We start from the raw sequence: 114516 nt of genomic DNA, 5'->3' as shown, positions 1-114516 counted from the left end.
CGCCCCGGGCGCAGGCTGCGAAGAAGCGGATGCGTTCGTTCAACACCTGGTCGAAGACCGCCGGGTCGATGTCCTTGAAGTGCAGGTAATCCACGCGATGAGCGTAGGTACGCAGCGATGCGAGGGGGTCCATGCCTGCGTAATAGAGGTGCCCGGTGTCCAGGCACAACCCGGCGACGTCGTGGGGAATATCATCCACCAGCCGCGCCAGCTCATCGGCGAATTCGATGTGGCCGCCCGCGTGAGGATGGATGACGGCACGGATGCCGTAGGCGTGCCAGGCGATGTCGGCGACGGCGCGGATGTGCGCCATCATGGCGTTCCAGCGCGCGTCGTCCAGGCGTGGCGCGCGGTCCGAGTGGCCGGCCGCGTAGTCGCGTTCTTCGTGGCCCCAGTCGATGATCACCAGGTAGGGGCCACCGAAGCGTTGGCCGGGTTGTGGTTCGATGGGCGGCAACTGTTTGAGCAATCCGCAAATGGCGTGGGCCTGGCGCAGCAACTCCGGCAGGTTGGCCGGACTTACCAAGTCATCGAAAATCGTCCCCGCGACGATGTGAAGGCCGTGCTCCGACAGCGCTGGGCTGAGGGTCTCGACCTCCAGCGGCAGATAGCCGCAAGGCCCCAACTCGATGCCGCGATAACCGGCCTCGGCGGCTTCGCCCAACACCCGTTGCCACGGCGGCAGGAACGGGTTCTTGATGTCATCGACGCCCCAGCAGCAGGGCGCCGTGCAGATGTGAATCGCCATGGAAGCACTCCGGCGGTGTTGTTGTTTTTGTCTTGCCCTGATGCTATTGCCTCGGCGGGGAGCGGGCCATGGGGTGATGGCTTAATGTGTCAAAACCCCTCATCATGCCGGAAAGAGGTGTCAAGACATGTCAAAGCAACCCCGCCGAAAACTACGACCGACCATGGCCGACGTCGCCCGGGAAGCCGGCGTGAGCCTGTCGACCGTCGACCGAGTTCTGAACCTGCGCGCCGATGTCCGCGCCGACACCGCCCAGCGCATCGCCGCGGCGGCCGGGCGCTTGGGTTTTCATGCCAAGGCCGTGATCGAGCAACGGGTGCTCAACGACCGTCCCACCTTGCGCTTGGGCTTCCTGTTGCAGAAAAGCGGGGTGCCGTTCTACCAAGGGCTGGCCCACGCCCTGTCAAACGCCGCCGCCACCTGCGCGCGAGCGCGCATTCGGGTGGTCATCGGTTACCTGGACGACCTCGACCCCGTCAACGTGGCGCAACGCATCCTGGCCCTGCGCGACCAGGTGGACGGCCTCGGCGTGGTGGCGGTCGATCACCCCAGGGTGCGCGAGGCGGTGGCCCAATTGCGTGAGACAGGCATATCGGTGGTAGCGTTGCTGTCGGAATTGTCGAGCAGCGCCGGCACCGGCTACGCCGGCCTCGACAACCGCCTCACAGGCCGTACGGCTGGCTGGTTCATCAGCCGCCTCGCCAGGCAGCCCGGTCCAGCGGCGGTCATGCTCAGCAGCCAGCGTTTCCAGTGCCAGGAATTGTGCGAACTGAGCTTTCGCAGCTACCTGGCGGAGCAGTCCGGTGAATGGGAACTGCTCGCCTCGCGCCTGACCCTGGAAGACGATGAATTCGCTTATGGCAATACGCTCGACCTGCTCACGGCAGAACCCGACCTGGCGGGGCTCTATGTGGCTGGCGGCGGCATCGCCGGGGTGTTGCGCGCCCTGCGTAGCCTTCAGGAACAACAGCTTCGCCTGCCCGTCGTGGTGTGCCATGACCTCACGCCGCTGACCCGCGACGCGTTGAAGACCGGGTTGGTCCAGGCAGTACTTTCCCATCCGGTGATCGCCTTGGCGGAAGAGGCCGTCGATGCCTTGGTCGAGGCTGCGACGGCCACGTTGGCAGGGCCGGTGGCGAGGCGGGTGGTGCCGCTGCAGGTTGATGTACCGGAAAGCGTCTAGGGAAAATCCCAAGGTATTTGCCTACAAAAAAGCTGTACAAAACTATGATGTTGTACAAATATCGGTTTGCCTTCGCAAACCGATTGCTTGCCCATCCCCAGATCCTTAGCCGCCCGCCACCGCTTGATAAGTGCCATGAGCCTTGCGCTGGCGCTGTACGCCAGTGATGCCTTGGCGGATCGGCGCGAGGCCTTGCCCGGAGCGGATCTGATCGGCGAGGCAGATTTTCGCTGGTACGGGTTCGCCGTCTACCGGGCGCGGCTCTGGAGCACCGTGTCCAAGCCGAGCCTGGACACGCCTTTTGCCCTTGAACTCGATTATCGGCGCCGCATCAGCAAGCAGGACCTGGTCGAAACCAGCCTTGAGGAAATGCAACGCGTCACCGGCACGGTGCAGGATGCCGGGCGCCTGGAAGCCTGGGCGGCGCAGATGCGCGGTGCCTTTGTCGATGTGCAACCCGGCACTCGCATCACCGGCGTGTACCTGCCCGGCCAAGGCAGTCGCTTTTATGTCGATGGACGCCTTTCCCGCGAGATTGCCGACACGCTGTTCTCCCGATGTTTTTTCTCGATCTGGCTCGATCCGCGCACGCGTCATCCCGAGTTGCGCCAACGATTGCTGGGGCTCGATACGTCAAACGCAAAAAGGAGCACGCCATGATCCGTCTGCTGGCCATCGTGTTGCTGGTGATGGGCCTGACCAGTTGCGGCAATGTCAACGTAGGCCGCTATGCCGACCAGCAACCGCAACTCGACCTGGAGCGTTTCTTCAGCAAACCCGTCAAGGCCTGGGGCATCTATCAGAAGCGCTCGGGCGAAGTGATCAAGCGTTTTGAAGTGGATATTTCCAGCCGCCGCGAGGGCGATCGACTGATACTCGACGAGCGTTTTCTCTACAGCGATGGCAGCCGGCAGCGTAGGGTCTGGACATTGACGCCAACCGGCCCGGGCCTTTGGAGTGGCCGCGCCGACGATGTAATTGGCGAGGCGTTAGGGGAGGTGGCGGGCAATGCGCTGCGCTGGCGCTATCGACTGAACCTGCAAGTGGACGATTCCACTTACGAGGTGACGTTTGACGACTGGATGTACCTGATGGACGAGGACACGCTGATCAACCGCTCCAGCATGAGCAAAGCCGGCATCGAATTGGGACAAGTGACGCTGTTCTTCCGTCGCCAGGCGGGGGACATGCCATGACTTTGAAAGAACTGCTCCAACTGGCCGTCGAGGGTCGGATCGTCGAGTTGGAATTGCTCTCACTGGAAGGCGGAATCTACCTTCTACGTGTCCGATTGGACCGGGAAGTGCTCACGTTGCTTGACGAGTCGGGACATTCGTTTCGAGTTCGCTCCACCACGCATCTGCGGGAGCTGTTGCGCGATGTGCCGCGCCTGCCCTGTACGCTGATTCAACAGGTTGTCCATGATGAAATGTGCGGCCAGCGTGAAGGGCTGATCGAGCCGCTGCGCCTGCCGCTTTTCCTGGATGAGCCTTGGTAGACAGGCCGATGCCGTGGCTATTGGGCGTCGGCCAGGCGTACGGCCAGCGGCAGCCCTATCGCCCATAGCGGCGCCAGCACCAGCGCGGTGCCGAGCATCCCCAGCGGCAGTGAAACACCCGCCAGTGGTGCGCCCGCGCAGTAGGCGAGGGGGCCGCCGACTGCGCCCGCGAGGGCGCCAAGCCACAGCTTTTTTCCAGCCCATGCCAGGCTGTGGCGCAGCCCGCTGGCAAAAACCAGCCAGAGCAGCGCCAGCCACAGCGGCAACGGGCTTTCAGCGAATTCGAACAGGCCCAAGATCCCCAGGCTCCCATCCAGCAACATACCGCTCACACCGACACGCAGCATCGCCCGACGCTCGGCCTTCGGGTCGGGGCACAACAGTAGGTGAGCGAGCAATCCAACCGCCACGGCAGCAAGCCATGCCGGCTGGTGCGCACCCAGTACACACGCCCACCAGCCCAATTGCAGCCAGAGCGCATTGGCAATCAGCGCGGTGCGACTGATCATGCTTGACGCTGTTCCAGCAAGGGCGCGGGGCGGGCCCCGGGGGCGGCGAACAGCAGTTGCGCGACGCCAATGGCACGCTCCTGGAACCCGCCCTCGCAATAGCACAGGTAAAACTCCCAAAGGCGCTGGAACGTCTCGTCATAACCCAACGCCAGCAGGGCCTGGCGCGACTGCCGGAAGTTGTCGTGCCAGTGGCGCAGGGTGCGGGCGTAATGCGCGCCAAAATCTTCCAGGTGCAGCAAGTTGAGCGGGGTTTGGGCACTGGCGGTCTTGAGCAGCATCGACAGGGACGGAAGCGCCCCACCGGGAAAGATGTGCCGCTGGATGAAATCCACCGAGCGCCGGGCCTGGTCGTAGCGTTGGTCGCGAATGGTGATGGCCTGGATCAGCATCAGGCCGTCGTCCTTGAGCAGCGCGGCGCAGCGGCGGAAATACTCGGGCAGGTAGCGATGGCCGACTGCTTCGATCATCTCGATGGACACCAATTTATCGAAGCGTCCCTCCAGGTCGCGGTAATCCAGGCACAGCACTTCGATGCGTTGTTGCAGGCCCAGCGCCGCGACACGTTGACAGGTATGCGCGTACTGCTCTTTGGAAAGTGTCGTGGTGGTGACTTTGCAGCCGTAATGGGTAGCCGCATGGATGGCCAGGCTGCCCCAACCGGTGCCGATCTCCAGCAGATGGTCGCCGGGTCGCAGATCAAGCTTCTGGCAGATGCGTTCGAGCTTGTTGACCTGGGCCTGTTCGAGGCTTTGTTCGGCATGTTCGAACATGGCCGCCGAATACATCATCGTTGGATCTAGCAAGCGTTCGAACAGCTCGTTGCCCAGGTCGTAATGGGCCATGATGTTGCGCCGCGAGCCCTTGCGATTGTTGCGATTGAGCCAGTGCAAGCCGCGCAGCAAAGGCCGGCCCAGGCGTGCCAGGCCGCTGTCCATGGCATCGAGCACGTCAAGATTGGCGACGAACAGGCGAGTGACGGCGGTGAGGTCGTTGCTGCGCCAGTAGCCGTGGATATACGCCTCGCCGGCACCGATCGAACCATTGCCGGCGACCATGCCCCAGACGGCACCGTCCAGTATCTCGGCCTCGGCCACCAAAGGGCTGGACACGTCGCCAAAGCTCAACGGCTCGCCATCCAGCATGAGGCGCAGGTGGCCGTGACGCAGGCGGCGCAGTTGTGCGAACACGGCCTGTTTGAACAGGCCGCCGCTCAACGGGCAGCCGCCGCTGGCCTTAGTGACGCTCAGGGTGGGTTCGGACATGGTCTGGATCCTTATGGGCGGTTTGGCCGACAGTCAGGCTGCCATCGCTGGCCTGATGATCGTGCAGGGGCGTGCGTTTGAAGAGCAGGCGCAGGGCCTGCCAATAGATGGCGCTCACGGTGCGCAAGCTCATCCACGGAAACGCCAGCACGTAGCGACGCAGTGCTGGCGCGTCGAGAGGGCGACGTTGCAGCGCGAGGTCGGCCTCGAACACCTTTTGGCCGGCGCGCCAGTTTTCCATGTGCACGCGGATGTGCGAGTCCTGGATCAGGAAGCGCATGCGGTAGTCCATGTCCCGTGGCAGGAACGGTGAAACATGGAACGCCTTGGCGACCTGGAACAGGTGCGGCTCGCCGGGGGTTACCGGCAGCACGTAATGGTGGCGCTCACGCCAGGGTGTGTTACGCACTTCACAGAGAATTGCCGCCAGGCGCCCGGCAGTGTCATGGCAGAAGAAGAAACTCACCGGATTGAATGACAGGCCCCAACTGCGTGGTTGGGTCAACAGATGGATTGCGCCTTGAGGAACGGAGCCCAGCGCTTGCCCTACGACTTCCCGCACCGCTTGAACCAGCGGGATGCCCGCTTGGGTAAGGGTCGGCAGGTAGTCACGCTCACGCCAGCACAGCGGCGCCACACGCCATGGCCGCAGTAAACGTGACAGTCTCAGCAGGCTCGCTTGTTCGGCGAGATCGAGGTAAAACATGCCGATCGGATACCGGAACGCGTGGACGCGCGGCGTATGGCGCCGATGATCGATCCAGCCGTGACACAGGCTGCTGTTCAAAGCACTTCTCCGAAATGCTCCGCCACGGCGAGCGCGCTGACGACGCCGTCTTCATGGAAGCCATTGGCCCAGTAGGCGCCGCAGAAATAGCTGTGCTGCTGTCCTTGCAGGTCATTTTGCCGAGCCTGGGCGGCGATCCCGGCGAGGCTGTATTGCGGGTGGGCGTAGTCGAAGCGGGCGAGGACCTTGGCCGGGTCCACCGACGCGCTTTGGTTCAGGCTCACGCAGAACGTCACCGGCGCATCGAACCCCTGGAGAATGTTCATGTTGTAGGTCAATGCGGCAGGTGCCTGTGGCGGACCGCCCAGACGGTAGTTCCAGCTCGCCCAGGCGTTCTGGCGCCGTGGCAATAATCGAGTGTCGGTGTGCAGCAGCACCTCGTTGTGGGCGTAGGCCAGGGCACCGAGCACATCGACTTCATCGACGCTTGGGGTTTCGAGCAGCGCCAGGGCCTGGTCGCTGTGGCAGGCGAATACCACCTTGTCGAATCGCTCCGGGCCACGATGGCTGTGCACGGTCACGCCGTCGGCGTCGCGGCTGACCCGCTGCACCGGACAGTCGAGATGGATGCGTTGGCGAAAGCGGGCGCACAACGGCTCGATGTAGGCGCGGGAACCGCCTTCGAGCACTCGCCATTGCGGACGCTGGTTGACCGACAGCAGGCCGTGGTTGTGGCAGAAACGCACGAAGAATTGCAGCGGGAACGCCAGCATTCCGGCCGGCGACATCGACCAGATCGCCGAGCCCATCGGCACGATGTAATGGTCGATGAAGCGTTGGCCGTAGCGCCGGTCGCGCAGGTAATCACCCAGTCGAGTGGCGCCGTCGATACGCTGCGCCTTGAGGTCCGCAGTCGCCTCGCGGTTGAACCTGAGAATATCCAGCAGCATGCCCCAGAAGCTCAGAGACAACAGGTTGCGCCGACGGGCGAACAGGCTGTCCAGGGTGTGCCCTTTGTATTCCTGGCCGGACGCTGGGTCATGCACCGAGAAACTCATTTCCGTCGGGCGCGACGCCACGCCCAACTGGTCCAGCAAGCGGATGAAGTTCGGGTAGGTCCAGTCGTTGTAAACAATGAAACCGGTGTCCACGCCGTAGCGTCGGCCCTGCCAATCGACATCCACGGTATGGGTATGGCCGCCGATCCGGTTGTCAGCTTCGAACACCGTAATCTGATGCTGGCGGGCCAACAGGTAGGCGCACGTCAGTCCCGAGATACCGCTGCCGATGATTGCGATGCGCATGGTTCAAGTCCTTTCCGCGTTACGTGAAAGACGACGGCCAAGCGCAAGGCGCCAGCGCGCAGGCAGGTGCCCGAGCAACCGCATGACAAAAATGAAGGCCCACGGAAACGCGATATCCAGCGGGCGCGGGCCCAGGCGTCGCGCGATGTGCTGCGCGGCCCGTTGTGCCGACCAGATCTGGGGCATGGGAAAGTCATTGCGCCGGGTCAGAGGCGTATCGACAAAGCCGGGGCTCACCAGGGTGACGTCGATGCCTTCGGCAGCCAGGTCGATGCGCAACGACTCGAGCAGGTAACGCAACGCGGCCTTGGACGCGCCGTAGGCACCGGCCCGGGGCAGGGCCAGCCAGGTCACCGCGCTGCACACCGCGACCAGATGCGGGGCTTGGCCTCGGCGCAACAGGGGCAGGGCCGCTTCCAGGCAATGGCAGGTGCCGAGCAGGTTGGTGTCGAGTACGCGCTCCACCAGGCGCGAGTCGAACTGCCCCGGTTCCAGGTATTCGCAGGTGCCAGCGTTGAGAATCACCTGATCGAGGGCGCCCCATTCGCGGTCGATGCGCTGGAGGATGGCGGCGATCTGCTCCGGATCGGTCACGTCTCCCGGAAGGACGAGCACCTGATCCGGAAAGTGTTCGGCCAAGGCTCGCAGTGGCCCGACCTGCCGAGCGCTCAACGCCAGGCGATGGCTTTGTCCAAGCAGCACCGCAGCCAGCTCGGCGCCGATGCCGCTGCTGGCACCGGTCAGCCAGATGCGGCTCATGCCAGCCTCCGCTTGAGCCAGCGAATCAGTGGGCCGAAGAGCGGCAAGTGCTCGTAGAGCAGGGCGCCGGCGTCGAAGAAGTCCCGATGCAGGTAGACCCGATCGTTCCAGCGCAAGTAGGTGCAGCCTGGCAATTCGATCGGCGCCCCGCCGTTCAGGCGCGGGTGACGAAAGCGCAGCGTCCAGCGCAGGTAGCCCTCGCCGGGGCCGGTTTCATCGTAGCCATGGAAGTCGTAACGCACGTCGCTGACGTTGGCGTAGAGCTGGGCGAAGTAATCGCGCAGGGCCGGCAGCCCTTCGACCCGGTGCAAGGGGTCTTGGAAGTGCACATCGTCACTGTAGAGCCTGTCGAGTTCAGCCAGGCGGCTGGCATCCAGCTCGGCGAACGCGTGGGCGAAACCTTTGAGAAAGGCAGACATGTCAGGCTCCTAAAGTTGTACATGGTTCTATTTCTGTACAAGTATTCGGAGCGTACTGCATGAGTTGTACGAGATAAAGCGATTTGTATAAGTATTTTGGTTTTCTGTACAACTTGATGTGGCGAGCCGTGAAACGCTTCCATGCGCGTCGCCGGGTGCTGGCCTTTATTGGGCGGGCAGGGTCGGATAATCCGTATAACCAGCCTCTTCACCTTGATAGAACGTGGCGGGATCGGGCGCATTCAACGCTTCACCCAAGCGGAAACGCTCCACCAGGTCCGGGTTCGCCAGGAACGGTGTGCCAAACGCTACCAAGTCAGCGGTGCCCTGGCTGATCGCCGCACCTGCGCGTTCAGCGCTGTAGCCGCCGTTGGCGATGTACGGGCCGCCAAAGCGCCGCTTGAGTTCGACGAAATCGAACGGGCCTTCGCCCAATTCGACAATGTGCAGGTACGCCAGGCCATAGCGGCTGAGCATCCGGGCCGTGTAGTCGAAAGTTGCCTGGGGATGACTGTCGCTCATCGAGAAATAGCTGAAGATCGGCGACAGGCGAACGCCAACGCGGCTGGCGCCGAAGACTTCGATCACTGACTCGACCACTTCCTTGAGAAAGCGCGCGCGGTTTTCGATCGAGCCACCGTAGGCATCGGTGCGCTGGTTGGTGCCGTCACGCAGGAACTGGTCGATCAGGTAGCCGTTGGCGCCGTGGATTTCCACGCCGTCGAAACCGGCGAGCTTGGCGTTGAGGGCGGCCTGGCGGAAATCGTCGATCACCCCAGGGATTTCATCCAGCGCCAATGCCCGTGGCAGTTCATAGGGCTTGAGGCCTTCGGCGGTATAGATTTCACCGTCGGCCTTGATCGCCGACGGGGCCACGGGCAGGGCGCCGTCAGCCTGGACCAGGGAGTGGGACAACCGGCCCACGTGCCAGAGTTGCAAGTAGATTTGCCCACCTTGGGCGTGAACAGCGTCGGTCACCTGTTTCCAGCCGGCGACTTGCTGGCTGGTGAAAATCCCGGGGGTGCGCAGATAACCCTTGCCTTGGGCCGAAACCTGCGAGCCTTCGGTAACAATGAGCCCGGCGCTGGCCCGCTGGCTGTAGTACTCGGCCATGAGCGGCGTCGCGACATCGCCGTCGCCTGCGCGGCTGCGGGTCATGGGCGCCATGACCATGCGGTTTTTCAAGGACAGCGTGCCGACTTGGACGCGGGAAAGCAGAAGATCAAGACCGATGTGGCTCATGAGGCACCTTTGATTATCAGGATTGAAAAGGGGTATCGAGGGACGGCTAGGCCAGCCGCCCTTGTTGTTTCAACTGGGCGCCGATGCGGCGGATTTCGCTTTCGCCCTGTTCCAGTGCGGCCTCGCTGGTGTGGACTGAGTAGTGACCCATCACCAGGTCGTGGGGATGCTTGACCGCCGAACCGAGCACGAAGGAGGTCGCGCCCCGGGCAACGATGTCGATGGCTGCGGCGGGGTCCTGGAAGATCACCATTTCCCCAGCAGTGATATTTGCGTCCGCGTCGAGGCTGCCGCTGTTGACGGCCAGCCACGCAACGTCGTGTCCGGCCGGCGGTGTGTAGCGCCAGCGCTCCTTGTCCTTGAGCTGCACGGCCAGGTAGTTCATGCCGGCGGGCGCGGCAACGCTGCTGTGCGCGGCGCCGTATTGGCCAAGCAGGACCAGCGCCGGACCTTCCCGAGGAATCTCGGAGGGCGCGAGATAAACGCTGTGGGCCGGGGCATTCTCCTGGGCCGGCGGCAACGCTACCCAGAGCTGGAAACCGCGTATGGCGGAGCCGCCAACGGGCCGGGCGTCATGCCAGACGCCGTTACCGGCTTGCATCCACTCCATGCCGCCACTCGGTAGCGTGCCGGATTTGCCGGTGGTGTCCTCATAGGCCACTTCGCCCTCGATCATGTAGGTCAGTGTTGCGATCCCGGAATGAGGGTGCATGCCGAAGCCGCGTGGCATGCCCTTGGCGTTTAATTCGAACAGGTCGAGAAACACGAAAGGTTTGCACAGTTGGCCGAGATCGCCGGGGCTCATGAGCCGAGTGATAGGCCCATGGCTGTTGCCGCGGGTACGGTGGACGATGGCGCGCTGTGGCGTCGCGACGATGCTGTTCATGAAAGACCTCGGAGTTCTGAAGCACGTTGGCGTCGATGGGGAAAGCGTAAGCCGCTTCCAATGGCTTGATTAGCCGATACAATCGGATTGAACTCATCCAGAAAACGAAGGAATGCCGATGCTGGACCTGAACGACGTGGCGCTTTTTGTCCAAGTGGTGCGCAGCGGCAGTTTTGCCGAAGCGGCCAGGCGGCTGGGCATGCCTTCGAACACCGTCAGCCGGCGCGTCCAGCAATTGGAAGCGCAACTGGGTTCACGGTTGCTGCAGCGCTCCACCCGCAAGCTCACGCTGACCCACGTGGGCGAAGGGTTTTATGAGCGTTGCGTGGGCGCGGTAGACGGCTTGATGGATGCGGGCCAGGCACTGATGCACGGCAGTGACGAACCAGCCGGCCTGGTGCGGATCGCCGCGATGGCGGATTTCTTCGACTTCTTCCCGATGGAATGGATTGCCGACTTCCTCGCCGCGCACCCGCGGGTGCAACTTGATTTCGTGCTCAGCGATGCCCGTGTCGACCTGATTGCCGATCGCATTGATGTCGCGTTTCGAGGCGGTGTGCTGCAGGACTCGGGGTATGTCGGCCGGCAACTGCTCGGCAATGCCAGCGACGGCATGGTCGCCAGCCCGGCCTACATCGCTGCGTGGGGCATGCCGACGTTGCTGGACGACCTGGCTCGGCACTACAGCGTGAATTTTCCCCATCCCAGTGGGCTGAGCCAGTGGCAGCTCATCGGTCCGGATGGCCATGAAGTGGAAGTGCAGATACCCAGCCGCTTCAACGCCAATACCGCCCAGGCATTGCGCAAGGCAACGGTAGCGGGCCTGGGCATCGCTGTGCTTCCGTCGGCGCTGAGCGCCATGGACCTCGAAGCCGGCCGGCTGGTGCGCGTGCTGCCGCAGTACCAACGAAGCGGTTTCGGCCTGAACGTGCTTTACCCCAGCCGACGGCAACTGCCCTTGGCGGTCTCGGCATTCATCGGGTTGGTGATGGAGAAACTCGAGCTCAAGGCGTTCCCGGCCCGGCCTAGCTGAACGCACCTTTTCGGTACTTTTTGACCTTGGATTGCCCTCGGTTGGCGCAACGCCTTGCCGAGCAGTTTTTTCCTTCCCAACCACAACAAAAACCCTCGTTTCGCAAACTCCCGCCTGCCAACACAATCGCCTCGACAGCTCATTTCGATAGCTGCAATCGCAGAACAACAAGAAAAGATACCCGAGGCGGCACCGCGCCGACCTGAGCCAAGCCCACTGCCGGAAGTGCCCAGACATGCCCGTTGAAACCCTACGCATCGATACGCTTGTAATAGGCGCCGGCCAGGCCGGCGTCGCCATGAGTGAACATTTGAGCCGCCAAGGCGTGCCGCACCTGGTGGTCGAGCGCAACCGCATCGCCGAGGCCTGGCGCACGGCGCGCTGGGATTCGCTGGTCGCCAACGGCCCGGCCTGGCATGACCGATTTCCCGGGCTCGAATTCGCCGGCCTGGATCCCGATGCCTTTGCCTCCAAGGACCAGGTGGCCGAGTACTTCGAAGCCTATGCCCGCAAATTCAATGCGCCGATTCGCACCGGGGTGGAGGTGCGCAAGGTCGAGCGCACTGTCGGTCGCCCGGGTTTCACCGTTGATACGTCGGACGGCCTGATCGAAGCCACCAATGTGGTAGTCGCCACCGGGCCCTTCCAACGCCCCGTCATCCCGCCCATCGCGCCTGAAATGGCAACGGTCACCCAGATTCATTCCGCGCAATACCGCAACCCCGCGCAGTTGGCCGAAGGCGCCGTGCTGGTGGTCGGCGCGGGGTCGTCGGGGGTGCAGATCGCCGATGAACTGCAGCGCGCCGGCAGGCAGGTCTATCTCTCTGTCGGCGCTCACGATCGTCCGCCACGGGCCTATCGCAACCGGGATTTCTGCTGGTGGCTGGGGGTGTTGGGCGAGTGGGATGCCGAAGCCGTCAAGCCGGGTAAGGAGCACGTGACCATCGCCGTGAGCGGGGCGCGGGGCGGCCATACCGTGGATTTTCGTCGGCTGGCCCACGAAGGCATCACGCTGGTGGGCCTGACGCGGGCCTTCAACGGCAGCGTGGTGAGTTTCGAGTCCAACCTTGCCGAGAACATCGCCCGTGGCGATGAGAACTACCTGGCATTGCTCGACGCCGCCGATGCCTATATCGAGCGCAATGGCCTGGACCTGCCGCCCGAACCCGAGGCGCGCCGGTTGTTGCCCGACCCTGCATGCATGACCCATCCGATCCAGGAGCTGGACCTGGCCGAGTCGGGCGTCACGACCATCATCTGGGCCACCGGGTATTCGGTGGATTACAGCTGGCTGAACGTCGATGTGTTGAAAGCCGACGGCAAGCCTCGCCATCAGCGCGGCGTCAGTAGCGAGCCGGGCCTCTATTTCGTCGGCCTGCCATGGCTGTCGCGGCGCGGCTCGGCGTTCATCTGGGGCGTGTGGCACGACGCCCGGCACATCACCGACCACATCGTCAAACAACGCACGTACTTCGACTACCGCGATGCATCCCAACGCGATTCGCAACCTTTGAAAACCAGCCTGACGGGAGTTCGTTGATGCCTACTCATACTCGCATCCGCATGTTCAACACAAAGGACACCTACCCGAACCAGACCCTGGACAACGACCTCTGCCAGGCCGTGCGCGCGGGCAATACCGTGTACGTCCGTGGACAGGTCGGCACCGATTTCGACGGCCAGTTGGTCGGCCTCGGCGACCCGCGTGCCCAGGCCGAGCAGGCCATGCGCAACGTCAAACAATTGCTGGAAGAAGCCGGCAGCGACCTGAGCCACATCGTCAAGACCACCACCTACCTGATCGACCCGCGTTACCGCGAGCCGGTGTACCAGGAGGTCGGCAAATGGCTCAAGGGCGTGTTCCCGATTTCCACCGGGCTGGTGGTCAGCGCCCTCGGCCAGCCGCAGTGGCTGATGGAAATCGATGTGATCGCGGTCATCCCCGAATAAGGAGTACGACATGACGTTTTCCATCGTCGGACGCTGCGCCGAAACCGGACAGTTGGGCATCGCCATCAGCTCTTCGAGCATTGCCGTCGGCGCACGTTGCCCGTGGCTGCGGGCCGGGGTGGGCGCGGTGTCGAGCCAGAACATCACATTGCCTGCGCTGGGTCCGCAGATCCTCGACGAATTGGCGGCCGGTTCGAGGGCGCAGGAGGCGCTGGACCGTGCCCTGGCGCGTAACGGCTACAGCGAGTATCGCCAGGTCGCCGTGGTGGATGCCCAGGGGCGCACGGCGGTTTTCAGTGGTCGCCACGCCTTGGGTGTCAACGGCGTCGTGGTCGGTGAGCAGTGTGTGGCGGCTGGCAATCTGCTAGCGGGCGATGGGGTCATCGCCGCCATGGTCGCGGCATTCGAGCAGGGCGAGGGCAGTCTTGCGTCCCGGCTGTTGGGCGCATTGCAGGCGGGACAGGCCGCCGGTGGCGAAGCCGGAGCGGTGCATTCGGCGGCGTTGTCAGTGGTGGATGACCTGACCTGGCCAATTGTCGATCTGCGGGTGGATTGGGCCGAGGAAAACCCCATCGGCGAACTGGAGAAGCTCTGGCTCGCCTATCAGCCGCAGTTGCAGGACTACCTGACCCGCGCCCTTGATCCAACCCAGGCGCCCAGCTATGGAGTGCCGGGCGATGAGTGAGCTGCGCAGCCGCGCATTGCTTGCCGAGCTGGTGGGCTTTGCCACGGTCAGCCGCGATTCGAACCTGGCGCTGATCGAGTTCGTCCGCGATTACCTGCAAGGGCTGGGCGTGAGCAGCGAGCTGATCTACAACGCCGAGCGCACCAAGGCCAACCTGTTGGCGAGTATCGGCCCGTCGGTGCCGGGTGGCGTGGTGCTGTCCGGGCATACCGATGTGGTGCCGGTGGATGGGCAAGCCTGGACGGTCGAGCCGTTCCGGTTGAGCGAGCGGGACGGCAAGTTGTTCGGGCGCGGTACGGCGGACATGAAAGGCTACCTGGCTTGCGTGCTCGCGGCGGTGCCGACTTTTCTCGCCAGCCCGCTGCGGGGTCCGGTGCACCTGGCCTTTTCCTATGACGAAGAAGTCGGTTGCCTGGGTGTGCGCAGTCTGCTGGAAATCCTGCCGCAACGGGTTCCGCAACCGGCCTTGTGCCTGATCGGCGAACCCACCGAGTTGCAACCGGTGCTGGGCCACAAGGGCAAATTGGCGATGCGTTGCCATGTCAAGGGCGCGCCTTGCCATTCCGCCTACGCGCCCTACGGGGTCAATGCCATCGAGCAGGCGGCGCGCCTGATCGGCCAGCTGGGTGAGATCGGCGCCGAGCTGGCCGAGCCTTCGCAGCACGACGTGCGTTTCGACCCGGCCTATTCGACGGTGCAGGTCGGCGTGATCCAGGGCGGCACGGCACTGAACATCGTCCCCGCCGATTGCCGCTTCGACTTCGAGGTACGCGCCTTGCCGGATTTCGCCCCGCAGCGGGTGGTGGAGAAATTGCTGGACTACGCCGAACAGGCGCTGCTGCCAAGGATGCGGGCGGTTCACGCCGACACCGCGATCCGTTTCGAGCCTTTGTCGGCCTATCCCGGCCTGGCGACCTCGGCGGACAGCGAAGCCGCGCGCCTGGTTGCCCGACTCTGTGGCAGCGATGCCTTCGGCACCGTGGCGTTTGGCACCGAAGGCGGGCTGTTCCATCAGGCCGGCATCCCGTCGGTGGTCTGCGGTCCCGGCAGCATGGACCAGGGTCACAAGCCCGACGAGTACGTGAGTGTCGAGCAAATGGCCGCCTGCGATCGGTTGATGGATCGCCTGGCGATTCACCTGAGCGAGCCCGATGGACGGGACCCAGGATGAACAGTTTTGTAATCGCTGTAGACCACGCCGCCCGCGCTTACGGTCACTTTTAAGTCCCGTCGCCGACTCGTGCGGGCGAGCCGGCATTTTCGAGGAACCGCTTCATGTCCAGATCCTTGCGTTGCAACATTGCGTGTGCCCTGGCGTTGCTGAGCACCAGCGTCCTGGCCGCGCCACAAAGCCTGACCGTGATTTCATTCGGCGGCGCCACCAAGTTGGCCCAGGACAAGGCCTACTTCCAACCCTTCAACGCCAGCGGTGCGGGAAACATCGTGGCCGGCGAATACAACGGCGAGCTGTCGAAAATCAAGGCGATGGTCGCGGCCGGGCACACCAGTTGGGACGTGGTCGAGGTGGAAAGTCCCGAGCTGCTGCGCGGTTGTGAAGAAGGCTTGTTCGAAAGACTCGACCCGACGGTCATCGGCAAAGCCGGGGATTTCGTTCCGGGAGCGCTCACCGAGTGCGGCGTGGCCACGTACGTCTGGTCGATGGTCCTGGCGTATGACCAGAGCAAACTTGCCAAGGCGCCGACGTCCTGGGCGGATTTCTGGAACGTGAAGGAGTACCCGGGCAAGCGCGGTTTGCGCAAGGGCGCCAAGTACACCCTGGAAATCGCCTTGCTGGCGGATGGCGTCAAGACCGAGGACGTGTACAAGGTATTGAACACACCGGAGGGCGTCACACGGGCATTTGCCAAGCTGGACCAGATCAAGCCGAACATCCAGTGGTGGGAGGCAGGCGCCCAGCCGGCGCAGTGGCTGGTGGCCGGGGACGTGGCGATGAGTGCCGCCTACAACGGTCGCATCGCCTCGGCACAGAAGGAAGGCATGAAACTGAGCATCGTCTGGCCGCAGAGCCTGTATGACCCGGAGTATTGGGCGGTGGTCAAAGGCACGCCTAACAAGGCCCTGGCCGAGAAGTTCATCGCCTTTGCCAGTCAGCCGCAGACGCAGAAAGTCTTCTCGGAGAACATCCCGTACGGACCGGTGCATCGCCAGACGCTGGGCCTGTTGCCCGCTGAAGTCCGTGAGCAACTGCCCACCGCCGAGGCCAACCTGGCGCAGGCGCAAGCCGTAGACGCGGAGTTCTGGGTCGATCACGGCGAGGAGCTGGAGCAGCGTTTCAACGCCTGGGCGGCTCGCTAGCTACTAAACAGCACGATAACCACTGTGGCGAGGGGATTTATCCCCGCTGGACTGCGAAGCGGTCCCAAAAAAGCGGTCGCGACTTATCTGATATGCCGTGAGCGCAGATCAAGGGTCTGCTGCGCAGCCCAGCGGGGCGGTGCGACGTTTCGCTAAATCCCCTCGCCACAGAAAACATAGCGTCTTCAAGTACAGCGGAGTGACTCGCCTACGCCAACCACTCCTTGAACTGCTCCTTGCAATAATCCACGAACAACTGCGCCGGCTTGGTCAGGTGCGCGCGCTTGAGCCAACCGGCCACCAGCGCCGAGCCCGTCACGTCCTCGGCGATATTCACGCATACCACGTGCTGTCCGTCATAGGTGCAGGTCGATTGCGGGCGGGTCACCAGCACGGCGAAGCCAAATCCCTGGCCGACCATGCCGCGCACCATCTCGATGGAAGGCGAGCTGAAGACGATGTTTGGCGTGAGGCCCAGCTCCTCGAAAATGCTGACGAAATAGGTACGGCTGGGCTGGACGTCCAGCAGGATCATCGGTTCAAGCACCAGGTCGCGCAGCGATACCTGCGATTGATTGGCGAAGCGGTGATCCGCCGGCAGCAATGCATAAGGCCGTTGCGGCGCCGTCAGCGCTTCGGTTTCGATCGTGCTGTCGAGGTCGTGCTCATAAAAAATCGCCAGGTCGAAACGCCCACCGGTCAGGCCCTGGACCAGCTCCTGCTGCTCGCCGTCCTGCACGCGGATCTCCACGCCGGGAAAGCGCTCGCGAAAACCCGCGATCAGCCGTGGCAGGTAGAGCGGGGCGACGGTTTCGAAGCAACCGATGTCGATCTGTCCACTGACCACGTCGTTGTCGGCCAATGCGTTCTGCTCGAACTCCCGGGCCATGCGCAACAGCTCCTGGGCCTTGCGATAGAAACGCGCACCGGCCGGGGTCAGCGAGACGCCCTGGGCGTGATGGCGGATCAACAATTGCACGCCGAAACTGTCTTCCAGGCCCTTGACCGCCGTGGCAATCGACGGCTGGGCGATGTACAGCTTGCGGGAGGCTTCGGCGACGCTGCCACATTCCACGGTGGTGACGAAATACTTCAACTGACGCAGGGAATAGGACGCCACGGCACACCTCGATCCGGATGGTTTCGCCTACCTTACCGTGAGCCGCCGGTGCGGGGCGACGGGGGTTGCAACGGATTTTGCTGGGCAGTGGCGATATCCAGGCTGGCTTGTCGAGCGGGCAGAAAAAACGCCCGCCGAAAAATCCTTGGCAGGCGTCTGGGAAAAACCGGCACAGAAGGAGGGACTGGCCGGAGTAGGGCGCGTCTGGATATGAGGATCAGGCCACCGGGATGGAGGGGTCAGCCGCCGCCAAGGCGGTTGCGCGGTCGGCGGCGGGCGGATAGATCCACACCGAGTTGATCTGGTGCTTGAGCTCCTTGGCTTCCTGGCCGAGCAACTTCACTTGGCGATCCCAGCCTTCGGTGTACACCGCGCCCCATGCGCCGAGATCCAGGCACGTCACGTACTTGGGTTGGCTGTAGGTCATCGGCGCGACGCCGAGCAGGTCGGCGGCAACGTTGTTGCCCGCGTAGCGGCCCAGGGCGATGGCGTGCTGGCAAGACATGACCGCGTAATTGCCGAGGTCGTCGGTCGCGGCATAGGCCACGTCGCCGGTGGCGTAGACGTCGTTTTGTCCCAGGACTTTCAGATGCCCGTCGACATGCAATCGGCCCTGGCGATCGTGGGTTCCAGGTATTTGTTCGGTCAGTGGGCTTGCGCGAAAACCGACCGTCCAGATCACGGTCCTGGATTCGATGCGCTGGCCGTCCGATAGGGTGACACCGCTGGCATCCACCGATTCGACCGAGGCATTGAGGATCCACTCGATACCCAGCTGATCGGAGGCTTCGATGATCGAAGGGCTGATCCCTTCGCCCAGCGCGGCACCGATTGACGGTCCACGGTCGACGACGATCACGCGGATGTTGGCATCGCTGCCGAGAACGGCGCGCAGGCGGGCGGGCATTTCGGTGGCGGTTTCGATCCCGGTGAAGCCACCGCCGGCCACCACCACGGTGTTGCGAGCGGGGCTGTCGGGCAGGGTTGCGAGGGATTTGAGATGGGCTTCCAGGCGCGCAGCCTGTTCGATCTCATCGACGTCGAACGCGTGTTCCAGCATGCCTTCCAGCTCCGGGCGCATCAGCTTGCTGCCCGCCGCGAGTACCAGCCGGTCGTAGCTTTGCGTGGCGAGGCTGCCGAAAACGTCGCGGTAGCCGACTTGTTTGCGGTTTACGTCGATGCTTTCGGCGACACCGTGGATGAAGTTCACGCCGACCGCATCGAACAATTCGCCCAAGGGCGCCATCATGGTATGGACGTCGGGCTCATAGAAACGCGGGCGGATGCGCAACTCCGCCTGGGGCGCCAGGACGCTGATCTGTACATCGTTGCGATCATGCTGGTCGAGCAGGCGAGCGGCGCTGAGTGCGCTCCATACCCCGCCAAAACCGGCGCCGACGATCAAGATGTGCTGTTTCATGATGTGCTCCCAAAGACGAAATCGATACGTTGAATTGTTTGTTTCAGCGTGACCGTGTGGCGAACGAGCGGAAGGGCTTGGCCTGGCGTTTGGAATCGCCAGGCGTATTCAGCTTCGGTTCGCTGTGGGAGATGGTAGGTGGTGGAGAGAGGCGGGGCACTTCTACATAGGGTCAGTGCGGGCATGCGTGGGTGTGAGGGGACTATACGAAGGTATGGACGAAGGTATGGAAAAACCCCATCAACCCCCACCAAACAGATCCCGGGAATCCAACAGCCGCCAGGCAATTTCAGGCCGCTTCTCCAGCCCTCGCCGAATCGCAGCCGGAATCGACTGGCGAATCTTGCGGCACAGCCCTGGCTGCTCCTGAAATTCAATGGCAATACCGCGCATGGTGCGAACCTCGTTATGACCCGGCTCGATCGTCACCCGCACGCCCAGGTTCTCGAACAGCCGCTGCTGCAACCGTTCGAGCTCGTCCAGGCTCTGGATATTCTCCAAACGCTCAAGCAGGCGCTTCTCCTCCTGGCGATTCAGGCAAAGGATGCGCAAATCGCTGCCAGGCGTTTGCAGCAATGCATCACGCCCGCAATCACACACGCCAGGCGGGCAGGGGGGACGGATCGGAATCGACGCGGTCATGGGCTCCACGAGATCTGCGACACAGCAAAACCGCCTTTTGGCGTAGGGGCGACCCAGGCAATGTGATGCCTGGCGGCGCGTCGGTCAACCCTTCGAACGGGCCGCCTGTCCGCGCGCCGGCAAGGCCCGCTCGTCAGTTTCGCCAGGATCCGATCAAATTTTTCAGCGCCAGCCGTGTTCAAGAAGACAAACACGTCGCGGCCCGCTTCGTCAGCAGGTCGCACCTGGCAAAGGAGACTCCCTTCGATGCAATCCAATCCGTCCACCTTACCGCTGCTGGAAGAGCTGCTGATGGCCCGCGGGCCCGGCGGGCAGGAGCACGAAGTGCGCGATATCTGCCTGCGGGAGCTGGAGCCGCACTGCGACGAAACCTGGGTCGATCCGGCCGGCAATGTCATCGGCCTGATCAAGGGAAACCTGTCAGGCGCTGAAACGAATTCGCCGGTCCGGATCATGGCGCACCTGGACGAAATCGCCATGCTGGTCAAGCGTATCGAGCCCGACGGCACGTTGCGGGTGGTCTCATTGGGCGGCGCCAATCCGATCAACTTCGGGGTGTGCCCGGTGGACATTCTCGGTGACCGGGACTTCATCCCCGGTGTGTTGTCATTCGGATCGATGCACAGCACTGGTGAAACCCACCAGGGGGCGGATGTGCTGTCGGGGAACGTCAATTGGGGCGATGTGCATGTGATCACCCGATGCTCCGGTGAACAGTTGCAAACCCATGGCGTACGCCCCGGCACGCGAGTGGTGTTGAGCCAGCACTGGCGGCGCCCGTTCCGGGTCGGCGATGCCATCGCCGCGCATTTCCTCGATGACCGCGCGCCCATGGTCGCCAGCCTCCAGGCCGCCACGTTATTGGGCAGCCGCCGCGAGGCGCTGATGCATGACGTGTATTTCGTGTTCACCACGCAAGAAGAGGAATCCAATGCCGGCGCGCTCTACGCCGCCAGCCACCTGCCTGGGGATGCGACGGTTGCCGTTGAGGTCGGCCCCGTGGTGGCGGAATACGCTACCCGCCTGGGCGTCGATCCGATCATCAACACCGGCGACAAAAACGGCTGTTACCACCGTGGGATCGTCGACCAGTTGTACCAGGCCGGCAAGCGCTGCGGGCTGACGCCACAATTCGCGCTGCTGGCGGATTTCGCCAGCGATGCCAGTGCGATCATGAGCAGTGGCGTGTCGGCCCAAGGCGGCTGCATTGCGATCCCGACGGAAAATACCCACGGCTACGAACTGATCGTGGACGGAAGTATCGAGGCCTGCGCTGGGACGTTGCTGGAGTTTTTGCTGAATCGAGGTGGCGCCTGACACTACAGGGATCAATGTGGGAGCGAGCCTGCTCGCGAAGGCGATGGCAGATCCAATATCGCATTGGCTGACACACCGCTTTCGCGAGCAGGCTCGCTCCCACAGGTCATTCCCACAGGTGCCGGTATTACAACCCCAGATCGGAAAGCCCTGGGTGATCGTCTGGCCGACGGCCCAGCGGCCAGTGGAATTTACGCTCGCTTTCCTTGATCGGCATGTCGTTGATGCAGGCGTAGCGGTTGGACATCAGACCCTCGTTGTTGAACTCCCAATTCTCATTGCCATAGGAACGGAACCAGTTGCCCGAATCGTCGTGCCATTCATAGGCGTAACGCACGGCAATGCGGTTGTCGGTGAAGGCCCAGAGTTCCTTGATCAGCCGGTAATCCAGTTCCTTGGCCCACTTGCGAGTCAGGAAAGCCTTGGCTTCTTCCCGGCTATGGGCGAATTCGGCGCGGTTACGCCATTGGGTATCGAGGGTATAGGCCAGCGAAACTTTCTGCGGATCGCGAGAGTTCCAGCCGTCTTCGGCCAGGCGAACTTTCTCGATGGCTGTTTCACGGGTGAACGGCGGCAGCGGTGGACGAACTTCGGCAGAGGACGACATGGCAAATCTCCAGATGATGAGTGCATCAATTACAGGCGGTCTTGCAGGTATGCGTGTTGCTTATTCAACGGCCAGCAGGGTCTTCAATACGTCTTGGGCCTGATCGGCAGCGTCGTGATCGCCCATGACCAGCGCGAGGGTGATGGCGCCGTCGATCAGAATGAGCACCTGCCGAGCCAGCCGCTCCGGCCGCTCGATGCCTTGCTCGACACAAAGGCCGGTCACGTAGTCGAGCAACTTCTGCTTGTGCATTTTCGCCACCTGGCGAACCGGATCCCGGGGGTCGCCGGTTTCGCCGCTGGTATTGATGAACGCACAGCCGCGGAAGCCTTCGCTCCCGAACCAGCCCTTGAGCACCGGGAACAGGTTGAGCAACCGTGCGAGCGGGGTCGGCGCCTTGTCCACTTCGCCGCTGAACCATTGCATCCAGCGCTCGTCCCGACGCTTGAGCGCCGCGACGACCAGATCGTCCTTGTTGGCGAAGTAGCGGTAGATACTTTTCCTGGAGACGCCGGCGGTTTTCACCAGGAGATCCATGCCGGTGGCGGCGATGCCACTTCTGTAGATCAGTTTTTCGGCGACATCGAGGATGATGTCTCGTGTTTCACTGCTATTGATTTCGTTCATGGAGCTAAAAGTAGAACGATCATTCTCCTTGGTCAAATGTTTTTTTCATCGGGCGGGGGAGGCCCAAAGCCGTCCATCATGGTGTAAGCTCGTCGGTTCTTCGGATTTGACCTTTTGCGAGCCCTATGCCGTCGCTTTTCAAACGCTCCCTGCTGCCCAAGCTGCGCAGCTTTGCACTGACCGCCGATGCCGTGACCATCCTTGATGGCGCCGCCGAGTTTCGCCGTTGCCTGCTGGAGAAAATCGCCCAGGCCACCCAGCGCATCTACATCGTCGCCCTGTACCTGCAACAGGATGAGGCCGGCCAGGAAATCCTCGATGCCTTGCATGCCGCCAAGACCGCACGTCCCGAGCTGGAGGTGGTCGTGGTGGTGGATTGGCTGCGCGCCCAGCGCGGATTGATCGGGGCCAAGAAGCAGCCCGGCAACTCGGCGTGGTATCAGGAACAGACGCGCACCCATGCCAGCGAAGTGCCGATCTACGGCGTGCCGGTGCAGACCCGCGAGTTGTTCGGCGTGTTGCACTTGAAGGGCTTCGTGATCGATGACTGCGTGCTCTATAGCGGCGCGAGCCTGAACAACGTCTACCTGCACAAATTCGATAAATACCGCTACGACCGTTATCACCTGCTGCAGAACACCGCGCTGGCCGATTCGATGCATCACCTGGTGCAGCACGGCCTGGTTGCCTCCCGGGCGGTGCATCGCCTCGACTTGCCGAACCTGCCCAGCACCCGCAGTTTGCGCAAGGACATCGGCGACCTGCGCAGTCGCCTCAAATATGCGGCCTACGACACCACGGCTGGCAGCCTCGATAAAAGTGGCCTGTCGGTCAGCCCGCTGCTGGGCGTCGGCAAGAACAACCCGTTGAGTCGAGTGATCGGTGAACTGATTGCCAGCAGCCGCCAGCAACTGACCATCTGCACGCCTTACTTCAACCTGCCGCTGGCGGTGACCCGGGAAATCAACCGGGCCCTGGCCCGCGGGGTGCGGATCGACATTATCGTCGGCGACAAGACCGCCAACGATTTCTACATTCCGCCAAGCGAGCCGTTCAAGATCATCGCCGCATTGCCGTATCTGTACGAGATCAGCCTGCGGCGCTTCGCCAAGCGGCACCAGCGCTACATCGACAGCGGCCAGTTGAACCTGCACCTGTGGCGCGACGGCGACAACACCTATCACCTCAAGGGCATGTGGGTGGACGAGCGCTACACCTTGCTGACCGGCAACAACCTGAACCCCAGGGCGTTTCGCCTGGACCTGGAAAACGCCCTGTTGCTGGACGACCCCAAGGGCGAGCTGCTGGCGTCGCGGCAGGCCGAGCTTGAAAAGATCTATCGCCACACCCACCGCATCGAACGCTACCTGGACCTGGAAACCCTGCCGGATTATCCGGCGGCGGTGGGCAAGTTCCTCAAGCGCGTCAGCCGGGTGCGGATTGAGCGACTGCTTTATCGGATCCTGTGAACACCCGAGCCATGGCGGAAAAAGACACCATCTCCATTCAGTTGGTGCGTGAGGCGCTGTTGCAAAGCTGCGCGCCTGGCGCCGCGACGGATGAAGTCCTGGAAAAGGTCGGCATAGCCCCGGCCTTGCTCGATGATCCCCAGGCCCGGGTGCCGGCCCATGCCTATGCGCGGCTCTGGCGGCTGCTGGCCCGGCGCCGCGATGACGAGTTCTTCGGCATGGACCCGCGCAAGCTCAAGTCCGGCAGCCTGGCGTTTCTTTGCCAGTGCGCCATGGCCCAACCGACGTTGGCTACGGGTTTGACCGCAGGACTGGGGTTCCTGTCGCTGATGCTGGAACATCTGCCAGCCCAGTGGGTTCGCCAGCAGAGCCTGGCGGAAATCGTCCTGCTCGAAGAAGGCCAGGCGCCGCGTCGGGCGTTTACCTATTTCACCTATTGGATGATTGTCCACGGCGTGGCCTGCTGGCTGGCCGGACGGCGCATCCCGATCCTGTCGGTCGAGTTACGTTGCCCAGCGCCGGATTTCTGCGACGATTATCGCGTCATGTTCTCCCAGAACCTGCGCTTCGACCGACCTCGCACCAGGATGATTTTCTCCGCCGAATGCCTGGACCAACCCATCCGGCGCAGTCCCGAAGAGCTCAAGCGCTTCCTGGCCCAGGCGCCGGCGAACATCCTGGTCAAGTACCGCGACCCGCAAAGCCTCTCCAGCCGAATCCGGCATGATTTGCGCCAATTGCCTGCGCAACAGTGGCCGGAAACCGAGGCACTGGCCCAGCAGCTGTGTGTGTCAGCGTCGACCCTGCGCCGCAGGCTGGCGGAGGAGGGGCAGACCTACCAAGGCCTCAAGGACAGCGTGCGCAAGGAGTTGGCCATCACCTGGCTGGCCGAGCCGTCCATCAGTTTCGTGGAGATTGCCTCGCGCCTGGGGTTCGCCGATGCCAGCTCGTTCTACAAGGCGTTTCGCAAGTGGTCCGGGTCCAATCCAGGGCATTACCGCAGCCTGATTCTCAACGATCCTCACTGATCCCCCTGGATAGGCGCAGGGAGTTTTTGTGGGAGCGAGCTTGCTCGCGATAGCGATTTAACAATCGACAATTGTGTCGTCTGACCCACCGCCTTTGCGAGCAGGCTCGCTCCCACATAGGTTTTCCCACATAGGTTTCACTGGGCAGACCGGCACGCTCATAAAACCGTCATCTATTTTTGCTAAAAGGCTCTGCAGCGCCCGGAAAAGCCGGGCCATCAGCCAGGGTAGCGTATGCAAGTGACCGTTTTGGGTAGCGTATGAAGGTGCTGGTCACCGGTGCTGCGGGGTTCATCGGGTTTCATGTGGCCAAGCGGCTGTGCAGCGACGGCCATGAAGTGATCGGCATCGACAATCTCAACGACTACTACAGCGTCGAGTTGAAACAGGCGCGCCTCGCGCAGTTGGCGCAATGCCACAACTTCCGCTTCCAACGGCTGGACGTGGCGGACAAGACGGCCCTGACGGAGGTCTTCGCGCAGAACGCCTTTGAATACGTCATCCATCTCGCGGCCCAGGCGGGCGTTCGTTATTCCATCGACAATCCCGACCTGTATGCGCAAAGCAACCTTGTGGGCTTTCTCAACATCCTGGAGGCCTGCCGAGCCCATCGGCCGGCGCACCTGGTCTACGCGTCGAGCAGCTCGGTCTATGGCTTGAGCGAACGCCTGCCCTACGCCACGACCGACCCGGTCGACCAGCCGGTTTCATTTTATGCGGCGACCAAGCGCGCCAATGAGCTGATGGCCCACGCCTACTCGCATCTCTACGGCATTCCCACCACCGGCCTGCGCTTTTTTACCGTGTACGGGCCATGGGGGCGACCGGACATGGCGCCATTCAAGTTCACCGACGCCATCCTCAAGGGCCGTCCCCTCGATGTCTACAACGATGGCGCGATGTCGCGGGACTTCACGTATATCGACGACATCGTCGAGGGCCTGGTGCGCTTGCTGCCGCTGCCGCCAACCGATGAGGCTGGCGTGCCCAACAAGGTCTACAACATTGGCTTCGGCGGGCCGGTGAAACTTCTGCAGTTCATCGAGTGCATCGAAGAGGCCTTGGGCATGCGCGCGGTCAAGCATTTCCTGCCGTTGCAGTCCGGCGACGTGGTCGATACCTGGGCTGACACCCGTGAACTCGAGGAGCGCGTGGGTTTTCGCCCGCAGGTCCCGGTGCCCGTTGGCGTGCAGTCGTTCGTCGATTGGTACCGCCACTATTACCGCGTTTAACCCACCCATTCCCGTGTTTTAGATTGGAACGCCATGCACGAAACTCCTTATGTGTCGGTCCTGATTCCGGCGAAAAACGAAGCTGGCAACCTCATTCCCTTGCTGGAAGAAGTGCGTGTTGCACTGGCCAACGAGGCCTTTGAGGTCATCGTGGTCGACGATGGCAGCACCGACGCCACCGCGGCCGAGCTGCGTGCGCTGCAACGCGGCGGCTATCCCCAGCTGCGGGTGCTCAGCCATGCCCGTTCCCTCGGTCAAAGCACCTCGATTTTCCACGCCGCCGAGGTGGCGCGCGGGCATTGGTTGGCGACCCTGGATGGCGACGGTCAGAACGACCCGGCAGACTTGCCGAAGATGCTGGACTTGGTCCGTGGATCGGAAGGCGCGCCCGGGGGGGTGAAGTTGGTGGCCGGGCATCGCGTCAACCGCCGGGACACGGCGAGCAAGCGCTGGGCGTCGCGATTCGCCAACAAACTGCGGGCCAGCCTGCTCAAGGACCAGACGCCGGACACTGGATGCGGCATCAAGCTGATCGAGCGCCAGGCATTCCTGCGGCTGCCGTATTTCGATCACATGCACCGTTTCATTCCGGCGCTGATTCGTCGTCACAACGGCCGGATGCTGGTCCAGCCGGTCAACCATCGTGAGCGCGGCGCCGGTGTCTCCAACTACGGCAACCTCGATCGCGCCCTGGTGGGCATCCTTGATCTGTTCGGCGTGTGGTGGCTGATAAAGCGCACCCGCCTGGACACCCACGCACAAGAAACCGAGGTTTGACATGGGCAGAGAATCGTTGTGGCTTGCGGTCGGCTTCGGCGGACAACTGGCATTTACCGGCCGTTTCGCCCTGCAATGGCTGTACAGCGAGTACAAGAAGCGCAGCGTGATTCCCGTGGGCTTCTGGTACCTGAGTATCATTGGCAGCGCGTTATTGCTGGCCTATGCGATCTACCGCCAGGACCCGGTTTTCATTGTCGGCCAGTCGTTCGGCTTTATCGTTTACCTGCGCAATCTGCAGTTGATCGCCAAGCACCACGAGCGGGAGAACCGCGAAGTGGCAGGGAAGGGCTGAGACGGTGAGGATACGACTGTCCAGCTCGCGCCTGGAATGCCTGGCGTGGGCGGCGCTGGCCTTGATCATGGTCGGTGCCGGCCTGGGCTGGCGCCAACCGATGAATGTCGACGAGGAGCGTTTTCTCGGCGTCGCGCTCGAAATGCTGCAAAACGGCTCATGGTTCATTCCCCATCGCGCCGGTGAAATCTACGCCGACAAGCCGCCGCTGTTCATGTGGGCGGTGGCGTTGTTCGTGCAGTTGACCCATCTGCCCAAAATCGCGCTGTATCTGCCTGCGCTGCTGGCCGGCGCAGTCACCACGGCGTGCCTGTATGACCTGGGCCGGCGCCTGTGGGGGCGGCGCGTGGGAAGCATCGCTGCGCTGTTGTTCCTGGCGACTTACCAGACCTACAGCATTCTGCGCACGGGCCAGATCGATGGGTTTCTTGCGCTCTGGACCATCCTGGGCATCTATGGTTTGTGCCGACACCTGTTGCTCGGCCCGGCCTGGGGCTGGTACTACGCGGCCTGCGCCGCGATGGGGTTAGGGATCATCAGCAAGGGCGTGGGGTTTCTGCCGGCGTTGATGCTGATTCCCTACGCGTATGCGCTGCGCAAGGGTTGGAAGGGCGTAGTGCCGATGCCCGGCAAAGCGTTGGCCTGGTGGCTGGGGCTGGTCGTTGCGTTGGCGGCCATCGCGGTATGGCTCGGGCCGTTGCTGGTGATCGTCGGGCAGGGCAGCCCTGACAGCCTGGCGTATGTCCAGGAGATCTTGTTCAAACAGACGGCGGGACGTTATGCCAACGCCTGGGAGCACCGAGAACCGTTCTGGTATTTCATCGTCCAGGTGATCCCGAAATACTGGTTGCCGCTGTTTTTCATGCTCCCCTGGCTGGTGCCGGCGTGGCGCAAGCAGCTCATCAAGCAGGACGGCCGGGTGCTGGTGCTGCTCGGTTGGGTGATCCTGGTCCTGCTGTTTTTCAGCCTGAGCAGCGGCAAGCGCAAGTTGTATATCTTTCCGGCGTTGCCGGGCTTGATCCTCTTGGTTGCACCGCTGGTGCCGTGGATGCTCCGTCGCTGGTTTGGCAAGCGGCCGAGGGGCAGGGTGGTGTTCGCCGCCTTGACCTCGGTGTGGCTGTGCGCTTGGTTCGTGCGCGGTTTCATTGAACCTTACAAGGAAGGCGTCAACCCCCATGAGACCTTGATGCGTGATGTGGCGCGACTGACGGGCAACAGTGAATTGGTGCTGGTGGGCTGGCGGGAAGGCCACTGGTTGTTCGCGCAACAGCCCATCGTGCATTTCGGTTTTCATACCGGCGATGCCCTGGAACAGTCCGCTTCCTGGCTGCGCAGCCATCCGCAGGCGTTTGCCTTGGTGCCGGAACGTAACCTGGCGCGTTGTTACGACCCACAAAAGGCCCGCCGGGTCGGCGATACCTCCCGGGCCAAGTGGTTCCTGGTGGGGGCCGATGCGGACAACCAGCGCTGCCAGCCCCCGGCGGCGGAAAAGGCCTATTCCTTTGCCTGGAAACAGCCCCTGTAGCGGCAGTAATACTCCTCACTTAAGAAAAACGATGGCCCGGTGGCGAGGGGATTTATCCCCGCTGGGCTGCGCAGCAGCCCCAACAGCAACGACCTCGATCTTACTGGCACACCGGGTTGTCTGGTTGGGGGCCGCAGCCCAACGGGGATAGATCCCCTCGCCACAGGTGTTTAAGCAGGCTTGCTGTGGCTGCCAGCCATTGCGGGAGCGAGCCAACTCGCGATGAGGCCATTCCTGGCAACACCGACTTAAGTCCATGGCCAAACCAGTCAAGCAACTTGATGGCTTTGACCATTGCCCCCCAAGCCCTTCGGCGCGAGTATTTGCCTGCTATTCACGGTTCCCCCACCCAATAAAAAGTACAGAGGGATTCTGGTCATGCGCGATTATTCGTCCGCCACGTCGCAGTTCGATTACCTGCACACCGTCAATGCCGCGTTGCACGGCTCGCTTGAGGCACTCAACGCTTGCGTGGAATGTTGCGACCGGCATGCGTTGCCGGGTCGCATCGCCTTGTTCTGGGAGGGCCGTGACGGCAGTGACGCGACCTGGACTTACCGTGAGCTGCAAGACAATGCCGCGCGTTTCGCCAATTTCCTCCGCGCCCAAGGCGTCGGCAAAGGCGACAAGGTTGCTGGCCTGTTACCGCGCAACGCCGAATTGCTGATCGTGGTGCTCGCCACCTGGCGCATCGGGGCCGTGTACCAGCCGCTGTTCACCGCGTTCGGTCCCAAGGCCATCGAACACCGCCTCGGCAGCTCCGGCGCGCGGATCGTGGTCACTGACGCGGTCAACCGTCCCAAGCTCAACGAAGTCACCGGTTGCCCCACCGTCGTCACGGTCGGCGGTGCAAAGGGCGAGGGCATCGTCCGCGGCGATTACAGTTTCTGGGCCGAGGTCGCCAACCAGTCCGACGAGTGCGAACCCCTGATGCTGACGGGCGAGGATCCGTTCCTGCTGATGTTCACCTCCGGCACCACCGGCCCGGCCAAGGCGTTGTCGGTGCCGCTCAAGGCGATCGTGGCGTTCCAGAGCTACATGCGTGACGCGGTGGATCTGCGACCGGAAGACGCTTTCTGGAACGTCGCCGACCCAGGCTGGGCCTACGGCATCTATTTCGGCGTGACCGGCCCCTTGGCGCAGGGACATCCGATAACCTTCTACGACGGCCCGTTCACCCTGGACAGTACCTGCCGCGTCATCAACAAGTACGGCATCACCAACCTGGCGGGTTCGCCCACGGCCTATCGCCTGCTGATCGCCGGCGGCGAGCAGTTCGCCCGGTCGATCAAGGGTAAGCTGCGCATCGTCAGCAGCGCCGGTGAGCCGCTGAACCCGGAAGTGATCCGCTGGTTCGCCGACAACCTGGACGTGGTGATCCACGACCATTACGGCCAGACCGAACTGGGCATGGTGCTGTGCAATCATCATGGCCTCGACCACCCGGTGCACCAGGGTGCGGCGGGTTTTGCCTCGCCAGGCCACCGCATCGTGGTGCTCGATGAAAACCACCAGGAGCTGGGCGTCGGCCAGCCGGGCATTCTTGCCGTCGACCGCAGCCAGTCACCGATGTGCTGGTTCGCCGGCTACGAAGGGGGCCCGACCAAGGCCTTCGTCGGCGATTATTACCTGAGCGGCGACACCGTCGAGTTCAACCCCGACGGCAGCATCAGCTTCGTCGGGCGCAGCGATGACGTGATCACCACGTCCGGCTACCGGGTTGGCCCGTTCGATGTGGAAAGTGCGCTGATCGAGCACCCGGCCGTGGTCGAGGCCGCCGTGGTCGGCAAGCCCGATCCGGAACGTACCGAGCTGGTAAAAGCCTTCGTGGTGCTCAGCGCCCAATACCGCGCCGCGCCCGAGCTGGCCGAAGAGCTGCGTCAGCATGTGCGCAAGCGCCTCGCCGCCCATGCCTATCCCCGCGAAATCGAATTTGTCAGCGATTTGCCGAAAACCCCGAGCGGCAAGTTGCAGCGCTTTATCTTGCGCAACCAGGAAATCGCCAAGGCCCAAGAAGCCGCGGCGCAGAACGTTTCAGCTTGAATCCAAGGAAACCATGATGCAGATCGACAACAAGATATTCCTCGTCAGCGGTGGCGCTTCCGGCCTCGGCGCGGCCACCGGTGAAATGCTGGTCAAGGCCGGGGCCAAGGTGATGCTGCTGGACGTCAACGCCGACGCCGTGGCTGCCCAGGCGCAGAAGCTGGGCTGCCAGAGCGTGGTCGCGGACATCAGCAACGAAGCCGCCGCCGAAGCGGCGGTCAAGGCCACGGTCGATGCGTTGGGTGGCCTCAATGGCCTGGTGAATTGCGCTGGCATCGTGCGCGGCGAGAAGATCCTCGGCAAGAACGGTCCCCACGCCCTCGCCAGTTTCAGCCAGGTGATCAACGTCAACCTGATCGGCAGTTTCAACCTGTTGCGCCTGGCCGCGGCGGCCATTGCCGAAACCGAAGCCAACGCCGATGGCGAGCGCGGCGTGATCATCAACACCGCATCGGTGGCGGCCTTCGACGGCCAGATCGGCCAGGCAGCCTATTCCGCGTCCAAGGGCGCGATCGCCAGCCTTACCCTGCCAGCCGCCCGTGAACTGGCGCGTTTCGGCATCCGCGTGATGACCATCGCCCCCGGTATTTTCGAAACCCCGATGATGGCTGGCATGACCCCGGAAGTGCGCGATTCCCTGGCTGCCGGCGTGCCGTTCCCGCCGCGCCTGGGCAAACCCGCCGAGTACGCGGCGCTGGTCCGGCATATCATTGAAAACAGCATGCTCAACGGCGAGGTGATCCGTCTCGACGGCGCCTTGCGCATGGCCGCCAAATAGGAGGATTAGTCATGTCCCACGATCCGATTGTCATCGTCAGCGCCGTCCGCACCCCGATGGGCGGTTTCCAGGGCGAACTGAAAAGCCTCACCGCGCCGCAGCTGGGTTCCGCGGCCATCAAGGCCGCCGTGGAACGGGCCGGCATTGCCCCCGATGCGGTTGAAGAGGTGTTGTTCGGCTGTGTGCTCGCCGCCGGACAAGGCCAGGCGCCGGCACGGCAGGCAGCGCTCGGCGCCGGGCTGGACAAATCGACCCGCTGCACGACGCTGAACAAGATGTGCGGCTCGGGCATGGAAGCGGCGATCCTCGCCCATGACATGCTCGTCGCCGGCAGCGCCGATGTCGTGGTGGCGGGCGGCATGGAAAGCATGTCCAACGCCCCGTATCTGTTGGACCGCGCTCGCGCCGGCTTGCGCATGGGCCACGGCAAGGTGCTCGACCACATGTTCCTCGACGGCCTTGAAGACGCCTATGACAAGGGCCGCCTGATGGGCACCTTTGCCGAGGACTGCGCCGAGGCCAACGGCTACAGCCGTGAAGCCCAGGATGCCTTCGCCATTGCCTCCACCACCCGCGCCCAGCAAGCAATCAAGGACGGCAGTTTCGATGCTGAAATTGTCCCGTTGCAGGTGATGGTCGGCAAGGAACAGGTCACCGTGCGTCACGACGAGCAGCCGCCCAAGGCGCGGATCGACAAGATCCCCACGCTCAAGCCAGCCTTTCGCGACGGTGGTACGGTGACGGCGGCCAATGCCAGTTCGATTTCCGATGGCGCCGCGGCCCTGGTGCTGATGCGCCAGAGCCAGGCGCAACAGCGCGGTTTGAAACCCTTGGCGGTGATTCATGGCCACGCAGCGTTCGCTGACGCCCCGGGCCTGTTTCCCACGGCACCGATTGGCGCGGTCAAGAAATTGATGAGCAAGACCGGCTGGTCCCTGGACGAGGTCGATCTGTTCGAAGTCAACGAAGCCTTCGCCGTGGTGGGCGTGGTGACCATGGACAAGCTGGAAATCCCCCACGACAAGGTCAACGTCCACGGCGGCGCCTGCGCACTGGGGCACCCGATCGGTGCGTCCGGCGCACGCATCCTGGTGACACTGCTGTCGGCCTTGCGCCAGAAAGGCCTGAAGCGCGGCGTCGCGGCGATCTGCATCGGCGGCGGCGAAGCCACGGCCATGGCCGTTGAATGCCTGTACTAAGGAATCACCATGCTCCCGACTGAAGAACAGACCCAAATCCGCGACATGGCCCGGCAGTTCGCCCAGGAGCGTTTGAAACCGTTCTCGGCCGAGTGGGACCGCGAGCACCGTTTTCCAAAGGAGGCCATCGGTGAAATGGCCGAGTTGGGCTTTTTCGGCATGTTGGTGCCAGAGCAGTGGGGCGGTTGCGACACCGGTTACCTGGCCTACGCGATGACGCTGGAAGAAATCGCCGCCGGCGATGGCGCCTGCTCGACCATCATGAGCGTGCACAACTCGGTGGGCTGCGTGCCGATCCTCAAGTTCGGCACTGATGAGCAGAAAGCCAAGTTCCTCACGCCCCTGGCCAGCGGCGCGATGCTCGGCGCCTTCGCCCTGACCGAGCCCCAGGCGGGCTCCGACGCCAGCAGCCTGAAGACCCGGGCGCGGTTGGAGGGCGACCATTACGTGCTCAACGGCAGCAAGCAGTTCATCACTTCCGGGCAGAACGCCGGGGTGGTCATCGTGTTCGCGGTCACCGATCCTGGCGCCGGCAAGCGCGGCATCAGCGCGTTCATCGTGCCCACCGATTCGCCGGGCTACAGCGTGGCACGGGTCGAAGACAAGCTCGGCCAGCACGCCTCCGACACCTGCCAGATCCTCTTCGAGGATTTGAAAGTGCCCGTGGCCAATCGTCTCGGAGAAGAGGGCGAGGGCTACAAGATCGCCCTGGCGAATCTCGAAGGCGGACGGGTCGGCATCGCGGCGCAGTCGGTGGGCATGGCCCGCGCGGCGTTCGAAGCGGCGCGCGACTATGCCCGCGAGCGCCAGAGCTTCGGCAAACCGATCATCGAGCACCAGGCCGTGGCGTTCCGCCTGGCGGACATGGCGACGCAGATCGCCGTGGCACGGCAGATGGTTCATCATGCCGCCGCGCTGCGCGATGCTGGCCAGCCCGCGCTGGTGGAAGCGTCCATGGCCAAGCTGTTCGCCTCGGAGATGGCCGAGAAGGTCTGCTCCATGGCGCTGCAAACCCTGGGGGGCTACGGTTATCTCAACGATTTTCCGCTGGAGCGCATCTACCGCGACGTGCGGGTCTGCCAGATCTACGAAGGCACCAGCGACATTCAACGCATGGTTATTTCGCGCAATCTTTGAACAGGAGTCCTGCATGAATTACGAAACGATTTTATTGGAGATCAAGGACCGCGTCGGCCTGATCACGCTGAACCGTCCCGAGGCGCTGAACGCCCTCAATGCGCAGATCGTCAGCGAGCTGAACCAGGCGCTGGACCGCCTGGAAGCAGACCCGAAGATCGGTTGCATCGTGCTGACCGGCTCGAAAAAAGCCTTCGCCGCCGGCGCCGACATCAAGGAAATGGCCGAGCTGACCTATCCCCAGATCTATCTGGACGATCTATTCAGCGACAGCGACCGCGTTGCCAATCGCCGCAAGCCGATCATCGCGGCGGTGAACGGTTTTGCCTTGGGCGGTGGCTGCGAGCTGGCCTTGATGTGCGATTTCATCCTGGCCGGTGACAACGCCAAGTTCGGCCAGCCGGAAATCAACCTCGGCGTACTGCCGGGCATGGGCGGCACCCAGCGCCTGACCCGCGCGGTGGGCAAGGCCAAGGCCATGGAAATGTGCCTGACCGGGCGCTTTATCGATGCGGTGGAAGCCGAGCGTTGCGGCATCGTCGCGCGCATCGCGCCGGCAGATGAGCTGCTGGACGAAGCACTGAAAACGGCGGCGCTGATTGCTTCCAAATCCGTGCCCATCAGCATGATGATCAAGGAAAGCGTCAACCGTGCCTTTGAAGTCAGCCTGTCCGAAGGCGTGCGCTTCGAACGTCGGGTGTTCCACGCCGCGTTCGCCACGCAGGACCAGAAGGAAGGCATGGCCGCGTTCGTCGCCAAGCGTGCTGCGGAATTCCAAGACAAGTAGCGCAACTGGCGCCCGCGAAGGCGGGGGGTACATTCGGCGTGGATGTGACAGACCCACCGCTTTCGCGAGCAAGCTCGCTCCCACAGTTGACCTGAGGTGTACGCGATACTGTGTACACCACCAAACCCTGTGGGAGCGAGCCTGCTCGCGAAGCTTTACACCAGGTAGTGCTTCAACTCCCGGGCAATCACCATCCGCTGAATCTCGCTCGACCCCTCATAGATCTGGGTAATCCGCGCATCCCGGTAGTAGCGCTCCACCGGATAATCCTCCAGATACCCATAACCCCCATGGATCTGTATCGCCGACGAGCAGACTTTCTCGGCCATTTCCGAAGCGAACAGCTTGGCTTGCGAGGCTTCCGACAGGCACGGCTTGCCGGCGCTGCGCAGGCGCGCGGCGTGGAGGATCAGCAGGCGGGTGGCGTTCAGGCGGGTGTGCATGTCGGCCAGCAGGTTGGCGATGCTCTGGTGCTCGATGATCGGCTTGTCGAACTGCACCCGATCGCGGGCGTAGGCCAGGGCCGCTTCGAACGCCGCGCGGGCGATGCCCAGGGCTTGGGCGGCGATGCCGATGCGACCGCCTTCCAGGTTGGACAGGGCGATGGCCAGGCCTTTGCCACGGGCGCCGAGCAGATTGGCCTCGGGCACGGTGCAGTTGCTCAGCGTCACCGCGCAGGTATCTGACGCGCGGATGCCCATCTTGTGTTCGGAGCGGTCAACGTTGAACCCCGGCGTGTCCGTCGGCACCAGGAATGCCGAAATGCCTTTCTTCCCAAGGTCTGGGTCCGTCACGGCAAAGACAATCGCCAGTTTCGCCCGCTTGCCATTGCTGACGAACTGCTTGGCGCCGTTGATCACCCACTGACCATCGCGCAGTTCGGCGCGGGTGCGCAGGTTGTGCGCTTCCGAGCCAGCCTGGGGTTCGGTCAGGCAGAAACAGCCAATCGCCTGGCCGCTGGCCAGGTCCGCCAACCAGGTCTGTTTCTGTTCATCGGTGCCGAAATTGAGGACCGGCCCGCAACCCACCGAGTTGTGGATACTCATCAACGCCCCGGTGGCGCCGTCGCCCGCGGAGATTTCTTCCACGGCGAGGGCATAGGCGACGTAATCGACATAGGTGCCGCCCCATTCCTCGGGCACTACCATGCCCAGCAGGCCCAATTCGCCCATTTTGGCCACCAGAGCGTCATCGATCCAGCCAGCCTTTTCCCAGGCTTGGGCATGGGGGGCGATTTCACCGCGGGCGAAGTCACGGGCCATGTCGCGGATCATCACTTGTTCTTCGGTCAGCTCAAGGTCTTGCATGTTCAATTCCCGTGGTAGTCGAAGCCGTCGAAGAAACTCGCGACCTGTGCGGCGTCCAGCGCCTCCAGGGTCGGTGGGTTCCATCGTGGGTTCTTGTCTTTATCGATCAGCAAGGCGCGCACGCCTTCGATCAGGTCGCCGCGCGCGAACCATTGGCGGTCCAGGTGCAGCTCCAGGGCAAAGCAGTCTTCCAGGCTCAGGTGCCGGCCACGACGCAACATCTCCAGGGTCACCGCCATCGCCAGGGGCGAGCGGGTCTCCAGGAGTTCGGCGGTTTTCAGCGCCCACTCATGGCTGTTCGCGACGGTGACCTGGCGCATCTGCTCGACCATGCTGGGGACGTCGGGCAGGGCGAAGAAATGATCGATGGCCGGCCGCAGCTCGGCCAAGGGTGGGGCAGGGAGCTGTTGCACAGCGATTTTTGCCAGCAGGCTTTGCAAGTCCTTGAGTGCCGTGTCGCGCCATTCCAGCCGATCGAGACGCTCGTCGAGCTGGGTGAGCTTGCGGCTGTCGAGGTACCAGTCGGCCAATCCGCAATACAACGCGTCGGCGGCACGAATATGCACGCCGCTGACACCGAGGTAGATACCCAGCTCGCCGGGAATGCGCGGCAGGAAATAGCTGCCGCCCACATCGGGGAAATAACCGATGGCGACTTCGGGCATGCCCAGGCGACTGCGTTCGGTCACTACCCGCAGGTCGGCGCCTTGCGCCAGGCCCATGCCACCGCCCAGCACGAAGCCGTCCATCAGGGCCAGGATCGGTTTACGGTAGTGGTGGATCGTCAGGTCGAGGGCGTATTCCTCGACGAAGAAATCTTCATGCAGGGTATCGCCCTGCTTGTGGCTGTCGTACAGCGAACGGATATCGCCGCCGGCGCAGAACGCCTTGTCACCAGCGCCGCGCAGGACCACGGCGCGGATCTGCGGATCGTGGGCCCAGGCATCGAGTTGCTGCTGCATGCTGCGCACCATGCCCAGGGTGAGGGCATTGAGGCCGGCGGGGCGGTTCAGGGTCAAGTGGCCAATATGGTTGCGGACGTCGACCAGCACCTCGTAAGGCGCGGTTTCGACGCGGTCCGCAGCTTGGGATGAAACCTGAGCTGTCATCGCTAACTCCCTGCTTTTATTGTTCTTTATAAATAATGTCGCGCGTACCCGGCCGGGATCGTAACAGTGCAAATTTGCATTGCACAACCGGGATACGTGCAGGTCCTGTCTGCATATTTATAGCAGCCACAGGCTCAACCGCGACCCGACAGTACCTCCGTGATGCTGCGGCGCTTGGCATGACGCTCGCTGGCGTGGATCAATTGCTCCAAGTCTTCGGGGGTTACGTCGAAGAATGCTTCCATTTCCTCAAGTGCCGACTTCAAGTCTTCAGCGGTGATGGCTTGGCGATCAACGGGGGGATGGTCGGCCGGTATCACCGCCACCGGCTCGCTGGCGCGCTTGGGATAGCGCACGCGCGTCAGGTTGTTGTAGGCCAGTGCAAAGACGAGCAGGCCAGAGCCGGCCAGCATCGCCGCCGCCACTGCCTGCCAGTCCAAGGCAATGATCGACGGATCGGCCAGCACCAGCGTTGCGGCCAGGGCTCCCGCTGGCGGATGCAGGCAACGCAGCCAGCACATCAATATCAGCGCCATGCCCGCCGCCAGGCAGGCGCTTTCCAGCGTGCGGCCCAGCACATGGGCCACCAACAAGGCGAGGACCGAGGCACACAGGTAACCGCCGAAAATCGACCAGGGCTGGGCGAGGGCGCCCGATGACACCGCAAACAGCAGCACAGCCGAGGCGCCGAGCGGGCCGATCAGGTGCTGCGCCACCTCAAGGCCGAACACCTGGCCACAGAGCCAGACACTGAACAAGGTGCCGAAGGACATGCCGATGGCGGCACGGCTCCATTCGGTAGGACGGGTATTGATAGCTGCGGGGAACCAGCGAGAAAACATTCAGCAAACATCCAAAAAACGAACAAAAAAAGGGGCTTACGGGGTAAATCCCAGAAAGCCCTTTAAGTGTTCCAACAGTTGGGGGAGGAACGGTGCACAGTGTGCCGTCCGCCCCCCTGGGTTACAAATTCATATTAATGCTGGTTGAGTGCATTAATTTTGAAGTAACGAATCAGGCGCTTTTGGAAACCTCAAGCCACGCCTGCTGTGCAATCGGTAAATTGCAGGATTGCCCGCGCCCCATCGGGAAGTAGATAAACCCCTTGTCCGCCATGCGATCCGGGTCGTACAGGTTGCGACCGTCGAAAATCACCGGGGCCTTGAGCCGTTGCTGGATCAACTGGAAATCCGGGGCCTTGAACGGCTGCCATTCGGTGCAGATGATCAGGGCGTCGGCCCCCGGCAAGACCGATTCCGGGGTGCCCATGAGCATCAGTTTCGGCTCGTCGGGGTAGAGCAACTGGGTTTGCTGCATCGCCTCGGGGTCGAACGCGCGAACACTCGCCCCGGCCGCCCACAGCGATTCCAGGAGCGTGCGGCTCGGTGCGTCGCGCATGTCGTCGGTGTTGGGCTTGAAGGCCAGGCCCCACAACGCGAAGGTCTTGCCCCGCAGGTCGCCTTTGTAGAACGCCTTGATGCGTTCGAACAGCTTGTGTTTTTGGCGCAGGTTGATGGTTTCCACGGCTTGCAGCAGGTCGCTGGAGCAATGGGCTTGTTCGGCCGTGTGGATCAAGGCGCGCATGTCCTTGGGGAAGCACGAGCCTCCATAGCCGCACCCTGGATAAATGAAGTGGTAGCCGATCCGTGAGTCAGCGCCGATGCCCAGGCGCACGGACTCGATGTCGGCCCCCAGGTGCTCCGCCAGTTCGGCAATCTGGTTGATGAAGCTGATCTTGGTGGCGAGCATGCCGTTGGCGGCGTATTTGGTCAGTTCCGCGCTGCGCAGGTCCATGAACAGGACCCGGTCGTGGTTGCGGTTGAACGGGGCGTACAGGTCGCGCATGGTATCGCGCACTTCATCGCGCTCGCAGCCGATGACGATGCGATCGGGGCGACGACAATCGGCGACCGCCGAGCCTTCCTTGAGAAATTCGGGATTGGAGACGATATCGAACTGCAACAGGCGCCCAGCCTTCAGCAGGCATTTCTCGATATGCGCCCGCAGGATATCGCCGGTGCCCACCGGCACGGTGGACTTTTCCACGACGATCAGCGGTTGCTCGCGGTAGCGGGCCACCGCCTCGCCAACGGCCAGTACCTGGCGCAGGTCCGCAGAACCGTCGTCCCTCGACGGCGTACCGACCGCAATGAACAACACCTGGCCATGCTGTACGGCAAGTTGATCATCGCTGGTGAAATGCAGGCGCCCGGCCTCCAGCCCCTCGCGCACCAGCGCTGCCAGGCCAGGTTCGAAAATACTCACCAGGCCTTGGCGCAGGTTGGCGACCTTGTGTTCGTCAATGTCCATGCACACCACGTCATGGCCAACCTCAGCCATTACTGCGGCTTGCACCAATCCAACGTAACCACTGCCGAACACACTGATTTTCATGGCGGGACTCCCTGGATCATCCTGAGCGGTTGGCACAGCCAGCAGTTCGCCGCAGTGCGCTCGCCCCAGAATAAGTCGGGGATGTTTCAGTTCACTGACAGTCCGGCGAAGCGCTCAGGCCTGGCTCGGCACCAGGCGGTACTCCGCCGGGAGTTGCGCGACGTAGTCGTCGACCACTTCCCGGGTCAGGCTGACGATGTCTTCGACGCGCTCCATGCCCGCACCGGTCCGCCAACTGGCGACGATGTCCATCACCGACGGTAGCGGCACGCCGTCCACGAGGACCAGCGAGCCCTGGTTCAGTTCTCCCACCACCAGCGCCGCGGGCATGGCGCCGATGCCAAAGCCATCGCGAACCAGGCGGGTGATGGCTGACGCCGAGTTCACGCAGTTGATACGCGGCGAGACGAGGTTGGCCGAGTGCAACATGTTGAGCAAATCCTGATGCGGCCGGGAATTGCGCGAAAAGGTCACGATACGTTCCTGCGACAGGTCCTCCAGCGAGGCGTAGTGGCGATCATAGGCAGAGCCGGTACGCGCCACCCAATGCATCGGATAACGGGTCAGCAAGGTGTTGCGCACGCTGTCCAGGCGCAGGATGTCGGTCTGGAAAATGATGTCCTGGTAGCCCTTTTCCAGTTGCGAGCACAGGTTGCTCGCGGTGTCGGCGGTGAGCTCGATTTCCAGCGCCGGGTAACGCTCCATCAGCCGTGTCACCAACGGGCTGAGCCACGTATGGATGACGGTGTCCATCGCACCGATCCGAATCCGGCCACGCACCTGGCGCGGATCCTTGATCACCGCTTTCATGCTCTGCATGGTGTCCATGATCCGCTCGGCATATTCCAGCACGCGCTGGCCTTCGGCGGTCAGCGACACACCTTTGGAGTCACGCACGAACAGGCGCACGCCCATTTCGTCCTCCAGGGCCGCGATCCGGCTGGAAATCGACGCCTGGGTGGTGAAGAGCTTTTCCGCCGTCAGCCGGAAGCTCTTCAGGCGTGCGACCCAGACAAACGTTTCCAGAAACTTGATGTTCACGTCGGCGGCTCCTCGAAACTGAAGGGCAGGGCGTTGGGCTTCCCGAAGGCAGATCAGCCCACTGAGATGTATTGGACCACGTCTTCAAGCGGCGTTGAATCCGGCGCCGTACCCACGGCGGCGTCCGCGTTGCTCCATGGATACTCCAGGTGCGAGACCCAGGCCATCACCGCCGGCAACTCTTCTGCCGGCAAGGTTTTCATGTGCTCGATGGTAATGACCAGTCCCTCCGCCAAGGAGGACGAGGAGCTGAACCGCCAGTCATATCGCCCGCAGCCGACGCGGACCTCGCCACTGTGCTTGTCCGACATCGCGACCAGCCATTTGCACTGGAATGTCTCGATGTTGTCGGCAGGCGGTGCCTCCAGGCAGAACGTGTAGACGTTTTCGAACGTCTGGTTGAAACGGCTGACCAGGACGTCACCGATCGCGCGACGGCCTTCGACGTGATCCGGGAATGAAATGGAACCGGTGTGAACCACCATGTCCAAGGTCGCTCCAGCGGTGAAGGCCTGGTCCAGCAGGTGCGGACGGTTGCCATCCTTGGCGTGGATGTAGTGCTCGATCGATCGTTGCGCAGTGGTCATCAGTTTCAATCCGTTAAAAAGGTCTACAGGGCGCTATTCAGGAGATCCGTCACCAGCATGCACCCGGGGGCGTGAGTGATACACAGCGGCGGACGAGAAGCCTGGACCACGGACTGGGGCGTTACGCCGCAAGCCCAGAAGACCGGTATCTCATCCGCCTCGACCGGCACCGCGTCACCGTAGTCCGGCCGGTCGAGCGCGTGAATGCCGATCAACGCAGGATCGCCGATGTGCACCGGCGCGCCGTGGACGTTGGGCATGCGCCCGGTGATCTGGATGGCCTGGATCGCAGCAGCGGCTTTCATTGGCCGCATGGTCACGACCATTTTGCCAGACAAGCGCGGTAGGACGTGTGTCGATGTTGGTGCGGAACATGGCGACGTTACGGCCCAGGTCAATGTGCCGCAGGCGAATGCCGGCCTCCAGCAGCGGTTGTTCGAAGGAAAAGGAACAGCCGAGGGCGAACGCAACCAGGTTGTCCTGCCACAGGTGTTCGATGTCCAGCGGCTCTTCGCTCAACTCGCCGTGGCGGTAGACACGATAGCGCGGCACCTCATGGCGGATATCGATGGGCGCGCCGAGGTTGCGCAGGAACGGGTCGCCGGGTTCGGTCACGTCCAGCACCGGGCAGGCCTGGCGATTGAGCGTGCAGTAGCGCAGGAATTCATCGGCCCAGTCACCCGGCAGGATCACGATATTGGCCTGCACCCGCCCTTGGCCCAGGCCGCTGGTGTGGCCGTGGTATCGGCCGGCCGCGATGTTCTGGCGCAAGGCTTGGGGTGAACAGGGCTGCAGTTGTTCGAATGACAGGGCTGACGGACTCATCGCGGGGTCTCCGTAGGTTTTTATTAGAGATCCCTTTGTAGAAAACCCGGGCGATGGCGTCCAACAAGGAAAATTGCTACCCCCTGACAAGTAAAAGTTATTCGACCGTCGACAGGCCGGGCGCCGCCACCATGCGCTGGGGTCCGACGTCCGTGGCGTATTGGCAGACGACCTGGCGGCTCATGTTCACGATGCTCTCGATCAGCTCCAGACCCACGCCCGCACGCCACGACGCGACGACATCGAGCTGGGGCAGGGGCGCGCCGGGCTCAAGCTGGATCAATTCGCCACGGGCCAGGGGCTTGGCCACCAATGCCGCCGGCAATGCGCCGATGCCGAAGCCGTCGCGTATCAGTCGGGTCATGGCCGACACCGAGTTGACGCAACTGACCCTCGGCGTGCTCACGCCGTGGGCGTACAGCAGGTTCAATACGTCCTGGTGCGGCCGCGATTGCTTGACGAAGGTGATGATGCGTTCATTCGCCATTTCAGCCAGCGAGGCGTAGGGCCGGGCATAGATCGATTGGCTGGCGGCGATCCAGTGCATCGGGTAATGCCCCAGTTCGAGGTTGCGCACGCTTTCGTGGCGGACCAGGTCAGTCTGGAACGCGATGTCCAGATAGCCTTTCTGCAACTGCTCGCAAAGATTGCGCGCCGCGTCGGCGGTGATTTCGATCTCCACGGCGGGAAACGCCTGCATCAGCATGGACATCAACGGACTGAGCCAAGTGTGGATCACCGTGTCCATCACGCCGATGCGCACCAGGCCTTGTTGCGGGGTGCTCTTGTCCAATGACTGTTTGAGCGCGCGCTGGACTTCGAGCATCTGCTCGGCGTATTCGAGCACTTTCGTGCCCTCCGGCGTCAACGACACCCCGCGTGAATCACGCACGAACAGGCGCAGGCCCAACTCGTCCTCCAGCGACGCGATCCGACTGGAAATCGCTGCCTGGGTGCTGAACATCTTTTCGGCGGTCAGGCTGAAGCTTTGCAGCCGGGCGACCCAGACGAAGGTTTCGAGGAACTTGAGGTTCATGGTGGTTCTCTTGGCGTTTGTCGTTCTTATGGTTGCAATTGTTACTCCAGGTCGGGCCCGGATGCGCATCAAATTTTCTTATGCCCGAGGGCGCCTTTTTTCCGTTTGACCCTTGCCTGCGCCACTGCGAAGAATCTGCCCCCAACAATAAGCGAGGCGCACACGCCGTCCCCGAAGGGATCGCTCGCGTCCATAAAAAGGAGCACGCCATGCCCCGTTTCACTGACACCCGCTGGAGCCGTTCACCGGTCGGTCCCTTGCTCGGCCTGGGCCTGATCGGTGCGCCGATGGCCCACGCCGATTTCATCGCCGACAGCAAGGCCAGCCTGGAAGCCCGCAACTTTTATTTCAACCGCGACTTCAGGCAAGAAGGCGCCCGGGACAAGGCCGAGGAATGGGCGCAGGGCTTCCTGCTGCGCATGGAGTCGGGGTACACCGCCGGCACCGTGGGGTTCGGCCTGGACGCCTTGGCGATGGCCGGTTTCAAACTGGACTCCGGCGGTGGCACGGCCGGCACCAACCTTTTGCCGGCGGATTTGTCCGGCGGCTCCCAGGACCGTTACGGTGAAGTCGGCCTGACCGCGAAGATGCGCATGTCCAGCAGCACCCTGAAAGTCGGTACCTTGCAGATCAAGGACCCGGTGGTGAACTCCAACGATACGCGCCTGTTGCCGAGCACCTTCAAGGGCGGGCTGTTGAACGTGCAGGAAATCGACCGCTTGAAACTCACCGCCGGACAGCTCACCCAGATCAATCTTGTCGATTCCACCGACTACCAGGACATGACCGCCAACCGCATTGGCGGCACAAGCGACAAGTTCCAGTTCACCGGCGCCGACTACCAGTTCCTGCCCAATCTCACGGCGCAGTACCGTTACGGCAAGCTGGAGGATATCTATCAGCAGAACTACCTGGGTTTCGTCCATACCCTGGACCTGGGCGCCGGCCAGTCATTGAAGAGTGATGTGCGTTATTCCCGCAGCACCGAGGATGGCAGTTTCCGCAATATCGACAACCAGGCATTCGGCGCGCTGTTCACCTACAGCCTAGGCGGCCATGCACTGGGCCTGGGGTATCAGCGCATGAGCGGCGACGATCCGTTTCCCTACATCTCCCGCAGCGATCCGTACCTGGTCAACTTCGTGCAGATCGGCGACTTCGCCAACATCGACGAACGCTCGTGGCAAGCTCGCTACGACTACAACTTTGCCGCCCTCGGTGTGCCGGGCCTGACCTTCATGACTCGCTACATCAGCGGCGATAATGTGCAGCGCAGCGCGCCAGGAGAGGGTCAGGAATGGGAACGCAACACCGACCTCGCCTACGTGATCCAGGACGGCACGTTCAAGGGGCTGGGATTCAAGTGGCGCAATGCGACGGTGCGCTCGAACTTCGGCAATGACCTGGATGAGAACCGGCTGATCGTCAGCTATACGATGGCGTTGTGGTGACGGCCCACCTGGAGTGTCAGGCCTTGACCCAGCGCTGACGACTCCAACTGCTCAAGGTATCGACGGTGAAGACCAGCAGCAACATCGCCAGGATCACCGTGCTGCCCTGGGCCTCCTGGAACAGGCTGAGGCTGACATAAAGCATCTGGCCCAGGCCGCCGGCGCCGACGAAGCCCAGCACGCTGGCCATGCGGATGTTGTTCTCCCAGCGGTACAAGGTGTAGGCCAGCAGTTGCGGCATCAGGTTGGGCAGCGTGCCGTAGCAAAACGCCCACAGCGCGCTGCCGCCTTGCAGGCGAATGGCGTCGGCGGGTTGTGGCGGGGTGTTTTCCAGCGCTTCGGCAAACAGCCGGCCGAGCACGCCGACGGTGTGCAGGGCCAACGCCAGTGTCCCGGCGTTGGGACCGAGCCCGGCGGCAAACACCATCAACGCCGCCCATACCAGTTCGGGCACCGCGCGCAAGGCGTTCAAGACCAGGCGAGACGCGCTTCGCAATGGCCAGCCAAGTCGCCCGGCGGCCGGCAGCGCCAGCGCCAGGCCCAGTACCGCCGCGAGCAGCGTGCCGAGGGCAGACATGGCGACGGTTTCCAGCATGCCGTGACCGATCGCCTTCAGATAGGCAGGGCTCAGGTCAGGCGTGAGAAAACGCTGCGCATAAGCGCTCATTTGCTTGAGGTTCGAGTGGTCACCGAGCGCGGCCAGGTCGATACCCAGATAGACAAACGAGGCAACTACCGCCGCGCCGAGGCCCAGCAGCAAAAGCACGTTGAACAGGCGATTCATGCCAGCCTCCAGCGCAACAGGCGGCTGAGCTGGTCGGCGAGCAGCACCAGCACCAGGAAGGTCAGCAACAGGCTGGCGACTTCACCGCCCGCGAACATGCGCAACGAGAGGTCCATCTGCTGGCCGAGGCCGCCGGCACCGACGAAGCCCATCACCACCGAGGCGCGAATGGCGCATTCCCAGCGGTACACGGTGTACGACAGCAGTTCGGCCACGACATTGGGCAGGATCCCGTAGCAGAACGCCGCAAGCCGACCGCTGCCGGCTTGCATCAGCGCGTGCGCCGGACGCTGGTCGACCGACTCGAAGATTTCCGCGTAGACCTTGCCCAGCATGCCGCTGTAGGTAATGGCGATGGCCAATACCCCGGCGGTAGGCCCAAGACCGACGGCGCGGACGAAGAGCAAGGCCCAGACGATCTCCGGCACGCTGCGCAGGAAGATGAGCAGGCCACGGACCGGCCAACGCAGCCACTGGCCCCAAAGGCCGGGCCTGCCGGCGCGGTAGGCGGCCGACAACGATAACGCACGACTGGCGAGCAGGCTCGCGGGAACCGCCAATAGCAGTGCCAGGGCCATGCCGGCCGTGGCGATGGCGATTGTCTGCAACGTGGCCTGCAGCAGCAATTCGATGAACGCTTCGTCATGGGCCGGCGGCCAGAATGCCGCGACGAACCGACCTATTTCGCTCTGGCTGTCGCTGGCCAGCAGTACGCTGAGGTCCAACTCGCTGAAATGAATGCCCGGCCACAGCAGGGCGACGGCCAAAAGGCCGAGGAGCAGGCGAGGGCGGGCAGCAGGGTCCCGGACGTCGTGCTTCAGCATCGCGGAATCTGCACGCTCGAAGGTGGCGCAGGCTTCGACATGGACGCCAGTTGCTCGTTGGCATAAAGCGCGTCAAGCCGATTGCGGTCGACGGCTTCGGTGGGCAAGTCGAACAGGATCTGGCCGTCACGCAAGCCGATGATCCGCGAGAAATGCGCCAGCGCCAGTTCCACCGCGTGCAAGCTGGTGACCAGGGTCACGGCGTGTTCCCGGGCATGCTGGCAGAGCACCGAAAGCGTGTGTTCGGCCAGGACCGGGTCCATCGCCGACACTGGCTCATCCGCCAGCAACACTTCGGGTGCCTGGTACAGCACCCGGGCGATGCCGACGCGTTGCAGTTGGCCGCCGGACAGTTGCTGGCATTGGGCGAAGAGCTTGTCGCCCAGGTCCAAGCGGGCCAACGCCGCCCGCGCCCCTGGGATGTCCAACGGATGCAGCAGGTTGAGCAGACTCTTGCCCATGCCCCATTGGCCCAGTTTGCCGGCCAACACCGCCGTGACCACCCGTTGGCGCGGCGGCAGCGGCGGCGCTTGATGAATCAGGCCAATGCGTGCGCGCAGGCGTTGGCGCTGGCCGGCCGACAGGTGCCAGGCGCGCTCGCCCAACACCTGGACTTCACCGTTTCCCGGCCGCAGGGCGGTCGCCAGCACATTGAGCAGGCTGGATTTACCCGCGCCGGACGGGCCGATGATAGCGACCTGTTCACCCGCCTCGATGTGCAAGTCCACGCCCCGCAGCGCCTGGGCGCCGTTGGCGTGGGTGACGCTGGCCTGGGTCAAACGCAATGTCATTTCAGCAGTTCGGCGGCGCGAGCGGCTTCTTCGATGCCCTTGTAGTTCTCGGGCTTGGTTTCGATGAAGCGGCTGGCGGCTTGCAGGTCGAGGATTTCCTTGTCTTTCGGATTCGCCGGGTCGAGCGCCAGGAACGCTGCCTTGAGCTTGGCCGCCAGCGCCGGGTCGAGGGTGCCGCGCACGGTCCAGTTGTAGTCGAAGTACGCCGGGGTGGTGGCGAAGACCTTGACCTTGCTGGTGTCGACTTTGCCGGCGGCCACGAGTTTTTCCCAGACGCTGGCGTTGAGCACGCCGGCATCGACCTTGCCCGCCTGGACCCAGGCTGCGGTCGCGTCATGGGCACCCGAGTAGCCGACGCGGCTGAAGTAGGTTTCCGGCTTGATGCCGTCCTTGAGCATGAAGTAGCGCGGCATCAGGCTGCCCGAGGTGGATGAGATCGAGCCGAAGGCAAAGCTCTTGCCCTTGAGGTCGGCCAAGGATTTCACGGCGGGGTCGGCGGTGATGAATTTACTGGTGAATTGAGCGTCCTGTTCGCGTTGTACCAGCGGAATGGCGTTGCCGGTCTTCAGGCGAGCCTGGACGAAGGTGAAGCCGCCCAGCCAGGCCAGGTCGATCCGGTCGGTGGCCAGCGCCTCGACCACGGCGGGGTAGTCGCTCACCGGGACGAACTCGACTTTCATGCCGATCTGCTGCTCCAGGTAAGCCCCCAGTGGCTTGAACTTGCGCAGCAGTTCGGTCGGCGCCTCGTCAGGGATCGCGCTGACTTTCAGGGTGTCGGCGGCCTGCGCCAGGACAGCGCTCACGGTCAGGGTGAAACCGACGGCCAGTGCCAGGGTACGCTTGAGCATGAAAATCTCCGGTGCTTGGAAGCATGAATGTTCAGGCGCCGGGCATTCTTGCCGGGCGCGTTGTGAGGGTAGACGAATGGCGGCGATTTTGATCGTTTCCGGTGATCAGGTAAATCTTTATAGTCGCTTGCCCTTATCCTCTTTCTGGAGCATCCACGACATGCTCAGCGCCGAGCTGAAGTCTTTCCATATGGTCGCCCGCCTGGCCAGCGTCACCCAGGCGGCCAAGAAGCTCGGGTTGAGCCAGCCGACGGTGACCACGCAGATTCGCAATCTGGAGGCCCAGTACGGCGTCGAACTGTTCTTTCGCGGCGGTCGCCGCCTGACCCTCAGCGACGAAGGCGCGCAGTTGCTGCCGATGGTGCAGAAGCTGTTGCAGCAGGAAGCAGACATCGAGTTTTTCCTGCGCAACAGCGGCCAGGTGCAAGGCACGCTGCGAATCGGCGCCACGGCCCCGTACTACGTGCTCGATATCATCAAGGGCTTTCGCGAGCAGTTTCCCCTGTGCGAAGTGACCCTGGAAATCGGCAACTCGCTGCAGGTCATCGAGGCGCTGGAAGAGTACCGCGTGGACCTGGCCGCGTCCTCGCAATTGGTGGATGATTCTCGCCTGACCCGATTGGTATTGGGCCACGACCCTCTCGTCGTGGCGGTGCACCGCAGCCACCCGTTGGCGAGCCATGATCGCGTGGCGCCCGGCGCATTGGCCGGGCACTGCCTGCTGATGCGTGAAAAGGGCTCGACCACCCGCACGCTCACCACAACGCTGCTGCGAGAGGCTGGCGTTGCGATTGGGCCACTGTTGGAAATTGGCAGCCGTGAGTCGATTCGCGAAGCGGTCCTGCGCAACATCGGCATCAGCGTCATCGCCCGTCATGAGGTGCCGGAGAATCCGCAGCTCAAAGTGGTGGAGCTGGAGGGCGCGCCATTGATCGCCGAGTACCTTTATTGCCTGAAGGAACGCCGCCAGGCTCGGCTGCCCTCGGCGTTCCTTGGCCTGGCACGGGAAACGGCCGAGTCCTGAGCCGGCTACGCAAATTTGCCGATGGCACTATCGGCAGCTTTTAGCCAACTGCAATCAAGCCTTCGTACTGCCTGCCTACTATGACCCTCGTCGAGCTGACCGCTCATCGAGGTAACGTCATGACCAGAACACACTCCGTAGACATGCAGATACGCGACATCCATAAAAGCTTCGGTGCCTTCAAGGCCCTGGACGGGGTGTCGCTGGACATTGGCGCCGGTGAGCTGGTGTGCCTGCTCGGGCCGTCCGGCTGCGGCAAGACCACCTTGCTGCGCTGCATCGCCGGCCTGGAGCGGCAGGATCGCGGCACGCTCATGATCGGCGCGCGGGATGTCTCCAGCCTGGCGCCGCAAGCGCGGGACTACGGCATCCTGTTCCAGTCCTACGCGCTGTTTCCCAACCTCACGGTGGAGCAGAACGTCGGTTACGGGTTGGCGGGTAATAACCGCGAGACCATTCGCGGCCGGGTCAATGAGATGCTTGATCTCGTCGGGCTGTGTGGCAGCGAGAAAAAGTACCCCGGCCAGCTTTCCGGCGGCCAGCAGCAACGGGTCGCCCTGGCCCGTGCCTTGGCCCCGGCGCCCTCGCTGTTGCTGCTCGACGAACCGATGTCGGCCCTCGATGCGCGGGTGCGTGAGCATTTGTGCACGGAGCTGCGCGGGCTGCAAAAGCGCCTGGGCATCACCACGTTGATGGTCACTCACAACCAGGACGAGGCGATGCTGATGGCCGATCGCATCGCGGTGATCAACCAGGGCCGCGTCGAACAGTTCGCCAGCGCGCAACAGATCTACCGCGCGCCGGCGACGGCCTTCGTCGCCGATTTCATCGGCCAGGGCAACTGGTTGCCGTTCGAGCGCGGCCAGGATGGGCAGGTGCGGGTTGGCGAACTGAACCTCACCCTGGGCGGCAATGATATTCAACCGCGCGGACGCCTGTTCTGCCGTCCGGAAGCCGTCCGGGTCAATCCGACCACTCCGGAACACAACCTGTTCGATGCGCAACTGCGGGAGCTGACTTTCCTCGGCAATCGCTGCCGGCTGAGCTTCGAACTCGATGCGCTGCCAGGCCATGGTTTGTTGGCTGAGCTGGAGCCGCACGCCATGCCGCCGTTGACCGGCGCCCACCTGAAAGTCGCGCTGCCGCCCCAGTGCCTGCAGGTGTTCGCTTGATATGGATGTCACGATGACCCTCAAGCCCACCGTGTTCCAGCCACGCCAGGTGGCCGGTGATTTCGCCGATCGCCTGTTCATTCGCGGCGGTCAATGGTTGCTGCTCATTTTGCTGGTCGTGGCGGTCCTGCTGCCGCTGCTCGTCATGTTGTGGCGTGCCGTCAGCGGTGATGCGAGCCAGGGCGGGGGCGTGCACGCCGCACTGACATTGTTTGCCAGCGCGAACTTCCGCGGGTTGCTGGGCAACAGCCTGACGGTTTCTCTGACCGTGGCGATGATCGTGGTGCCGCTGGCCTACGCGTTCGCTTATGCGTTGCAGCGCACCAGCATCATCGCCAAGCCGCTATGGCGGGGTATTTCGCTGCTGCCACTGCTGGCGCCGTCAATGCTGCCGGGAATCGCGCTGATCTACCTGTTCGGCAACCAGGGGCTGCTGCGCGGCTTCATGACGGAAAACATCTATGGCTTCTGGGGCATTGTTCTTGGGCAGGCGATCTACACGTTTCCCCACGCATTGATGGTGCTGATGTCGGCGCTGGCCCTGGCGGACGCCCGGCTGTTCGATGCGGCCTCAAGCATGGGCGCCTCGCCTTGGCGGGCCTTTCGCAGCATTACCTGGCCCGGTAGCCGGCAGGGTGTGTTTGCCGCGTTCTGCCTGGTGTTCACCTTGTGCATCACCGATTTTGGCGTGCCGGTCACGGTGGGCGGTGACTACCAGGTGCTGGCGCTGGAAGCCTACAAGGCGGTCGTTGGGCAACAGCAATTCGGGCGCGGGGCGTTGATCGGCCTGGTTTTGCTGGTGCCGGCCTTGCTCAGTTTTGCGGTGGACGTGTGGCTGCGCCGCAGTCAACGCGACGCCATGGGCGGCCGCGCCCAGGTCTATCACCCGCGACCATCAGCGGGACGGGATGCGGCTTTCCTGGGCGTGACGGCAATGGTCTGTTGCGTATTGCTCGGGGTGTTCGGCATGGCGGTGTACGCGTCGCTGGTGCAGTTCTGGCCCTACGATTTGTCCTTGTCGCTGGATAACTATGGGTTTTCCGACCTGCCCGGCGGCTGGCTGGCCTATCGCAACAGCCTGTTACTGGCCGCCTGCAGCGCCGTGTTCGGCAGCTTGCTGATCTTCACCGGCGCCTACCTGATCGAAAAAAACCGGCAGAGCGCACTGACCCGAATCCTGCGGCTGCTCAGTTTTGTGCCCATGGCGGTCCCCGGCCTGGTCCTGGGCCTTGGGTACGTGTTCTTTTTCAATCTGCCGGGCAATCCACTCGGCAATCTGTACGGCAGCCTGGCGCTGTTGGTGGTGTGCACCGTCGCTCACTTCCTGACGACCGCGCACATGACGGCCAGCACGGCCCTGCGCCAGCTCGACGACGAATTCGAGGCTGCCGCGCTGGCGCTCAAAGTGCCGTTGGCGCGGCATTTCCTGCGGGTCACGCTGCCCATGTGCCTGCCTGCCTTGCTCGACATCATCCGCTATTTGTTCGTCTCGGCGATGACCACGGTCTCGGCGGCGATTTTCCTGTACAGCCCGGACAGCGTGCTGGCCGCGGTGGCGGTCCTGAACATGGACGACGCCGGCAACGTAGGCGGTGCCGCCGCGATGTCGACCTTGATCCTGCTGACCTCGGCCAGTGTCTCGCTGCTGCTTGCGACGTTCTCCCGGCGCCTGCTACGTCGCTCCCAGGCCTGGCGCCAGCCGGCGCCGGGCCTTTGAAAACCTGTTGGAGATTCTGATGCACTACCAAACGCCAACCCGCCTGCAAGCCGCCATCCTCGATTGGGCGGGCACCGTGGTGGACTTCGGTTCATTCGCCCCGACGCGAATCTTCGTCGAAGCCTTCGCCAGTTTCGACATCGAGCTGAGCCTGGAAGAGGCTCGTGGCCCGATGGGCATGGGCAAGTGGGATCACATCCGCACCCTGTGCAATCAACCCGCCGTGGCGGAAAGATTTGTCCGCCGGTTCGGACGCACGCCGAGCGATGACGACGTGACCGCGATCTACCAACGCTTCATGCCGCTGCAAATCGCCAAGGTCGCCGAGCACTCGGACCTGATCCCCGGCGCGCTGGAAAGTATCGCCGCACTGCGCCAACGAGGCCTCAAGATCGGCAGTTGTTCCGGCTATCCCAGGCAGGTCATGGACAAGGTCGTCGAATTGGCCGCGACCAAGGGCTACAGCCCCGACCATGTGGTGGCCACTGATGACGTGCCCAAGGGCCGGCCGAGCCCGGCGCAGGCCTTGGCCAACGTCATCGCCCTGGGCCTGGACGATGTGGCCGGCTGCGTGAAGGTCGATGACACCGAGCCCGGCATCCTCGAAGGCCGCCGGGCCGGGATGTGGACCGTGGCACTGCGTTTTTCCGGCAATTTCCTTGGGCTTGACTGGGCACAGTTCCAGGCTCTGCCAGCCCGGCAGTTGGCCGCCGAGCGTACGCGCATCGATGGACTGTTCGCCGCGAGCCGCCCGCATTACCTGATCGACACGATCGCCGAGTTGCCCGCCGTGATCGATGACATCAACGCGCGACTGGCCCGCGGCATGTTGCCGTCCCACACCTGAAAGCCCCACTGACCGATACGGAGCCCTACCATGTCCAAACGCACTGCCTTGGCCGCCGGCCTGCTGGCCGCCTGTGCTTTTCAAGCCCAGGCGAATACCGAACTGACGGTTTACACGGCCCTCGAAGTCGAGCAGCTCAAGGCCTACAAACAAGCCTTTGAGCAGAAGAATCCAGACATCGAAATCAAATGGGTGCGCGATTCAACCGGCATTGTCACCGCCAAGCTGCTGGCGGAAAAGGATCGCCCACAAGCCGACGTGGTCTGGGGCCTTGCCGGTTCCAGCCTGGCCATCCTCAAGCAGCAAGGCCTGCTGGACGCCTACAGCCCGGCGAACCTGGGCCAGATTGCAGCAAACTACCGTGACGCCGCCACGCCGCCAAGCTGGGTCGGCATGGACGTCTGGGCCGCGTCCATCTGTTTCAACACGGTGGAAGCGCAGAAGCTCGGGTTGCCGAAACCCACCCGTTGGGAAGACCTTGCCAACCCGGTGTACCAAGGCAAGATCGTGATGCCCAACCCCGCGTCGTCGGGCACCGGCTACCTGGATGTCAGCGCCTGGCTGCAGACATTCGGCGAAGCCAAGGGCTGGGCCTACATGGACAAGTTGCACGCCAACATCGGCCAATACACCCACTCCGGTTCCAAGCCCTGCAAATTGGCGGCCTCCGGTGAGTTCCCCATCGGTATTTCGTTCGAATACCCGGCTATTCAGCTCAAGCGCAAGGGCGCGCCACTGGACATCGTGCTGCCCGCCGAAGGCCTGGGTTGGGAAATCGAAGCCACCGCCGTGATCAAGGGCACGCCACACCTGGAGGCGGCGAGGAAGCTGGCCGATTTTTCCGCCAGCCGCGAGGCCATGGATCTGTACAAAGCCAACTTCGCAGTCCTGGCACAACCGGGCATCGCCGAGCGCTTGCCGGAGTTGCCAGCGGACTATGAGCAGCGGCTGATCCGCAACGACTTCAACTGGGCCTCGGAAAACCGCGACAACATCCTGGCCGAGTGGCGCAAGCGTTACGACGGCAAGTCCGAGCCTGTCGCCAAGTAATTCGGCTGTTCCAAGGCCCGAGGTGTCGAGCGGGCCTCACCTGGTCATAGAAAATTCAAGGAGTCTCCATGTCTGAGCACGACTGCGACCTACTGGTCGTCGGCGCGGGTATTCTCGGCCTGGCCCATGCCTGGGCCGGTGCCAAGCGCGGCCTCAAGGTCAAGGTGTTCGAACGTAGCCACACACCCCTGGGTGCCTCGATCCGCAACTTCGGCCAAGCGTTGGTCGGTGGCCAGGCGCCGGGCATCATGCTTGACCTGGCACGCCAGGCAAACGGTTTGTGGAAGACGTTAGGGCAGGCCGCCGGCTTGCATTTGCATCAGCAAGGCTCGTTGCTGTTCGCCCGCACGGAAGCCGAGGAGGTCTTGCTCGAAGCGTTCGTGAACGGGCGCGGCGCGAGTTTGGGTTATCGCACCGAACTGCTGCGCGGCGATGCGCTGGAGGCCCTGTATGACGGCCGTTTTGCCCACCATCGTGCCGCGTTGCTTGGCCTTGATGACCAACAGCTGTATTCCCGCGAGGCGCTACCGCAGATCGTCGAGTATCTGGCCCGGGCACTGGGCGTCGAGTTCCATTTCTCGACGCTGGTACGCGATGTCGAGACCCACCGTGCCGTCACCAGCGCCGGTCGGTTTACCGCCAGGCACATCGTCGTGTGCTCGGGCCATGACTACCAGACGCTGCTGGCCGAGCCACTCGCCGCGCTGCGACCGCAGGTGTGCGGCCTGCAAATGCTGCGTGTACGCCCGCGTCAGCCGCTTGCCCTGCGGCATGCGCTGCTGACAGGGCTGAGTTGTGTGCATTACGGCGCCTTTGCCGACCTGCCCGAAGCGGATGCCATCCGCGCGCAGATCCGCAGCCAACAACCGGAACTGGAAGCCCATGGCATCCATTTGCTCATCAGCCCGACACCCTACGGTGACCTGATCATTGGCGATTCCCATGTCTACGGCAGCGATATCTCGCCGTTCAACGCCGAACAGGTGGATCGGATCCTGATCGATTTGGCGCAGGACACCTTGGGCGGCGAAGTCGACGTGCTGGAGCGCTGGCAGGGTGTCTATGGTGCGCGAGGGCCGGGGCCGTTCAGCGTGCTTGATGCGGCGGACGGCGTCACCGCGGTGGTGATGCATACCGGGCTGGGCATGAGCGTCGGCCTGGCGCTTGGCGAGCGTACCGTCGCCGCACTGTTGGGGGAAGCCGGGCCGATCGTCCCGAAGCACAGCACGGCGGCTTGACTGGCGGACGCCCAAGGCAGGTGCCGCAGTGAAGGCTGAGGGGAGGGCAGGGCTGCCAGCTTTACGTCATCGCCGTTACACTACGGCCCCTCCCTTAAGCCAGGAAAACGCGGGATGCGTGCTTTATTCAAGGCAGTGCTGTTCTTTGTGCTTCCTGCAGCCCAGGCCATGGCCGAGCCGCTGTCGTTTTCGTTCAGCGCCGGCAGCGGAGCCTACCTCGTTGAAGTGCTGTTCCCCCTGCCACCCGAAGATCGAAAGCAACTGGCTCCGGCGGTCATCACCGTGCGCAACCCGGCCACGCAAGACGTCCTGCAGCAATTGCAGACCCAGGCCGGCAATATTCCCCTGGACCGCGATGGCAAGGACAACGGCTGGATGCTCGGTCGTTTCAGCCTGGTGTACTTCGATGATTTCAACTTTGATGGCCGTCTGGACCTGGCGATTCGCAACGGCGACGATCCTGAAGTGGCCTATAAAGGAAACTACGATGTCTATCTGCAAGATCCGCAGAGCAGCCAGTGGGTCCTCAACCGGGCGTTGACGAGCCTGGCGAAGGAAAGCAATGGCGGGATGTTTGCGGTCATCCCGAATGAAAATCTGTTTTCCCAAACCGACCGCGACGGCCATTGGACGCGTACGTGTCGATGGAGAATGCAGGGTGACGAATTGGTCCGCCTGCATTGCGACACCGAGGACAACATCCAGCCGACCGAATACGACGATACCTCCAGCATGCCGCGCGGTTACACCCGGCGCACCGTCGGCGACTGGCGGGACGGCCAGTGGCACGAACAATCGACCCTGGACGGGCCGGACAAAGAGGATCCGCAGTTGTTTGCCGGCAGCCTGCAAGACCATGTCCCACTGGAAATCTGGTACCAGAAGCAGGGCGCGGTGGTCATTGGAGAAGTGCGCTACCTCAAGGCAGCCGGCACCGAGTCAGTCAGGCTGGTGGGGGCTCGGGAAGACGAGGGAGACGACGAATTCGTCAACCTCTATGAATATGCCCATGACGGCCGGCGGATCGGTGAATGGCGCATCGCCCGGGAACAGGTCGAACCTTACCCGTACATAGGCACCCGGACCCGCGTCGACAAGAACGATAACCGCCCGCAGAGAGTTGTGTTGCACGAGGATGAGCGCGAGTCGGATGACGACAAGACCGGCGATGTCGAGTCGGATCAACGCAGCGGCCATTACCAGATGCGCCAGGACTCGATGGGCCGCGACGGTGATCTGGACCTGAAGATCCTGCCGGATCGCAACGCCGATGGGAAAGAAATGGCTGAATTCACGGTTACCGTGAAGGGCATCGTGACCGAACACCAGATTGTAACGATGGAAACCGAAAACCTCATTGTCGTGTCGCAAGCGCAAACAACCGGCAAGAATGGGCCGTACCACATTCAACTGGTGAAGAATTTCGCGATCATCAACCACAACTGGCCGCTGGATAGTCAGGACATGCTGTCGGGCATGTACCTGAAACAACCACCTGCTGGCGAAAACGGCGCCTTGCCGAGGTAAGGCGCCGGTCTGTCTATCAGAGCCAGTAACGCAGGCCGAGCATCACCGATTGGGACTCGTACTCGGTGCTCACATCGCCCTGGGGCAAGCGCTCGATGTCACCGAAATGCGCTTCGCGCGTCTTCAGGCACCGGTAATCCACCGACATGGACCAGTGCTCGGTGAACTCGTACCCGACGCCGGCACCCAGTTGGTAAGCCGAAACCGTGTCACGATGGGTACCGCCGAATTCGACACCGCCGGCCTCCAGGCCACTCACCGTGAGGGTGGCATAGCCGAGGCCGCCACCGACGTAGGGTGTGAATCGGTCGAACGGCGCCGGCAGGTTCAACACGTCGTACCAGAGATTGGCCATCAAGGTCGTGGCTTTCTCTTCGCCTTTGCCGTCGATGCTCCCGCCGCCCTCATAGACCCGGTTGTTGAACTGGGTCAGCGTGTTCTTGCGATAGCCCAGTTCAATCTCCGGCCTCAGCCCTACAGGGAAGCGCCAGCCCAAGGCCAGGCCAGTGGCGTAGCCGGATTCGGTGGGTTGGTTGAACTCCATCTCGACGAAATCCAGATCGTTTTGAGTCAGGTCCTGCTCAGCGACCCAGTTCGCGCCGCCCATCAGACTGGCGTAAGGGCCCAGCGTGTCGGCGAAGCTGCACGCCGGGACGATGAGGCCGATGCCGATCATGCTCAGCGCCAGGTATTGGGTGTTTTTCAGTAGGTTCATGCTCGGTCCAAATGTGCCGTTATCAAAAAAAATGCCGTAGCTCGCGCTCGGGACATGACGTCCCGAGGCGGTCATACCAGGTGCAGGTGCGTTTCAGATTTCTCGCCATCGGGGATGCAGGCGACATCCGCCCGCAGCTCAGCCAAAGCCTTCAGGTTGTTCAAGGCCGTGGTCATCGCCACGGTCAATGCCTTGCGCATCAGCCCTCGGTACAGAAGGCTCAAGGGGCCGGAGATTTTCGCGCTATGGATAACCTGGGTTTCATTGGGCGAGAGCCTGCGCAGCCGATGATCGAATTCGAGGTTTATCCAAAGCAGTTTCGCGCTGTTGCGATAGCTTTCCTGAGGCTCCACCGCCTCCAGCTTCAAGGGCATTTTCAGGCCATTGTTCAGGACGCATTTGCCCTGCGTCCCGGCTAGGAACGGGCCATTGAGCTCACAGTGGCGGACGTCGGTGTCCCACAGTGGCGATTCTGGAAAGTTGCTCCAGATCTTCCATATGACCGGCGGTGGCGACCGGACTATGACTTTTACGGTGACATCGTTCATGGGATTACCTTGGCTGTTGGGGCACGGTCGTGCTCGAAGTGGACATCGAGCCACGCTTCAGGCGGCAGGCGCGGCTTGGCTCAGCACTTGCGCGGTGATATTCGCCTGGCCGATTTTTTCGCCCCGGTTGAACAGATCGATGTGGATGCGGTTGGTCTTGAAGGACTGCAACTGCGCTTCCATGCCGGCTTGCGGCGCCAGCGAAAGCGGGCTGTTGCGCGGAATAGGACGGTCCAGGCTGAAACTCAGGGCCAACAGGTTCATGGGGACATTGAGGGGGATCTGCAGATGGCCGTGGGCAATCTGCATGTAGCACTGGCGCGCGATCTCGAGGAAATACACCATCGAAAAATGCGTGGGGTCGCCCTCGTGGAAGAAGTGCCCCTCGGGCAGCTTGACGGTGTCGACGCTCAAGCCTTGGGCCACCGAGCTCATCTCACTGACGATCACGTTCTCTTCCCTGGCCTTGTGCAGGAACGCCTTGTTGCCACACCGGCGGGCGGTGAACTCGCCGTGCGGTGCGGTTTCGAAGGCCGAGTTGTAGGCCATTCCCAGCACGCACGTGCACATCAGTTTCCCGCCCTGCATGACCTTTGCCTGGAAGACATGAGCGTCCTGATCTTGCTCTACGTGCAGGTCGATCACGCCTTCCTTCTGCACGTATTGCTGGAACTTGATGCCCAGCGTCTTGACGTAGGCGACGCGGCCATTGAGCGGGGGCATGGCCTGCTCGATCAATTGCATCACGCCTTCGAGCAGGAGAATGCCGGGCACATGATCCAGCGGGTGGTCGAAGAAATAAGGGTGTGCCTCGTTCACCAGCAATTGTGCGCGCAGCGAACGCGGGGCCCGTTGCACGTGGCTGATCACTGTGTTTTCGGGACGACGAGGCCATTGCGTCGGCCGCTGGGCCGCTGGGCCCTGCTGCAGGGCGAAAAGCCCTTCCATCGCGCGGACGCGAACGCGCAACCCGGCCAGGACCGTGCTCGTCAGCAGGTCGCTGAGCTGCAATACGTCGACGCCGTCGTGTTGCGGTTCCCGGACGATTTGGCCGGGGCGCGCAGGTGCGGCGAGCGGTTGCAGCGAACGCGGCGCCTCATGGGCGAAACGCAGGCTGAACGGATGCTTGAGGGGAGGGGCGAGGTCGGCCGGCAGCGGTTTCCAGTCCCGGAGCTTTTCGGTGAACAGCCACATGATCGGCGTGCCGCCTTCGCGAACCTCGATCACCGTGTGCGCCGAGGCATTCAACATCACCGCCAGCAAGGTCTCGATGCCGCTGGCTTCCGCCAGGAAACCGGTTATTTCTCGCAGCGGTCCCTTGGCCTGGGCCGTTTCCGGTTGCAATTCGCAGACCTCGACGTGCGGGTACTGGTCGCGTTTTTTGCCTGCCAACTGGCACGCTTCGTCCAACGACGTCGCGGCATGGGCGAGGACCGCCGCACGAATCACCAGCAGCGGCGCATCACCGGAGTCAGGCTGATAGGGACGCAGGGCGACCACGCCGAGCCCTTCGCCTTGTACCGCTGTACTGCGCAGGGCGCGATCGATCTCGATTTCACCGCTGATAAACCGCCCGGCGCCCAGCAGCAGGGTGGTAATGCCTTGCTCGAACCATTGCCGGGAAGCCAACAGCGTCTGCCAGAACAGACCTGGGGTGCCGGCCAACGTCTGGTGGAATCCCTTGAAGTCGAAAACTTGCGCCGGGTAGCCGGAGAGCATGTTCGGCAACATGGTCGCCACGTCCGTCACCTCCACGCCGGGCGGTGTGCCTTGGCTTCGAGCGTAGAACTGTTGGGCACTGCTGTAGGCATTGCTGAACCGTTCGCCGCCCATGTTGCAGCACATCACCATGGCAGTCTCGGCTGACCCCGCCACGCCGGGCAGACGCCGCAGCAGGTGGTTGACCCGGTCGGTGACCAGCAGCTTGAACGGGTCGACATGGGCCAGGGGCTTGGGGCCCATGCCGAAACCGGCGATGTCGATGAGCGGGTCCTGGGCGAGGAACTTCCCGGATAACGGCCGACTCAGGTCGCCGCTGTAATCGACGAAGCGACCGTAAGGAAACAGCACGGCGGGCGCGGCTGGCTGATCGAGTTGCTGCTGGAATGACTGCAGTGAATCGCAACCGCTGAACGCAGCTTCAGCCTCGACCACGGCGAGATCGAGTTTCAACACGCCCGGGACTGCCCGGGCGGCAAGCGCGTGCCCGTGGTCGATGTATTCATCCACCACCAGGTGCGCGTTGGCGCCGCCAAAGCCGAAACTGGAAATCCCGATCCGGATGGCCGCTTGGCGATCAGCCAGGGACTGCGGTTGCCGTGTGGCAAGTTGCAGGCAGGTTTCGTCGACTTTTGCGCTGGGGCGGTAGTCAGGCTGGGGCGGGACGCTCCGGTGACGAAGGATCATCAGCGCCTTGGCGAGCGATGCACCTCCCGCGGCAGCCAGCGGATGGCCGATGACGGACTTGATCGAGCCGATGGTCAATTTTTCGCCGGTGTTGCGATGGGCGGCGAAGAAACTGTCCAGGGAGGCCAACTCGGTCGCATCACCCAACGGGGTGCCGGTGCCGTGGGTCTCGATATAGTCGACGCTGCCTGGGTCCAGGTCGCTGTAGGCGCGCTCATAGGCACAATATTGAGCCTGTTTGCCCGGCGCGAACACCGAGCCTTCGGCGCCGTCGGCGGACAAGCCCAGCGCCCGCAGGACCCCCAGCGGCTGCCGCCGGGCGGCCAATGCCTGGGAAACTGGCTCGACCAGGAATGCCGCTGCACATTCTCCGGGCACGATGCCGTCGGCGTCCTGACCGAACGCCTGCATGCTGGCCCGGGCGGAAAATGCTGTCAGTTGCGAGAAGCCAAGGAACAGCGCGGGCGGCAGGACCGTGTTCAAGGCCATCACGATCGCGTTATCCGCCTGACCGCTGCTGAGCAACGCCTTGGCCATGTCGATTGCATAAGGGAAGGAACTGCAGGCGGTGTCCACCGATAACACCGGCCCACCCAACGCGAAAGCACTGGCCAGTGCGGCCACTTGTTCGCCCGGGGTGAACCCGACAGGCGCGCCGGCGCTGTTCGCGGTTCCTGTCGCGAAATAACTTTCGTCGCACCATGAAGTGGCGACCACCAGCGCCGTGCGCTTGGTATCCAGCACCGAGCCTTGGGCCGCCAGTTGAGTGAGCAGCGTCTGAAGGACTTTCTTGCCGATCGCCACCTGCCGGCCATCGTGACGCGAGGGAATCGATGCATCGTCGGTCAGGCAAAAGGCACTGTCCAGGTAGGTGCGGTCCTTCTCGCCAGCCTTGGCCGAAAATATCGCGCTTTTATCCAGCTCCCAACGTGCCGGCATGGCCTGGATGGGTGCTATCCCGCCTTGGACGAGCACATTCCACAGGGCATCCGTCGAAGGCGCTCCCGGGAATTCGCCCGCCATCGCGCTGAAGCACAAGTCACCCTCTGTCGTTACCGCGCCACTCATTGCTATCTCCTGATTCACTAAAGCTGGGTCACCTGTCGGTCACCCGGTTTCCATTCCATGTGTTGGCAGCGCCTGCCAGCGGGCTTCAGCCCATTCTTTCCAAGAGCGACAGCGCGTCCTGTGGCGTGCGGCGCGACATCAGCGCTTCGCCGGCGAACTCACTGTCGGGGCAGCGTTGGGCCATCGATTGGCAAAGCGCCTCCCGATCAAAACCGTTGAGCCCCAATTGGGCAAAGGGCGTCTCGACATCCAGCGCCGATGGCGCGTCCGCGACCAGTGGCGAGAGGGCGCCGAGCAACACCTCGCCGATCTGCGTCGATGCTTCTGCGGTGTGGGTTGCAGGCTCATCGGCAGCGCTGTGTGGCGCGTCATTGGCAAGGGCGTCTTCGATGAGCGCAATGGTTTGCTGCGCACATTTGGCGTTGGCCAACTCGCTGCTCCGGGCCTTGAGTTGTGGCCACAGGGCGACCACCGACTCGAGGAAATCCAGCTGCACCAGAGAATCCATTCCCAGGCTTTCATAGCTTTGTTGGCGATCGAGCTGATCGACGGTGAAACCGGTGATGCCGGCCAGTTGGTCGAGGACCCAGGCTTGGACGTCCATTGCCGGCGCCTGCGGGTTGGCCTCAAGCCTGGCGAGCAAGGCTGTCGGTGTCGGCGCATCGAAAAGCTGCGAAGTGAGGTCTTTCTTTTCCGGGAAGTGCTGGGCCAACGACTCGAAGATATCGACCAAGCCCAGCGAGTCGATGCCCAGGCTTTCAAAGCTCTGGTCGAAATCGATCTGCTCGCTTTTGAAACCCGTGACCGTGCTTATTTCCGTACGCAGCCATTGCGCATAGGTGAGTGCAGGCAGTTGTTCGGCGACCGGCGCCGCGGCCAGCACCGATGGCTGCGAGATAACCGGCTCGAGTGCAGCGACGCTGTCCTTGGCAGGCGCTTGGACACCGTGGGCGTAGACGCCCTCGAGCACTTGTTGATGAGCGTTGAAGTAATGCGCGGTAACGGTTTCGGCCTGCTCCAGCAGGCGCATCAGGATGGATTCCTTTGCGATGTTGGATTCGCAAAGGGAATCGATGATTTTTTCGGACAGTGAAAAATAGCTGTGGGCTATTTTCCCGTTGGACACGATGAACTCCTGCACAACGTCGTTGAGCTGCAAGCGCATAAGGTTCTCCTTAACCATAAGTGAGTCGGTATATTCAGTCATCAAGGCATGGCCCAGGGCTGGGCCATGAGAATCAGCAGGGCAGATCGGCAGTCACGACTTGAAGTGGGAGCTCCACCGCATCGATTTCGGAAAAAGCTGTCTTCCCGGCGCCCTTGAGCAACCCGGACCGCACGCTCAAGTAAGTCATCAGCGTTATTGCATCGGCGCCCTGGAAGGCGATGTAGCCATCGGGCCGGACCAGCATCAACGTGCCTTCCTTGGCGTGATAGCGCTTGTGCAGGCGCCAGTCAGGGTCCAGCAGGGTAGATTGCTCCGCGGGCAACCCGACACTGCTCAGGGCATCGACCACGCAGTAGGCCTTGATCGCCGGGTAGTCGCGCTCCACCGAGGCGGCCAGCGAGTAATGACTTGGCAACAGCGGCGAGAATTGATCCGCCGCGCTGAAGATCAGCAGGGTGAAGGTTCCCTGGAACAGATCGATCAGGCGTTTGGGTGGCATGCCCTGGTGTTGCCACAGCTCGACATCTGGCGCCAGTTGTCCCGAACGAGGGGCGGGGGCTTGGAACGGGGTTTTCTTGCCTTTTCTGGCCCAGCTGCTGCGCTGCTTTTTGGTCAGCGATTCCTGGATGTATTCGCTCTTGCCATAGTGGTATTGATGGCCGGAAATCATCGACGGCAGCTTGCGCTGGATCTTTTGGCGATTGCTCAGCAACGGCAGGACGTTGTCACGCAACCAGACCATGGCGCGATGCCTGACGGTAATCAGCCCGGTGAGGCGATGCGCGGTGTTTTCCACTTCGAGGGCGACCGGGTAGCGTTCGTCGTTGTAGCTTTCCAACAGCGACGGATCGGCGAGGCCCTGATCGACATAAGCCATTTTCCACGCCAGGTTATAGGCTTCAGAAATGCCCAGGTTCATCCACTGACCGCCGATCGGGCTGCCGATGTGCGCGGAGTCGCCCACCAGGAAGATCGAGCCTTGCTGCAGCGACTGCACCCGGCGATGCTGGAACGAGGCAATGGTGGTCGAGGAGATATTGGACAGGGTCATCTTCTGCCCACGTCCTTCGCACAGCCGTTGGAAATTCTCCAGGGTCAGCGGCGGCCGCTCGCCTTCGGGCGGCAGGTTGTAGGGCATCTCGATAAAGAGGCGATAACGCGATTGGTCGCTGATCGGCGCGACCGCGACATACCCATCCTGCGCGCCAAGGAAAAACGCGCCTTCGTCCTTGCTGCCTGACCATTCGATGTCGGCGTCGGCGAGCATGAAGAAACGGTCATAGGAGGAGCCCTCGAACGTCATGTCCAGGCGTTTTCGGATGTTGCTGCGGGCGCCGTCACAGGCCACTGCCCAGCGACTGGTAAAAAGTTCTTCGCTGCCGTCGGCATGACGCAGTGCCATGTGCACGGCGCCTGGCTGGTTTTCGATGTCGACCAGTTCAGTGTTCCATTCAACGTCTGCGCCGAGCAGATTCAGACGCTCCAACAGGATCTTCTCAGTCTGCGGCTGCGGCAAGCTGAGGAGGAGGGGATAGGTGGCGTCCAGGTAGGAAAAGTTGTAGTTCAGCACCCGTTTGGCGTTGGACTGCACCGAAAACTGGTTGATGGTAAAACCGTCGGCCAGCGCTTGCTCGGCAATGCCGAGGTCGCGGAAGATTTCCAGGGTCCTGGAGTGAATCGCCATCGCCTTGGTCGCGGTCGAGGGGCCGGCGTTTTTTTCAATGATGCGAAAAGCCACGCCCCATTGCTTCAACATGATTGCCAGGGACAGGCCAATGGGGCCGGCACCGACGATCATCACCGTCGCAGCGTTGCCCGGCTGTTTGAAATGCTTGGGGGCTAAAGTGCTCAGAGTGTTCATCGATCAGTACCAGTTTCTGTAGAAGGGAGAGTTGGCAATGCCGAGCAGCGCGTCGTCCCCGGACGAGTCGCCGTAGGCGTAGATGTAGAAGTCATCGAGGTTGCTCAAGCAGTCCCGGAGCCGCGCCACTTTTTCCCGGTCGACACAATTGGTGCCGGAGATTCCACCCGTCAGCTTGTTCTTGGCCGTCGCCAACCGGGTCCCGCATACGTGGTCGAAACCCACCGCCTGGCCCCACGGGATCAGGTAGTTCTCTGGCGAATTGCTGACCAGCGCCGTCACGTGCCCCATGGACTGGTGCCATTGCAGCCGGCGCAACGCTTGCGGCCTCAGCCAGAGTGGCAATTGCTCGGTGATGAAGAACCTGGCGTGTTCGCGCTCTTGCTCTACCGTCAGGCCGCCCAGGTAACAGGCGATAAAGGCCAGACGCGCTTGCATCAACGGCGTAATGCCCAGAATGACGCTGAGCATCTTTGGCAACAGGGGAATGATCCTGAGCCAGAACGCCCGGGTTCCGACGATGAAGCGCATGTAGCGCCAGAACGTGTGCCTGTCGGTCAACGTGCCGTCGAAATCGAAAACGGCCAATACCGGTCGTGTGCTGTCAGCGTGCATGAAGCGCTTCCTTGAGAGGGACAATCTCTATGATTTTTGGCAATTTGAAGCCGGAGAGGTAACGCGAAAGCAGGGTGGTCACGCTGTTCTGGCTCAACTCACCGTCGCCTTCCACTGACAAGTGCAAGACATTGACTTCCTTGTGGTCCGGGACGATGTAGGCCCTGGCACGCACCGCATCGGGGTGCTTCAGGGCGACGGATTCGATTTCCGCCAGATCGACCATCTGCGCTTTGATTTTCGAGATGCGCAGGCGCTGGCAATAGAAAAAGACATGGCCTTCTTCATCTCGCCAGACCAGGTCGCCGGTGTGCAGCCAGCCGTCCCGGAAAAATCGCGCATTGATCTCTGGCGCAGCGTCATAGCCCGGGATGACCATCGACCCGCGTATCAGCAGCTCGCCGATACGCCCCGCGACGACATCCTGGCCTTGCGCGTCGACCACCCGCAGTTCGACGCCACTTATCGGCCGTCCCATGGCGCCGCGATGAACCTCGCCGACAGAACTCTGGACAATCACCGGCATGCTTTCGGTCAGCCCGTAGCCTTGCAGTACAGCCGCGCATCCCAACAACTTGCCGAGCTTCTCGCCTTCATCGGCTGGTAGATGACTGCCGCCGGAATACATCATCAATTGAGGATGCAGGGGCAAACGCGGGCCTTTGCGCTTGGCGAGTCGCGAATTGAAATAACGAATAACGTCGGGCACCAGGCAGGCAAAGGTGACCTGGTGTTCGGACAACACTTGCGCCAAGTCCCGATTGAGCAGGGTGTTGGTCATCAGCAACGTGGCGCCGATGCTTAGCGGGAACACCATCATCACCGACAATCCGAAGATGGCGTACAGCGGCAGCGTCACCAGGTGGACCGACCCCACGCCTTGGGGATGAAAGTGTTCATGCAGGCCATCGCTTGACTGCGTCAGGTCGAGGTAGCGATGACAGACCGCCAGCGGCTTACCGATGCCACGGTAGGTGAACTGCATCGAGACAATCGGGTTATCGTCTGGTAGCAACAGGGGCTGGGCGTGGCGTGGCAGCGTCGCTTCAACCGTGGCGTTTTCAGGCGGCTCGTCGCCATTGCCCACGATCAAGGCGTGGGTCGGCTGGAATATGTCCTGGTGTTGCTCAAACAGCGTGCCAGTCGTGACGATCAGCGATGGCTTGGAAATGCCCAGGACATTACCCAGCTCGAATGCCGTCAGTTTGTAGTTGAGAATCACCGGGACAGCGCCATGGCCAATTACTGCCAGGTAATAGGCGATGAAATCCACGCCGTTGGGCAGCACAAGGGCTACTTTCTCCCCGGGCGATACGTTCAGGGCGTGGAGAAAACCATTGCATTCTTCAGCCCTGATTCGCAGGTCCCGGTATGTGACGGTTTCTTCTGCATCCAAGTCCCGGATAGCGATGTGCTCGGGATACGAATGGGAAAAACCGACGAAACGATGCAGAAAACCTTCTTTATGGGTAAGGCTTTTCATTCACCAACCTCTCAATCCTTGAAGTCATGGTTAGATAAAAAGTACTGCAGAGGCAGGCTACTGTTTGAATGGGTTCAATTAACGTGCAGGTAATTGTTTTTCCGATACCACTCCAACGTATCGGTCAGCGTTTCCGTGACGGGACGGAATGCACATTTCAATTCGCTTGAACTTTTGCTGTGACTGAAGTGCGTTCTTCCTTGCTCTTGCTCTATAAGCTTGACCGTGGAGGTACTGATCAGCACAGGCTTTTTCGTGATGCGGTAATAACATTCATAGACGAAGGCGATGAGCCGTAGCATGAACAACGGGACAGGGCGCTCAGGTGCTTGTACGCCGCTGACACTGGACAGCGCCCGGAAGATACTTTTCATGTCCATATGATTGCCGGCGGCCAGATAACGCTCACCCGATCTGCCGCGGGTAATCGCCGCGATTTGATGTTCCGCCACGTCCCGGGCATCCACCACCGAAAAGCTGCCTGGAAGAACACCTGGTAACTTCTGTCCGACAAAATCCAGCAGGAACTGACCTGACGAGGTGGGGCCAATGTCGCCAGGGCCGAACATCCAGCCGGGCAACACCATTGCGACAAACATGTCCGGGTGCAACGACAGGAACTCCCGGACCTTCTGCTCGGACAGTATCTTGCTCAGGTAGTAATCGTCAGCTTCCGATTCATCACGTGACATGGTTTCGTCGATCACCTCGTCCCTGTCACCCTTCAGGACCGCGATGGACGAAGTGTGGACGGCACGGCGAATCCCAGCGGCATAAGCGGCCTGCAACAAGCGCTCGGTGCCGGTCACATTGGTGTCATATAACTTCTGCCAGTGTTTTCCGCCCTTGTAACTATCGCGAAAGTACGCGGCGGTATGAAACAAAGCGTCGCAGCCTTCCAGCGCATGGCTGAAAGCGCCAACATCGAGCATATCGCCTTCAACCAACTCAACAGGCAGCGCACCGAATTGCTTTCTGGCTTTTTCAACGGAGCGTACAAGGGCCTTGACCTTGATGTTTCGTTTCAAAAGCGCATGGACGACATTATTTCCGAGCAGGCCTGTAGCGCCTGTAACAAAGGCATATTCCATTAAAATCCAGCTCCTTTGAGGTACCTGTCCGAGCACGGTTGGCGCTGAACAGGTGTCGGACAATCCAACGGCGCAAGTAAAAACCATTCGGTATCTGGAAATCAAGCGGTATTTAGCGAAAAGACCAAAGACGAGGTGTCTAGCTCGGGCCTGAGACGGCAAGTCTCAGTGTATTCGTCATGCGGGTGACGCCATTTTTCAGGCACTCCAGCGATTTTTCACGCTGGGCGGGAAGGGTGTGTCACAGCGCCTGCCCTTGGAATCCGGCCGAAAATTGTCTTCCTGCGAAGGTCTGTTACAGCCTGGAATGCGTCGTCATTAGATGCCACTTCCAAAACTTTAAATGCAAACAGCCAAGGTGGGTGGTAAGGTAGAAAACACCTGTTTTGCTAGCTGGATCGTTGATTCGTTTCATCTAGTTACAAATATATACATCGGGCCAAAGGAGCCGAGGGCGTGATCAAGAAGAGATTGGGGCGAGAGGAAAGTCAGCAAGTAACAAGAGACAAGTTATTCGACACTGCTACGGATCTGATGATCAAGAAAGGCTTTCATGCCGCCAGCGTGAATACAATTTCCGAAGAGGCCGGCTATTCAAAAGGTGCATTCTTTTCAAACTTCTCAAGCAAGTCGGAACTGCTGCTTCAACTTACCCAGCGCTTCAAGAGAGTCGAGATAGATCGCTTGGGCAGCACCTTGGCGGCGGGCTACACGGCAGAGCAACTGACTCAGGGCCTGAATGCTTACATCGACACGCTTAAAAACAATACCAACTGCGCCATCCTTGACGCCGAAATGCAGTTGATCGCTTTGCGTGATGAAGAATTCGCAAAGCATTACTACGATCTGCATGAAGAAAACAGCGAGGCGCTAGGAAGACTGATCACGATCATCTTCAATCACGCCGGCAAGAAGCCTCCGTTGGCATACGCAGCACTGGCGCGAACTTTCACTGCATTGTCGGAAGGCTTGATCCTGCAGGGGCATAAAGATCCGGCTGCGGAAATCAAGCTGGTGCTCAATTCACTGATTCAAACGGCGGAGCCGTTGTAGACGTGAGACTTGGCCAGATAGACGACCATCAAAACGCAGATCCCCAGGACGAAGACGCTGTTCTGCAGGATGTCATTACGGCAGGAAAGGAACCCACCAAAGTCCGCGCCTTGAAAGCTGCCGTGAGCACGCTGAAAAGCAGCCTGTAACGATGCCCAATCCTAAACAAGAATATGCGCATAATGTATATTATGTTAAACAGGATGTTTATGTGCTTGCACTACCTATGAGCGAATGTACTGCGTTGCGCCAGATCCCAGTCGCTTAACGCACACTGAGGCAGGACCAAACCTGCCCCAGCACGCAAAAACTATTTAATCACCACCGGATTGACCGGTGATCCGGTAGCGCGATGGACTTTCAACGGCGCGGCCACATAGAGAAATGTGTACTGCCCGTCTTCGGCACAATTTTCAGCCAGCTTTTCCAAGTCGCAAATCTCCGTAAAGGCGATACCCAGATTGCGCATCAATGCACAGTGCAGAGGCAGTGCCACACCTGATACCGGGTCGGTCGTGACTTCGTTGGCGATGGTATCGGTGACAAGGTTTGGAATTTCCTTGTCGTGGAACCATCGGACAAGTTCCTCCGAATACGTAAGACCTGGCTCACAGAACCCATCATAAAACGCCTCGCCTTGCTCATAGAAAGCCTGGAGGAAGTTGGTTCTGATAATCAGGATGTCATGAGGCTCGATCGTGTGGCCCTGAGCTTCTGCGCATGCCCCGAGATCTAGATGGGTAAATGTTTCGCCTTTATCCAGCATGCGTTTGCCACGATGCCTTGCCATGTCCAGCAATACGGCGCGTCCGACGACTCCTCGTTCGCCGATAGGTGCAACACTGGCCTTGTCGAGACCTCCCACCGTTGTTCGCGCGTCGTAGCCGTTCCATATTTTTCCGCCGTACCAGAGGTGGCCAAGCGCATCATATTGCGTGGATCCTTGCAGGAATGCGTCGATCTTGTCATCGGCGTAGTGCAAACCGCCGGGGTAGCAAGGGCCATGATTATCGTCCCAACTCGACTCGTCGAGAATCATGGTGCGTTCTGCCGGGGTTCGGCCTGGCCAGACCGGATCGCCAGCAGGATTCCCGATCATGCGTTGCAAGGTAAATACATTTCCCTTCTTGATGTGCGCAACTCCGCGCAGGACTTCTTGCGCGGTCAGGTAATTCAGCGAGCCAACTTCGTCTTCCGCTCCCCATCTACCCCAGTTTGAAGGCGCGTCCTTTAATAGTTCATCCATTGTGGGAACTGCAGTGGTCATGGCGTTTTCCTTTTTTTATTTCCGTGATTATCAAAGCGCACGACAAATGCGCCTTGCGTCCATACCGTTCAGCGCATACAAACCCGATCAATCAGCCATAGCCTCCCCCACTACCCGCTTGTTCACCATAACCGGCTCCACATCCTTGCCCGGCTTTCCATCCACCGACTTCAAGTCCTTGGCAAACGTCCCATCCACCTCCCCCTTGAAGAAATTCTTGCCATAAATCAGCAAGCACAACACAACGCCAATCCCGAATGCCCAGCTCGCGCCTTTGATCGCCAGTACCGCTCCAATCACGCCGGCGATACCCAGGTCGCGCTGGCTACGCGCTTCAAGGATGCCCAAACGCACGCTCACGTAACCCTGGATCAGCAGCGTCAGCGACAGGGCTACACCGAGGATCGGCTGCACCAACGTCACGACCGGCAACAGCAACAGACCGCTGTTGGTCCCCCAACGGAACGACCCGACTCCGCCGATGATCGACTTCATCGCCTTCGGCCCGCCTTTAAATCGCTCGATCACCACCACCAGCATCGCCGCCCATTTCGGGCCGCACATCGCGACGTCCGGGCCGAAGATGCTCATGAACGCATTGCGTGCGCCGAAGATCAGGTGGGCGCGATCGGCGTTGTAGTCGACGACTTCGTCGGTGCGGACGGTTTCAGCTTCGTCGAGCAATGATTTCGCGCTGAGGACATCGCCGAAAACGATGATGTAGGCCGCGAGCATGGTCGGCAGCGCGGAGATGAACATGGAGAGCGGCGGCATGCCCAGGCCAAATACCGTGTAGTTGTTCCACAGGCCAGCGAAATCCGGTTGGCTGATGCCCCACTGGAGAGTTGGCCAGGGAGCTTCACCGAACAACGGCGCAATCACCACGGCCAATAGCACGATCGGCAAGATGCCGAGCTTGGCGAAGTTCCACCAGAAACGGTTGAGTTGCTTGAGCTCGTTGAAGTGCTGGGAAAAGATCAAATAGAAGGCAATACCGACCGCAATGGAAATGGTCCAGGGCAGCACATTGAACTTGCCGCCGACCTGGAATACGGCGATCACCGCGCTCAAGCCAGCGCCGACGATGATCCCCGATTTGATCGCCGAGGGCACATACTCCACCACCTTCTTCGCCATGCCGGTCGCCCCTAGGGCGATTGAAAAAATCCCCAGCATCAACTGGAAGGCAATCAAGGCGTGGACACGCTCCGGGCCCATCGGAAACTGCGCGCAGTACGCCATCAACAGCGGCACCGCTGGGGTGATCCAGCCAGGTACGGTCGGGTCGCCGAGCAAATGGTGCGCGAGGTACAGCAAGCCGTTGAGCATCACGACGGCGAGCGCAACCTCAAAAGGCATCCCGAGCAGTTCGGTCATCAGCGGAATCGCCGCCAGGTCCACGGCGCACATGAGCAAGCCTTGGAGATAGTCTGGAAGCTCGATCTTGTAGTGGATAAACGGTAGCCGGACCTTGAAAGGACCGAGCGGGATGTACGGGCTTTCGCTCCGTTGCGCAGGAGTGTCGGACATTCGGTTCACCTGTTTTATTGGATTTGTAATGGCGGGCGCATGCTCCGGCAGCACCGGAGTCGTGAGTGACAAAGATCAATAGGCAGCGCGATAGATCTTTTCGATATCGGCGGCGGTCAGCTTGCGCGGGTTGTTGCGCATCAGGCGGTCGATCTTGCTGGCTTCGTCGGCCATCGCGGGGATGGCGTCTTCGGGCACGTTGAAACTGCGCAGGCCGGAGGGGATATCCACGGCGGCACATAAATCGGCCATGGCCCTGACAGCCTGGTCTGCCGCATCCTTGTCGCTCAGGTTCGCGACGCGCACGCCCATGGCTTCGGCGATGTCGCGAAAACGCTCGACGCAGGCTGTCTTGTTCCACGCCATCACGTACGGCAGCAGCAAGGCGTTGCTGACGCCGTGGGCGATGTTGAACCGCCCGCCCAGCGGGTACGCCAGCGCATGCACCGCCCCTACCCCCGCGTTGCCGAACGCCATGCCGGCCATCAGGCTGGCGGTGGCCATGTCTTCCCGAGCCTGCAGGTTGATTGGGTTGGCATAGGCCTTCGGCAGCGCCTTGGTGATCAGCCTGATCGCGCCCAGGGCGATGGCATCGGTGATTGGCGAAGCGTTTACCGAAATATACGACTCGACCGCATGCACAAGTGCGTCGACACCACTGGCCGCCGTCACGCTGCGCGGACAAGTCAATGTCATGGCCGGGCTGACCAAGGCAACGTCGGGCAACAGGTAGTCGCTGACGATGCCTTTCTTCAACTGCGCTTGCTTGTCGGAAAAAATCGCCACGTTGGTGACCTCCGAGCCTGTGCCGGCAGTCGTCGGGATGGCAATCAACGCTGGGCCTTTGCGTTTCACCAGATCAACACCGAACAGTTCGCTCAGCGGACCTGCATGCCCGGCAAACGCCACGACGCCCTTGGCGATATCGATGGCGCTACCGCCACCCACGGCGATCAATCCATCGTGGCCGCCCTCACGATAAGCACGGGTGCAGTCTTCGACGATGGCTACTTCAGGCTCCGGCTTGACCTGGTCGAAAATGCCGTAGCGGCGGTCGCCGAGTTGCGCGAGCGCGAGATCAACGGTGCCGGAATTCACCAGGATGACGTCTGTGACGATCAGTGGATTCTTGACCTCCAGGCGCGTCAGTTCCGCGCAAAGCTGCTCGATTGCGCCAGGTCCGGTGATCAATTTGTTAGCGATTTTGAAAGCAGAGATATTCATCGGGCTCGTCCAGTTGATGTTGTTTTATTGGAAGACGTGCCACAGGAGATAGCGAAAGGCGTGCCAATGCCTACAAGGCCCTTATTGCACGGGGCCTTGCGCGATTTTCACGCGAGCAGGAGGGTTTTTATGGACCAGTGCCGATTAGTTTTCTGATCGATTTGGCTGGGTCTGATCAGGATCCTAATCAGACTGTTCCCAGCGTTTCATCTTCTGCACCACGGTGGCCTGGCTCACCCCCAACGCCTTGGCCGCAAGGCGCGTGGTCTTGTGGGTCAGCAGCGCGGCACGAATCGCACTGCGCTCGGCATTTTCCAGTACCTTGCGCAGCGGCAGGCCAGTCTCACGGGTGTTGGGTGGATTGAGGTCGAGGAGCTCTTCCGGCATATCAAGCGCCTCGACGGTCCCGGTCTGATTGGTCACCACCAGCCGCTCGACCAGGTTGATCAACTCGCGGATGTTGCCAGGCCAGTCGTACTCGCACATCAGGTCGAGGGCCTCGAGACTCCATTGGACCTGGCGTTCATAACGGGTGTTGAACCGGTCGAGGTAGTAATGCAGCAGCGGCGCGATCTCCTCCCGACGTTCGCGCAGTGCCGGAATGTGGATCGGCACCACATTGAGCCGGTAATACAGGTCAGCCCGAAAACGCCCCTGCGCCACCTGCTGCTTGAGGTCATGGTGGGTGGCGCTGATGATGCGCACATCGACTTCCTTCAGCTCCAGGCCACCCACCGGAATGAAGCGGTTTTCTTCGATCACCTTGAGCAGCTTGACCTGCACCGGCAACGGCAAGTCCCCAATTTCGTCGAGAAACAGCGTGCCGTGATGCGCCAGCTCCAGCAGGCCACGCTTGCCTTTGGGGCCGGCGCCGGTGAACGCTCCGGGCACATAGCCAAACAGCTCGGCTTCGATCAGGTTTTCCGGCAGTGCGCCGCAGTTGAGTGCAAGGAAGGGTTCGCTGGCACGCGGGCTGGCGTTATGGATGAATTGCGCAACGAGGGTCTTGCCGACGCCGGTTTCACCTTGGAGCAAGACCTTGACCGAGCTGCTGGCAACCTGGCGAGCCAGCGAGAGGACGCGGCCGGACACCTCCTGATCGGCCATCAGCGGCGAACACAGGAGATTGTCTCGTTGGCCGGCGTGGAGCTTCGCGGTGCTGTTGCGCAGTTGCTTGAGCTGTTGCAGCTCATCGCGCTCATGCTTCATGCGCAGCAGCTCTGTCATGTCGCGCACGGTACTGACCACGTATGAAATCCGCTTGCCAGCATCGAGAATCGGCGTGGCGCTGACGAGCAGCTTCTTGCCCTGGCTCAAGCTCTGCATCACCGACACCGGCCTACCGCCCTGCAATACCCGCAAGGTAGCCGATTGCGAAATGACGCCCTCCTTCACCAGCTCTCGCATGGATCGGCCGATGAGATCCGCGCCGCTGAGCCCGGTCAGGCGCTCATAGGCCTGATTGACCTTCAGCGTCTTGCCGTCGCCATCGGTGATGTAGACGCCGTCATGCAAAGCGTTGAGCAGCTCTTCGAAACTGGCGTCGTTGACATTCACCGGGGACGTTCCTTCCAGGGGGTGTGACCGTCAAGTGTAAACGTAGAGCCGCGGTTTGAGGCGACACAAACGATTGGCGCTGATTCAACGGGCTGACTGGAAACCGTCTAGCGAGGATGAGGCCCAACAGCGATGCTGGCCTGATTACCAGATTCGGTCAGCCGCACATCAACATCGATGAACTGCTGGATGACAGCGGCATTCGTTCGGATGTGATTGCTCAGGCGCACCGTGGTGAGTTGGCCCGCACCGGCAATTGCCATCGGCAGCATCAGTTGATCCGCCAAGTGATTGCCTACCGCTGAGTTCGATTGAGCCCACGCTTTGAATTCGTCGATCGCCTCGTCAGCCACCTGCTCCGCACGCAGGCGTTCTTGCCCGATGCTGCTGAACACCTCGGTTGTCCCAGCCTTAATAGCGATGATCGATACGACATTGCCTGGCCCCGCCTGATCCCCCAGGTCGGTAACGGACAGATCACGCCGCTCCAGCCCGAGCCTTGCCGCGAGCCGATCAAGCTCCCGGTTGCCAATCGAGGCAGGAAGGGCCGAAACCAGCGCTCCGGCCGAAACGATAGTCACGGGTTCCCTCTCGCCGTCCAACGCCAGCGGGTGAAGGGCCGAAGGTCGTACGGTGGCTTCCACCACGCCGCCTCCGCCTGGCACGAATCCATGCTTGACCAGCGTCAGTTCTACCTGCGCCCCCATGCGTTGGATCAAGGGCAGCCACGCCTTCTGGATGAAATCGAAGGGCGGCGCGGCTGGATTATGCGTCCCCCCACTGATCCGGACTGTACTGGGGCCATCCGCTTGCAAGAGCGCAGGCAGCAAGGTCTGCAACACCAGCATCGTGCTGCCGGCGGTCCCGATTGCAAATGAATAGTCCCCTGCCCTTACGCTCCCGGGCCGGAACTCAATGGCTGTCGAGTTGAGTTCCGCCCCGAGGATCCTGGCGCCACAAATTTCAGCCGCAGCCTGCACCGCGGTCAGGTGCTGGCGCAACAATCCGGGACGGGAGCGCTTGCCGCGTATCCCCGTCATCCGGAACGGTCGACCGGTAATGATGGAAAGGCTGAGGGCGGTACGGAGCACCTGCCCTCCTCCGTGGGTGCCGTCGATCAGAGTCAGATCCTGGCTCATCGATCAGCCCTTCACGCAGACGACTTGGCGCAAGGTATGGACGACTTCCACCAGGTCGCGCTGGGCCTCCATGACCGCGTCAATGTCCTTGTAGGCCATCGGGATTTCGTCGATGACGGCTTCATCCTTGCGGCACTCGACATGGGCGGTTGCCCGCACCTGGTCCTCGACGGTGAACACCGCTTTCGCCTTGGTACGGCTCATCACTCGGCCGGCACCGTGCGAGCAACTGCAGAATGCCTCTTCATTCCCCAGTCCACGCACAATGAAACTCTTGGCGCCCATCGACCCCGGAATAATCCCCATCTGCCCCTTCTGCGCGGAGACGGCGCCTTTGCGCGTAAGGAGGATGTCCTCACCGAAATAGGTGCCCCGCTCCACATAGTTATGGTGGCAGTCGACGGCGACCAGCCGGGACTCGAAAGGCTTGGTGATGATCGACCGCACGGCATCGAGCACCGCAAGCATCATGACCGCGCGGTTCTGCTTGGCGAAGTCCTGGGCCCATTCAACCGCCTCGACGTAGTCATCGAAGCTGGACGTGCCTTCGCGCAGGTAGGCCAGGTCCCGGTCAGGCAAGTTGACCATGTGCTTGCGCATTTCCTCGCGGGCCTTCTCGATGAAGTAGGTGCCGATCATGTTCCCTACGCCACGGGAACCGGTGTGAAGCATCACCCAGACATGGTCGGCTTCGTCCAGGCAGACCTCGACGAAATGGTTGCCGGTGCCCAACGTCCCGAGGTGTTTGCGGTTGTTGGTCTTTTTCAGGCGCGGGTGCTTGTCGGTGATGAGGTCGAACCGGCCTTCGAGCGCCGACCAGGCCTGGTCGACGATTTGCGGCGTGGTTTCCCAGGCTCCCTTGTCACGGCCGTTGCGCCCGGAAGTGCGTCCATGCGGAACAGCTTTCTCAATGGCCGTACGCAGGCCAAACAGGTTATCGGGAAGGTCGGCGGCGCGAAGCGAAGTGCGCACTGCCGACATTCCGCACCCGAGGTCGACCCCGACGGCTGCGGGAATCACCGCACCCTTGGTCGGGATCACGCTACCGATCGTCGAGCCTTTCCCCAAATGAACATCGGGCATGACTGCCATGTGCTTGAACACGAACGGCATCTGCGCAGTGTTCATCAGCTGTTGCTTGGCCTCCGGCTCGACCGGGACACCACGGGTCCACATCTTGATCGGCTTACCGTTTTCGACTTCAAGCAATTGATAGGTTTGGGTGGTCATTGTTTCGCTCCTGTTTTTTGTGTGGGAGCCCCATAGCGAGCGGCATGCCAATGTGATCGTTGGCGGATCATAAATTACTTATGTGATTGATCTATAAACAATTATTAAAGATCTGAAAGCATTCTTCGCTCCGTTGCTATGCGATGGGTCGATAAAATATCTATACTTTTCTATCGGAACATATCTTTCAGGATAGATCGCAATGCGCGCCAAAAAGACAGTCGCCATCGGAATTCTAGGATCGAAGCTCGACCGTGTGGGAAAAGGTTCGCAGCGCTGGAACAAATGGCGCCCCACCCTCTCGCTGTGCCAACAGCCCGACCTGCTGATCGATCGGCTTGAACTGATTCACGGGGAAGCACGCTGGGATACCGATCTTGCCCTGAAAGTCGCGGCGGATATCGCCCAGGTATCGCCTGAAACCGAGGTTCGCCTGCACCCCATGGCGCTGCAAAATCCCTGGGATTTCGAGGAGGTGTATGCCTCGCTGCATGACTTCGCGGCGGGCTATCCGTTTGACACCGCCGGCGAGGATTACCTTGTCCACATCACCACGGGTACCCACGTCCAGCAGATCGTCTGGTTCCTGCTGGCGGAGTCCCGCCACATCCCTGCCAAACTGATACAGACCCAACCCAGTGGCGCGCGGGAGGACGATTCTGCCCCGGCAGGCAGACACGTCGTCACCGATCTCGACCTGCAGCGCTACGACCAGATCGCCAAGCGATTCCAGGCTGAACGCCTGCAAGGCACGGAGCTGCTCAAGTCCGGCATTGCGACACGCAACTTGGCTTTCAACCGGACCATCGAGCAGATTGAACGGGTCGCCGCTCGATCCCGGGCTCCCATCCTGATCAGCGGCCCCACGGGGGCGGGAAAATCATTCCTGGCGCGGCAGATCTACGAACTCAAGCGTGGTCGCCACCAGGTCGATGGCGCGTTCGTCGAGGTCAACTGCGCCACCTTGCGCGGCGATACCGCGATGTCGACGTTGTTTGGCCATACCAAAGGTGCGTTCACCGGCGCGCAACAAGCGCGAGAAGGGTTGTTGCGCTCGGCACACAAGGGCGTGTTGTTCCTCGACGAGATCGGCGAGCTGCCGCTCGATGAACAAGCGATGCTCCTGAAAGCAATCGAGGAAAAAAGATTCTTGCCGATGGGCTCCGATAAAGAAGTCGAGTCTGACTTCACCTTGATCGCCGGTACCAATCGAGACCTGCAGGCGCGTGTCATCGAAGGCCGGTTCCGCGAAGATTTACTCGCCAGGATCAACATCTGGACATTCGTCCTGCCTGGCCTGGCCAACCGCAGCGAGGACATCGAACCAAACATCGATTTCGAGCTACAGCGATATGCCAGGGACAACGGCCACAGGGTTCGCTTCAGTGCCGAAGCCCGGCGCCGATATTTGTCGTTCGCCACGAGTAGGGATGCGAACTGGTCCGGAAACTTCAGGCAGCTCTCAGCGTCAATCACGCGCATGGCGACCCTGGCGGATAGCGGCCGCATCGACATGGCGCTTGTGGAGGATGAGTTGGAGCGACTGCGCCAGGACTGGCGATTGCCGGCAACCTCCGACCCATTGTCCGAGCACCTGGCTAATGCCGGACTTGAGATCGACCTGTTCGATCGCCTGCAACTGGAATCGGTCTTGAGGGTGTGTCGCACAGCGGCAAGCCAGGCGGACGCCGGGCGCAAGCTCTTCGCCCACAGCCGGACAGCCAAGGCATCGCCTAACGATTCCGATCGAATCCGAAAATTCCTGGCTCGATTCAATATCACCTGGAGCCAGGTTCACGCGCTTTCAGCGCCGCGTCGTTGAGCTATGCCGATGCCCTTCTTGATTCTCCATCGAATAACAAAGTGTTGCGTACAACAAACAATCAAACCGCAACTTTCAAATCCACGCCCAGTGCCTCGGCAAATGCCTTGACCAAGGGGCTGCGCACGATGTTATGGCGCAGGATCAGACTGAACGGCGTGACAATGTTGATCAGGTCCGGGCGAACGGCGCGAAACTCTCCCCGCGCCACCATCGGCGCGGCGTAATGCTGGGGCAGGAAGCCCAGGAAACGGCCCGTCTTGATCAGCAGCGCAACGGCTTCCACCTGGGTGGCCGACGCGGAAAAGCTGTCGTAGCGGGCGAATTTCAATTTGTCGCGATGAACCGCATAGCGATGGTTGATGCACTCGTGCTCCTTGAGCACATCTTCGCCCATGTCCGCATCCGCCATGGAAAACAGCGGGTGACCGACGGCGCAATAAACCTCCGAGCGTTCTTCATAAAGTGCGTAATAGTCGAATTCTTCGCGCTTTTGATAAATCGGCACGATTCCCGCTACCAACCGTCCCTCGACAACACCTCTTTCAACTTCATCAAGTTGCGTGGCCTGAAGTTGAAACCTGACCTTGGGCGATTGTTCATTGATCTGTCTAAGCGCAGCAACTAACGGAGAGTTTGAATCCGAGATCGTGTTGTCAATAACGCCTATGCCCAGGTCGCCGACAAGTTCGTTTTGCGCGGAACTAAGTCGGTCGCGAAAGTTGTCGACCGAGGCAAATAAATCGATCGACGCCTGATACACCAGGCGTCCTTCTTCCGTCAGGTGAAACCCCTCTCGCCCCCGTGTGCAAAGGCGCATTCCGATGCGGATTTCCAGGTCGGAAATCTGTTTGCTGATGGCTGCCAGCCCCACATTCAGCTCATTCTGCGCGGCGCTGAAGCCGCCCGCCTCGACCACGGCCTTGAAGACTTTGAGCAGTTTGAAGTCCAGCCCGCTGAGGGCCAGTGGCGCCCGTTGCGGCGCTTTCGGCGGCGGGTTTCCGGAATTGGAAAGTGGGGTTTCCATAATGCTTATTTACCTCTGGCGCCCTATTCAACAACCTGTGCCCAACAACAAAAACACGCTGGCCTAATAATAATGATCACAGAAAACCAGGCTTGGCAACTGCCAATAAATCCCGAGGATCAGCGCCAAACCGCTGATCTGGAAACATTAAAAGCTGACACTTCGATCAGCTCTCGCACTGATGCAACTGCCCCCTTGAAAACTGCTCTGGCCTGACTTCGCTCGCCGATTTTTGTGGCGGCGTCATGGCCTGGAGTACCCGTTTCAGTTCGCGTTACCGACGAGGAAAACAACAATGTCCCAAACCACCGACCGTCTCTGGGGTGCCCGTTTCAAAAGCGGACCTTCCGAAGCCTTGGCGGCCCTGTCCCGTTGTCCTGAACGTTACTTCCGGCTCACCCCGTACGACCTCGCCGGGTCCAAGGCCCATGCCCGGGAATTGCAGCGCGCCGGACTGCTTGGCGAGCAGGAAACCCTGACGATGCTCGACGCGCTGGAGCGTATCGGCGCGGATTACCGCGCCGGCAGCATTGCCCCGACCCTGGATGACGAAGACGTCCATACCTTCATCGAGCGGCTGCTGACCGAGCGCCTGGGTGCCCTGGGTGGCAAGCTGCGGGCCGGTCGTTCGCGCAACGACCAGACCGCCAACGACCTGCGGCTGTTCCTGCGTGACCATGTGCGCACCCTGGCCGTAGAGGTGCTGGGCCTGCAGCAGGCGCTGGTGGACCAGGCCGAGCAGCATGTCGAGAGCATCTGCCCCGGATTTACTCACCTGCAGCAGGCACAACCGATCGTGTTTGCCCATCACTTGCTGGCCCATGCCCAATCGATGCTGCGCGACGTGCAGCGCCTGGTGGACTGGGACGCGCGCACGTCACTGTCCCCGCTGGGTGCGGCGGCCATGGCGGGCTCGGCAATCGCTCGCTTACCTCAGCAGTCGGCAAAGGAAATGGGTTACAGCGGTGTCTGCGAGAACTCCATCGACGCCGTGGCCAGCCGAGATCACGTCGCCGAGTTCCTGTTCATCGCCAGTATGCTCGGCATCAACATCTCACGCCTCGCCGAGGAGTTCTGCCTGTGGTCGTCGCGGCAGTTTCGCTGGGTTGAACTGGACGATGCCTACGCGACCGGCAGTTCGATCATGCCGCAGAAAAAGAACCCGGACATCGCCGAACTGGCGCGGGGCAAGGCGGGCCGGCTGATCGGCAACCTGACCGGGTTGTTGTCCACGCTCAAATCGTTGCCGCTGTCCTATAACCGCGACTTGAGCGAAGACAAGCACGGCGTGCTCGACAGCGTCGACACCCTGCTGCTGGTGCTGCCGGCCATGGCCGGGATGGTTGCGACGATGAAGGTCAACGTCGAGGAACTGCGACGCCAGGCGCCGCTGGGCTTTACCCTCGCCACCGAAGTCGCCGACTGGCTGGCGGTGCGCGGCGTGCCGTTCAAGGAAGCCCATGAAATCACTGGGGCTTTGGTCCAGGCGTGCGAGAAACACGGCATCGAACTGTGGGACGCCTCCGCGGCGCTGCTGGCGGAAATCGACCCGCGCCTCACCCCGGAAGTCCGCGAAAGCCTGACCCTCGAGGCCGCCATCGCTGCGCGCAGCGGCTGGGGAGGCACTGCGCCGCAACAGGTGCGTGAACAGATCAGCCGGCTGAAAACCGCCCTCGCCGCCCAGCAGCGATGGACCGAGGACTATCAAGGATTTCGTCTTTGAACCAGCGCCACTAAACCTGTGGGAGCGAGCTTGCTCGCGATTACGGTTTCACTTTCAACATCAACTTGGCTGATCCACCGCTATCGCGAGCAAGCTCGCTCCCACAGTGATGGCGGCGAAACCAAGTACGGAGAACCAACATGAGCCAGACACAGGCAGAACGACTCCAGGCGGAGCGCAAGCTGGCGGAAAACCAGTTCGACATCACCCAGTACGACCATGTGCCCCGGCGCTACTACGGACGGATCTTCTTCGCCACGGTGATCGTCATCGCACTCATCGGCCTGGTGCGCGCCTTCGCCGAAGGCAAGATCGAGTGGTCCTACATCGGCCAGTTCCTGACCTCCCAAGCGATCATGTGGGGCTTGCTCAACACCATCGTCATGGCGGTGCTGGCGATGGCGCTGGGTATCGTGTTCGGCGTGATCACCGCGATCATGCGCATGTCGGCCAACCCCATCCTGCGTTACGTGGCGTTGACCTATACCTGGCTGTTTCGCGGCACCCCACTGATCCTGCAACTGCTGTTGTGGTTCAACCTGGCGCTGATCTTCCCCACCATCGGCATCCCCGGCCTGTTCGAGATGGACACCGTGAGCCTGATGACGCCGTTCGTGGCTGCGCTGTTTGGCTTGAGCATCAACCAGGGCGCCTACACCGCCGAAGTGGTGCGCGCCGGCCTGCTCTCGGTGGACACCGGGCAATACGAAGCCGCCAAGTCCATCGGCATGCCGCGCCTGCAAGCGCTGCGCCGGATCATCCTGCCCCAGGCCATGCGCATCATCATCCCGCCGGTGGGCAACGAGTTCATCAGCATGGTCAAGATGACCTCGCTGGCGAGCGTCATCCAGTACTCGGAACTGCTCTACAACGCCCAGAACATCTACTACGCCAACGCCCGCGTGATGGAGCTGCTGATCGTCGCCGGGATCTGGTACCTGGCCACCGTCACCGTCCTGTCCTTTGGCCAAAGCCGCCTGGAGCGTCGTTTCGCCCGCGGCGCCGGCAAGCGTTCTTGAGGAGCCCCCACATGAGAAGCATCGTCAAGGCCGTGGGCCTGAACAAATATTACGACCAGTTCCACGCGCTGAAGGACATCGACATCGAAGTCGAGCAAGGCGAAGTGTTGTGCATCATTGGTCCGTCGGGTTCGGGCAAGAGCACCTTGCTGCGCTGCGTCAACCAACTGGAAAAAATCGACAAGGGCGGCTTGTGGGTCGACGGCGAACTGGTGGGTTACCGGATCGTCGGCAACAAGCTGCACGAACTCAACGAAACGCAAGTGGCGCGCCAGCGCCTGTCCACCGGCATGGTGTTCCAGCGTTTCAACCTGTTCCCGCACATGACTGTGCTGCAGAACATCATCGAAGGGCCGTGCCAGGTGCTCAAGCGCTCCCCGAAAGAGGCGAATGAAGAAGCCCTGGAATTACTCGCCCGCGTGGGCCTGGCCGACAAGCGCAACAGCTACCCGATCGAACTGTCGGGCGGCCAGCAACAACGCGTTGCCATTGCCCGCGCGCTGGCCATGCGGCCCAAGCTGATGCTGTTCGATGAACCCACTTCGGCACTCGACCCGGAACTGGTCGGTGAGGTGCTGTCGGTGATGCGCGATCTCGCGCAGACCGGCATGACCATGATCGTCGTCACCCATGAACTGGGCTTCGCCCGCGAGGTTTCCAACCGCATGGTGTTCATGGACGAAGGACAGATCGTGGAGGCTGGAAGCCCCGAAGAAATACTAATAAGTCCGCAAAACCCTCGCACCCAGAGCTTCATTTCTGCCGTTCGAACCTAAGCGCCGGTTGGCGCTCACAACACTCATAAGAGAACGACCATGAAGAACTTCATCATTCCCGCAGTACTCGCAAGCGTCATGGCCTCAGGCTTCGCCTTCGCGGCCGAATTGCCGGCCAGCATCAAGGCCAAGGGCGAGATCGTCGTAGCGATCATGCCGAACTACCCGCCGATGGACTTCAAGGACCCGGCCACCAACACCCTCACCGGCTTTGACTACGACCTGGGCAATGCCCTGGCGGAGCGCCTGGGCGTGAAGATCAAATGGCAGGAAACCGGCTTCGAACAGATGATCAACGCCCTGACGACCGACCGCGTGGACATGGTGCTGTCGGGCATGACCGACACCGCCGAGCGTCAGGCCAGCGTGACCTTCATCGATTATTTCACCAGCGGCCCGCAGTTCTACACCTTGCAGAAAAACAAGGACACCAACGAGATCGTCGACCTGTGCGGCAAGAAAGTCGGTACCAGCCGCCGCACCAACTTCCCGGCGGAAATCGCCGCGTGGAGCAAGGCCAACTGTGAAGCCGCCGGCAAGCCCGCGATCAATGTGATCGGCACCGAAGGCTCGGCCGATGCCCGTGCGCAACTGCGCCAGAGCCGCATCGACGCGGCCATGCAAGGCAGCGAAACCCTGCCGTACCTCAAGACCCAGGAAAAGGACATGTACAAGACCGTGGGCCTGCCAATCTCCGAGCAGTACAGCGGGATGGGCGTGAGCAAGAAGAAACCTGAGCTCAGCGAGGCAGTGAAGGTTGCGCTGCAAAGCATGATCGATGACGGCAGCTACCAGGTGATTCTCAAGAAGTGGGACTTGGAGCTGGGTGCGATCAAGACGGTGACGATCAACGCCGGGAAGTGATAGCGCAGGCAACCTGAATCCAATGTGGGAGCGAGCTTGCTCGCGAAAGCGGTGTATCAGCCGGCGCAGATGTTGAATGTGCCGGCTTCATCGCGAGCAAGCTCGCTCCCACAGGGATGGGTTGTGTATTTGAAAGATTATTGGAGCACTACAGATGTCCTCCTCAACCCAACCCACCTGGCCTGACAACTACAAAGCCTGCCTCGCCCTGGCCTTCGATCTCGATGGCCCGACCGGTGATGCCATGCTCAACGGCTCGATCTGGCGCAAGCCCGAATACTTCGGCTTCGGCGGCTACGGGCCTTACCGGGCGCTGCCACGCTTGCTCGATCTGCTGGATGAGTTCCGTATCCCGACGACATTCTTCGTCCCGGCCTGGGTCGTGGAGAACTGGCCCAAACAGTGCCAGGCGATCGTCGAGCGCGGCCATGAGGTGGCATATCACGGCTACAAGCACGAATCGTTCTACGCCTTGACGCTGGAACAGCAAAAGGACGTGATGAACATTTCTCGCGAGGTGTTCTGGAAGCACTTGAATATCCGCGCCGAAGGCTTCCGTACGCCGTCCGGCGACTGGCGCGCCGAAACCCCGGCCATGCTGGTCGAGGCCGGTGTGACCTACTCCAGCAGCATGCGCGGCGATGACCGGCCGTACCTGGTGAACGTGCCGGGGTTCGATAGGCCGCTGGTGGAAATCCCCGGCCGCTGGGAAATGGACGACTACGCCTCCCTGGCCTACACCCGCGCGCCGAACTTCCCTTCCGGGCTGGATCGCACGGCGAGTTACGCGCTGACCCTGGATAACTGGTGCCGCGAATACGACGGCGCCATGGACGAAGGCTTATGCCTGACCACCCTCTTCCACCCCAAGATTACCGGCAAGCCGGGCCGCATCCTGCTGCTGGAAAAACTCTTCGAACACATGCGCACCCGCGATGACGTGTGGTTCGCCACCTGCCGTGACGTCGCCCAGTGGTGGCTCAAGGAGCATCATCATGGCTGATTCGCCAATCTGGCCGAACGGCCATCGCTGCGCCGTGGTGCTGACCGTGGATTACAACGACATCCACGGCATTCTCACCCAGGCCCCGGAAGTCGCCGGGCGCGACAAGACCCTGTCAGTGTGGCGCTACGGCACGCAACGTGGCGTGGAGCGATTGCTCGGCGTGTTCAAGGAGCTCGGCGTCCCCAGCAGTTGGTTCGTTCCCGGTATCGTTGCCGAGGAAAACCCCGGGCACATCCAGGCGATCCTGGCCGACGGCCATGAAGTCGCCTGCGCCGGCTATCGCCATAAGGACTACGACACACTGGACCTGGCGGCGCAAAGCGACGACATCGCCAAGGGCTGCGAAACCCTGGCCAGGCTGACCGGCCAGCGCCCGGTCGGCTTTCGCCTCCCGGCGGGCAATGGCGCGCCGGGGTTCATCGAGGCCTTGAAAGACCAGGGCATTCGCTGGTCCTCGTCGTGGCGCGGCGATGACTTGCCATTCGCCCACCCGACTGCACCTGGCGTGATCGAGGTGCCGCTGCATTATGAGCTCGAAGACGAGCCCTACTTCGCCTTCAACCTGAGCCCGGCGGTGCCACCCGCACAATCGCGGATCGCCTCCTACAGCCACACCTTGGGCAACCTGCAGATGGACTTCGCCGGGTTCCACCGGTTTGGCCTTTGCTACGTGCTTCGCCTGCACCCGGAAATCATCGCCACGCCAGGACGGATCGGCGTGCTGCGTGAATTGATCAAGGGCATCCAACAACACGATGACGTGTGGATCGCCACGGGCGCCGAGGTCGCGCAGTGGTGGGCAGCAACCGCAGCGCCGGTGGCCGAGGACCATCCGGCGTCGGTTTATGAGCGGCATTATCGGGGCGATGTTTCAGGGGGCTATCTTTCATGAGCGAACGTTTGCTACGCCTGGCGCAATTCTGCGTGGACCTGCGATTCGAAGACTTACCGCCTGCGTTGGTGGCACAAGCCCAGCGGCACATCCTTGATACCTTCGGCGCCGCGCTGGCCGGCGCCGACAGCGGTGTCGCCGAACAGGCCCGCAAGGTCTTCGTCGGTGAAGCAGGAGAAGTCCCGGTCTGGGGCACTGGCGTGAAGGTTTGCGCGTCTCAGGCGGCGATGCTCAACGGCGTCGCCGCCCATGCCCTGGAGCTGGACGACACCGGTGGTTGCGATCACTCCGGTGCGGTCGTCCTGCCAGCAGTGATGGCGGCAATGACACTGCTTTCCCAGCCTGTAAGTGGTCGCGAATTCATCAATGCCGTAGTGATCGGCTACGAAGTGGGCCGTCGGGTGCTCGAAGCCTGCGGCGGTTATTCCGCCCACAACGGCGCCGGTTGGCATTCCACCGCAACCTGCGGCGTGTTCGGGGCAGCCGCCGCCTGCGCACGCATCCTCGGCCTGGATGTGCGCCAGACCTCTGCGGCCCTGGGCATTGCCGGCAGTTTCAGCGGCGGCTTGTGGGCGTTCATCCATGACGGCTCGCAAAGCAAGAAACTGCACAGCGGACGTGCCGCGGAAGGTGGCCTGCTGGCAGCGCGATTTGCCCAGCAAGGCATCACCGGCCCGACGCAATTGTTCGACGACGTCTGGGGTGGTTTCCTGAAAACCCTGGCTCCGGCAACGTCAACGCCCGAAGCGCTGGATGCAGGTCTCGGCGTGGTCTGGAAGCTCGCCCGCTGCTCGATCAAACCCTACGCGTCGTGCCGAGGCACGCATTCGGCCATCGACGCCCTGGGCCTGCTGCTGGGTCAATTGAACGTGCGACTCGACCAGGTTGAAGACATACACGTTTCGCTGAGCGGATTTCTGCACGACATGTGTGGCGGCCGAGATGTCACTACCCTTGCCGGCGCGCAAATGAGCCTGCCGTATGCCTTGGCCGCGCGACTGGTGCAAGGGCATTGCCGGTTGCAGGCCTACGACGACCTGCAACGCAACCATCCACGCATGGGCCAATGGATGTCGCGCATCCACCTTGAAGTTGACCCGCGACTGTCCGAGGATGGCGAGCCGGTGGTCACGCTGCGGACCGTGGACGGTCGGCAGGCGAGCCTGTGCGTAGACGTGCCATTGGGTGCGCCAGGCAATCCACTGGATGATGTGGCCCTGGAGGAGAAGTTTCTCGACCTGGCGACGCGGGTGATGCCACCGGAGCAGGCGGCTGGACTGATGGAAGAACTGCGCTGCATTGAACAGCTGGAATCCGTTCGCACACTGGAACGGTGGCTGGCTTGATTACTCTGGCCCCGGTTCGCGGATCATCGCGGCGCACGCCAACATCTGAATAAGGACATTTGCATCACCGTGGCCACTTACTCGCTCGTTATTCGACGCTTGATGATCGTGTCACTGACCATCGTCGTCAGCCGCGCCATTACCAGCCCTTTGCTCACGCTGTTCCTGAGCGACAAGTTGGGCCTGGACCAACAGGACGTCGGCTTGCTGCTCGGCATCGCGGTGTTCACCGCCACCCTGTTGGCCCTCTACGGCGGCTACATCATCGACCGCCTGGAAAAGCGCCGGTTGCTGATCCTGGCGATGCTCTCCAGCGCCATCGGCTTCGTCCTGCTGACTTTTGCCGAAAACCTCTACCTGACTACCCTGACCGTCGTCATCACCGAGACGGCGTCCGCATTGTTCCTGATCGGCTCCAAAGCGATCCTCAGCGAAAACCTGCCCATCGGCCAGCGCGCCAAGGCGTTTTCCCTGCGCTACACCCTGACCAACATCGGCTACGCCACCGGCCCCATGCTCGGCGTGGTAATTGCCGGCGTCTATCCGATCGCGCCCTTCCTTATCGCCGGCGGTATCGCGTTTGCGAGCATCTTCCTGATGACCGGCATCCCCAGCGACGCAGCGTCAAAACCGGCCCTTGCGCCACCGCCCAGTTTTCTCAAGACATTGAAGACCCTGAAAAACGACCGCACCCTGATCATGTTCACCGGCGGTTGCCTGCTCAGCACCGTGGTACACGGTCGCTTCACGCTCTATCTGTCGCAGTACCTGCTGGTGACCCACGATTCCAAACGCGCGCTGCAAATCATGGCCGCCCTGCTCGCCTGCAACGCCATTACGGTCATCCTGCTGCAATACCAGATCGGTCGGTTCCTCGACCGCGAGAAGCTGCGCTATTGGATCGCCGCGGGCACCGGCCTGTTCATTCTGGGCCTGGTCGGCTTCAGCCTGGCGGACGACATGCTGACCTGGTGCGTGGCCATGTTCATCTTCACCCTCGGTGAGATGATCATCTACCCAGCCGAGTTCCTGTTCGTCGACACCCTGGCCCCGGAAGAACTGCGCGGCAGCTACTACGGCGCGCAAAACCTCGCAGCCCTCGGTGGCGCGCTGAGTCCGGTGATCTGCGGCTACCTGCTGCTGCACACCCCGGCCCCGACCATGTTCTATGCCTTGAGCGCATTGACCGCCATGGGTGGGCTGCTGTGTTACCTGAGCGGTCGTCGGGTGGCGGTTGTGCAGAAGTGATGTGCTGGCCAGGTAAACGGGGCTAGCGCCCTCGCCTACTCCACCGCCTCAACCACACCCTGATCCTCACCCAGGAATCCGCCACTCTGGTGATGCCAAAGCCGCGCATAAGTCCCATTCTTCCCAAGCAATTCGGCGTGGGTGCCTTGCTCGATGATGCGCCCCTCATCCATGACGATGAGCCTGTCCATGGCCGCGATCGTCGACAAGCGATGCGCAATGGCGATCACGGTCTTGCCCTTCATCATTTCATCGAGGCTTTCCTGGATTGCCACTTCGACTTCTGAGTCCAGTGCGCTGGTGGCCTCGTCCAGCAGCAGGATCGGGGCATTCTTGAGCATCACCCGGGCGATGGCGATGCGTTGGCGCTGGCCGCCGGAAAGCTTGATGCCACGCTCACCGACGAGGGTGTCGTAGCCGGAGTGGCCTTGCTTGTCGCTCAGTTGATTGATGAATCCATCGGCTTGGGCGCTGGCAGCGGCACTGCGGATTTGTTCGTCCGTCGCGTCAGGTCGGCCATAGGCGATGTTGTCACGGATGGACCGGTGCAGCAGCGATGTGTCCTGGGTGACCATGCCGATGGCGCTGCGCAGGCTGTCCTGGGTGATATGGGCAATGTTCTGCCCGTCGATCCGGATCTCGCCGCTGTCCACGTCGTAGAAGCGTAGCAGCAGGTTGATCAGCGTTGATTTTCCGGCACCGGAGCGTCCCACCAGGCCGATTTTTTCGCCCGGGCGAATGCTCAGGCTCAATCCATCGAGGACCTGGCGTTCGCCGTTGTAGTTGAAGCTCACGTTGTCGAAGGTCACCGCGCCACCGGTGGTGACCAGCACGCCGGCGTCTGGTTTATCTTGCACCTTGGGGCCACGGGTGAGGGTCGCCATGCCATCCTGCACGGTGCCGATGTTCTCGAACAGCGAGGTCATTTGCCACATGATCCAGTGCGACATGCCATTGATGCGCAACGCCATGGCCGTAATCGCCGCGACGGCGCCAGTGCCCACTTCGCCTTGATGCCACAGCCACAGGGCATAACCGCCTGAGCCCATGATCAACGCGACCACCAATGCCTGATTGACGATCTCGAACTGGCTGACCAGGCGCATCTGGCGAAAACCGGTCTGCTTGAAATCCTCCATGGCGGCGCGGGCGAAATGGGCTTCGCGCTTGGAATGGGAGAATAGCTTCACCGTGGTGATGTTGGTGTAGGCGTCGGAGATACGCCCGGTCATCGACGACCGCGCATTGGCCTGTTCCTGCCCGACTTTCTCCAGGCGCGGCACGAAGTAGCGCATGGCAACACCGAACAAGACCACCCAGGCAATGAAAGGCAGCATCAACTTCAAATCAAAGCCGCCAGCCAACGCGATGATTGCGATGAAGTAAACGCCGATCCCGGGAATGATCTCGATGAGGGTGAACAGCACCTCGCGCACCGACAGCGCCGTCTGCATCACTTTGGTGGTGACCCGGCCGGAGAACTCGTCGGAGAAGAACGAAAGGCTTTGTCGCAGCATCAGCCGATGAAAATCCCAGCGCAGCCGCAACGGCAGGTTGATCGCCAAGACCTGGTGCTGGACCATCGTGCGCAACGCGACCAGGCCAATGCTGGTGACCAGCATGATGCCGATCCCCCACAACACCCGGCTTTCCTGCCCGGCCACATCGCCACCTGACTGCCAGGTGGAAAGCAGGTCCACCACTTGCCCGAGGAAAGAAAACAGCCAGGCTTCGTAGATCGACACACCGGCGCTGAGCAGCGCGAACGCCAGGATGTAACCGCGAGCGCCCCGGGTGCAGGCCCACAGGAACCGGGCCAGACCGTCGGGTGGCGGTGGGACTTCGTCGGGCGGGAAAGGGTCGAGCCGTTGTTCGAATGCGTGAAGCATGGTGATCTCCAAAACGATCTGACAGGGAGATTCTGGCATTTAACGATGGATTTGAGGACTTTCGAGGGGCCATCAGCTTATATGCCTAGGTCATCCGTCCTATAGGCAGTTTCCAGGAATGACTGCTATAACCAATTCCACATGCCATCTGCACGTAAAAGGAGTTTTGCGTGCGCGCCTTGAATGATTCGAGACTGATAGGGAGATCACCTCTGTGGTGGATGTTCTTCGATTTGATCAAAACGCCACGTTCCTGCACGCCGCCCACCTGACAACCGAGCCGTTGCGACCGGGCACCGGGCCCATTGCAGTGATCCGCGCATCTTGGAAGCCGTGATGGCAATCACCCAGAACAATCGCCTGGTCCAGGTCGACAGTCCCCTCGGCGCGGACACCCTGTTGTTGCAAGGCATGGATGGCAGTGAAGAGCTGGGGCGGTTGTTCCACTACGAATTGGACCTCACCTCGGAAAACCGCGCGATCCAGTTCGACCAGTTGCTCGGCAAGCCGATGGGCCTGACCCTCGAGCTATACGACGGCGGCAAACGCTACTTCCACGGCATCGTCAGCAATTGTCGGCAGTTGACGGGGCACGGCCAATTCGCCGGTTACCGCGTCAGCCTGCGTCCTTGGTTCTGGCTGCTCACGCGCACCTCCGATTGCCGGATTTTCCAGAACAAGACCGTGCCGGACATCATCAAGCAAGTGTTCCGTGACCTCGGTTTCTCGGACTTCGAAGACAGCCTGAGCGGTAGCTACCGCGAGTGGGAATACTGCGTGCAGTACCGCGAGACCAGCTTCGACTTCGTCAGCCGGCTGATGGAGCAGGAAGGCATTTATTACTACTTTCGCCATGAGAAGGCCCGTCATGTGCTGGTCCTGGCCGATGCCTACGGCGCGCACTCCACGGCGGCGGACTATGCCTCGGTGCCCTTCTACCCGCCCGATCGGCAGATGCGCGAGCGCGATCATTTTTATGATTGGCAAATGGCCCGGGAGGTGCAGCCTGGTTCGCTGGCGCTGAACGACTACGACTTTTTGCGCCCCCGCGCCAGCCTCGAGGTGCGTTCCAGTGTGCCGCGCAATCACACTAACGGCGAGTACCCGCTCTATGACTATCCCGGTGAATACGTCCAAAGCAACGACGGCGACCACTACGCGCGTACCCGTATCGAAGCCATTCACAGCCAGTTCGAGCGCGTGCAGTTGCGCGGTCGCGCCCGCGGGCTGGGCTGCGGCCATTTGTTCACGCTGACCGGCTACGACCGCGCGGACCAGAACCGCGAATACCTGGTGGTCATCGCCCGCTATCAGATCCGCCAGGAGGCCTATGAAAGCGGCCAACCGGACCTGGCCGAACAGTTCGTCAGCGAACTGGACTGCATGGATGCCAGCCAGGTCTTCCGTCCCCTGCCCCTCACACCCATGCCCATCGTTCGCGGCCCCCAGACTGCCGTGGTGGTCGGACCCGGTGGGGAGGAAATCTGGACCGACCAATACGGCCGGGTCAAAGTGCATTTCCATTGGGACCGCCATGACCAGTCCAACGAAAACAGCTCCTGCTGGATTCGCGTATCCCAGGCCTGGGCCGGCAAGAATTGGGGTTCGGTGCAGATTCCGAGGATCGGCCAGGAAGTCATCGTCAGCTTCCTCGAAGGGGATCCGGACCGGCCGATCATCACCGGCCGCGTCTATAACGCCGAGCAGACGGTGCCCTACAAGTTGCCGGCCAATGCCACCCAGAGCGGGGTGAAAAGCCGCTCAAGCAAGGACGGCACCCAGGCCAACTTCAATGAAATCCGCATGGAAGACAAGAAAGGTGCGGAGCAACTGTTCATCCATGCCGAGAAGAACCAGGACATCGAGGTCGAGAACGACGAGACCCACTGGGTCGGGCATGACCGCAGCAAAACCATCGACAATGACGAGACCGTACGCGTCAAACACGACCGCACGGAAAGGGTCGACAACAACGAAACGATTTCCATCGGCGTCGACCGTACCGAGGACGTCGGCAATGACGAGAAGATCACCATAGGCGCCAATCGCACCGAGCGCGTTGGCAACAACGAGACCATCACCATCGGTGCGGACCGCACGGAAAAGGTCGGCGCCAACGAGAAAATCAGCATCGCCAGCAATCGCACGGAAGACGTCGGTGGCAACGAGACCATCGGCATCTCTGGCAACCGCAACGAGACGGTCCAGGGCAACGAAGGAATCGAGATCAATGGCAACCAGGGCACGCGGATCGGCCAGAACGAATCCCGGGACGTCGCGCAAAACCGCAGCACCGGCATCAAGCAGAACGACAGCCTGGACGTGGGCAAGCATTTCTCCCTCAACGCCGGCGACTCGATCAGCCTGACCACGGGCGCGGCCAGCATCACCCTGAAAAAAGACGGCAGCATTGTGATCAGCGGCAAGAACATCACCATCGACGGCTCCGGTGCCATCAACATCAAGGCCAACAAGAACGTGGTCGTCAAAGGCCAGAAGATCCTGCAGAACTAGCCACGGAGTGGGCGTCATGAGCGTTGAATATCATTTTCCGCAATCCTCCACTGCCCCTTCGGTGCGCGTCGACGGCGTGGTGATTGGCGTGCTGCTGGATGTGCCCACGGCACAGGCCCCGGTGGTTGCTTTCCCCGGCTGCCCCGCCGATGCGGGCCTCGTCGCGCGCACTACCACGCCGCTGACGCGGGAGGACATTGGTGTCCAGGTCGCCTTGATGTTCGAGGCCGGCGACCTTGCCCGGCCGCTGGTGATCGGTCGCATCCAGCGCTTGCCGGATACTGCGGTGCCCGCCGTGGCCCACCTGGACGGCGAGCGCCTGGAGTTCTGCGCGGAGCGGGAAATCGTCCTGCGCTGTGGCAAGGCCAGCATCACCCTGACCCGTGCGGGCAAGGTGATCATCCGCGGCACCTACCTCTCCAGTCGCTCCAGCGGGGTCAACCGCATCAAGGGCGGTTCGGTGCAGATCAACTAGACAGGTAGTCGCGCGATGGAACTGCTCAACGCCAGCCAACTGCAAGTCGCCTATACCCTGGGCATGGCACCTGACGGCCGCGAATCCTTGGTCGTCGTGGCCAAGGGCACGTTCGATCTGCCGCTGGATGGCCGTGCCGCGACCCTTGCAGACATTCAGCAACCCTTGCTGATGGCTGACACCTTTCTCGGCGAGCCGGGCCTCAGCGCCCCATGCCAGGAAATGGACTTCGCCCCGTTCAAGCCATTCTGCGATGTGCTGGTGTGTGGCAAAGCCTATGCGCCGGGTGGACGGCCCGTGCCCCAGTTGACGGCAGGCCTTCGTGTCGGCCGGGTCAGCAAAGCCTTTTCGGTGCTGGGCCCACGGCAATGGCAGCCGGGATTGATGGGCCTGTCGCCCGGTGAACCCCTGGCTTTTACGGAGCAGGACATCACCTACGCCCAAGCCTTCGGTGGCTCCCGCACCCTCGCGAACATGCCGGAAATGCTTGATTGCCATCCGCAGAACCCGAGCGGTTGCGGTTGGTACCCAGGCGGCACCGATGACATCGACATAGTCGGCAGGCCAATGCCCAACACAGAGGAGCTGGGCAAGCCCATCGACTCGCCGTCCGGCGACTTCCACCCGATGGCCCTCGGTCCCATTGGCCGCAGTTGGCCACAACGCGCCCGTTTTGCAGGCACCTATGACGATGCATGGTTGGCTGACAGCTTTCCGTTCTTGCCAACGGATTTCGATAACCGTTACTTCCAGGCCGCGCCTATCGATCAGCAAACCGATTACTTGCGCGGCGGCGAAGAGGTGCTGTTGCTGAACCTGACCCCGCAGGAACGAACAAGTTTTCGCATTCCCCAGATGGACGTGCCGGTGACCTTTTTCCGCAAGGAAGGCCTTCATGAAACGGTGCCGGCGCTGATCGACACCCTGCTGATCGACACCGATGCCCGCCAGGTGCAGTTGACCTGGCGCATCGCCCGTCCGCTGCGGCGCAACATTTTTGAGATTGCCCAAGTGCTCGTCGGCACCATGCCCAAGGCCTGGTGGCGTGCTCGTGGACTCGGCAAGGATTACTACCCGTCGCTCGATGCCCTGGTCAAAGCCAAACGGGCTGCCGAGGACGCGCACTGATGGCCGCCCTGTGCATCATCGGCTCGGGGATGGTCAGTGCCGTCGGCCTAAGCGCTCCGGCGAGCTGCGCGGCAATTCGCTGTGCCATCGACCACTTCCAGGAAACCCGTTTCATCGACCGCGCCGGCGAGTGGATCATCGGCGCCAGCGTGCCGTTGGAACAACCCTGGCGCGGCCGCACGAAGCTGATCAAGATGGCCGCGCTCGCCATCGCCGAGGCGTTACAAAGCCTTCCTGGGATTTCGCCGGAAAAGATTCCGCTGTTGCTGGGCGTGGCTGAAGCCGAGCGTCCCGGGCGCCTGAACGGCCTCGACATGGCGCTCTTGCATGACATCGAGGCTGAGCTGGGCCTGCGTTTTCATCCCGACTCCATCATTATTCCGAGGGGCCGGGTCAGTGCGGCCGTGGCCCTGCTCAATGCGCGGACATTGATCTACCAGGACGGTCATCGCCACGTGCTGGTCGCTGGCGTCGATTCGCTGCTTTGCGGCCCTACCCTGGCCGCCTTCGAGCAACGCGAACGCTTGCTCACCAGCGAAAACTCCAATGGTTTCATCCCCGGCGAAGGCGCCGCAGCGGTGGTGCTGGCCGCTCCCATCGCCGCAGAAGCGCCGCAACTGACCTGCATCGGCCTGGGTTTCGGTGTGGAACCGGCCACGGTGGAATCCGAAGACCTGCCATTGCGTGCCGAAGGCCTGACCCAAGCCGTGCGCGTGGCATTGGGAGAAGCCGGCTGCGGGCTCGAACAGATGGATTACCGCCTGACGGACATTTCCGGCGAACAGTATTACTTCAAGGAGGCGTCGCTGGCCCTGAGCCGCAGCCTGCGGGTGCGCAAGGAATTCTTCCATCTCTGGCACCCGGCCGACTGCATCGGCGAGGTGGGCGCTGCCATCGGCCCGGCGATGCTTGCCGTGGCGCTGGCCGCCAGTCGCAAGGGTTATGGCGAAGGGCCGAACATCTTCTGCCACCTTGGCAACGACGCCGGCGAACGCGCCGCCGCGCTGCTCAGCTACCGGATCGTGAGGGCTGCCTGATGGCCAACGAAGTGTTTGCCAACAACATGGAGGTTTCCTGCAAGGCGGCGGACGGCAAATCCATCGCCTGTTTTCCAGACGTGTGCTTCACCCCGCCCCAGGCGCCGCCCACCCCGCTGGGCGTGCCCATTCCCTACCCCAACACGGGCATGGCCAAGGACACGACCAAAGGCACCCGAACGGTGAAGATCACTGGCAAGGAAGTGATGCTCAAGGACAAGAGCTACTTCAAGACCAGCTATGGCGACGAGGCTGGGAATGCGCCTAAAAAAGGCATTGTCACCAGCCGGAACAAGGGCAAGGTGTATTTCACCTCTTGGTCGATGGATGTGAAGTACGAGGGCAAGAACGTCGTCCGACACATGGACCTGACCACCCATAACCACGCATCCCAACCCGGCAATACAGTGCCTTGGCCTTATTCGGACAGAATGGAAATCGCCGAGGGCCTGGCGCAATGCGAGGGGGAAAGGAAACGGCTGAAAAAGGCATGCGACACCGATAAAAAAGTGGTCTGCCCGGATACCAAAACGCTGAAAGACGCACTCAAGACGCGTAATACCGCCAAGAAGAAAGCGGGCGATGGATTTTCGGACGATCCTGCGTACATGGCCGCCCATACCGGCGTTCTGAAGGAGTACTCCTCGTTGGCCAAGACCATCAACGCCGATCGTTGCCAAAAGGCCCTGCGCTGTTTTCTCGCCCCGTACAAGCCCAACAGATGTTGCCCGGGACAAACCGGAGATCACCTGATCGATTCGGCGTCCTTTACCGACGGCCCGGCCTTCGCGGGCCAGCCCAGGAACCAGCACCCGACAAAAGCAGGCTGGAGCAAATACGAAACCGACAAGGCGCCGGTCATGTGCGTGGAGGGCCCGAACCAGACCACTGCCACCCATGGCCAGATGCATACCCGGCGTGGAGTGGTTGCCCTGAGATCGGCCGACGCGAAAGGCGAATGGCCAAGGGCCAAGGCCACGAAGACAGGGGCCTTGGCGGCCAGGAAAACCTTTCCGGACTCCAAGTGTTCCCAGAAATGCCTGGAAGCCCAGTTGAACAACTACCACGACCAGGCGAAAAGCTCGGGCAAGGAGAAGCCGATCAATGCACGGGCCTCCATGACCAGTAACCAACACGAACGAGACAAAGCCATCAGCGAGATGTGCCCAAGCGATAACAATAGCGATAGCGGTCGCTAATCCTATTAGGAAACCAAAAGATGGACGCACTAGACCGACGATTCAGTGGACTCAGCATTGGCACCGGAGTCGTTCGATATTCGGATCTCAGCTACCTGATTACCACCAATGACCTTTCAATCAGCGAAGGCTACACGGGGTCGATTCTGTACACACTTGACCGTGGAACCTGGTATTCCGGCACAGTGCCTTGGCTTGCCTGTTCCGGAACGGTCTGCCACGTGCCGGCCGAGCGGTACCTGGCGCTCGGCACGGACGGCTCGGTGCGAGCCAGCGGTGGAGGCGCAGTCAAGGAAGAGCCGCCCATTGCCAATTGCGGAGTCGACCCGACAAAACGCGGCCCCCTTCGCGAAATCCGCGGCATCGCCAAAGGTCGCGCCTACGCCGTAGGCACCTGCCGCCAAGCCTACGTGCGCGACGGCGAAGATCAATGGCGATGCATCGACCAGAGCGCCCAGGTGGGCGACACCCCCATCACCGACACCAGCTTCGAATCCATCGATGGCTTCAGCGAGCAGGAAATCTATACCGTCGGGTGGGAAGGCGAAATCTGGAAATATGACGGTGCCGTCTTCACCCAGCAGAACAGCCCAACCAACCTGGCGCTCTATAAGGTGCGCTGCGCGCCGGACGGTTTTGCCTATGCTTGCGGCCAGCTCGGGACCTTGCTGCGTGGTCGCAATGATCAATGGGAAGTGATCGAGCACGACAGCACACGGGAAGATCTCTGGGGCATGGAATATTTCCAGGGCCAGCTGTATGTGTCTTCCACCCATTTCGTCTACCGACTGGAGGGCGACACGCTCAAGCCCGTCGATTTTGGCGATGACGCGCCGGGCACCTGTTACCACCTGAGCGCAGCCGACGGGATCATGTGGTCCATCGGGCCGAAGGACGTCATGGAGTTCGATGGTTCGAACTGGACGCGGTGCCTGCAAATTGACTGATCAGGCGAAATCTCCCTTCCGGATCAAAGGCCAATGACCACGCTGCCCGTTGTGCTCGACCTGCACGTTGAGGAAGCCGGTTTCCTGGCGGTCCTGCGCGACTACGCACTGCGCGCGCCCCACTACGACCTGGATGAACTGGGCGCATTGGAAGAGCGTATCGAAGCGCATCTCGATGGCCTGCGTATCGCCGGGGCAGCCGGCCTGGAAGCCCTTCTGGAGCAGCTCGGCCCGCACACCGTCGGCGAAATGTTCGCAAGCGTGGTGCTGGCCTTCGAGGCGGCCGATGCAAAGGCGCTGTCGCGGCTCAGCGAGCATTTGCGAAGCGCCGCGGAAACAGAGCGCGGTTATCTGATGGCCTTGGGCTGGCTTGACTGGGCGCGCATAGAGCCCTGGATCGACCGCATGCTTGCGGCACCCGAACCGCTTTTTCGCCGTCTCGGGCTGGCGGCGTGTGGCATGCACCGCCACGACCCCGGTGCCGTCCTGCTGGCCGGACTGTCCGATGTTGATCCCAGCGTACTTGCACGTGCCGCCCGCACCGCCGGCGAGCTGCGCCGGCATGACCTGTCACAGGCCTTGCAAGTCCACCGAACGCATATGCACCCTGCCACCCGCTTCTGGGCCAACTGGGCAACGGCGCAAATGGGTGATCAGCAAGCCCTCGAACCGCTGCGACTGTTCGCCGAGCAACCAGGCGAGTTTCAATACCGCGCGGCCTGCGTGCTGCTGGCCTGGCAGGCGCGCGAACCGAGCATCGCCTGGATACGCCAGTGGGTACAGGATCCCCGGCAGCGGCGCATCGGCATCCAGGCCCTTGGACTGTTGGGCGATCCGGTCAGCGTGCCGTGGTTGATCCAACACATGGCCGATGCGCCTTGTGCACGTGTCGCTGGCGAAGCCTTCAGCCTGATCACAGGAGCCGACCTGGCCCTGCTCGATCTGGAGCTACACGTCTTGCCGGATTTCGATGCGGGCCCGAACGATAACCCCGAAGATCCGCATGTCCTCATGGATCCCGATGAGAACCTGCCTTGGCCAAACCCTCAGTCTGTCGATGCCTGGTGGCAGGCCAATGGCGGAAATTTCCAAGTGGGGACTCGCTACATCTTGGGACTGGCCCAGAACGAATGCAGTTTTATGCAAGCGCTGGTCCGTGGCCAGCAACGTCAACGCATCGCCGCCGCCTGCGGTCTCGCGCGGTTCCGGCCGGGCGAGGCGGTGTTCCCAACCAGTGCGCCGGCCTGGCAACAAAAGCGGCTGTTGGAAATGACGGAAAGCCCAGATAACTGGCTTCGTTCGCATCTCATGAACCCAAGCGCCACATAAACTCAAAGCTTCGAATCGTGCTCGGAGCGCTTACATCACCGGCAATCTACGCATCTCTCCGCCCTCTCCCCGCAAACGCTCAAGATACGCTTCGGCATCCAGCAGTTGATAGGGAAAGTAGAGCCCAGGCGGGGTTGCAGGCTGGCCGTCCAACCCGAGCAGGCGCTCAAGGTTCATGGCGACGCAGAGACCAGTCAGCGGCGCAGTGCCTGCCGGGTGGACGACGGCATGACGGGTGCGCAGCGAGTTGCCTCGAAGATCCTCGCCAGCGAGTTCGATGATGATCTCGGTGGACATGGGTCGTCCTTGGCGCCTGCTGGAGCTCACCCCGATGCCAATGTTGAACTGGACATTCGGTGCACCCGTCGCAGCCGCCAGGCCGACGACGTCAATGGAAGAAAAACCCGTGGCTTCGATTGCCGTGCCGTCCAGCGCGTGGAAGCGCGCCTTGGCGTCCTCCCCTTCGCGCCAGACAAATGATCCGCCGCGCCTGGTCAGCGCGGCGGGGAGCATTTTGTTCAGGTGTTCGAAATCGCTGGCAACGGTCGGGCCGCCCGTGTCCTGCTCATCGACCAGCGCATTGATCCGGATATCGTCGATCCGGCCAAACTCACGGGCAACGCTGAACGTCGACACCGTCGTTGCGCCGACCATCCACTCATAACCGAGGACAATCGGCGATGCGCCTGGCGCATGCATGTACATGGCGATCTCCGGAGCGATCTCGAAAACGCCGGAAGATATGCTCAGGTGCGGCACCCCGCGCTGCTGCGCAAAGCGCAATCCAGCGAGAGCGTGGTCCATGTAGAAGACCACCACCGCGCTGACCGCGCGATCGCCGAGGCCCAGGTCGTCGGCACCGGCGTCGATCGCCACGGCCTGCGCCCCGCCCAGTTGCTCCGCGACCCGTTGGGCCTTCGCAAGGTCACGTCCGCCGATCAACAACGGTACATCTGGATGAGCGGCGCGCAGCGCCCGGGCAGTATGGTGGCCGATAGCGCCAGAACCGCCCATGAACAGGATAGGATCGAGTGACATCATCTGTCCTCCTTGCTTTTGGGGTTTAACCTACCTTTGGTAACTTAGCACAGCATCATCGGGCTACCTACCCCTGCATTGATACCGCGCGTCGTCGAGCCGATGCCGACCCCGCTTCAATCCCCGACCTGATTCTGTCAGTGTGTGTGGCGTGCGCCGCTTCGCCTCGTCACAGGATGTTTCCATGCGAAAGGATTACTTGGCTTTTTTCATCTCGCTGTTTCTATCGAGGCTGGCGGACCAGATCCTGTTGTTCATCGTGCCGCTGGTAGTGTTCCAGACCACCAACAGCGCTTCATGGGCCGGGTTGGCGTTCTTCGTCGAATCACTGCCGCGCTTTCTCGCTTTCCCAATGTGCGGCGCCCTGTGCGACAAGTATTCGCCGATCAGGATCCTGCATATCAGCCAGGTCTATCGGGCGCTGCTTTGTCTGTTGGCGATGGCGCTCTACGGCGTTTTTGGCGGCATCGCCTGGGTCGTGGTGCTTTCAGCCGTCTGTGGCGTGCTGACCACCCAAGGCATCATGGCCCGCGAAGTGCTGATGCCGTATGTCTTCCGGCATTACAGCTACACCAAGACCTTGTCCTATTCGCAAATTGCCGACCAGACCGGGCTGGTGCTCGGCCCATTGGTGGCGGCATTGTTGTTGGATATCTGGGCATGGCACTGGGTGGTGCTGTGGGTCGCCGCGCTGTTCCTGCTCGCCGACCTGGGCATGCGGGTATGGCAACGACTCAGCCGGGTAAGGCTGGAAGTATACGAGCAGCACCAGGACATCTGGCTACAGCCCCTGCGGATCGCCTTCGGGCATATCCGCAACCTGGCGGAACTGAAAAAGATCATCGCGCTGGCGGTGGGCGTCAACCTGATTGTCGGCGTCACCTTGGCCACTTCGGCCGCCATGGTGATCGGCGAGTACGGTGCCGGCAAGGACCACTACGCCGGCTTGCAGGCGGCTGGCGCCGCAACCACGATCTTTATCCTGTTGCTCCTCGCGCGAGTAACCCTGCCCCTGCGGGTCTTAGGGGGAATTGGCTATTCGATGATCGCTGCAGGCGGGGTGATCAGTGCCCTGAGTCCAAACCTGTCGGGCTATGTCCTGGGCTTCCTGTTGATCGTCGGTTTCGACAAGATGTTCAACGTCTACATGCGCACCATTCGCCAACGGGTCATTCCGCCCCAGGACTTCGGCAAGACCGTCGGGGTGATCACGTTGCTCAACAACCTGTCACAGCCACTGGCCGGTTTGCTGGTGGCGCTGCTGGCGGCGCCTTTGGGGACGCAACAGGTCATCCTGGTCCTGGCTGGGTTGACAGTCCTTCTGGGAGTGGCCGCCCTGTGGTGGTTTGCGAACGTGGACCGCTTCATACCTGCCGAGCAAGCAGGTCGAGCGTCCGCCGATCCGGCTCGCCCGAATAAAACCGATCGAGCGCCTGTTGATACAGGGGAGATCCCGACTGGGCGCTGATAAACAGCGTAAGACAGGAGCGAAACTTCAAATCATCGGGTGAGCCAAATATCCGCTCGGCGCTGGTCCCGCTGTGCTGCAGGACCGTCATCACGGTCTCCTCCAGTCGGGGTCCGAGCACATCGTGTTGCAGGTATGCGCGAGCCTCGGCAAGGCCGGAAATCCCGAAGAGGCTGGCCATTTCGGAACGACCGAGCCCTTGCAGTTGCGGAAAGATGAACCACATCCAGTGACTCGTCTTCCGCCCGGCGCGCAGTTCGTCCATGACGCGACTGAATACCGGACGCTGCGCCTCGACGAAGCGCGCCAGGTTGAAAGGGTCTTGCATGATCGATCCTCCCCCGTCGTTGAGCGCGCTGGCAAAGGGCGAACCGGCTGGCCGCCCCACAAAGTCGCCTCAAGCGCTCAGTTCCTGCTTCAGCCGCTTGAGCAGCGCCTTGGCCGCCGCTTCCGACGAGGCAGGGTTCTGGCCGGTGATCAGGTGACCATCCTCGACGACGTAACTGCCCCAGTCCGCGCCTTTGGAATATTCGCCGCCTTTGGCCTTGAGCATGTCCTCCACCAGGAACGGCACCACCTGCGTGAGGCCCACCGCCTCTTCCTCGGAGTTGGTGAAGCCGGTGACTTTCTTGCCTTTCACCACGGGCTGGCCATCGGGTGCGTTGACGTTCTTGAACACTCCCGGCGCGTGACAGACGGCGGCGATGGGTTTGTTCGCGACATAAAAGGCTTCGATAAGCGTCTTGGAGTCGGTGTCCTCGGCCAAGTCCCACAGGGGGCCATGGCCGCCCGGATAGAACACGGCATCGAAGTCATAGGGATCAACCTCGCCCAACGGCACCGTGCTTGCCAATGCGGCTTGAGCCTGGGTATCCGTGGCAAAGCGGCGCGTTGCGTCGGTCTGGGCACTCTCCTCGTCGCTCTTGGGGTCCAGTGGTGGCTGCCCGCCCTTTGGAGACGCAAGCGTGACCGTCGCCTTGGCGTCGACAAACACGTAGTACGGAGCGGCGAACTCTTCCAGCCAGAACCCCGTCTTCTTGCCGGTGTCGCCCAACTGATCGTGGGATGTAAGCACCATTAGGATCTTCATGTGAACTTGTCCTCCGAGCGGGAATGGGCGACGTGCGCTCGCCCTGCATTAGGGTTTGTACGAAAAGTCGCCGAGCGGCGATCAGGCAAGGCGAAAACAGGCGAGGAAGCGGAGTTGACTGGTTGTCAATGAGCATTCCGAGCCTGTTTTCAACGCAGCATGATCGTCGCGCAGGCACTTTTCGTACAAAGCCTAGTGTCAGAGGCTGCGCTGGTCCATACGTTCAAATGAGCGTAGCGAGCGTGAGAAAAATCATTCAGATGACGTTCTTCACGTTCTTCACGCTCTTGCCGAAATAGCCGCCAGGCGTAGCTCCCTTGAAGCGGCATAATCCGCCTGTCGTCCGAGTTGCCAACCCAGGTATCCCCACAACAACGCGCAGCACGCCCCCACCATCGCCGCCACGCCTGCACCTTGGCCGATCTGATCGAGCAGGCTCTTGGCCCAGCCACTCACGGCATCGCCGGCGCGATAGACCACGGTGTCGATGAAGTTCTTGGCTTTGTATTTGCTCTCGGCATCCAGGGGCGCAAATAACATTTCCCTGCCGGGCCGGACAAACGCGTACTCGCCGATTCGTCGCACGATCATCAAGGTTGCAAGCAGCGCAAAGCCCGGCGCCAGGGCGAGGCCCAGGAAACCGACGCACATGAGCAACGGCACGACCGCCAGCAAAGCACGCACGCCCAACCTCGGCGCGATACGACCGGTGATGAACAATTGGGACAGCAATGCGCCGGCCTGCACGATGATATCGAGGGTGCTGAAGATACGAACCTGCGATGCCCGGTCCGGGTAGTGCTCGGCTACCAGGCGCGCCTGCTCGAAATAGAGAAACGTGCTGACCGTCGCCAGCAGCACCACGAAGCCGGCGATTCCCACCAGATAAGGCGATCTGAACACCGCGACCATCCCGCTGAACGGATTGCCGGCCAGTGGCTGCCGCGGGTTTTGCGTGGGTGCTGCACCAGGTCGCCCCGCCCCGCCCTGTCCGCGCCAGCTCATCAAGGTCCGTTTCAACACCAGCGTGGCACCGAGCAACACAGCCGCGAGCAGCATCAAGCCTGACGCTCCCACCGCGTTGATCAACAGCGCGCTCAGCGCGGGCCCCAGCAGGCCGCCGACGCTGGCGCCGGCGGCGATGAATGCAAACAGGCGCTTGGCCTGCTCACTGTCGAACACATCCGCCATCAAGCTCCACGCCACCGAAACGACGAACAGGTTGTAAACCGATATCCAGACGTAAAACACCCGGGCGAGCCAGACACTGTCTGGAAGGAACTGGAAAAACTCGACGAACATCAGCAGATTGATGCCAAAGAAGCCATACACCCAATCGATCAGGCGCAGCCGCGGCACTCGGGAACTGAGCCAGGCGAATAACGGAACGGCTGCCAGCATCACCAGGAAAGTCGCGGTGAATAGCCATTGCAGGTTTTCCACGCCCGCCGCAATGCCCATCGACTCACGGATCGGGCGCAGCATGAAGTAACCGGTAAACAGGCAAAGAAACAGCAGGAAGCCACACAGCGCCGGACGCAGTTCACCGTCATGGGCGTTAAGGGCAAGGCTCAGCCGCTGTACGAACGTCATCGTACTCATGGGAACTCCAGAAAGAAGGCTACGGGACGGGCGCGAGGCCGATGCCCGCGCCCTGGATAGGATCAGCGATAGGTAACGCCGGTCAGGCGCTCGGAGGTCGCCCAGAGTCGTTCGGCATCCGCTTCGTTGGTCGCGGCCGGTGGCGTCTTGGCGAACCCCAGCGGACCGCGTTTTTCGTCATCGCCGGTCGGCCCGTAATAGGCGCCGCCAACGGCCTGCTCGGCAGTCGCCGCATACAAGGTGGGCAGCGCGCCTTGAGCCGCAGAGTGGTATGCATCGCGATCCTTCGCCCAGCGCTGGCCGAACTCGCTGTTGACGCCCGGGCCCCGGGCGATCAGTTCAGTGACGGCCACGCCAGGATGCGCGGCGATGCTGCGGATCCCCCACTTCTGTTCGTCACTGCGCCGTTGCAACGCGAACGACCACTGCAAGATGGCCAGTTTCGACTGGGCGTAGGCGGCATAAGGGTCGTATTTCTGCTCGGACTGCAGGTCGTCGAAATTCACTGCGCCGCGCGTGGCCGCGATGCTGGAAAGGCTCACCACCCGGGCATCGTCGCTTTGCCGCAGGAGCGGAACCAGCAGGCCGGTCAGCGCGAAATGTCCGAGGTAGTTGGTTGCCAGCTGAAGCTCGAAGCCATCGGCGGAGGTGCCTCGCTCAGGCGGCGCCATGATGGCTGCATTGTTGATCAACACGTCCAGGCGCGGCAGCCGCTGGTTGAGACGCTCGGCCAGGCCGCGCACCGAAGACAGGTTGGCCAGGTCCACGGACTCGAACTGCAACTTGGCGTCGGGTACGGCCTCGCGGATACGCTTGATGGCGTCCGCACCCCGCTCCGGGTTGCGCGCCGCGATGATGACCTCGGCCCCCGCCCGCGCAAGTGCCAGGGCGTCCTCATAGCCCATACCGCTGGTGCCGCCGGTTACCAGGGCAATCCGGCCCTTCTGTGAAGGCATGTCGTGGGTCGACCAGTCGGGTTTGGGCACCGCCCGGTCCGATGCTTCGGTGCTCATCGCACTGAGGAGTGCGACGCCGGCCGTCAACGTTCGGGTCCGCCTCATGAGCTGGCTGATGGTGTATAGAAAGCCGCCTGCGGGGGTGATTGCTCTGTTCCACATGATTTGAGTTCCTTGGTTGGATGGCAAACTGGTGCGACCGGGCTTACTGAATGGCGCAGGCGTCTGTCTGTTGAAGGAAGGTGACGTGACGAATCTGCCCGTGCGTGTCGACGTAAGTCATCGTTGCTTGCCCGACTTCGCATACGGTTGATTTCGGCTCATCGATACGAACCGCCTGCGCAATGTCCAGCGGCATACCGTATTCATAGGCCGGAGCCTGGGTCTGTTCCTTGGCAAACAGAGGCGAACCGCTCAACGTGATCACTGCCAGCAGGCTGGCGACCGAAAAGTTTTGAATATTCATGGTGTACTCCACTGTCCTGACCGGGATGGTGGTTGCACTCTAGGAGGGGGACGCTGACGTCAAGGTGACGGGTGACTGACAGGAACATGTCAAACGCGAGCGCGATGGCCAAGTGTGGGAGCGAGCTCGCTCGCGATGGTGGAGTTCCAGTTGAGGAAGATGTTGAATGTGCCGGCGTCTTCGCGAGCAAGCTCGCTCCCACAGGGGGTTGTGGCGGGCATGGGTTGCAGGTTCGCTGAAGAACCAGTGTGGGGGCGGGCTTGCTCGCGAAAGCGGTGGCTCTGTCACATCAATGCCGAATGTGCCGCCGCCATTGCGGGCAAGCCCGCTCCCACAGGGGGTTGTGGCGGGCATGGGTTGCAGGTTCGCTGGAGAACCAGTGTGGGAGCGGGCTTGCTCGCGAAAGCGGCGGTCCGGCCAGCGGAGACGCTGAGTTGATTAACGCGCTGGCTGGCTCGTCAGAGAGAACCCGAAGGTGTTGACCCCGTCCTTGCTATGGGCGAACACCCGCCCGCCGTGCATGGAGGCTACCGCCCGCACGATGGAAAGCCCCAGGCCATGATGTGCGTCACTCCTGGCCCTCGCGGCATCGGCTCGGTAGAAACGCTCGAACAGACGTTCCAGATGCACATTTTCAATGGGCTCACCGGCATTGGAGACGCTGACCTCGGCCTGCATGCCATGGCTGACCAGGCTCACCGTGATCGTGCTGGTCGGCACCGCGTATCGCGCCGCGTTCTGGATCAGATTGGCCAGGGATCGGTGGAACAGGCGTCGGTCAATACGCACCCGCATGTCGCCTTGGATCACCACGTTCAGCTGCTTGTCGTGCAAGACCGGTTCCAGGTATTCCACGGTCTTCGACGCCTCTTCGCAGAGCGACACGTCGCTGAGTTCAGTGGCCCGCTGCCCGCTTTCCGCACCCGCCAGGAACAGCATGTCATTGACGATGGTGCCCATCCGCTCCAGCTCTTCGAGGTTCGATTGCAGCAAGTCCTGAAGCTCATTCACGTCTCGTCCGTGGGCCAGCGCGACCTGGGTCTGGCCAATCAGGTTGGTCAAGGGCGTGCGCAGTTCATGGGCAACATTGGCGTTGAACCCTTCGAGCTGGCACCAGGCGGCTTCCTGGCGCGCCAGGGCACCGTTGAACGACACCGCCAGTTCCTGCAATTCCCCAGGCAGCGCCTCGGTGTCCAAGCGTTGTTTCGAATCCCCCGGCGGCAGGCTGTTGGCCTGGCGGCTCAAGCGCCGGACGGGTGCCAGGCCAAAACGCGCGATCCAATAGCCCAGCAGTGCGACCAGCACTACGCCTAGCGCCGACGTGAGGATCAATGTCTTGGTGAAATGATCCAGGGTCTTCATGAACGGCGTTGAGTCGAGCCCCACGATAAAACGCAACTCCGGGCGGCTGCCCATGGCGGCAATGGTCTCGACCAGCAGGACCATGGGGCGGTCCCGGCCAGGTATGGTGACGCTGGAAAATCCATCCGGGCGCGTCGACCAGTCCCGGCCATCCGGCATCGCACCGCCATAGCTGTACGTCGGATTGTCCACCAGGACCCAATAGCGCACGCGTTCGTCGGCGGGCGTCAGGCCGTCGAGCTTCTGCCGCAGCCCCACCCAGAATTCCGGAGAGTCATATTTCGCCAGCACCGGGTCGAGAACCGAGTGGCGCAGGGTCAGCTCGTTTTGCATCTGGTCTTCGAGCGATTGTTTCAAGGAACAGCGCAACAACGTCGCGCATACGGCGGTGATGAGCATGACCGCGAGGGCAAACATCAGGGCGAGCCGCTTGGAGATCGAGCTTTTCATCACAGCGCACCGACTTGCCTGTCACTTGCTTCGCGGCTCTCCAGCACATAACCCATCCCCCGGACGGTATGTAGCAATTTGCGCGGATACGGCGCATCAACCTTGGCGCGCACACGCTTGATCGCCACTTCGACCACGTTGGCGTCGCTGTCGAAATTCATGTCCCAGACCTGCTCGGCAATCATCAATTTGGAAAGAATCTCGCCCTGGTGCCGGGCCAGCAGGCTCAACAGACAGAACTCCTTGGCCGTCAGGTCCAACCGCAACCCGGCACGTGTGACCTTGCGAGCCTGCAGGTCGACCTCCAGGTCGTCGATGCGCAGGTGCGTGGGATCGACCGCGTCATCGGCGCGCCGCCGGATCAATGCCTGGACGCGCGCGACCAGTTCGGCAAAGGAAAAGGGCTTGGCCAGGTAGTCATCGGCGCCCTCTCGCAACCCCCGGACGCGATCGTCTACCGTGCCCCTTGCCGACAACATGATGACCGGGGTTTTCTTGCGCAGGCGCAGCCCCTGCAACACGCCGTAGCCGTCCTTGCCCGGCAACATGACATCCAGGATCACCACGTCGTATTCCATTTCCAACGCACAGTGCAGGCCATCGATGCCATTCGTCGCGACATCGACAATGTAGCCGAGCTCGCTCAAGCCACGGTGAACATAGGAAGAGGTTTTTTCTTCGTCCTCGACAATGAGCAAGCGCATCAGGTATCTCCTCTCCGGAAGCGGGGCAACCTAAAGAGTCTAGACAGTGAAGGTGTCCGGAGACTGACCGCTGCCTGACATTCTTGTCAGAAATCGTTTCCGAGATGCCATACTGGCCGGCGGCTCTTGTCACCCGCTGCCTTGCTCCGTAGCCCTCACAAAAACAACTGGGAAATGCCATGCCAGACACACCCGGAAAGAACCCCGTGGCACTGATCAGCGGGGTTGGCAGCGAGATGGGAATCGGTATGGCGATTGCACGGAGGCTGGGCGCCGCCGGTGCCAGGCTGATCGTCACCGCCAGCAGCGCGCGCACTGCGCTACGTGTCGAAGAGCTACGGGGCGAAGGCTTTGAAGTCGAAGGACGGGCCCTTGACCTCACCGATGAACGACAAGTGCGTGAGTTCGGCCTGTGGGCCGAGTCAGTGTGGGGGCGCATCGATGTGCTGGTGAACAACGCGGGCATGGCCATGCAAGGCAGCCCGGAGTCGTTTGCCGAGGTGGCGACTTTGGACCTGGAAACGTGGAACCTGTCCCTGGCCCGAAACGTCACGACAGCGTTCCTACTGACCCGTGCCGTCCTGCCCGGCATGCAGACGCGCAATTACGGACGCATCGTCAATATCAGCTCCACCACTGGCACGCGGTGCAGCAACCCCGGCGAGGCCTCCTATAGCGCCGCGAAGGCGGCCATGGTCGGCATGAGCATGGGCCTGGCGCTGGAAGTGGCCCGCCAGGGAATCACGGTCAACTGCGTCGCGCCCGGCTGGATCGCTACCGGCTCGACCACCGCCGAAGAAGCCCATGCAGCGGGCTATACGCCAATGGGCCGGGCGGGACGCCCCGAAGAAGTCGCCGCCTTGGTGGCTTTCCTGGCATCCGCTGAGTCCAGCTACATCACCGGTGAGGTCATGGTGGTGGATGGCGGCAACTGTCTGGTGGAGAACAAGGCGCCCGGGCGCTGATTCACAAGCGAATCAGTGGCGCAATAGCCTGCGCAGCGGCACCCCGTCCTTGAGCACCGGGGATTTGATGACGATGTAACTGAAGTACTTGGAAATACCGATGTTCTTGTCCAGCAGCCCTTCGATCACTTCCTGATAATGCTGGATGCTGCATGTCATGAAACGCACCAGGTAATCGTAGCCACCGCTGATCAAATGGCACTCAAGTACCTCGTCGACCAGGCGAATGTTGGATTCAAACTTGGCGAAGTCTTCGCGTTTATGGTCGCTGAGGGTGATTTCGGTGAAGACCGTCACCGAATCGGTGATCTTGGCCAGGTTCAGGTGCGCTCTGTACCCGGAAATGTAGCCGGCCGACTCAAGGCGCTTGACCCGCTGCAGGCAAGGGCTGGAGGACAGCCCCACGGCATCGGCAAGGCTGACGTTGGTCATTCGACCGTCCTTCTGAAGTTCGACAAGGATACTGATATCAATTCGGTCTAGTTTGATTAAACCTTCCATCGGGTACCCCATTATTGCCGTTCAGTGACAGTGGTTTTAGCAAATTCAACGTCGCAAAGATAGCTGATGCTGGGCCACCAGATCCGCCATGCTGGTGATGTGGAAATCGGCGGATTGTTCTTCGGTGGGTTGTTCCGGGCCACGGCGGATCAGGCATAACCCCGCCGACTTCTGTAAGCGCTCGGAGGCCTTGGACACCTGCATGATGTGCTCAGGCTGGAGCATGTTCGCCAGCAACCAGGCTTCGTCTTCCAACGGATTGTTGGCCCGTGAATGCAGGTCCTCGGGGGGAATGCCCAAACGCTCGCAGAGGCTGTCACGGTCTTCGGCGTCACGGTCGCAGTACACCAGCAGTCGATAGAATTTGCGCAGGTACAACATGGCACCGGGTGCGTCTTCGAACAGCGACCAGGTACTGGCCGAACGGGCAAAACTCATGCCCTCCTCCCAGTTGGCCTTGAGCTCCAGGCGCTCGGCCAACTGACGGTGGGCAAAGCACAACAGGCCACTGAAACCCAGCTCGGAAAAACGCGGATAGAGCCCGCGCACCGCCGCGTCGAACTCTGCCAGCACCGCTTCCCTGGCAAGCGCGCCTGGGTGGCTTTCGAGCAAAGGTTGCAAGGCCGTCCAGATACCGGAGTCCCGATCGACCAGGACTTCGTCGCAATCAATCAGCAGCGCGCGATAATCAGTCAGGTGCATGTGTGTCGCCTCCCGTGATGCATCCATGTGCTCCAAAGGCCTTCGGTCGGCGCAGGCTCACTGGCTGCCGACCGGGACCTGGAATCAACTCAACACCCGTGACAACGCGGCTTCAAGTATGACCAGGGCTTCGTCGATCTGATTTTCTTCAGTGACCAGGGGCGCAAGGAAACGCAGCACATTCCGGTACACCCCGCATTTGATCACCAGCAATCCGCCTACCCTGGCCTGGTCGATCAGTTGTTGGGTGAGTTCGGCATCAGGACTGCGCGCTTCATCGTCCTTGATCAATTCGATGGCCAACATGAAACCGGTACCGCGCACGTCACCGATACGTGGGTAACGTGCCTGCAAGCGCAGCAGGCCTTGGCGCAAACGCTCAGCCAGTACCTTGCCGCGCTCGAGCAACCGGTCCTGCTCGTAGGTGTCGATCACCGCCAACGCGGCCGCACACGCCAGGGCGTTACCGCCATAGGTGCCACCCAGGCCACCGGGCAACGGCGCATCCATGATCTGCGCACGTCCCACGACGCCTGATATCGGCAAGCCGCCGGCGAGACTCTTGGCGACGGTCACCAGGTCCGGCTGGATCCCGGCGTGCTGGAAACCGAACCAGGTGCCGGTACGGCCGAAACCGGTCTGGATTTCGTCGAGAATGAGCACGATGCCCTGTTGCTCGGTCAGGCGGCGCAGCGCCTGGAGAAATTCCGGCGGCGCCGAAAGGAAGCCGCCATCACCCTGCACCGGCTCGATGATGATCGCCGCGACCCGATCCGGGGCGACTTGGGTCGCCAGCAATTCGTTAAGGGCCTGCAAGGCCATCTCGCTGGTGAAACCGCGATAGGCGTTCGGGTACGGCGTATGAAACACCTCCGGAGCGAGAGGCCCGAAGTTCTGCTTGTACGGTTGGCTCATGCCGGTCAGCGTCGTGCCGAGCAAGGTACGCCCATGAAATCCGCCACGGAACGCAATCACCGCTGGCCGATTGGTGTGGGCGCGAGCGATCTTCACCGCGTTCTCCACCGCCTCGGCGCCAGACGTGAACAGCGCCGCCTTGTAGGCGTCCTGGCCACCGACCAATGCGCACAGGCGTTTCACCAAGTCGAGATAGGGTTTGTAGGCCACCACCTGGAAACAAGCATGGCTGACCTTTTGCAATTGGGCTTGCACTGCGGCGACCACGTTCGGGTGATTGTGGCCGATGTTCAAGACGCCGATGCCGCCGACGAAGTCCAGATAACGCTTGCCGTCCACATCCCAGACCTCTGCGCCCTGAGCCCGGTCGATGACCAGCGGATGCGCGGTGACCAATCCCCTGGGCACGAATTGATCACGTTGACGAAGCAAGTTCGGGGTTTCTTCGACTTTACTGTTCATGGCATCTCCGGCAGTGAACCAGGCAACCGGGAAACGGCTGCGATGTGTCCCACAGGTTAAGCGTTCGACGCAATTGTCTAAGCCGAACTTGGCCCCTGGGAAATTCGGATCGACTGTTTTCACCCCGCTAAACAGCAGATTCCATCAGCCGGCTCCAGCCCCATGGAATCTGCCGATAAAAGCCTTCAACACCGCAGTGGCAGGCAGTTATGCCGGCGCTTTCGAAACATCCTGCTTTGCCACTCGGGCATGCTGGAGGTTCCCGATCCAGTGTGAGAAGTCATCCATGGCCCTGCTTTATAAAGCCGACCCGGTACGCGGTGAACAATGGAAACGTCTATTCGCCGAGCACGCTCCGGACATCGAATGGCGTGCCTGGCCCGACATCGGCGATCCGCGTGATATTCGCTACCTGGCCGCCTGGCAGGCGCCGGACGACCTCGAAACCCTGTTGCCGAACCTGGAGGTGTTGTTCGCGCTGTCGGCCGGGGTCGACCAGCTCGACCTCGACCAGTTGCCTGCTTCCCTGCCAGTGGTACGTCTACTTGACCCGGGCATCACCCAAGGCATGTGCGAATACGCCAGTTTCGCCGTCCTCGGGCTGCACCGGGATATGCTCCGCTATCGCCAGCAACAGTTGGCCCGGTGCTGGCAGGCTCATCTGCTGCAGCCGGCCGCCAAGCGCCGGGTCGGCGTGATGGGCCTCGGCACGCAGGCCCGGCAGATTCTCAGCACCTTGCAGACCTTTGGTTTTGCCTTGTCAGGCTGGGCGCGCAGCGAGCATCACATCGCCGGGGTGGACTGCTTTGCCGGTAGCGAACAGCTCCCGGCTTTTCTCGGCCAATGCGACATCGTGCTGTGCGTCTTGCCATTGACCGAGCAGACCAGAGGGATTCTCGATCGCCGGTTGTTCCAGCATCTGCCCAAGGGGGCCGCCCTGGTCAACATGGGTCGGGGCGGACACCTGGTGGAAGCGGATCTGCTTGAAGCGCTTGCCAGCGGCCAGCTCAGTGCGGCGGTGCTCGATGTGTTGCAACAGGAGCCAGCGGCGCCGGATCACCCTTTCTGGGAACACCCGCAAATCTGGCTGACGCCGCATATCGCGGCGATGACCCAACCTGAAAGTGCCTTTGGCGTATTGCTGGACAATATCCGTCGGCATCAACGCAATGAATCGATGCTCGGCAAGGTTGATCGCAAGCGCTGTTATTGATCTGGGTCTGCCTTTTTTTTCGACGCAAGATTGCTGGAATTTATTGCTGTGCGTGCTGCGGGTTTGAGCAATAACTGCGGCCACGGACGACGCCACTCATGCAATCTGCCGAATCACTGCCGGCCCCTTGCCAGGCCAATTGGCAGGTGAGATACACACACTTTCAGCGGCGAAATCCCACCGGTTTCGGCCCTGTCCACGGAGCTAAGTCATGCCTAACTCGCAACGCCCCGCGTATACCTTTCGCCCCATGACCGGCGCCGACCTGGAATCGGCCCACGCCTTGTCCGTGCAATTGAAATGGCCCCACCGCCTGGAAGACTGGGCCATGCTGCAACGCGTCTCGCAGGGTTTCGTCGCGCAGGACGACGGCCGCCTGATCGGTACCGCGTTCACCTGTGCGCAAGGTGACTACGCCACGATCGGCCTGGTGATCGTCAGTGACGAATACCAGGGCCAAGGCATAGGTCGCAGACTCATGGAGCTGGCACTCGAGGCATGCGGATCGAAAATCCCGATGCTCAACGCGACGCTGGCCGGCGCCCCACTTTATGCCAGCCAGGGCTTCGTTGATTTTGGGCATATCCAACAGCATCAGGGCCACGTACTTGTCCCCGCCGTTCCTGCCCTGTCAACTGACGAACGCTGCCGCGAATTGACCAACGCCGATCGACGCCAGCAAATCGAACTGGCCAACGCGGGCAGCGGCTTGGACAGGCGCGCCGTGCTCAACGATCTGTTCGACAGTACCGAGCACGCCATCGGTATCGAGCGCGATGGCCAGCTACGCGCCTTCGCCCTCCTGCGCTCTTTCGGTCGTGGTCGTTATGTCGGCCCGGTCGTCGCGGAAAATCCACAACAGGCCAAGCATTTGATCGCGGTGCTGTTAGCCCGGGCACCGGACGCTTTCCTGCGCATGGACATTCCGTCCGATTGCGGGCTGGGGCCCTGGCTTGAAGAAGCCGGACTGAAGCAAGTCGACACCGTCGCACAAATGGCCCGCGGTACCCCGCCGCAGGCCAGTGGCGGCATCCATCAGTTTGCCCTGGTGACCCAGGCCATCGGCTGACCTCCCCTTCATCGTTATTACCCTCGGAGACACCGCATCATGCTAGAGCCCACCGCAGTGCTGCTGGCCCACGCCGACGGCCGCCCGGCCTCAACCGCGTTCACTTCCGGTTCATTGGGCGCCAACGATCCTTTCGACCGGCGCATTGCCTATGTCGCGGCGGATGACATCGCTGCCGGCGTGGTCCACGCGAGTGGCGAGTTCAGCGTCGATGAATATCCCTACAGCGAAACGATCGTGGTGCACGCGGGACAGGTCACCCTGCGGAGCCAGGAACAGACGCTCCGGCTCAATCCGGGAGACAGCGCCGTGATTGCCCGTGGCACGTCGATCCGGATCGAGGCACAACCGGATTCTCTCTGGGCTTTCTGCGCCGATATCCAGCCTGCCGAAGTGGGCAATGTCGGGCTGATGTTCCTTGCGCCACAAACATTGCTCTCGCCCTCGACGCCTCCGAGTGAAGAGATCCTGCTGGGGCCGACACCGCAATGCCGTTCGAACAATCTGTTTATCGAAGAAGCGACGAACCTGCGCATCGGCATCTGGGACTCGACGCCCTACACCCGCCGGGCGAGGCCGCATGCGATGCATGAGCTGATGCATTTGACCGAGGGCAACATCGTTCTTCAACTGGCGGATGGCACGGAGTTGGCGGTGGGGACTGGGGATACGGTGTTTGTGCCCCGGGAGGCTCCTTGCGCCTGGAAGAGCGGGGTTTATGTGCGCAAGGTTTATGTTTGCAAGTAGCGTTTCCGCTCTTTGTCATGGGGGAGCGAGCCAGCTCGCGAAGGCGGCATGTCAGTCGATGAAGATGCTTCATGTACCGGCCTCTTCGCGAGCAAGCTCGCTCCCACAGGGGGCTGTGGTGTACATGATTTTTGTAGCTGCTGACGATCTAATGTGGGAGCGCGCTTGCTCGCGAAAGCGGTGGTTCAGCCAAATAAATCCTGGCTGATGCCCCGCTCTTGCTCTTGCTTTGGATCTTGCTCTTGCTCTTGCTTTGGATCTTGCTCTTGCTCTTGCTCTTGCTTTGGATCTTGATCTTGATCTCAGCGCCCCGTTAAACCACGCTGGCCGAACGCAGGTCTTGCGCAGTGGGCATCCCGGCATGGATGCCGGGATAGCCGCGCCGGGCCCAGAGTGTGTAAAAACCGATATAAACATCGTCGGCACGTAGTGCCGACAGGTGTTGGCCAACTGATAAAAACCTAAAGCGCTCCTGTACCTCCAAACGGCCCCTACAAGCGCTAGCAAGGCT

The 114516-nt window shown here is 61.7% G+C and carries 104 protein-coding genes and 2 pseudogenes (1 of these 106 only partly in view); 52 read left to right on the top strand and 54 right to left on the bottom strand.

The features are described from left to right. Positions 1 to 748, bottom strand: the 5' portion of a protein-coding gene (locus tag Q7C33_RS14800) for a TIM barrel protein (RefSeq protein ID WP_407683647.1). Its footprint begins 176 nt before the window's first position; the window shows 748 of its 924 coding nt (coding positions 1-748); its start codon is at positions 746 to 748; its stop codon lies beyond the left edge, outside the window. Between the two features lie 127 nt (positions 749 to 875). Between Q7C33_RS14800 and Q7C33_RS14795 the strand changes: the two genes are divergently transcribed. From Q7C33_RS14795 to Q7C33_RS14780, 4 genes are all read left to right on the top strand, one after another. Further along, positions 876 to 1931, top strand: coding sequence for a LacI family DNA-binding transcriptional regulator (locus Q7C33_RS14795; RefSeq protein ID WP_045155838.1), 1056 nt, complete (start codon positions 876 to 878; stop codon positions 1929 to 1931). A gap of 135 nt (positions 1932 to 2066) precedes the next feature. Then, positions 2067 to 2591, top strand: a complete 525-nt coding sequence (locus tag Q7C33_RS14790) for a chalcone isomerase family protein (RefSeq protein ID WP_407683646.1) — start codon at positions 2067 to 2069, stop codon at positions 2589 to 2591. Then, the gene (locus tag Q7C33_RS14785) at positions 2588 to 3127 is read left to right on the top strand and encodes a DUF3833 domain-containing protein (RefSeq protein ID WP_407683645.1); all 540 of its coding nucleotides are present in this window, start codon (positions 2588 to 2590) and stop codon (positions 3125 to 3127) included. The genes Q7C33_RS14790 and Q7C33_RS14785 overlap by 4 nt, the downstream gene beginning before the upstream one ends. Then, complete coding sequence (locus Q7C33_RS14780; protein WP_030138824.1) at positions 3124 to 3429, top strand: DUF6482 family protein; 306 nt, start codon at positions 3124 to 3126, stop codon at positions 3427 to 3429. Before Q7C33_RS14785 ends, Q7C33_RS14780 begins: the two co-directional genes overlap by 4 nt. Positions 3430 to 3446: 17 nt before the next feature. On the opposite strand, the gene Q7C33_RS14775 is transcribed toward Q7C33_RS14780, so the two are convergent. The 8 genes from Q7C33_RS14775 to Q7C33_RS14740 all read right to left on the bottom strand — a co-directional run bounded on the left by Q7C33_RS14775 (position 3447) and on the right by Q7C33_RS14740 (position 10540). Beyond that, on the bottom strand, positions 3447 to 3935 hold the full coding sequence (locus Q7C33_RS14775) for a DUF2878 domain-containing protein (RefSeq protein ID WP_407683747.1): 489 nt from the start codon (positions 3933 to 3935) through the stop codon (positions 3447 to 3449). Further along, positions 3935 to 5203: a class I SAM-dependent methyltransferase gene (locus Q7C33_RS14770; RefSeq protein WP_407683644.1), complete on the bottom strand. Its 1269-nt coding sequence runs from the start codon at positions 5201 to 5203 to the stop codon at positions 3935 to 3937. Before Q7C33_RS14770 ends, Q7C33_RS14775 begins: the two co-directional genes overlap by 1 nt. Further along, positions 5175 to 5990 carry a DUF1365 domain-containing protein gene (locus Q7C33_RS14765; protein WP_030138827.1) on the bottom strand — a complete coding sequence of 272 codons (816 nt, stop codon included), beginning with the start codon at positions 5988 to 5990 and terminating at the stop codon, positions 5175 to 5177. Before Q7C33_RS14765 ends, Q7C33_RS14770 begins: the two co-directional genes overlap by 29 nt. Then, on the bottom strand, positions 5987 to 7234 hold the full coding sequence (locus Q7C33_RS14760) for an NAD(P)/FAD-dependent oxidoreductase (RefSeq protein WP_030138828.1): 1248 nt from the start codon (positions 7232 to 7234) through the stop codon (positions 5987 to 5989). Before Q7C33_RS14760 ends, Q7C33_RS14765 begins: the two co-directional genes overlap by 4 nt. Positions 7235 to 7237: 3 nt before the next feature. Then, on the bottom strand, positions 7238 to 7993 hold the full coding sequence (locus Q7C33_RS14755; RefSeq protein WP_407683643.1) for an SDR family NAD(P)-dependent oxidoreductase: 756 nt from the start codon (positions 7991 to 7993) through the stop codon (positions 7238 to 7240). Then, positions 7990 to 8412: a nuclear transport factor 2 family protein gene (locus tag Q7C33_RS14750; protein WP_030138830.1), complete on the bottom strand. Its 423-nt coding sequence runs from the start codon at positions 8410 to 8412 to the stop codon at positions 7990 to 7992. The genes Q7C33_RS14755 and Q7C33_RS14750 overlap by 4 nt, the downstream gene beginning before the upstream one ends. A gap of 165 nt (positions 8413 to 8577) precedes the next feature. Further along, positions 8578 to 9654: an alkene reductase gene (locus Q7C33_RS14745; RefSeq protein WP_030138831.1), complete on the bottom strand. Its 1077-nt coding sequence runs from the start codon at positions 9652 to 9654 to the stop codon at positions 8578 to 8580. A 46-nt stretch (positions 9655 to 9700) separates the two neighbouring features. After that, complete coding sequence (locus Q7C33_RS14740) at positions 9701 to 10540, bottom strand: pirin family protein (RefSeq protein WP_407683642.1); 840 nt, start codon at positions 10538 to 10540, stop codon at positions 9701 to 9703. Between the two features lie 118 nt (positions 10541 to 10658). On the opposite strand from Q7C33_RS14740, the gene Q7C33_RS14735 reads away from it, so the two are divergent. From Q7C33_RS14735 to Q7C33_RS14710, 6 genes are all read left to right on the top strand, one after another. Beyond that, complete coding sequence (locus Q7C33_RS14735; RefSeq protein WP_407683641.1) at positions 10659 to 11573, top strand: LysR family transcriptional regulator; 915 nt, start codon at positions 10659 to 10661, stop codon at positions 11571 to 11573. Positions 11574 to 11808: 235 nt separating this feature from the next. After that, positions 11809 to 13113 carry a flavin-containing monooxygenase gene (locus Q7C33_RS14730; protein WP_030138834.1) on the top strand — a complete coding sequence of 435 codons (1305 nt, stop codon included), beginning with the start codon at positions 11809 to 11811 and terminating at the stop codon, positions 13111 to 13113. After that, positions 13113 to 13523, top strand: coding sequence for a RidA family protein (locus tag Q7C33_RS14725; protein WP_003182257.1), 411 nt, complete (start codon positions 13113 to 13115; stop codon positions 13521 to 13523). Before Q7C33_RS14730 ends, Q7C33_RS14725 begins: the two co-directional genes overlap by 1 nt. Before the next feature lie 10 nt (positions 13524 to 13533). Further along, positions 13534 to 14208: a DUF1028 domain-containing protein gene (locus Q7C33_RS14720; protein WP_030138835.1), complete on the top strand. Its 675-nt coding sequence runs from the start codon at positions 13534 to 13536 to the stop codon at positions 14206 to 14208. Continuing rightward, on the top strand, positions 14201 to 15379 hold the full coding sequence (gene argE / locus Q7C33_RS14715) for an acetylornithine deacetylase (protein WP_407683640.1): 1179 nt from the start codon (positions 14201 to 14203) through the stop codon (positions 15377 to 15379). Before Q7C33_RS14720 ends, argE begins: the two co-directional genes overlap by 8 nt. A 104-nt stretch (positions 15380 to 15483) precedes the next feature. Next, a complete protein-coding gene (locus Q7C33_RS14710; protein ID WP_407683639.1) occupies positions 15484 to 16524 on the top strand; it encodes an ABC transporter substrate-binding protein in 1041 nt (346 codons plus the stop codon). A gap of 208 nt (positions 16525 to 16732) precedes the next feature. On the opposite strand, the gene Q7C33_RS14705 is transcribed toward Q7C33_RS14710, so the two are convergent. From Q7C33_RS14705 to Q7C33_RS14695, 3 genes are all read right to left on the bottom strand, one after another. Then, positions 16733 to 17644 (bottom strand): LysR substrate-binding domain-containing protein, encoded by a 912-nt coding sequence (locus Q7C33_RS14705; RefSeq protein WP_030138838.1) that lies wholly within the window; start codon positions 17642 to 17644, stop codon positions 16733 to 16735. Positions 17645 to 17861: 217 nt separating this feature from the next. Further along, entirely contained in the window at positions 17862 to 19064 is a 1203-nt protein-coding gene (locus Q7C33_RS14700; RefSeq protein WP_198796517.1) for an NAD(P)/FAD-dependent oxidoreductase, read from the bottom strand. Positions 19065 to 19304: 240 nt separating this feature from the next. Beyond that, on the bottom strand, positions 19305 to 19706 hold the full coding sequence (locus Q7C33_RS14695; RefSeq protein WP_030138840.1) for a hypothetical protein: 402 nt from the start codon (positions 19704 to 19706) through the stop codon (positions 19305 to 19307). A gap of 246 nt (positions 19707 to 19952) precedes the next feature. On the opposite strand from Q7C33_RS14695, the gene Q7C33_RS14690 reads away from it, so the two are divergent. Further along, positions 19953 to 21023, top strand: a complete 1071-nt coding sequence (locus Q7C33_RS14690) for a M28 family peptidase (protein ID WP_407683638.1) — start codon at positions 19953 to 19955, stop codon at positions 21021 to 21023. Between the two features lie 127 nt (positions 21024 to 21150). On the opposite strand, the gene Q7C33_RS14685 is transcribed toward Q7C33_RS14690, so the two are convergent. After that, the gene (locus tag Q7C33_RS14685) at positions 21151 to 21630 is read right to left on the bottom strand and encodes a nuclear transport factor 2 family protein (protein WP_030138842.1); all 480 of its coding nucleotides are present in this window, start codon (positions 21628 to 21630) and stop codon (positions 21151 to 21153) included. A 60-nt stretch (positions 21631 to 21690) separates the two neighbouring features. Continuing rightward, entirely contained in the window at positions 21691 to 22257 is a 567-nt protein-coding gene (locus tag Q7C33_RS14680; protein ID WP_407683637.1) for a TetR/AcrR family transcriptional regulator, read from the bottom strand. 125 nt (positions 22258 to 22382) lie between these two features. On the opposite strand from Q7C33_RS14680, the gene pssA reads away from it, so the two are divergent. The 11 genes from pssA to Q7C33_RS14625 all read left to right on the top strand — a co-directional run bounded on the left by pssA (position 22383) and on the right by Q7C33_RS14625 (position 34527). Next, positions 22383 to 23726, top strand: a complete 1344-nt coding sequence (pssA, locus tag Q7C33_RS14675; protein ID WP_198796515.1) for a CDP-diacylglycerol--serine O-phosphatidyltransferase — start codon at positions 22383 to 22385, stop codon at positions 23724 to 23726. An 11-nt stretch (positions 23727 to 23737) separates the two neighbouring features. Next, on the top strand, positions 23738 to 24754 hold the full coding sequence (locus tag Q7C33_RS14670; protein WP_407683636.1) for an AraC family transcriptional regulator: 1017 nt from the start codon (positions 23738 to 23740) through the stop codon (positions 24752 to 24754). A 260-nt stretch (positions 24755 to 25014) separates the two neighbouring features. Then, complete coding sequence (locus tag Q7C33_RS14665) at positions 25015 to 25986, top strand: NAD-dependent epimerase (protein WP_030138846.1); 972 nt, start codon at positions 25015 to 25017, stop codon at positions 25984 to 25986. Positions 25987 to 26019: 33 nt separating this feature from the next. Continuing rightward, complete coding sequence (locus Q7C33_RS14660; protein ID WP_217859451.1) at positions 26020 to 26763, top strand: glycosyltransferase family 2 protein; 744 nt, start codon at positions 26020 to 26022, stop codon at positions 26761 to 26763. Between the two features lies 1 nt (position 26764). Continuing rightward, on the top strand, positions 26765 to 27058 hold the full coding sequence (locus Q7C33_RS14655; RefSeq protein WP_030138848.1) for a lipid-A-disaccharide synthase N-terminal domain-containing protein: 294 nt from the start codon (positions 26765 to 26767) through the stop codon (positions 27056 to 27058). A 4-nt stretch (positions 27059 to 27062) separates the two neighbouring features. Beyond that, complete coding sequence (locus Q7C33_RS14650; RefSeq protein WP_407683635.1) at positions 27063 to 28583, top strand: ArnT family glycosyltransferase; 1521 nt, start codon at positions 27063 to 27065, stop codon at positions 28581 to 28583. 378 nt (positions 28584 to 28961) lie between these two features. Further along, complete coding sequence (locus tag Q7C33_RS14645) at positions 28962 to 30626, top strand: AMP-binding protein (RefSeq protein WP_407683634.1); 1665 nt, start codon at positions 28962 to 28964, stop codon at positions 30624 to 30626. 16 nt (positions 30627 to 30642) lie between these two features. Further along, positions 30643 to 31404, top strand: a complete 762-nt coding sequence (locus tag Q7C33_RS14640; RefSeq protein ID WP_030138851.1) for an SDR family NAD(P)-dependent oxidoreductase — start codon at positions 30643 to 30645, stop codon at positions 31402 to 31404. 11 nt (positions 31405 to 31415) lie between these two features. Then, on the top strand, positions 31416 to 32603 hold the full coding sequence (locus tag Q7C33_RS14635) for an acetyl-CoA C-acyltransferase (protein WP_407683633.1): 1188 nt from the start codon (positions 31416 to 31418) through the stop codon (positions 32601 to 32603). Positions 32604 to 32612: 9 nt separating this feature from the next. Then, a complete protein-coding gene (locus Q7C33_RS14630) occupies positions 32613 to 33740 on the top strand; it encodes an acyl-CoA dehydrogenase (protein ID WP_217859454.1) in 1128 nt (375 codons plus the stop codon). Positions 33741 to 33753: 13 nt separating this feature from the next. After that, complete coding sequence (locus Q7C33_RS14625) at positions 33754 to 34527, top strand: enoyl-CoA hydratase (protein WP_407683632.1); 774 nt, start codon at positions 33754 to 33756, stop codon at positions 34525 to 34527. A 155-nt stretch (positions 34528 to 34682) separates the two neighbouring features. Here Q7C33_RS14625 and Q7C33_RS14620 read toward each other — a convergent pair whose 3' ends face one another. The 8 genes and pseudogenes from Q7C33_RS14620 to Q7C33_RS14585 all read right to left on the bottom strand — a co-directional run bounded on the left by Q7C33_RS14620 (position 34683) and on the right by Q7C33_RS14585 (position 42826). Then, positions 34683 to 35834 (bottom strand): acyl-CoA dehydrogenase family protein, encoded by a 1152-nt coding sequence (locus tag Q7C33_RS14620; protein ID WP_198796510.1) that lies wholly within the window; start codon positions 35832 to 35834, stop codon positions 34683 to 34685. 2 nt (positions 35835 to 35836) lie between these two features. Further along, positions 35837 to 36943 (bottom strand): enoyl-CoA hydratase/isomerase family protein, encoded by a 1107-nt coding sequence (locus Q7C33_RS14615; RefSeq protein WP_407683631.1) that lies wholly within the window; start codon positions 36941 to 36943, stop codon positions 35837 to 35839. 134 nt (positions 36944 to 37077) lie between these two features. Next, positions 37078 to 37785, bottom strand: a complete 708-nt coding sequence (locus Q7C33_RS14610) for an HPP family protein (RefSeq protein ID WP_030138857.1) — start codon at positions 37783 to 37785, stop codon at positions 37078 to 37080. A 172-nt stretch (positions 37786 to 37957) separates the two neighbouring features. Continuing rightward, on the bottom strand, positions 37958 to 39337 hold the full coding sequence (locus Q7C33_RS14605) for a UDP-glucose dehydrogenase family protein (protein WP_198796508.1): 1380 nt from the start codon (positions 39335 to 39337) through the stop codon (positions 37958 to 37960). A gap of 114 nt (positions 39338 to 39451) precedes the next feature. Next, a complete protein-coding gene (locus tag Q7C33_RS14600) occupies positions 39452 to 40378 on the bottom strand; it encodes a LysR family transcriptional regulator (RefSeq protein WP_407683630.1) in 927 nt (308 codons plus the stop codon). 53 nt (positions 40379 to 40431) lie between these two features. Then, a complete protein-coding gene (locus tag Q7C33_RS14595; protein WP_030138860.1) occupies positions 40432 to 40965 on the bottom strand; it encodes a hypothetical protein in 534 nt (177 codons plus the stop codon). Between the two features lie 23 nt (positions 40966 to 40988). Then, a pseudogene (locus tag Q7C33_RS14590) lies at positions 40989 to 41790 on the bottom strand (putative hydro-lyase). Between the two features lie 97 nt (positions 41791 to 41887). Next, a complete protein-coding gene (locus Q7C33_RS14585; protein WP_407683629.1) occupies positions 41888 to 42826 on the bottom strand; it encodes a LysR family transcriptional regulator in 939 nt (312 codons plus the stop codon). Between the two features lie 209 nt (positions 42827 to 43035). On the opposite strand from Q7C33_RS14585, the gene Q7C33_RS14580 reads away from it, so the two are divergent. After that, positions 43036 to 44277, top strand: a complete 1242-nt coding sequence (locus tag Q7C33_RS14580) for an OprD family porin (RefSeq protein WP_407683628.1) — start codon at positions 43036 to 43038, stop codon at positions 44275 to 44277. A 16-nt stretch (positions 44278 to 44293) separates the two neighbouring features. Here Q7C33_RS14580 and phnE read toward each other — a convergent pair whose 3' ends face one another. The 4 genes from phnE to Q7C33_RS14560 are packed head-to-tail and all read right to left on the bottom strand — an operon-like array spanning position 44294 to position 47524. Then, entirely contained in the window at positions 44294 to 45061 is a 768-nt protein-coding gene (phnE, locus tag Q7C33_RS14575) for a phosphonate ABC transporter, permease protein PhnE (protein ID WP_030138864.1), read from the bottom strand. After that, positions 45058 to 45885 (bottom strand): PhnE/PtxC family ABC transporter permease, encoded by an 828-nt coding sequence (locus tag Q7C33_RS14570; RefSeq protein WP_217859463.1) that lies wholly within the window; start codon positions 45883 to 45885, stop codon positions 45058 to 45060. Before Q7C33_RS14570 ends, phnE begins: the two co-directional genes overlap by 4 nt. Continuing rightward, complete coding sequence (locus Q7C33_RS14565; protein WP_217859464.1) at positions 45879 to 46676, bottom strand: phosphonate ABC transporter ATP-binding protein; 798 nt, start codon at positions 46674 to 46676, stop codon at positions 45879 to 45881. The genes Q7C33_RS14570 and Q7C33_RS14565 overlap by 7 nt, the downstream gene beginning before the upstream one ends. Next, the gene (locus tag Q7C33_RS14560) at positions 46673 to 47524 is read right to left on the bottom strand and encodes a putative selenate ABC transporter substrate-binding protein (RefSeq protein ID WP_030138867.1); all 852 of its coding nucleotides are present in this window, start codon (positions 47522 to 47524) and stop codon (positions 46673 to 46675) included. The genes Q7C33_RS14565 and Q7C33_RS14560 overlap by 4 nt, the downstream gene beginning before the upstream one ends. 160 nt (positions 47525 to 47684) lie before the next feature. On the opposite strand from Q7C33_RS14560, the gene Q7C33_RS14555 reads away from it, so the two are divergent. The 7 genes from Q7C33_RS14555 to Q7C33_RS14525 all read left to right on the top strand — a co-directional run bounded on the left by Q7C33_RS14555 (position 47685) and on the right by Q7C33_RS14525 (position 56099). Further along, positions 47685 to 48548 carry a LysR substrate-binding domain-containing protein gene (locus tag Q7C33_RS14555; RefSeq protein ID WP_217859465.1) on the top strand — a complete coding sequence of 288 codons (864 nt, stop codon included), beginning with the start codon at positions 47685 to 47687 and terminating at the stop codon, positions 48546 to 48548. Positions 48549 to 48667: 119 nt separating this feature from the next. Beyond that, the gene (locus tag Q7C33_RS14550; RefSeq protein WP_323154394.1) at positions 48668 to 49720 is read left to right on the top strand and encodes a putative 2-aminoethylphosphonate ABC transporter ATP-binding protein; all 1053 of its coding nucleotides are present in this window, start codon (positions 48668 to 48670) and stop codon (positions 49718 to 49720) included. 13 nt (positions 49721 to 49733) lie between these two features. Further along, positions 49734 to 51437, top strand: a complete 1704-nt coding sequence (locus Q7C33_RS14545) for a putative 2-aminoethylphosphonate ABC transporter permease subunit (RefSeq protein WP_407683627.1) — start codon at positions 49734 to 49736, stop codon at positions 51435 to 51437. Between the two features lie 19 nt (positions 51438 to 51456). After that, the gene (gene phnX / locus Q7C33_RS14540; protein WP_407683626.1) at positions 51457 to 52284 is read left to right on the top strand and encodes a phosphonoacetaldehyde hydrolase; all 828 of its coding nucleotides are present in this window, start codon (positions 51457 to 51459) and stop codon (positions 52282 to 52284) included. 30 nt (positions 52285 to 52314) lie between these two features. Beyond that, the gene (locus tag Q7C33_RS14535; protein WP_407683625.1) at positions 52315 to 53334 is read left to right on the top strand and encodes a putative 2-aminoethylphosphonate ABC transporter substrate-binding protein; all 1020 of its coding nucleotides are present in this window, start codon (positions 52315 to 52317) and stop codon (positions 53332 to 53334) included. A 68-nt stretch (positions 53335 to 53402) separates the two neighbouring features. Further along, a complete protein-coding gene (locus Q7C33_RS14530) occupies positions 53403 to 54572 on the top strand; it encodes a TIGR03364 family FAD-dependent oxidoreductase (protein WP_407683624.1) in 1170 nt (389 codons plus the stop codon). A 114-nt stretch (positions 54573 to 54686) separates the two neighbouring features. Further along, positions 54687 to 56099 carry an XAC2610-related protein gene (locus tag Q7C33_RS14525; RefSeq protein ID WP_407683623.1) on the top strand — a complete coding sequence of 471 codons (1413 nt, stop codon included), beginning with the start codon at positions 54687 to 54689 and terminating at the stop codon, positions 56097 to 56099. 16 nt (positions 56100 to 56115) lie between these two features. On the opposite strand, the gene Q7C33_RS14520 is transcribed toward Q7C33_RS14525, so the two are convergent. The 8 genes from Q7C33_RS14520 to Q7C33_RS14485 all read right to left on the bottom strand — a co-directional run bounded on the left by Q7C33_RS14520 (position 56116) and on the right by Q7C33_RS14485 (position 67054). Further along, positions 56116 to 56814 carry an outer membrane protein gene (locus tag Q7C33_RS14520; RefSeq protein ID WP_323154399.1) on the bottom strand — a complete coding sequence of 233 codons (699 nt, stop codon included), beginning with the start codon at positions 56812 to 56814 and terminating at the stop codon, positions 56116 to 56118. Between the two features lie 71 nt (positions 56815 to 56885). After that, positions 56886 to 57362: an SRPBCC family protein gene (locus Q7C33_RS14515; protein ID WP_258650928.1), complete on the bottom strand. Its 477-nt coding sequence runs from the start codon at positions 57360 to 57362 to the stop codon at positions 56886 to 56888. 57 nt (positions 57363 to 57419) lie between these two features. Further along, positions 57420 to 60836, bottom strand: a complete 3417-nt coding sequence (locus Q7C33_RS14510) for a beta-ketoacyl synthase N-terminal-like domain-containing protein (RefSeq protein WP_407683622.1) — start codon at positions 60834 to 60836, stop codon at positions 57420 to 57422. An 85-nt stretch (positions 60837 to 60921) separates the two neighbouring features. Then, on the bottom strand, positions 60922 to 62001 hold the full coding sequence (locus Q7C33_RS14505; RefSeq protein WP_407683621.1) for an acyl carrier protein: 1080 nt from the start codon (positions 61999 to 62001) through the stop codon (positions 60922 to 60924). 73 nt (positions 62002 to 62074) lie between these two features. Further along, positions 62075 to 63865, bottom strand: a complete 1791-nt coding sequence (locus Q7C33_RS14500) for an FAD-dependent monooxygenase (protein ID WP_407683620.1) — start codon at positions 63863 to 63865, stop codon at positions 62075 to 62077. Positions 63866 to 63868: 3 nt separating this feature from the next. Further along, entirely contained in the window at positions 63869 to 64480 is a 612-nt protein-coding gene (locus Q7C33_RS14495) for an HAD-IB family hydrolase (protein WP_217859476.1), read from the bottom strand. Continuing rightward, on the bottom strand, positions 64470 to 65963 hold the full coding sequence (locus Q7C33_RS14490; RefSeq protein WP_407683619.1) for a class I adenylate-forming enzyme family protein: 1494 nt from the start codon (positions 65961 to 65963) through the stop codon (positions 64470 to 64472). The genes Q7C33_RS14495 and Q7C33_RS14490 overlap by 11 nt, the downstream gene beginning before the upstream one ends. A gap of 74 nt (positions 65964 to 66037) precedes the next feature. Next, positions 66038 to 67054, bottom strand: coding sequence for an SDR family oxidoreductase (locus Q7C33_RS14485; protein WP_323154405.1), 1017 nt, complete (start codon positions 67052 to 67054; stop codon positions 66038 to 66040). 456 nt (positions 67055 to 67510) lie between these two features. On the opposite strand from Q7C33_RS14485, the gene Q7C33_RS14480 reads away from it, so the two are divergent. Beyond that, a complete protein-coding gene (locus Q7C33_RS14480; RefSeq protein WP_030138883.1) occupies positions 67511 to 68107 on the top strand; it encodes a TetR/AcrR family transcriptional regulator in 597 nt (198 codons plus the stop codon). Positions 68108 to 68417: 310 nt separating this feature from the next. On the opposite strand, the gene Q7C33_RS14475 is transcribed toward Q7C33_RS14480, so the two are convergent. The 6 genes from Q7C33_RS14475 to Q7C33_RS14450 form a co-directional block, all read right to left on the bottom strand. Continuing rightward, on the bottom strand, positions 68418 to 69374 hold the full coding sequence (locus tag Q7C33_RS14475) for a cyclase family protein (protein WP_407683618.1): 957 nt from the start codon (positions 69372 to 69374) through the stop codon (positions 68418 to 68420). Between the two features lie 87 nt (positions 69375 to 69461). Next, a complete protein-coding gene (locus Q7C33_RS14470) occupies positions 69462 to 70904 on the bottom strand; it encodes a hypothetical protein (RefSeq protein ID WP_407683617.1) in 1443 nt (480 codons plus the stop codon). A gap of 75 nt (positions 70905 to 70979) precedes the next feature. Beyond that, complete coding sequence (locus Q7C33_RS14465; RefSeq protein WP_407683616.1) at positions 70980 to 72128, bottom strand: iron-containing alcohol dehydrogenase; 1149 nt, start codon at positions 72126 to 72128, stop codon at positions 70980 to 70982. A 183-nt stretch (positions 72129 to 72311) separates the two neighbouring features. Next, positions 72312 to 73685 carry a sigma-54 interaction domain-containing protein gene (locus tag Q7C33_RS14460; protein WP_258650933.1) on the bottom strand — a complete coding sequence of 458 codons (1374 nt, stop codon included), beginning with the start codon at positions 73683 to 73685 and terminating at the stop codon, positions 72312 to 72314. A gap of 107 nt (positions 73686 to 73792) precedes the next feature. After that, entirely contained in the window at positions 73793 to 74824 is a 1032-nt protein-coding gene (gene rtcA, locus Q7C33_RS14455; protein ID WP_407683615.1) for an RNA 3'-terminal phosphate cyclase, read from the bottom strand. Between the two features lie 3 nt (positions 74825 to 74827). After that, positions 74828 to 76054, bottom strand: a complete 1227-nt coding sequence (locus Q7C33_RS14450) for an RtcB family protein (RefSeq protein ID WP_030138889.1) — start codon at positions 76052 to 76054, stop codon at positions 74828 to 74830. Between the two features lie 202 nt (positions 76055 to 76256). Between Q7C33_RS14450 and rtcR the strand changes: the two genes are divergently transcribed. Then, the gene (gene rtcR / locus Q7C33_RS14445) at positions 76257 to 77876 is read left to right on the top strand and encodes an RNA repair transcriptional activator RtcR (RefSeq protein ID WP_407683614.1); all 1620 of its coding nucleotides are present in this window, start codon (positions 76257 to 76259) and stop codon (positions 77874 to 77876) included. Between the two features lie 61 nt (positions 77877 to 77937). On the opposite strand, the gene Q7C33_RS14440 is transcribed toward rtcR, so the two are convergent. After that, positions 77938 to 78903: a LysR family transcriptional regulator gene (locus tag Q7C33_RS14440; protein ID WP_407683613.1), complete on the bottom strand. Its 966-nt coding sequence runs from the start codon at positions 78901 to 78903 to the stop codon at positions 77938 to 77940. Positions 78904 to 79198: 295 nt separating this feature from the next. On the opposite strand from Q7C33_RS14440, the gene argH reads away from it, so the two are divergent. The 8 genes from argH to Q7C33_RS14400 all read left to right on the top strand — a co-directional run bounded on the left by argH (position 79199) and on the right by Q7C33_RS14400 (position 87777). Then, a complete protein-coding gene (gene argH, locus Q7C33_RS14435; RefSeq protein WP_407683612.1) occupies positions 79199 to 80626 on the top strand; it encodes an argininosuccinate lyase in 1428 nt (475 codons plus the stop codon). Positions 80627 to 80766: 140 nt separating this feature from the next. Further along, the gene (locus Q7C33_RS14430) at positions 80767 to 81645 is read left to right on the top strand and encodes an amino acid ABC transporter permease (protein ID WP_030138893.1); all 879 of its coding nucleotides are present in this window, start codon (positions 80767 to 80769) and stop codon (positions 81643 to 81645) included. 11 nt (positions 81646 to 81656) lie between these two features. Continuing rightward, positions 81657 to 82421 (top strand): amino acid ABC transporter ATP-binding protein, encoded by a 765-nt coding sequence (locus tag Q7C33_RS14425; RefSeq protein WP_030138894.1) that lies wholly within the window; start codon positions 81657 to 81659, stop codon positions 82419 to 82421. 39 nt (positions 82422 to 82460) lie between these two features. Next, positions 82461 to 83285, top strand: a complete 825-nt coding sequence (locus tag Q7C33_RS14420; protein ID WP_030138895.1) for an ABC transporter substrate-binding protein — start codon at positions 82461 to 82463, stop codon at positions 83283 to 83285. Between the two features lie 154 nt (positions 83286 to 83439). Continuing rightward, complete coding sequence (locus Q7C33_RS14415; RefSeq protein ID WP_030138896.1) at positions 83440 to 84288, top strand: polysaccharide deacetylase family protein; 849 nt, start codon at positions 83440 to 83442, stop codon at positions 84286 to 84288. Further along, positions 84281 to 85183, top strand: coding sequence for a polysaccharide deacetylase family protein (locus Q7C33_RS14410; RefSeq protein WP_407683611.1), 903 nt, complete (start codon positions 84281 to 84283; stop codon positions 85181 to 85183). The genes Q7C33_RS14415 and Q7C33_RS14410 overlap by 8 nt, the downstream gene beginning before the upstream one ends. After that, a complete protein-coding gene (locus Q7C33_RS14405; RefSeq protein WP_407683610.1) occupies positions 85180 to 86529 on the top strand; it encodes an MmgE/PrpD family protein in 1350 nt (449 codons plus the stop codon). The genes Q7C33_RS14410 and Q7C33_RS14405 overlap by 4 nt, the downstream gene beginning before the upstream one ends. Before the next feature lie 69 nt (positions 86530 to 86598). Then, positions 86599 to 87777: an MFS transporter gene (locus tag Q7C33_RS14400; protein ID WP_407683609.1), complete on the top strand. Its 1179-nt coding sequence runs from the start codon at positions 86599 to 86601 to the stop codon at positions 87775 to 87777. A gap of 35 nt (positions 87778 to 87812) precedes the next feature. Here Q7C33_RS14400 and Q7C33_RS14395 read toward each other — a convergent pair whose 3' ends face one another. Further along, the gene (locus tag Q7C33_RS14395) at positions 87813 to 89666 is read right to left on the bottom strand and encodes an ABC transporter ATP-binding protein (RefSeq protein ID WP_407683608.1); all 1854 of its coding nucleotides are present in this window, start codon (positions 89664 to 89666) and stop codon (positions 87813 to 87815) included. A gap of 336 nt (positions 89667 to 90002) precedes the next feature. Between Q7C33_RS14395 and Q7C33_RS14390 the strand changes: the two genes are divergently transcribed. From Q7C33_RS14390 to Q7C33_RS14360, 7 genes are read left to right on the top strand one after another with little or no spacing between them, the layout of a single operon-like run. Then, on the top strand, positions 90003 to 92180 hold the full coding sequence (locus Q7C33_RS14390) for a type VI secretion system Vgr family protein (RefSeq protein WP_217859488.1): 2178 nt from the start codon (positions 90003 to 90005) through the stop codon (positions 92178 to 92180). A 16-nt stretch (positions 92181 to 92196) separates the two neighbouring features. Further along, the gene (locus tag Q7C33_RS14385) at positions 92197 to 92655 is read left to right on the top strand and encodes a DUF6484 domain-containing protein (protein ID WP_030138902.1); all 459 of its coding nucleotides are present in this window, start codon (positions 92197 to 92199) and stop codon (positions 92653 to 92655) included. 15 nt (positions 92656 to 92670) lie between these two features. Then, positions 92671 to 93783, top strand: coding sequence for a DUF2169 family type VI secretion system accessory protein (locus Q7C33_RS14380; RefSeq protein WP_407683607.1), 1113 nt, complete (start codon positions 92671 to 92673; stop codon positions 93781 to 93783). Continuing rightward, positions 93780 to 94820 (top strand): hypothetical protein, encoded by a 1041-nt coding sequence (locus Q7C33_RS14375; protein WP_323154435.1) that lies wholly within the window; start codon positions 93780 to 93782, stop codon positions 94818 to 94820. Before Q7C33_RS14380 ends, Q7C33_RS14375 begins: the two co-directional genes overlap by 4 nt. After that, a complete protein-coding gene (locus Q7C33_RS14370; RefSeq protein ID WP_407683606.1) occupies positions 94820 to 96019 on the top strand; it encodes a PAAR-like domain-containing protein in 1200 nt (399 codons plus the stop codon). The genes Q7C33_RS14375 and Q7C33_RS14370 overlap by 1 nt, the downstream gene beginning before the upstream one ends. 20 nt (positions 96020 to 96039) lie before the next feature. Next, the gene (locus Q7C33_RS14365) at positions 96040 to 96966 is read left to right on the top strand and encodes a hypothetical protein (protein ID WP_030138906.1); all 927 of its coding nucleotides are present in this window, start codon (positions 96040 to 96042) and stop codon (positions 96964 to 96966) included. A 33-nt stretch (positions 96967 to 96999) separates the two neighbouring features. Continuing rightward, positions 97000 to 98295 (top strand): TIGR02270 family protein, encoded by a 1296-nt coding sequence (locus Q7C33_RS14360; protein ID WP_407683605.1) that lies wholly within the window; start codon positions 97000 to 97002, stop codon positions 98293 to 98295. A 30-nt stretch (positions 98296 to 98325) separates the two neighbouring features. Here Q7C33_RS14360 and Q7C33_RS14355 read toward each other — a convergent pair whose 3' ends face one another. Continuing rightward, the gene (locus tag Q7C33_RS14355; protein WP_407683604.1) at positions 98326 to 99333 is read right to left on the bottom strand and encodes an NAD(P)-dependent oxidoreductase; all 1008 of its coding nucleotides are present in this window, start codon (positions 99331 to 99333) and stop codon (positions 98326 to 98328) included. A 184-nt stretch (positions 99334 to 99517) separates the two neighbouring features. Here Q7C33_RS14355 and Q7C33_RS14350 point away from each other — a divergent pair, with 184 nt between their 5' ends. Continuing rightward, positions 99518 to 100801 carry an MFS transporter gene (locus Q7C33_RS14350; protein WP_407683603.1) on the top strand — a complete coding sequence of 428 codons (1284 nt, stop codon included), beginning with the start codon at positions 99518 to 99520 and terminating at the stop codon, positions 100799 to 100801. On the opposite strand, the gene Q7C33_RS14345 is transcribed toward Q7C33_RS14350, so the two are convergent. The 7 genes from Q7C33_RS14345 to Q7C33_RS14315 form a co-directional block, all read right to left on the bottom strand. Further along, positions 100698 to 101129: a DUF1810 domain-containing protein gene (locus Q7C33_RS14345; protein WP_198796473.1), complete on the bottom strand. Its 432-nt coding sequence runs from the start codon at positions 101127 to 101129 to the stop codon at positions 100698 to 100700. The genes Q7C33_RS14350 and Q7C33_RS14345 overlap by 104 nt on opposite strands. Before the next feature lie 69 nt (positions 101130 to 101198). Next, positions 101199 to 101891: a type 1 glutamine amidotransferase domain-containing protein gene (locus tag Q7C33_RS14340; RefSeq protein WP_407683602.1), complete on the bottom strand. Its 693-nt coding sequence runs from the start codon at positions 101889 to 101891 to the stop codon at positions 101199 to 101201. 279 nt (positions 101892 to 102170) lie between these two features. After that, positions 102171 to 103493: an NTP/NDP exchange transporter gene (locus Q7C33_RS14335; protein WP_030138912.1), complete on the bottom strand. Its 1323-nt coding sequence runs from the start codon at positions 103491 to 103493 to the stop codon at positions 102171 to 102173. A gap of 62 nt (positions 103494 to 103555) precedes the next feature. Next, a complete protein-coding gene (locus Q7C33_RS14330; RefSeq protein ID WP_407683746.1) occupies positions 103556 to 104506 on the bottom strand; it encodes an SDR family oxidoreductase in 951 nt (316 codons plus the stop codon). A gap of 148 nt (positions 104507 to 104654) precedes the next feature. Further along, the gene (locus Q7C33_RS14325; RefSeq protein WP_030138914.1) at positions 104655 to 104915 is read right to left on the bottom strand and encodes a DUF2790 domain-containing protein; all 261 of its coding nucleotides are present in this window, start codon (positions 104913 to 104915) and stop codon (positions 104655 to 104657) included. Positions 104916 to 105353: 438 nt separating this feature from the next. Beyond that, positions 105354 to 106727 (bottom strand): heavy metal sensor histidine kinase, encoded by a 1374-nt coding sequence (locus Q7C33_RS14320; RefSeq protein ID WP_217859496.1) that lies wholly within the window; start codon positions 106725 to 106727, stop codon positions 105354 to 105356. Continuing rightward, on the bottom strand, positions 106727 to 107431 hold the full coding sequence (locus tag Q7C33_RS14315) for a heavy metal response regulator transcription factor (RefSeq protein WP_030138917.1): 705 nt from the start codon (positions 107429 to 107431) through the stop codon (positions 106727 to 106729). Before Q7C33_RS14315 ends, Q7C33_RS14320 begins: the two co-directional genes overlap by 1 nt. Before the next feature lie 179 nt (positions 107432 to 107610). On the opposite strand from Q7C33_RS14315, the gene Q7C33_RS14310 reads away from it, so the two are divergent. Then, positions 107611 to 108396, top strand: coding sequence for an SDR family NAD(P)-dependent oxidoreductase (locus Q7C33_RS14310; RefSeq protein WP_030138918.1), 786 nt, complete (start codon positions 107611 to 107613; stop codon positions 108394 to 108396). 12 nt (positions 108397 to 108408) lie between these two features. Here the strand turns inward: Q7C33_RS14310 and Q7C33_RS14305 are convergent, their stop codons facing one another. From Q7C33_RS14305 to gabT, 3 genes are all read right to left on the bottom strand, one after another. Further along, the gene (locus tag Q7C33_RS14305) at positions 108409 to 108897 is read right to left on the bottom strand and encodes an Lrp/AsnC family transcriptional regulator (protein WP_008146530.1); all 489 of its coding nucleotides are present in this window, start codon (positions 108895 to 108897) and stop codon (positions 108409 to 108411) included. Between the two features lie 45 nt (positions 108898 to 108942). Next, on the bottom strand, positions 108943 to 109599 hold the full coding sequence (locus tag Q7C33_RS14300; protein WP_407683601.1) for a 2-haloalkanoic acid dehalogenase: 657 nt from the start codon (positions 109597 to 109599) through the stop codon (positions 108943 to 108945). Positions 109600 to 109683: 84 nt separating this feature from the next. Further along, complete coding sequence (gene gabT, locus Q7C33_RS14295) at positions 109684 to 110976, bottom strand: 4-aminobutyrate--2-oxoglutarate transaminase (RefSeq protein WP_407683600.1); 1293 nt, start codon at positions 110974 to 110976, stop codon at positions 109684 to 109686. Positions 110977 to 111262: 286 nt separating this feature from the next. Between gabT and Q7C33_RS14290 the strand changes: the two genes are divergently transcribed. The 3 genes from Q7C33_RS14290 (at position 111263) to Q7C33_RS14280 (ending at position 114005) form a co-directional block, all read left to right on the top strand. After that, positions 111263 to 112189 carry a 2-hydroxyacid dehydrogenase gene (locus Q7C33_RS14290; RefSeq protein ID WP_407683599.1) on the top strand — a complete coding sequence of 309 codons (927 nt, stop codon included), beginning with the start codon at positions 111263 to 111265 and terminating at the stop codon, positions 112187 to 112189. A gap of 211 nt (positions 112190 to 112400) precedes the next feature. Continuing rightward, positions 112401 to 113258, top strand: a complete 858-nt coding sequence (locus Q7C33_RS14285; RefSeq protein WP_407683598.1) for a GNAT family N-acetyltransferase — start codon at positions 112401 to 112403, stop codon at positions 113256 to 113258. A gap of 39 nt (positions 113259 to 113297) precedes the next feature. Then, positions 113298 to 114005, top strand: coding sequence for a cupin domain-containing protein (locus tag Q7C33_RS14280; protein WP_407683597.1), 708 nt, complete (start codon positions 113298 to 113300; stop codon positions 114003 to 114005). A 313-nt stretch (positions 114006 to 114318) separates the two neighbouring features. Here Q7C33_RS14280 and Q7C33_RS14275 read toward each other — a convergent pair. Beyond that, positions 114319 to 114516: pseudogene (locus Q7C33_RS14275) on the bottom strand (hypothetical protein); the annotation flags it as partial.

Source organism: Pseudomonas sp. BP11-1-1, from assembly GCF_052112105.1.
Taxonomy (GTDB): domain Bacteria; phylum Pseudomonadota; class Gammaproteobacteria; order Pseudomonadales; family Pseudomonadaceae; genus Aquipseudomonas; species Aquipseudomonas alvandae.
The sequence above is the reverse complement of the archived record's forward strand: the minus strand, read 5'-3'. Positions and strand labels throughout refer to the sequence as shown.

Bases quoted from the DNA above. Each gene is read 5' to 3' on its own strand.
- Q7C33_RS14795 (WP_045155838.1), top strand. From the start codon at position 876: ATGTCAAAGCAACCCCGCCGAAAACTACGACCGACCATGGCCGACGTC.
- Q7C33_RS14790 (WP_407683646.1), top strand. From the start codon at position 2,067: ATGAGCCTTGCGCTGGCGCTGTACGCCAGTGATGCCTTGGCGGATCGG.
- Q7C33_RS14785 (WP_407683645.1), top strand. From the start codon at position 2,588: ATGATCCGTCTGCTGGCCATCGTGTTGCTGGTGATGGGCCTGACCAGT.
- Q7C33_RS14780 (WP_030138824.1), top strand. From the start codon at position 3,124: ATGACTTTGAAAGAACTGCTCCAACTGGCCGTCGAGGGTCGGATCGTC.
- Q7C33_RS14770 (WP_407683644.1), bottom strand. From the start codon at position 5,203: ATGTCCGAACCCACCCTGAGCGTCACTAAGGCCAGCGGCGGCTGCCCG.
- Q7C33_RS14760 (WP_030138828.1), bottom strand. From the start codon at position 7,234: ATGCGCATCGCAATCATCGGCAGCGGTATCTCGGGACTGACGTGCGCC.
- Q7C33_RS14755 (WP_407683643.1), bottom strand. From the start codon at position 7,993: ATGAGCCGCATCTGGCTGACCGGTGCCAGCAGCGGCATCGGCGCCGAG.
- Q7C33_RS14750 (WP_030138830.1), bottom strand. From the start codon at position 8,412: ATGTCTGCCTTTCTCAAAGGTTTCGCCCACGCGTTCGCCGAGCTGGAT.
- Q7C33_RS14745 (WP_030138831.1), bottom strand. From the start codon at position 9,654: ATGAGCCACATCGGTCTTGATCTTCTGCTTTCCCGCGTCCAAGTCGGC.
- Q7C33_RS14740 (WP_407683642.1), bottom strand. From the start codon at position 10,540: ATGAACAGCATCGTCGCGACGCCACAGCGCGCCATCGTCCACCGTACC.
- Q7C33_RS14735 (WP_407683641.1), top strand. From the start codon at position 10,659: ATGCTGGACCTGAACGACGTGGCGCTTTTTGTCCAAGTGGTGCGCAGC.
- Q7C33_RS14730 (WP_030138834.1), top strand. From the start codon at position 11,809: ATGCCCGTTGAAACCCTACGCATCGATACGCTTGTAATAGGCGCCGGC.
- Q7C33_RS14725 (WP_003182257.1), top strand. From the start codon at position 13,113: ATGCCTACTCATACTCGCATCCGCATGTTCAACACAAAGGACACCTAC.
- Q7C33_RS14720 (WP_030138835.1), top strand. From the start codon at position 13,534: ATGACGTTTTCCATCGTCGGACGCTGCGCCGAAACCGGACAGTTGGGC.
- argE (WP_407683640.1), top strand. From the start codon at position 14,201: ATGAGTGAGCTGCGCAGCCGCGCATTGCTTGCCGAGCTGGTGGGCTTT.
- Q7C33_RS14710 (WP_407683639.1), top strand. From the start codon at position 15,484: ATGTCCAGATCCTTGCGTTGCAACATTGCGTGTGCCCTGGCGTTGCTG.
- Q7C33_RS14700 (WP_198796517.1), bottom strand. From the start codon at position 19,064: ATGAAACAGCACATCTTGATCGTCGGCGCCGGTTTTGGCGGGGTATGG.
- Q7C33_RS14695 (WP_030138840.1), bottom strand. From the start codon at position 19,706: ATGACCGCGTCGATTCCGATCCGTCCCCCCTGCCCGCCTGGCGTGTGT.
- Q7C33_RS14690 (WP_407683638.1), top strand. From the start codon at position 19,953: ATGCAATCCAATCCGTCCACCTTACCGCTGCTGGAAGAGCTGCTGATG.
- Q7C33_RS14685 (WP_030138842.1), bottom strand. From the start codon at position 21,630: ATGTCGTCCTCTGCCGAAGTTCGTCCACCGCTGCCGCCGTTCACCCGT.
- Q7C33_RS14680 (WP_407683637.1), bottom strand. From the start codon at position 22,257: ATGAACGAAATCAATAGCAGTGAAACACGAGACATCATCCTCGATGTC.
- pssA (WP_198796515.1), top strand. From the start codon at position 22,383: ATGCCGTCGCTTTTCAAACGCTCCCTGCTGCCCAAGCTGCGCAGCTTT.
- Q7C33_RS14670 (WP_407683636.1), top strand. From the start codon at position 23,738: ATGGCGGAAAAAGACACCATCTCCATTCAGTTGGTGCGTGAGGCGCTG.
- Q7C33_RS14665 (WP_030138846.1), top strand. From the start codon at position 25,015: ATGAAGGTGCTGGTCACCGGTGCTGCGGGGTTCATCGGGTTTCATGTG.
- Q7C33_RS14660 (WP_217859451.1), top strand. From the start codon at position 26,020: ATGCACGAAACTCCTTATGTGTCGGTCCTGATTCCGGCGAAAAACGAA.
- Q7C33_RS14655 (WP_030138848.1), top strand. From the start codon at position 26,765: ATGGGCAGAGAATCGTTGTGGCTTGCGGTCGGCTTCGGCGGACAACTG.
- Q7C33_RS14645 (WP_407683634.1), top strand. From the start codon at position 28,962: ATGCGCGATTATTCGTCCGCCACGTCGCAGTTCGATTACCTGCACACC.
- Q7C33_RS14640 (WP_030138851.1), top strand. From the start codon at position 30,643: ATGCAGATCGACAACAAGATATTCCTCGTCAGCGGTGGCGCTTCCGGC.
- Q7C33_RS14635 (WP_407683633.1), top strand. From the start codon at position 31,416: ATGTCCCACGATCCGATTGTCATCGTCAGCGCCGTCCGCACCCCGATG.
- Q7C33_RS14630 (WP_217859454.1), top strand. From the start codon at position 32,613: ATGCTCCCGACTGAAGAACAGACCCAAATCCGCGACATGGCCCGGCAG.
- Q7C33_RS14625 (WP_407683632.1), top strand. From the start codon at position 33,754: ATGAATTACGAAACGATTTTATTGGAGATCAAGGACCGCGTCGGCCTG.
- Q7C33_RS14620 (WP_198796510.1), bottom strand. From the start codon at position 35,834: ATGCAAGACCTTGAGCTGACCGAAGAACAAGTGATGATCCGCGACATG.
- Q7C33_RS14615 (WP_407683631.1), bottom strand. From the start codon at position 36,943: ATGACAGCTCAGGTTTCATCCCAAGCTGCGGACCGCGTCGAAACCGCG.
- Q7C33_RS14610 (WP_030138857.1), bottom strand. From the start codon at position 37,785: ATGTTTTCTCGCTGGTTCCCCGCAGCTATCAATACCCGTCCTACCGAA.
- Q7C33_RS14605 (WP_198796508.1), bottom strand. From the start codon at position 39,337: ATGAAAATCAGTGTGTTCGGCAGTGGTTACGTTGGATTGGTGCAAGCC.
- Q7C33_RS14595 (WP_030138860.1), bottom strand. From the start codon at position 40,965: ATGACCACTGCGCAACGATCGATCGAGCACTACATCCACGCCAAGGAT.
- Q7C33_RS14585 (WP_407683629.1), bottom strand. From the start codon at position 42,826: ATGAACCTCAAGTTCCTCGAAACCTTCGTCTGGGTCGCCCGGCTGCAA.
- Q7C33_RS14580 (WP_407683628.1), top strand. From the start codon at position 43,036: ATGCCCCGTTTCACTGACACCCGCTGGAGCCGTTCACCGGTCGGTCCC.
- phnE (WP_030138864.1), bottom strand. From the start codon at position 45,061: ATGAATCGCCTGTTCAACGTGCTTTTGCTGCTGGGCCTCGGCGCGGCG.
- Q7C33_RS14570 (WP_217859463.1), bottom strand. From the start codon at position 45,885: ATGCTGAAGCACGACGTCCGGGACCCTGCTGCCCGCCCTCGCCTGCTC.
- Q7C33_RS14565 (WP_217859464.1), bottom strand. From the start codon at position 46,676: ATGACATTGCGTTTGACCCAGGCCAGCGTCACCCACGCCAACGGCGCC.
- Q7C33_RS14560 (WP_030138867.1), bottom strand. From the start codon at position 47,524: ATGCTCAAGCGTACCCTGGCACTGGCCGTCGGTTTCACCCTGACCGTG.
- Q7C33_RS14555 (WP_217859465.1), top strand. From the start codon at position 47,685: ATGCTCAGCGCCGAGCTGAAGTCTTTCCATATGGTCGCCCGCCTGGCC.
- Q7C33_RS14550 (WP_323154394.1), top strand. From the start codon at position 48,668: ATGACCAGAACACACTCCGTAGACATGCAGATACGCGACATCCATAAA.
- Q7C33_RS14545 (WP_407683627.1), top strand. From the start codon at position 49,734: ATGACCCTCAAGCCCACCGTGTTCCAGCCACGCCAGGTGGCCGGTGAT.
- phnX (WP_407683626.1), top strand. From the start codon at position 51,457: ATGCACTACCAAACGCCAACCCGCCTGCAAGCCGCCATCCTCGATTGG.
- Q7C33_RS14535 (WP_407683625.1), top strand. From the start codon at position 52,315: ATGTCCAAACGCACTGCCTTGGCCGCCGGCCTGCTGGCCGCCTGTGCT.
- Q7C33_RS14530 (WP_407683624.1), top strand. From the start codon at position 53,403: ATGTCTGAGCACGACTGCGACCTACTGGTCGTCGGCGCGGGTATTCTC.
- Q7C33_RS14525 (WP_407683623.1), top strand. From the start codon at position 54,687: ATGCGTGCTTTATTCAAGGCAGTGCTGTTCTTTGTGCTTCCTGCAGCC.
- Q7C33_RS14520 (WP_323154399.1), bottom strand. From the start codon at position 56,814: ATGAACCTACTGAAAAACACCCAATACCTGGCGCTGAGCATGATCGGC.
- Q7C33_RS14515 (WP_258650928.1), bottom strand. From the start codon at position 57,362: ATGAACGATGTCACCGTAAAAGTCATAGTCCGGTCGCCACCGCCGGTC.
- Q7C33_RS14510 (WP_407683622.1), bottom strand. From the start codon at position 60,836: ATGAGTGGCGCGGTAACGACAGAGGGTGACTTGTGCTTCAGCGCGATG.
- Q7C33_RS14505 (WP_407683621.1), bottom strand. From the start codon at position 62,001: ATGCGCTTGCAGCTCAACGACGTTGTGCAGGAGTTCATCGTGTCCAAC.
- Q7C33_RS14500 (WP_407683620.1), bottom strand. From the start codon at position 63,865: ATGAACACTCTGAGCACTTTAGCCCCCAAGCATTTCAAACAGCCGGGC.
- Q7C33_RS14495 (WP_217859476.1), bottom strand. From the start codon at position 64,480: ATGCACGCTGACAGCACACGACCGGTATTGGCCGTTTTCGATTTCGAC.
- Q7C33_RS14490 (WP_407683619.1), bottom strand. From the start codon at position 65,963: ATGAAAAGCCTTACCCATAAAGAAGGTTTTCTGCATCGTTTCGTCGGT.
- Q7C33_RS14485 (WP_323154405.1), bottom strand. From the start codon at position 67,054: ATGGAATATGCCTTTGTTACAGGCGCTACAGGCCTGCTCGGAAATAAT.
- Q7C33_RS14475 (WP_407683618.1), bottom strand. From the start codon at position 69,374: ATGACCACTGCAGTTCCCACAATGGATGAACTATTAAAGGACGCGCCT.
- Q7C33_RS14470 (WP_407683617.1), bottom strand. From the start codon at position 70,904: ATGTCCGACACTCCTGCGCAACGGAGCGAAAGCCCGTACATCCCGCTC.
- Q7C33_RS14465 (WP_407683616.1), bottom strand. From the start codon at position 72,128: ATGAATATCTCTGCTTTCAAAATCGCTAACAAATTGATCACCGGACCT.
- rtcA (WP_407683615.1), bottom strand. From the start codon at position 74,824: ATGAGCCAGGATCTGACTCTGATCGACGGCACCCACGGAGGAGGGCAG.
- Q7C33_RS14450 (WP_030138889.1), bottom strand. From the start codon at position 76,054: ATGACCACCCAAACCTATCAATTGCTTGAAGTCGAAAACGGTAAGCCG.
- rtcR (WP_407683614.1), top strand. From the start codon at position 76,257: ATGCGCGCCAAAAAGACAGTCGCCATCGGAATTCTAGGATCGAAGCTC.
- Q7C33_RS14440 (WP_407683613.1), bottom strand. From the start codon at position 78,903: ATGGAAACCCCACTTTCCAATTCCGGAAACCCGCCGCCGAAAGCGCCG.
- argH (WP_407683612.1), top strand. From the start codon at position 79,199: ATGTCCCAAACCACCGACCGTCTCTGGGGTGCCCGTTTCAAAAGCGGA.
- Q7C33_RS14430 (WP_030138893.1), top strand. From the start codon at position 80,767: ATGAGCCAGACACAGGCAGAACGACTCCAGGCGGAGCGCAAGCTGGCG.
- Q7C33_RS14425 (WP_030138894.1), top strand. From the start codon at position 81,657: ATGAGAAGCATCGTCAAGGCCGTGGGCCTGAACAAATATTACGACCAG.
- Q7C33_RS14420 (WP_030138895.1), top strand. From the start codon at position 82,461: ATGAAGAACTTCATCATTCCCGCAGTACTCGCAAGCGTCATGGCCTCA.
- Q7C33_RS14415 (WP_030138896.1), top strand. From the start codon at position 83,440: ATGTCCTCCTCAACCCAACCCACCTGGCCTGACAACTACAAAGCCTGC.
- Q7C33_RS14410 (WP_407683611.1), top strand. From the start codon at position 84,281: ATGGCTGATTCGCCAATCTGGCCGAACGGCCATCGCTGCGCCGTGGTG.
- Q7C33_RS14405 (WP_407683610.1), top strand. From the start codon at position 85,180: ATGAGCGAACGTTTGCTACGCCTGGCGCAATTCTGCGTGGACCTGCGA.
- Q7C33_RS14395 (WP_407683608.1), bottom strand. From the start codon at position 89,666: ATGCTTCACGCATTCGAACAACGGCTCGACCCTTTCCCGCCCGACGAA.
- Q7C33_RS14390 (WP_217859488.1), top strand. From the start codon at position 90,003: ATGGCAATCACCCAGAACAATCGCCTGGTCCAGGTCGACAGTCCCCTC.
- Q7C33_RS14385 (WP_030138902.1), top strand. From the start codon at position 92,197: ATGAGCGTTGAATATCATTTTCCGCAATCCTCCACTGCCCCTTCGGTG.
- Q7C33_RS14380 (WP_407683607.1), top strand. From the start codon at position 92,671: ATGGAACTGCTCAACGCCAGCCAACTGCAAGTCGCCTATACCCTGGGC.
- Q7C33_RS14370 (WP_407683606.1), top strand. From the start codon at position 94,820: ATGGCCAACGAAGTGTTTGCCAACAACATGGAGGTTTCCTGCAAGGCG.
- Q7C33_RS14365 (WP_030138906.1), top strand. From the start codon at position 96,040: ATGGACGCACTAGACCGACGATTCAGTGGACTCAGCATTGGCACCGGA.
- Q7C33_RS14360 (WP_407683605.1), top strand. From the start codon at position 97,000: ATGACCACGCTGCCCGTTGTGCTCGACCTGCACGTTGAGGAAGCCGGT.
- Q7C33_RS14355 (WP_407683604.1), bottom strand. From the start codon at position 99,333: ATGTCACTCGATCCTATCCTGTTCATGGGCGGTTCTGGCGCTATCGGC.
- Q7C33_RS14350 (WP_407683603.1), top strand. From the start codon at position 99,518: ATGCGAAAGGATTACTTGGCTTTTTTCATCTCGCTGTTTCTATCGAGG.
- Q7C33_RS14345 (WP_198796473.1), bottom strand. From the start codon at position 101,129: ATGCAAGACCCTTTCAACCTGGCGCGCTTCGTCGAGGCGCAGCGTCCG.
- Q7C33_RS14340 (WP_407683602.1), bottom strand. From the start codon at position 101,891: ATGAAGATCCTAATGGTGCTTACATCCCACGATCAGTTGGGCGACACC.
- Q7C33_RS14335 (WP_030138912.1), bottom strand. From the start codon at position 103,493: ATGAGTACGATGACGTTCGTACAGCGGCTGAGCCTTGCCCTTAACGCC.
- Q7C33_RS14330 (WP_407683746.1), bottom strand. From the start codon at position 104,506: ATGAGCACCGAAGCATCGGACCGGGCGGTGCCCAAACCCGACTGGTCG.
- Q7C33_RS14325 (WP_030138914.1), bottom strand. From the start codon at position 104,915: ATGAATATTCAAAACTTTTCGGTCGCCAGCCTGCTGGCAGTGATCACG.
- Q7C33_RS14320 (WP_217859496.1), bottom strand. From the start codon at position 106,727: ATGAAAAGCTCGATCTCCAAGCGGCTCGCCCTGATGTTTGCCCTCGCG.
- Q7C33_RS14315 (WP_030138917.1), bottom strand. From the start codon at position 107,431: ATGCGCTTGCTCATTGTCGAGGACGAAGAAAAAACCTCTTCCTATGTT.
- Q7C33_RS14310 (WP_030138918.1), top strand. From the start codon at position 107,611: ATGCCAGACACACCCGGAAAGAACCCCGTGGCACTGATCAGCGGGGTT.
- Q7C33_RS14305 (WP_008146530.1), bottom strand. From the start codon at position 108,897: ATGGAAGGTTTAATCAAACTAGACCGAATTGATATCAGTATCCTTGTC.
- Q7C33_RS14300 (WP_407683601.1), bottom strand. From the start codon at position 109,599: ATGCACCTGACTGATTATCGCGCGCTGCTGATTGATTGCGACGAAGTC.
- gabT (WP_407683600.1), bottom strand. From the start codon at position 110,976: ATGAACAGTAAAGTCGAAGAAACCCCGAACTTGCTTCGTCAACGTGAT.
- Q7C33_RS14290 (WP_407683599.1), top strand. From the start codon at position 111,263: ATGGCCCTGCTTTATAAAGCCGACCCGGTACGCGGTGAACAATGGAAA.
- Q7C33_RS14285 (WP_407683598.1), top strand. From the start codon at position 112,401: ATGCCTAACTCGCAACGCCCCGCGTATACCTTTCGCCCCATGACCGGC.
- Q7C33_RS14280 (WP_407683597.1), top strand. From the start codon at position 113,298: ATGCTAGAGCCCACCGCAGTGCTGCTGGCCCACGCCGACGGCCGCCCG.